Source organism: Nocardia sp. NBC_00565, assembly GCF_036345915.1.
In the GTDB taxonomy this organism is placed as follows: Bacteria; Actinomycetota; Actinomycetes; order Mycobacteriales; family Mycobacteriaceae; genus Nocardia.
On the sequence record NZ_CP107785.1, the window covers coordinates 5392088 to 5507430 of the forward strand.

The following is a 115343-nucleotide window of genomic DNA, read 5'->3' on the forward strand; positions in this document are numbered from 1 at the left end:
CAGCACGACCACCACCAGCGCAGCTGCCGCACAGACCACCACCTCGCAGACCGGCAGTGTCACCGCGGCACCGCAGGAGACCGCGGGCCCCTACCCGGGCGACGGCTCCAACGGCCCGAATGTGCTGATCGAATCCGGGGTGGTCCGCTCCGATATCACGACCAGCTTCGGTTCGTATTCCGGTGTCGCACAGGGTGTTCCGATGACACTGCGACTCACGCTGCGCGATCTGGCGAAGAACGGCGCGGCGGCCGAGGGTATGGCCGTCTACGTATGGCACTGCGACCGCTCGGGCGAATACTCGCTCTACGGCAATGGCATCACCGACCAGAACTATTTGCGCGGCGTCCAGGTCGCCAACGCCAATGGCGAGGTCACCTTCACCTCGATCTTCCCGGCCTGTTACTCCGGCCGCTGGCCGCATATCCACTTCGAGGTCTACGACTCGCTGAGCACCGCGGTCGCCGGGCAGAACGCGCGACTCACCTCACAGATCGCGCTGCCGCAAGACGTCTGCGACACCGTCTACGCCGCCGACTCCGGATACGCGCAGAGCATCACCAACCTGTCCCAGATTTCGCTGTCCTCCGACAATGTCTTCGGCGACGGGTGGGACGCCGAAATGGCCGCCGTCGCAGGCACTCCGACCTCGGGCATGGTCGTATCTATCCCCATCGGCGTCGCCGAGAAGTCACAGAACACCCAGTCCGGCAACGGCTCCGGGACGCCGCCGGGCCAGGGTGGCCCCGGCGGCCAGGGCGGTCAGGGCGGCCCGCCGCCGCGCACCAGGTAAGCCGACGACTCGGCCCCCGACCCATACTGGACGGATCGGGGGCCGACACGAAATCACTTGCACTACTTACCTATTCGGAACCGATCTGCCGCGCCAGCGCCCAGATGATCAGCACATCGAGGGCGATCATCACCAGCGACCAGAACGGATAGATCGGCGCGAACAGGAAGTTGTCCACGAGGCTGATCGAGGCCATCATGATGCCGGCCAGAAATCCCCAGGTCTGCCCGGTCACGATACCGATGCCCGCGATGATGATCAGCACCGCGATCACCAGATGGACCCATCCCCACGTCGAGACGTTCACCTGGAAGACCTGGTCTTCGGTCAACACGAAGAAGTCTCGCTTCGCGATCGCAGCGATGGCCGCCAACAGATGTAGCACACCGGTGATCAGGATCAGAACGCCCGCGAAGATCGTCATGTCATTGAGCACGGGTCCGGTCTTGGTCGTGCCGGGACTGGTCATAACACACACTCCTTCCGAAACGCGCGGTAATCAACGGCCACAAACTAACCCGCGACACGCCCGAAACGAGGGATCACCTCGGCGGGTCACTTGCTGAGACTGATCTCCGGTTCGGGAGTCGCGGCAATACGCGGCCGGGCCAACGCGCTCGGCCACCAGATCCGATCACCGACATCCAACGTCAGCGCGGTGACCAGGATCGAACGCACGATCACGGTATCGAGCAGCACGCCGACGGCGATGACGATGCCCATTTCGGCGAAGGTCACCACCGGCATGGTCGCGAACACCGCGAAGGTGCCTGCCAGCACCAGTCCGGCCGAGGTGATCACCCCGCCGGTGGCGGCCAGGCCGATGAGCGCGCCGGCCTTGGTGCGATGTTTCTCGGCCTCCTCGTGCACCCGCGACATCAGGAAGATGTTGTAGTCGATGCCGAGCGCCACCAGGAAGACGAACGTCAGCAGCGGAAGTCCCGCGTCGGCGCCCTTGAATCCGGCCAGATCGAAAATCCAATGGCTCAGCCCGAGCGCCGCGAAATAGGACAGCACCACGGTCGCGGTGAGCAGAATCGGTGCGAGCACCGCGCGCAGCAGCACCATCAGGATCACCATCACGATGCCGAGCACCACCGGCACGATCACCCGATTGTCATGTGCCACAGCACGTTTGATATCGAGTATGACGGCGGTCTCGCCGCCGACCTTGGACTCGGGATCGGCCGCGTGCACGGCGGCGCGCACCCGGTCGATGGTGGCGTCGGCGGCGCGGCTGTCCGGCGGATCCGAGAGGGTGCCCTCCAGATAGACCAGATCGTCGGTGATGATCGGTCGCGACGGCGCGGTAATGCCGGGTGTCGATCCCAACGCCGTGGCGACGGCGTCGGCGCGCGCGGCGGAGGCGACGACCATTACCGGGTTACCGGTGCCCGCCTCGAAATGTCGTTGCAGCACTTCGGTTCCGGTGACCGCAGCCGAGGAGCCGACGAACGCGTCCTTGTTCGCGATCCCGTTCGCCTCCAGCCCGGTGACGCCGAGTGCCAGCGCACCGAGTGCCAGCGTGGTACCGATCCAGACCGTGCGCGGCCGCCGGGCGATCGCGGATCCGATGCGCGCCCAGATACCGGACTCGGTCTCGTTGACGGTGCCGGAGTTCGGATGGCGCGGCCAGAAGATCCACCGGCCGACGATCACCAGCAGCGCGGGCAGCAGCGTCAACATCGCCAGCAGTGCCACCGCGATGCCGATTGCGCACACCGGGCCGATGCCCTTGGTCGAATTCATCTCCGCCACCAGCAGAGCCAGCATCGAGACCATCACGGTGCAACCACTGGCCAGCACGGCGGGCCCGGCCCGGTGCAGTGCGACCGCCATCGCCTCGTGTTTATCGGGATGGCGGCGCAGTTCCTCGCGATAGCGGGCCACCAGCAGCAGCGCATAGTCGGTGCCCGCGCCGAAGACCAGCACCGTCAGGACGGCCTGACTCTGCGCGTTGACCGTCAATCCCAACTTGGTCGCGCCGAATACCGCGGCCTGCGAAATCGTCAGCGCGAAGCCGACGGTGATCAGCGGCAGCGCCCACAGCATCGGACCGTAGGTGGCCAGCAGGATGACGATGACGACCGCGGCGGCCGAGTACAGCAGCAAACCGTCGATGCCCTCGAACACCTCACCGAATTCGGCCGCGTACCCGGCCGGTCCGGTGGCGTAATAGGACAACCCGTCGGGTCGCTCGCCCGCCGCGTCGTTGATGGCGCCAACCACCGCGGTCAGGCGGCTCCAGCCTTCGGATCCCATCGAGATCGGCACCAGAATTTCCAGTGCCTGACCATCCTGCGACGACATCGGGCCGAGCAACTTGTCCGCCACCACATGTTCGATCTGCCGGAACCGCTTGGCTGCCGCGCCCACTGCGAGCCGGTCGGCCTCGGTGATCCCGCTGCTGCGCTCGTAGACCAGCACCACCGGAACCTGGTCACTGTTGCCGAATTTCTCGGCCAGCTTGAATGCCTGGGTGGATTCGGCGCTGTCGGGCAGCCAGGTGACATTGTCGTTCTTCTGTGCGCCGGTGAGCTTTCCAGCGAAGGCGCCCAGTGCCAGCAGGGCGATGATCCAGACGCCGAGCACCACCCATTTGCTCCGGCGACCACTCGGTACACGCGAGAGTCGGCCGAGCAGATCGGTCATATCCGGATCGGTGGGTGCAGACATCGAGCCCCCTCACAGTGGCACTGATGCTACTGCCGGGTTCTGGTATCCGCGAGCAAATCTGTGACGCTGCGCCCACTCCCCGGGCGGCCGACCAGGTCCATCAGTCGCCGGGTCCGACAACAGAGTTCATCCGGCGGCGACAGCAATCCTGGTTGCGGCGCGCAGACCACGGCGTCCGCACCGCACCGGACCCGCGACCCGTTGACCGGCAAACTGTCGGCGACCACGATGACCACGCCGGTATCGATGCGCGGATTTCACACTCCGTGCCGCACAATGGGTGCCGCACGCGGTGGTCACCGGCCTTTCTGCGCCATCGTGACAGACGCCGCTGCGACACAAGGTGTTGTGCTGCACGGACTTGTCACCCCCAAGGAGTAGTGTTGAAGGGGTAGCAATTCCGTGACGGCAGCGTGCTCGGGAAGGGTGTGGAGGCAGGATGAAACTGATCGATCGGGTGTCGGCCATCAACTGGAATCGGGTGCCCGACGAGAAGGATGCCGAGGTCTGGGACCGCCTGACCGGCAACTTCTGGCTGCCCGAGAAGGTGCCGGTGTCCAACGATATTCCATCGTGGAACACCCTCACCGCCGACGAGAAGCAATTGACCATGCGGGTATTCACCGGCCTGACGCTGCTGGACACCATCCAGGGCACCGTCGGCGCGGTGAGCCTGATCCCGGATGCCCTGACGCCGCACGAGGAGGCGGTGCTCACCAATATCGCGTTCATGGAATCGGTGCACGCCAAGAGCTACAGCTCGATCTTCTCCACGCTGTGCTCCACCCGCGAGATCGATGACGCGTTCCGCTGGTCGGAGGAGAACCGCAATCTGCAGCGCAAGGCCGAGATCGTGCTGGAGTACTACCACGGCGACGATCCGCTCAAGCGCAAGGTGGCCTCCACACTGCTGGAGAGCTTCCTGTTCTACTCCGGGTTCTACCTGCCGATGTACTGGTCCTCGCGGGCCAAGCTCACCAACACCGCCGACCTGATCCGCCTGATCATCCGCGACGAGGCGGTGCACGGCTACTACATCGGCTACAAGTACCAGAAGGGTCTGGAGCTGCTCGGCCAGGCCGAACGCGAGGACCTCAAGAACTACACCTTCGAGCTGCTCTTCGAGCTCTACGACAACGAGGTCGAATACACCCAGGACCTCTACGACGAGGTCGGCCTCACCGAGGACGTCAAGAAGTTCCTGCGCTACAACGCCAACAAGGCCCTGATGAACCTCGGCTACGAGGGGCTGTTCCCCAAGGACGAAACCGACGTCAACCCGGCCATCCTGTCCGCCCTCTCCCCCAACGCCGACGAAAACCACGACTTCTTCTCGGGTTCGGGCTCCAGCTACGTCATCGGCAAGGCCGTCAACACCGAAGACGAAGACTGGGAATTCTGACGCAAGCTTCTACTACGAAGTCCGGCTCGACCTGCTGGCCGAGCCGGACTTTTCATGTCTCGATTTACCTGTTCCCGTTGGGATTCCGCAAAATCTGCAGAATTTGAGCGACGTCCGACTTCAGAGTGCCGACATCGGACTCCAACGACCCCAGGCGGCCACCCATCGAATCCAGGCGACCATCCATCGAATCCAGGCGGCCACCCATCGAATCCAGGCGACCATCCATGACGTCTTGACGAGACGCCATGTTGTTGATGTCGACACTCATCGAGATCAGCCGCGACGCAACCGATCGACCATCCAAATCGCCGATGCTGACACGGACGTCGTCCACGCTGGTATGCAGCGCGGCCAGTTGCTCGTGGATTTGCGTCACCGTCACAGTATCGCGGGTGATCTGGTGATCGCGCCAGAGTTCCAGCTCGTGGACACGCTGCTCGAGTGACTTACCACTGCTGCTCATGAATCGAACCCACCCCTTCGTTAGCTACAACATCGAAAGCATGTTCGACCATAGCGGTTAGCTCTGGCGAAGTCTGCACCTTTGTATTCGCAATGGCGGACACGCCGGAAGGCGCGCGGAAGAGGGTCTGCGTCAGATACCGAGAACCAGCTTCGCGGTGGTGAAGTAGATGATGAGGCCGGTGGCGTCCACCAGAGTGGTCACCATGGGTGCCGAGACGACCGCGGGGTCGATGCGGAAACGCTTGGCCAACAACGGCATCATGCCGCCGATGGTCGCCGCCCAACCGCAGATCAGCACCAGGGTGATACCGACAACCAGGGCGGTGCCGGGATCGACGAACAACGCGCCGATGATGACACCCGCGGTGGCGAGCATGGTGCCGAGCACCAGCCCGACGCGGCATTCGCGCCAGATCACCTTGAACAGGTCGGAGCCGCGAACCTCGCCGACGGCCAGCGCGCGCACACAAGCCGTGGCCGCTTGGGCGCCCGCATTGCCGCCCGCGCCGATGAGCAGCGGGATGAACAGCGCCAGATGTGCCGCCTGCTGCAGGGTGCCCTCGAAGAAATCGGTCACGCTCACGGTCAGGGTCGCCGCGAAGAGCAACAGCAGCAACCACAGTGCGCGATAGCGGGCCAGCTGCAACACCTTTGCGGCCATGTAGTGGCCCTCCCACGGCGCGGAGCCCGCCTGCTTGGCGACATCCTCGCTGTCGGCGGCCTCGATGACCTCGACGGCGTCATCGATGGTGAGCAGCCCGACCAGCCGGTCCTCGCTGTCGACGACCGGCAGGTTGATGTCGTTGGTCTCGCGCATCAGCCGGGCGGCCTTCTCGGCCGAGTCGGTGGCGCGCGCGAACGTCGGTTCGGTGACGACGAGTTCGGAGACCATGGTGTCCGGGCTGCTCAGCACCAGTTCGCGCAGTTCGACGATGCCGGTGAGGCGGCGACCGGCATCGACCACCGGCAGCGTGTACACGGTTTCGGCGTTGGTGCCCTTGGCCCGCACCGTCTGCAGGGCATCGGCGACGGTCAGATTCCGTGGCAGCGCAACGACTTCCGGGGTCATGTACAGCCCGACCGAGCCCTCCGGGTAGCCGAGCAGCGCTGCGGTCATCCGCCGTTCGCGTGGGCTCAGTCCGGCCAGCACCTTCTTGGCGACCTTGGCGGGCGCCTCACGCAGCATCCTGGCCCGGTCGTCGGGCGCCATGCCTTCGACCAGGTCACGGAAGCTCTGGTCGCGCAGACCCTGCAGGATCTGCTGCTGATCCACCGGTTCGAGCTCTTCGAAGACGGCCAGCGCCAGGTCCTTGTCGAGCAACCGGAAGGCCAGACCGGCCTGCACGGCGTCCATCCGGCCGAGTTCGTCGGCGATGACGTGCGGCGGGTGATTGTCGAGCCAGTCCAGCGCGGCATCGACACGATGGGTTTCCGCGATGTCCTGCAGGGATGCGGACAGCGTCGGGCGTACTTCGATGAGATCGGTCTGCGACATGGGAGGTCCTCAGCACATAACGGCGAGTAAGCGAGTGAATCGAAGGACACGAAGTCACACCGCGGGCACCGACCCCCATGACCGAACTACTGCCGGAAGCTACTGTTCCGCGTCGGTATTACGAAGGGCGGCGCCGCGCGGCCTTCGACTGGGAGGTTCGCTGCGCATGGCAACCCCACCTCCTCATCGCCGCTGCCTGGCTGTCGCCATCGCAGATGTCCCAGATGCGCCACCAGACGCAAAGCTTCCGGTTGAAGGATACATGTGCCCGGGTGAACGTTCACCGTCGAATCGCGTAAATCCCGGGACCAACCCGCCGAACCTGAGCAGGGCCACACTGGCGCAGGTCAGGAAGCGAATGTCGCCGCGACGGCGCGTTCCACCTCGGGCCAGTTCGGCGTCCGAAATCCACCCCGAGCCGAGGCTGTCCATAACTATTCATCACTATCGGCTCCAGCTTGACCCGAATCGTCCTCCGACGCCACCGAATAAACGCCGACTGGCGGACATACGGCAGCTCGAGCACACTGGATGACGCGCTGGCTTCGATAGTTGTGCGCACGCGGCGCGGAACTGTTGCCCGCGTGGTGTGCGGCCGGAACAGTGGAGCAGTTGCCGCTAGGTTCGAGGAAACACACGAAGGAGATATCTGTGCGGTTCGGCATCTTCATTCCGCAAGGTTGGCGGCTAGATCTGGTCGGTATCGAACCGGCGGCGCAGTGGGGGGTCATGCGCGATCTCGCCCAGCGGATCGACAGTGGCGATCTCTGGGAGTCGATCTGGGTCTACGACCACTTCCACACGGTGCCGGTGCCGACCGAGGAGGCGACGCACGAGGCGTGGACATTGATGGCGGCGTTCGCGGCCAGCACCTCGCGGGTGCGGTTGGGGCAGATGTGTACCGCGATGAGCTACCGCAATCCGGCCTACCTGGCAAAGGTCGCGGCGACCACGGATCTGATCTCCGGCGGCCGGGTCGAGATGGGCATCGGCGGCGGCTGGTACGAACACGAGTGGCGCGCTTACGGCTACGGCTTCCCATCGGCCGGTGAGCGACTGGGCCGCCTGGACGAGGGCGTGCAGATCTTCAAGCAGGCCTGGACCGACGGCAAGGCCACCCTGGACGGCAAGTACTACCAGGTCGACGGCGCCATCGTGCGCCCGCTTCCGTTGCAGGACGGCGGAATTCCGCTGTGGATCGCGGGCGGCGGCGAGAAGAAGACGCTGCGGATCGCGGCGAAGTACGCGAATTACACCAACTTCAGCGGTGATCCGGAGGAGTTCACGCGCAAGTCCGAGATCCTGCGCGCGCACTGCGCCGATCTCGGTACCGATTTCGACGCCATCGTGCGCTCCTCGAACTTCAACGTGGTCATCGCGGCCACGGAAGCCGAAGTGCAAGAACGCCTTTCGGCATTGCAGGCGCAGCTGGCGGCCGTCATCGGCGAGGACAAGGCCAAGTCCTTCGTCGACGGCATGTTGCGCACCTCCGCCGCGGTCGGCACCCCCGAGCAGGTCATCGAAAACCTCACCAAGGTCCGCGATCTCGGCCTCGGCTACGCCATCTTCAACTTCCCCGAGGCCGCCTACGACACCTCCGGCATCGAACTCTTCGAGCGCGAAGTGGCACCTGCTCTGCGCTGATCTTCACCCGCGGCGAATGGGACGCCTTGCTCGCCGGGGCGATCGACGGCGAGTTCGACCGTTGCCGATCGCGATCACACCGAGAGCGACCAGCGCCACCGGAATCCCCAGGCGGGGCCGGTGGCGTTGTCCCCCGGGCGGACTGCCCCCGATCCTGCAATACGGATCCGCCCGCCCGCCCGGCGAGTACTCGCCCCAGTCGACCGCGAGCACTGTCCGCGGACTGTCGGTGCCGATCATCGTCTACTCCAGTTCCCGCGGTACCGCGGGCAGCACGCGCGACCGAGCGTTGCTGGCCGGCGCGACGTTGGTCACGGGATCCACCACCGATCTCACCGCGGAACTGGCCATCCTCGGCCTGCTCCCCCAGTGACAGCCGAAAACACACGGCGACATACGAAAAGGGTGACCTTCCGATCAACGGAGGCCACCCCTTTTCGCGTAAACGTCTACAGCATGCAGGACACGCAACCCTCGACTTCGGTGCCCTCGAGCGCCATCTGGCGCAACCGGATGTAGTAGAGCGTCTTGATGCCCTTGCGCCACGCGTAGATCTGCGCGCGGTTCAGGTCGCGGGTGGTGGCCGTGTCCTTGAAGAACAGCGTCAGCGACAGGCCCTGGTCCACGTGCTGGGTGGCCGCGGCGTAGGTGTCGATGATCTTCTCGTAGCCGATTTCGTAGGCGTCGTCGTAGTACTCGAGGTTGTCGTTGTCGAGGTAGGGCGCCGGGTAGTAGACGCGGCCGATCTTGCCTTCCTTGCGGATCTCGATCTTCGAGGCCACCGGGTGGATGGAGCTGGTGGAGTGGTTGATGTAGGAGATCGAACCGGTCGGCGGCACGGCCTGCAGATTCTGGTTGTAGATGCCGTGCTCCATGACCGAGGCCTTCAGCTCGAGCCAATCGGCCTGGGTCGGAATGTGCACGCCCGCATCGGCGAACAGCTGCGCGGCCCGCTCGGTCTTGGGCTCCCACACCTGCTCGGTGTACTTGTCGAAGTACTCACCGGAGGCGTACTTGGATTCGGGGAAACCGCCGAAGTAGCTGCCGCGCTCCTTCGCGATCAGGTTCGAGGCCCGAATCGCGTGGTACACCACGGTATAGAAGTAGATATTGGTGAAATCGATGCCCTCATCGGACCCGTAGTGCACCCGCTCGCGCGCCAGATACCCGTGCAGGTTCATCTGGCCGAGCCCGATCGCGTGGGATTCGTTGTTGCCCTGCTCGATCGAGGGCACCGAGTAGATGTGCGTCTGATCCGAGACCGCGGTCAGCGCGCGGATCGCCACCTCGATGGTGCGCGCGAAGTCGGGTGAATCCATCGTCTTGGCGATGTTCAGCGAGCCGAGGTTGCACGAAATGTCCTTGCCCACCTTGCTGTAGGACAGATCGTCGTTGAACAGCGACGGCGTCGAGACCTGCAGGATCTCCGAGCACAGATTCGAGTGGGTGATCTTGCCCGCGATCGGGTTGGCCCGGTTCACCGTGTCCTCGAACATGATGTAGGGGTAGCCGGATTCGAACTGCAGCTCGGCGATGGTCTGGAAGAACTCGCGCGCCTTGATCTTCGACTTGCGGATCCGCTTGTCGTCGACCATCTCGTAGTACTTCTCGGTCACATCGATATCGGCGAAGGGCTTGCCGTAGATGCGCTCCACGTCGTACGGCGAGAAGAGGTACATGTCCTCGTTCTTCTTCGCCAGCTCGAAGGTGATATCCGGGATCACCACACCCAGCGAGAGCGTTTTGATGCGGATCTTCTCGTCCGCGTTCTCCCGCTTGGTATCCAGGAACCGGTAGATATCCGGGTGGTGCGCGTGCAGGTATACCGCACCCGCACCTTGACGGGCACCGAGCTGGTTAGCGTAGGAGAACGAATCCTCGAGCAGCTTCATGATCGGAATGACGCCCGAGCTCTGGTTCTCGATCTTCTTGATCGGCGCGCCGTGCTCGCGAATGTTGCTGAGCAGCAACGCGACACCGCCGCCGCGCTTGGACAGCTGCAGCGCGGAGTTGATGGAGCGCCCGATGGACTCCATATTATCCTCGATGCGCAAAAGGAAGCAGTTGTGCACCACCGTGCCGCGAATCGTATAGGTGTGCGTTCCCTCGACGTGCAGGTTGTAGACCTGCTCGGGAGTCTCCTCGGTCCGCGTGATCTCCCGGACTCCGTACACATGGCGGCCATGCACCACTTGATAGGTGGTGCGTGTGGTGCCCTTACGACCCACGTAGTTGTGGAGGTTCTTGCCGACGTCGAAGATGAACTCTTCGTTCGTACCCGGGAGCCCCGGAACAAAGAGTTGACCGGTGATGTTGCCCGCCTGGTTGACATACCGGCGAACCGTGGCAATGACCCCGAGCCGCCGAAGAATCAACTGCACCTGATCGACCAGGTCAGGATTGACCAGGTCGAGGACGAGACCGCCGGTGGTGCAGCAGCCATCCCCACGGAACAACCCGGCCAGCAAGCCACGCTGGAATCCCTCGTTGGCGGTGAGAACATCATGGGACAACCACTTAGTGCTGTATCCGGTTCCGGCCATCGCGAGCATCAGCGAGGCCACGAGCTTGCTATTGCACACCATACGGACAGAGTTGTCCGAGTTGTTCGTGTGGACAGCTAGATCCGCTGCGAACACCTGTTTGAAGGCAGCCGTCAGTTCTTCCTGGTGGGCAGTTTCATGCGCGCCCAGCGTGAAGTGGATGCCATTCGGCTGCACTCCCCCGGTGCTGGAACGCTTGGAAACATGTCCCTCCGCGAGGTACCACCCGAGGATGAGGCCAAGATCATAGGACTCCGCCGCGTACCGATTCACCGAAACGAAGCGCTGGTGATGCCGCTGCTTGTTCCGATGCTTCGCGTCCGTGTTCACCTTGCGGATCAGACCGTCGACTTCTTCGTAGGTCCCGTCACCGGCGTGTTTCATCAGGTCGTACACGCGGCGGTCGCGACCAACTACTGGAGCTGCGGTCACGATGAAGTCCGACGGGTGCACATCCTGGGCCGCCAGCCACACGAAACCGTTGAACGGGTCAGCGCCATCACCCTCGATCAATGTGTCGACATCACGCGTGGTCCACACGAGAATTGGGTGTTCCGGCGTGCACCGGATCGGCTCCTTGTGCCCGAAGTGCGAAATCGACACCAGAGCTTGGTCGTTCGGGTTCTCCACCACCGCCTCCACAGCGCGGTAGGAGCCGTCGTGGGAGAGCACCCGGTCACCGGACTGCAACGTCTCGATTGCCCGCGGGCCGTCGATCGTGTCGACCGGTGTCCCCGCCGGAAAGCACGACACCGGCTCGCCGCGCTGCTTCTTGCCCGAGTTGAGGAAGGTCGGGGTGGCGGGCTGGAAACGGCCGTCGATGATCTCGTCGACCAGTTTGCCCGCGAGCACCTCGTCACCGGCGGCCAGCGTCAGCGCGACCATCACCACGCGGTCCTCGAACCGCTCCAGATAGCGCTTACCGTCAAAGGTCTTCAGGGTGTACGAGGTGTAGTACTTGAACGCGCCGAGGAAGGTCGGGAACCGGAACTTCTTGGCGTAGGCCTGCTGGAACAGCGACTTGATGAACGCGCGGCTGTACTGCTCGAGAACCTCTGCCTCGTAATAGTTCTCGTCGACCAGGTAGTCCAGCTTCTCGTCCAGATTGTGGAAGAAGACGGTGTTCTGGTTGACGTGCTGCAGGAAGTACTGGTGCGCGGCTTCGCGGTCCTTGTCGAACTGGATCTTGCCGTCGGCGCCGTACAGGTTCAGCATCGCGTTGAGGGCGTGGTAGTCCATCACCTCGCCCGCCTCGGCGTTCCGGACCGGGGGCTGCTCTAAGCGAGCCGTCTTGCCGGTCGGTGCTGTCGTTGCTGTTGCCAAAACAATCCCAATCCCTCTCGGACGCGCTCGACGTCCTCAGCGGTTCCCATGAGTTCGAAGCGATACAGGTAAGGCACCCCGCATTTGCGCGAGATCACCTCGCCCGCATAGCAGTAGGTATCGCCGAAGTTCGTATTTCCCGCCGCGACGACCCCGCGCAGCAGGGCGCGGTTGTGCGGATCGTTGAGGAACTTGGCGACCTGCCGCGGCACGAAATCCTTATCGGATCTGTTTCCCCCCAGTACGTGCCGACCGCCCCCGTAGGTGGGGACGATCAGCACGTAGGGTTCGTCTACGCGCAGCGAATCAGCGGTGTGCAGTGGTATACGAGTCGCCGGGAGTCCCAGCTTCTCGACGAAGCGATGCGTGTTCTCCGAGGCGCTGGAGAAGTAGACCAGCCCAGGAGCGGTGTCTGCGGGGTGACCCGCGGACGCTTTCCCTGTGGACATGGCTCTCTCCTGTTTTCATCGGATGAACCGGAAGCGAGAAAGGCGGTCAGGCCGCCACGGTCGCGAGCGACCTGATGCGATCGGGCCGGAAGCCGGACCAGTGATCCTCACCGGCGATGATGACCGGCGCCTGCAGGTAACCGAGCGCCATGACGTAGTCACGCGCCTCGTCGTTCTCGGAGATGTCGATGACTTCGTAGTCCACCCCGGCCTTGTCGAGCGCCTTGTAGGTGGCATTGCACTGGACGCAAGCGGGCTTGGTGTACACGGTGATGGTCATTGATGTCCCTCTCTCCTATGCCTGATCCACAGCCTGTGATCCGTATGCCGATCGTTTCCAGCGACCTGCAAGAGTCGCTACGGTGTGCTGATCCGACGTACCTGCGCAAACTCCTGGGCCGGTACCTGAAATCCCTGCTCAGCCGCTCGCGGCAGGAGCTGATCTCATCCCGTCTTCCAGTACGGAAGACACTACACCTAGTGGCCGACAGATTCATACAACACGACATGTTGCGAGTCACAAAGATGTGATTCCCGATCGGTAAGTACCTGGACGCTCGATTCGCAACCCGACACAACAGTGGCGCAGATCACAATTTCATACCGCAGCGGACTTCCAGCAAACCTCTTCGGCAGACAAAAAGGGCCGCCCCGCTCCGCGAACGGAGTGGGGCGGCCCTGCATCCAGGAACGCGGCGCTAGGCGGACACCAGTTCGCCGCTGGTCGCCCGAACGAGTTCGTGCACGGTCGCGCCGAGCTGGGTCAGCGCCTCGGCATCATCACGGGGATGCGCCTCGGTGAACCGCGCGCCGAATCCACCGAAGTGCAGGTGCGCGTCCTCCACGACGTTCGCGCCGGCCACACCGAGCGCCTTGACCACATCGCCGTGCGCCCACTTGGCCGCGTTCTGGCTGATCGAACCGCTCACCACCGCGACCGGACGATCCTTGAGCGCACCGGCGCCGTAGGGGCGCGAGGCCCAGTCGATGGCGTTCTTCAGTACGGCCGGAATGGTGCCGTTGTACTCGGGGGTGACCAGCAGCAGCCCATTGGATTCGGCGACCGCGGCGCGCAGCGCCTGCGCGGCGGCGGGCACGGAGCCGGGCACGTCGAGGTCTTCGTTGTAGAACGGGATATCGGCGAGGCCCTCGTAGATGGTGATCTCGACGCCCTCCGGCGCGGTCTGCACCGCGGCCTCGGCGAGCCGACGGTTGATCGATGCGGCACGGAGGCTGCCGATAAGAGCGAGGATGCGGGTCTGGGGCATGACGACTCCTGGTGTACTGAATGTGGTGTCCGAACTTCTGCCTACACTAACCGGACCATGGTCCGATTCCATTCCCGGGAGAACCGCGAGAGGCCTGTGAGCTACAGCACATCCACGCCGGACGGAATGATGCCGGAGCGCCCTTTACTCGGCGTCGGTGCACCCCTGCCCGGAAACCACGAACGCGCGGACGCCGCGCGCAACCGCCAGTTACTTCTGGACGCAGCGCAACAGCTGGTACGCGAGCAAGGCGTAGACAGCCTAACGATGGATGCGCTCGCCAAACGGGCCGGCGTCGGCAAGGGCACCGTCTTCCGCCGCTTCGGCAGCAGGTCAGGGCTGCTGCGGGCACTTTTGGATCATGCCGAGCGGAAATATCAGGAAGCGTTCATGTTCGGGCCGCCGCCGCTGGGGCCGGGGGCGGCACCGGTGGATCGGCTCATCGCCTTCGGGCGGGCCCGGCTGCTCGATATCGAGGTCGAAGGCGAACTGCACCGTGCCGCGGAGATCGGCGAGGCGAGCGACCGCTATACCGGCGCGCCGTACGAACTGCTCCGGTCGCATGTGTCGATGCTGTTGCGCCAGGCGAATATCGACGGCGATGCCACGCTGATCGCCGACGGGCTACTCGGCCTGCTCACGGCCGCGTTGGTGATGCATCAAATGCATGTCCTCGGCTACAGCCGGTGCCAGATCGGGGATAACTGGGAAGCCTTCGTTCGGCGCGTCGTCACCACGTTGCGCCCAGTAGAGTGACACGTCATGGGGAACCTGCGTGCACAGATCATCGCCGAGTTGGGCGTCCAGTCGAGTATCGAACCGAAGGTCGAAGTACGGCGCCGGATCGATTTCCTCAAGGACTATCTGAGCGCAAGTCCCGCACGGGGTTTCGTCCTCGGCATCAGCGGCGGCCAGGACAGCGCGCTGACCGGGCGACTGTGCCAGCTCGCCGCCGAGGAGCTGCGCGCCGACGGCGTCGATGCCGCATTCCTCGCGGTGCGGCTGCCCTATGGTGTGCAGGCCGATGAGGCCGATGCCCGGATCGCACTGCGGTTCATCCAGCCCGACCGCTCGGTGGTGGTCAATATCCGCCCCGGCGCCAATGCCGTTGCCGCCGAGGTCGCCTCGTCACTGAGTTCACCCACCCCGTCGGCTCCGCCGACTGCCAACCCCCGGCACGTGGACAAACTGCGTGATTTCGTGCGCGGCAATGTCAAGGCCCGCGAACGCATGGTGATCCAGTACGCCATCGCCGGACAGGAGAACATGCTCGTCGTCGGCACCGATCACGCCGCCGAGGCGGTCACCGGCTTCTTCACCAAATTCGGCGACGGCGGCGTGGACATCACCCCGCTCACCGGACTCACCAAGCGTCAGGGCGCGGCCCTGCTGCAGGAACTCGGCGCACCGTCGAGCATCTGGTCCAAGGTCCCCACCGCCGACCTCGAGGACGACCGCCCCGCGCTGCCCGACGAGGAGGCATTGGGTCTGCGCTACAGCGAGATCGATGACTATCTGGAGGGCAAGGACGTCACCCCCGAGGTCGCCGAGAAGCTGGAGACGATGTTCCGGAACACCCGCCACAAGCGCACCGTGCCGGTCACACCGCTCGACACTTGGTGGCGCTGAGTACTTCCGGTCGGGCTACTTCCGGTCCGCTTCCTCGATCAGCCTGCGGTGCAGTTCCGTGGTCATCGCATGAATGGACTTCGTCAGCTCGAGATCGGACTTGAGCTGTAACTCCTGCTCGGTGAAGTCGTGGTCGGCCTTCAACTGCTGGAACTGCGCCTGCCGGTTCTGGCCGATCATCACGAAAGTCGACAGGAAGATCGCCTCCAGCGAGACGACCAGTGTCAGGGTCGGCCACGGACTCTTCTCGAACCACAGCATCCAGACCGCGAACAACACCGCGTGGATATAGACGAACTGCATCGACCCGGCGAACTTGGTGATCTGGTCGGCGAGCCGGAGCTGGAGGCTGGCCGCCCGCATCTCCTGCTGCTTCAGGACGGTGGGATGCAGCGGCGACTTCGGCGGCTTCAGCATGGGACGGTCGGCCTCCTCGAAGTGGAGCAACGAAATGCGTTGGCGCCGATGCTAACGCGGTCCCTTCCCCCGCACAGGGTCGCGGACACTCCCAGCGCGAGTTCCACCGGCGCCATCGCACTGTTCGCCGCTGCGCCGACACGATCAGCAGCGGCCATGGCGTGTCCCGACCAACCACCTGACAGTCGGCGGGCGGACGAGACAGGAGGGTCAGCCGCCTGCGAAGGGAGGGAGGACGTCGACCCGGGGGGTGAGGAGGGCGGAGGGGTCGCGGGTTAGTTCGTCGCCGACGAGGTAGGCGCAGACGGCGAGCATTTTGTCGAGGTCGGGGCCGTAGGAGTCGGCGAGGATGGTGCGCAGATCGGCGACCGTGGCGTCGGCCGGGAAATCCAGGGTTTCCCGATCCTTGCCGACGGCGTCGGCGATCGCGGCGAAGTAGCGGATCTCAACCACCGATGGCTCCCATCGTGCGTTCCGGGGGGATGAAGTCCTCGGCATCGATACCGTGGCCGGCCCACTTGTTCCACATGGCGCCGCGCCAGATGGTGGCGATCTCATCGTCGTCGGCGCCCATGCGCAGCGCATTGCGGACATCGAATTCCTGATCGCTGAACAGGCACGACCGCAGCATGCCGTCGGCGGTGAGCCGGGTCCGGTCGCAGGTGTCGCAGAACTTGCGGGTCACCGTCGCGATGATGCCGACGGTGGCCGGGCCGCCGTCGACGAGCCACTGCTCCGCGGGGGCCGACGGATCCGAACGGCCCGCCTCGGTGAGGGTGAACCGAGTGCCGAGCACATCGAGCAATTCGGCCGCGGTCACCATATTGGCGCGGGCCCATTCGTGATCGGCGTCCAGCGGCATCTCCTCGATGAACCGCAGTTGGCAGCACTCGTCCAGACACCACCGCAGCAGATCCGGCGCACCGGCGAGAGTGTCGCGCATCAGCACGGCGTTGATCTTCATCGGCGCGAGACCGACGTCCCTGGCGGCGCGGATGCCCGCGAAGACCGACTCGAGTCGGTCGCGTCGGGTCAGCCGGGCGAAGCCGAGCCGATCCACCGTATCCAGCGAGACATTCACCCGGCTCAGCCCGGCGGCCGCGAGTCCGCGGGCCCGATGGGCCAGACCGACACCATTGGTCGTCATGGAAAGCGGGGTCCCGGGCACCAGCGCGTGGCAGCCCGCGATGATCCGCTCGAGATCGCGGCGCAGCAGCGGCTCGCCGCCGGTGAACCTGACCTCGCGCACCCCCAACTCCCGCACCGCGAGCGCGACCAGGCGCCCGATCTCCTCGACGGTCAGTAGTTCGTCCTGCGGAATCGCGGGCAGGCCCTCCTCGGGCATGCAATAGGTGCAGCGCAGCGAGCACTTCTCGGTGATCGATACGCGCAGATCGCGTGCCGTCCGCCCGAATCGATCCACCAGGTACGGCGTGTCCGGGCGTCCGTCGAGGGAGGGCAGCCTGGACCGCACGGCGGGAATCCCCATCTCGACCAGCGTCACAAGTCCATTATGACCGGTCCGCGTGCTGTGCTCACGGGCAGACCGCACCATTCTGGCCTCACAAAGACCGAGATCAGCAGGTGAGTGTTCGTGCGAAACGACAAGAGAACCCGCTACCGATCGGCGATTAGGCTGGCCGCATGACCTCGCGCTCCGCCACCTCCGGTGGCCACCGGCAACCCCGCCCCGCCGCGGCCCGGTCCGTCGACGCGTACCGCGACACCATCGAGCAGTTGTTGCGCCCGCTGGCCGCGCGGGCGGTCGAATCCGTCGCCGTGCCCGCGGCGCTGGGCCGACAGCTGGCCGAGGATCTGCACGCTCCGGTGGACCTGCCGGTATTCCGCAATTCCGCGATGGACGGTTACGCGGTGCGCGCCGAATCGGTGGTGGTCACGCCGGTGACGCTGCCGCTGGCCGGTGTGGTCGCCGCGGGCGCCGCCGGACAGACGCCGTTACCGCCCGGCGCGGCCATGAAGGTGATGACGGGTGCGCCGATTCCGCCGGGCGCCGATTGTGTGGTGCCAGTGGAGGACGTGCGCAGCGACGGCGCGATGGTGACCGTCGAACGGGGCCGCACCGCGGGCGAGTTCGTGCGCGAACCGGGTACCGACGTGCGCACCGGCGACCTGCTGGCGCGAGCGGGAACCATCTTGGCGCCCCGCCACATTGCCGCGCTGGCGGCGGTCGGGCTACCGACGGTGCCGGTCTTCCAGCCGATTCGCGCGGCGGTCATCACCACCGGCGACGAACTCGTCTGTGCCGGAACACCATTGCGCCCCGGCCAGATCTACAACTCCAACGGCATCGCCCTCGCCGCCGCGCTCACCGCCAACAGTGTCGAGGTCGTTTCGGTCGAGCACAGCACCGACGATCCGGCGAAATTCCGCGCATTGCTCACCGCCGCAACGGCATCCGCCGATGTCGTGTTCACCTCCGGTGGGGTCTCCAAGGGTGATTTCGAGGTGGTCAAGGATGTCCTGCGGCCGCTGGGCGGCGAATTCGGCTCGGTCGCGGTGCAACCCGGTGGGCCACAGGGTCTCACCGTCGTCGACGGCGTGCCGGTACTGAGCTTTCCCGGAAATCCGGTGAGCACCATGGTGTCCTTCGAGGTATTCGCCCGGCCCATGCTGCGCCGGCTCGCGGGCCTGCCCGAGGTGCAGATCTATCAGGTCCCGCTGCGCAATCCGGTGCGCTCGCCCGAGGGGCGTCGCCAATTCCTGCGCGGACAACTCGTGCGCGAGGACGGCGCGGCACCCGGCTTGTATCGCGGACCCGCGGCCGTCGAAGTCGTGTCCGGGCCCGGTTCCCATCTCATCGCGGGCATGGCCTGGGCGGATGTGCTGATCGATGTGCCGGCGGAGGTCACCTCGCTGGCCGTCGGCGCGACTGTGCGAGTGTGGTTGCTATGAGTGAGTTGTCCCATGTCGACCGGGAAGGGCGCGCCCGCATGGTCGATGTGAGCGCGAAATCCGACAGCACCCGGATCGCGGTCGCGGCCGGTGAGTTGCGGACCACCGCCGAGGTGATCGCACTGGTGCGGGCCGACGACATGCCGAAGGCCGATGTGCTGTCCACCGCGCGGATCGCCGGAATCGCGGGTGCGAAGAAGACCTCGGAACTCATTCCGCTGTGCCATCAGCTGGCACTGTCCTCGGTCAAGGTCGAGTTCGGCTTCACCGACACCACCATCACGATCGAGGCGAGCGCGAAGACCAAGGGCCCCACCGGTGTCGAGATGGAGGCACTCACCGCGGTCGCGGTGGCTGGTTTGACGCTGCACGACATGGTGAAGGCGGTCGATCCGGCGGCGACACTGAACGGCGTGCGGCTGCTCACCAAAGAGGGTGGCAAACACGGACATTGGGAGCGACCCGAGGAGCAGGCGCCGGACACCACGATCCGGTTGCTGGAGAACGAGGCACCCGCAACCGAATCCGCCATCGAAACCGCGGATGACGAACAGCCGGAAGACTTCTCCGATACCGAATCGCGAACGGCGGTGGTGCTGGTCGCCTCGACCGGCGCCGCGATCGGCACTCGCGTGGACACCACCGGCCCGGTGCTCGCGGAATGGCTTGGCGAACTCGGCTTTTCGGTGCGCGGCCCGCTGATATACGCGGACGCCGAGATCGAGATCGGCCTCGTCGACGCGCTGCGCTTCGCGCCGTCGCTGGTGGTCAGCACCGGCGGCACCGGCGCCTCCCCCACCGATGCGACACCCGAGGCGACGCTGGCCGTGCTCGATCGCGAATTGCCGGGTGTCGCCGAGGCGATTCGCCAGCGCGGCACCGCGAAGTTCCCGCTGGCCGCGCTCAGCCGCGGGGTGGCCGGACTGGCGGGCCGATCGGTCATCGTGAATCTGCCCGGCTCCCCCGGTGGGGTCAAAGACGGTATGGCGGTGCTCGAACCGCTGCTGGATCATCTGCTAGCGCAAGTAGCCGGAGGCGGCAACCATGACAACAAGTGAATTCGCGGCCGTGCGCCTGGCCGGCATCAGCGATCAGCCGTTGGATCCGGCCGCGGTCGAGGCCGCGGTCACCGGACCGGAGCACGGCGCGGTGGTGGTCTTCACCGGCAAGGTGCGCGATCACGATGGCGGACAGGCGGTTTCCGCGCTGGAGTACTCCGCGCATCCGGAAGCCGAACGGTTTCTGCGCAATTGCTGTGCCGAACTCGCCGCACGCTCCGGGCTACCGGTCGCGGCCGTCCACCGGATCGGGCCGCTGACCGTCGGCGATCTCGCGATCGTTGTCGCGGCCGCCGCCCCGCACCGCGCCGAGGCCTTTGCCACCTGTGCGGAATTGGTGGATCGGATCAAGCACGAGGTGCCGATCTGGAAGCGCCAGTTGTTCGCCGACGGACTCTCGGAATGGGTAAACGCCTGCGGGTAAAGGGCCATTGCCGATGATTAACCGCACGGTCAGCGACCGTCGAGTTGGCCGAAACAACACTGTGACGCGATTCCAATGACGATTCAATACCCCGGAGTTAGGTTCTCCCCCAGAAGATTCGTCGATCCGCGTCAGAAGGGGACGTAGTGGGAACCGATCAGGTATTGCTGCACAGATTCGTCATCGCGCAGCTCACCGCGGCGGGCCTGGACCGAGATCGATTGATCCGCGAGACCGGACTACCCGAATGGACCATGGCGGGCGAGGACGTGCACCTACCGAGCCACACCTTCTCCCGACTCTGGGAACTCGGCGAACACGGGCTCGGCGATCCGAATGTCGCACTGAATGTGGCCAGTCGCTACCAGCTCAACAGCCTCGGCCTCTACGACTATCTGTTCTCCACCGCGCCGACGCTCGGTGCGGGCTTGGCGACCTGCGGCCCCTACGTCGCCGCGGTGACCACCAATCACCGCTTCAACCTGGTCACCGAGAACGAGCACGAGGTCACCCTCTACCTCGACATGATCGACGGCGAGGGCCGCGGCCGCGACCTCACCCAACTGTGGGGGTTGGCGGCGGTCCTCAGCCGGGCGCGGCGGGTGGTCCGCGAACCGATCGTTGCGCTGCGAGTGGCACTGCGGCAGCGCGCACCGGCCAAATCCGATACTTTCATCGAGGTATTCGGCACCGCCGCGATCGAATTCGACGCGCCGGTCGATGCGATGACCTTCCGCGCCGCCGATATGGAACTGCCGCTGACCACCAGCGATCCGGTGCTGGCCACCGTACTGCAGCCGCTCGCCGACGCACTCCCGCCACCGCCGCCGTTGGCGACCGCGTGGTCGGATCGGGTCGCGGCCGCAGTGGCCGACGCGCTGGAGCAGGGTGAGGTCTCGCTGGAGCAGGTGGCCCGCCGACTCGCTACCAGCCCGCGCACACTGCAGCGCAGATTGATGGAGTCGGGCACCACGTGGCGACTGGAACTGGACCGAGCGCGCAATGCGCGCCTCGCACAGGCGTCCGCGGGTGGGCTGCCATTGAGCAGAACACGCCAAGCCGAACTACTCGGATACTCCGATGTCGGCTCGATGCGGCGGGCGGCCCGGCGTCGATCCATGACCCAGCTCATGTACCGATCGGACCTACCCGCCTGATCCGCCCCATCACACCTTCAGGAAGGTGGCGGCGATCCGCCAGAACGTGGAGTCCTCGATGGCGCGGAAATCCCAGCTGTCGGCGATATCTCGGGTCGCGGCGACAATGGCGGCCACATCGAAATCATCGCGAGTAGCGGTGCCCTTGGCCTCCAGTGCGGCGACCACATACGCGGTGGCGCTCTCCCAGGTCTCTGACACGGAACTCTCCAATCGGTCGTAGAGACAAATACGGTCGATCGCGGTTCGGCGACGAGCCAGCACCGCGCACGGCAAGTTCGCTCCGTTGCGCACGTGCCGCGCGCGGCGGGGCACATGTGTCAGTTTCGTGTCCGCGCGGTGGCGCGCCAAGTACCGAACGCGCCAGCTTCGAGCAGAACCCGCCAACTTGCGGTGTCAGTGCGGGGTGTAGCGCCAGATGCCGAGCATCGCTTGGGGATCCAGCGGTTCGGCGGCGGTGTGCACCGTGTCGTGTAAACGTGCGAGCGCCGCGTCGGCGGGCAGGCCCGCGCCGATCAAGACCAACTGAGTGGTGCGCGATTCGCCGCGTGACCAGGAGTCCGGCTCGAAAACGATATGGCGACCGACCATGTGCAGCACGAACTTCCGGCGTTCGGCCGCGACACCGAAGGCGGCGAAACCCTTGGCGCGGAACAGGCCGGGCGGCGGGTCCTCGAGGAATTCGATCAGGCGGCGCGGATCCAATTCCCGTTCGCTGGTGAAGGACACGCTGGTGTAGTCGTCGTGCAGATGCCGGTGCGCGGCGTGGTCATGGTCGTGGTGGTGCTCGTGGTCGTGCTCGGCGAGCAGTTCGTCGAAGCTCAATTGTTCGGCGACCCGCGGTATTTCACGCAGCGGCTCGTCGAACAGCAGACCCGGGTCGATGCGCCCGTGTGTGGTCGCGTAGACCGGCACCTGCCCGATCAACTCGATGATCTCCTGCCGCAACCGATCCAGCCGATCGCGCGGCACCCGATCGGCCTTGTTCAGCACCACCAGATCCGCGAGTCGCAGATGGGTGGCGAGTTCGGGATGACGCTCGCGACTGTCCGGGAACTGTTCGGCGTCGACCACTTCGACCAGACCGCCGTAGCGGATGCGCGGGTTCTCGGTGCCCACCACCATCCGAATCAGATTGCGCGGTTCGGCCAGGCCGCTGGCCTCCACCACGATCACATCGATCTTGGCGCGCGGTTGCGCCAGCCTGGTGAACAGCTCATCCAGTTCACCGACGTCCACCGCACAGCAGACGCAGCCGTTGCCGAGCGACACCATCGCATCGACCTGTCCGGCCACCAGCATCGAATCGATATTGATGGCCCCGAAATCGTTGACCACCACCCCGATCCGCGTGCCCCGGTTGTTGCGCAGCAGATGGTTGAGCAGCGTTGTCTTCCCGGATCCGAGAAACCCGGCGACGATCAGAACAGGTATCCGCTCGGCCACCCGGCAGAGTCTATTGGCAGCACCTGCGGCGCTGTACGTTCGCGGGCCCCGATATCACGCTGACCCTTTCGAGCGACCTGCAAGCAGTCGCTAGCGTCCGAGCCGTCGAGACATACGACTTCGTCGCATGCGCTTCGACGGCTCGGCTGTGTTCGATAGCCACGAACGGTCGCTCGTAAAGACTCGCTCGGTCGTGGCCGCGATATGCGGTTGTCGCGCTTACTTCACCGGGCCCAGCAGGGTGCTGGCCAGGGTGTATGCCAGGTTGATCAGCTCCGAGGTGAGCACGGTGTTGTCCATGCCGAGCGACTGCGCCAGCGGCATCAACATCTGCATGATGGTGCCGACGAGGACGGGCAGGGAACTGGTCGTGCTCGGTGTGCTCTGGCCGGGCGACAGCTGAGAACCGGGCGTTTGTGCGGTGCCAGGTGACTGCGGGGTGTTCGGTGACAGTGCGTAACCCGGTGACTGCTGCCAATCCGCTTGCGGCGCGGTCGGCGACTGCTGCGACCCGGGTGCCGTGTTCGGCGACTGCGAACCCGGCAGCTGCGCGTAGCCCGGGGCCTGCGCATAACCCGGCGGCGGATCCAGTGCGGCGGGCGAGTGCGGCACGGTCCCGGCTGGTGCCGTGGACTGTGGCACCGTCGCGGGCTCGGAGACAGCCGCTTGCTGCGGTGCGGCCGCGGGTAGGGCCGGGACATGCGGTGCGGCCGGAGCTCCAGGCGCGGCTTGCGCCTGCGGAACGGCTTGTGCCTGCGGTGCACTCGAGGCCGGAGCCGAGGCGGGCTGATCCGCCGCCGAACCCGCCTGCGCCGAACCTGCCGACGCCGGAGCAGTGCCCGCCGCTTCGGGCGTCGTGGCCTGCTGCGGGTTGCCGAGCAGGAAGCCGATCAGGCCGGTCGCGATGGCCAGCGCGTGTTTGACCTGTCCCTCTTGACTTTCCAGCAGCGCGGCGTCCTCGTTGTTCGCGCCATTGCCCATCTCGACGAACACATCGGGCACGGTGGTCAGCGCCGGACCCGCCACATCCGAGCGAGTCTGCAGACCGTCCTGCGCGCCCGCATAGTTGGCGGCCGGGAATCCGGCCTGCAGATAGGCGTCGCGCACTGCCTTCGTCGCCGCGAGGCCGGACCCGGACTGGACCTGATCGGCCTTCGTATCCAGAATCGGCAGCTGCGGCACGATCAGATGGAACCCGCGGTACTGCGCGGGCGCGCTGTCGGCGTGGATGCTCACCGCGACGTCGGCGCCGGAATTGTTGGCGGCCTGCGCCCGTTCATCGACGCAGCCGCCCCAGCCGGAGTCGTCCGGACGGCTGAGCACCACCTTCGCGCCGAGATCCTCCACGGTGGCCCGGACCAGCTCGGCCACCTTCCAGTTGATGGTGTGTTCCTGCACGCCGTTCACCGTGATCATGCCGGTGGTCTGGCAGTCCTTGGTGCCGCCGCGACCGTCGCTCACCTGCTTCGCCAGGTTCTCGGCGTGTTCGGGCCCCTGATGACCGGGGTCGAGAAATATCGTCTTGCCTGCGAGTTTCGTGGACATATCCGGCGATGCCGGATCAGCGATCGCGGCCGGGGCCAGCCCGGACAGCGTCACCACTACGGCGGCCGTGACGGCGCCGCAGAGACCGGTCCTGATGATGCTTGGCTTCACGCAAAATGCCTGGTAGATAGACAAAGCAGCTCCCTAGTCCCGTGATGGTCCCGTGAGCGGTTCCAGCCAATCGACCTAGGCGGCAGCGCTCCCGGTGTTACTGCTGGTGCTGTTGTTACGGGAGAGCATAGCGTCTACCGCCCCGCGCGTTCTAGATCGGCCCTCGAAGAGATGCACGTACACCTCCCACGTGATAGAGGCGGTGGCGTGGCGTTTCTGCGCAGCCGAGTCTCGTTCGCCAAGGCTTTGCACTCGTCGAGCGCTGATCCCGGCCATGGCCGTGCCACCAGGGAAAACCGTGTTCACCAGCACACGGGCATGACAGACTCACTGGCAGCTGCCTGCCGGGATTTGATCGGAGCGGAATTGGAACCGACGATGAACGAGTCGGACGCTGTGCACCGGACTCGCTTGATGCTGGCATCGATCGTCACGGACTTCGCCGACACCTGGGACAAGACCGGTGAACCCCCGAATCTCGCGGAGTATCTTCCGGGCACGCCGGGTTTGCGTCGGATGTGTCTGATCGAGCTGATCAAGGTCGATCTGGAGTACCGGTGGCTGCGCTACAACCATCCGAAACGGCTCACTCAGTACCGCGCCGAATACGCCGAGTTGCGTACCGGCCCGACGCCGCCGGATCTGGCCTACGAAGAGTTCCATGTGCGGCGCCGGTCCGGGCGAGACCAGGATCAAGACGACCAGCCGACCGAGATGGACGCGACCGCCACCGTATGGTCGGAGATCGACTACCGCAGCACACTGATCGCACCGCCACGGGCCCAGCAGGCGCTCGACGGGGTCCGCGTCGGTACGAGTGTCGACGATTTCGATCTGCTCGTCGGATTGGGCAGCGGCGCCTTCGCACGGGTATTCCTGGCGCGGCAAAGGTCGATGCAGCGGCTGGTCGCGGTGAAGATCTCATACAACCGTGGCGCCGAGCCGGAGACACTTGCGCAGCTGGATCACGAGTACATCGTGCGGGTCTTCGATCATCGGCTGATCCGCGACGGCGAACTCAAATTGATGTACATGCAGTACCTGCCGGGCGGCACGCTGCTCGGGGTGCTGAATCTGGTGCGCTCCCGATCATCGGACAGCCGCACCGGCGCCCTACTGATCGACGCGGTCGATCAGGCGATCGAAGACACCGGCGGAATCATCCCGAACGAGTCCGATACCCGCAGCGACATCATCGGCTACAGCTGGCCGGAAACGGTCGCATGGCTCGGCAGCCGGCTCGCCGAAGCACTCGACTACGCCGCACGCACCGGAGTGCTGCACCGCGATATCAAACCGGCCAATGTGCTGCTCACCGCGGAGGGCGTCCCGAAACTCGCCGACTTCAATGTCAGCTTCAGCCACCACGTCGCCGGGACGAATCCGATGGCCTACTTCGGCGGGTCGCTGGCATACATGTCCCCCGAACAACTCGCGGCCTGTCACCCGGAGTTGCCGACCACCGCCGGAGATCTGGATGTTCGCAGCGATATCTACGCGCTCGGTGTCATGCTGTGGGAGCTGCTGACCGGACGCAGACCCTTCGACGACGAACCACAGGCAGGGGAATCGGAAACCTCGCTGGGGCGGATGCTCGAATTGCGCAAGAACGATATCGAACCGCGTTATCTGTCCGAGCTCCCCCCGGACTGCCCGCCGACCCTGCGCCGCGTGCTGTTGAAATGTCTTGCGCCACAGCGGGACAACCGTTGGTCGACCGGTACCGAATTGGCCCAGCAATTCGAGCTGTGCTTGGACCGGCGGGCCCGCGATCTCGTCGACCCGCAGCGCGGCAGTTTGCGTTCGAAGGTCGGGCCATGGTCGCTGGCGGCCATCGTCACCTTGGCGAGCGCGACCGGCGGCATGCTCGGCGTGCTCTACGGCAATGTGCACAACAGAGCGCTGATCGACGCATGGATACCGGACGACCAGCGGGAGTCGTTGCAAGGTATCAACCCGGTGCTGGAACTGATCATCCCCCTACTGGTTCTCGTCGTGACGAACTACCTGTGCCGCCGCGTCTTTCTGGTGGTGTGGCGCGGACTGCGAAAGGGCCGGACGTTCACCCCGGAAATGCTGGCACTGGCCCGCAGAGACAGCCTGACGGTGGGTGACCGGGTCGCCTGGGTCGCCTTCGCCGGATGGGCCACCGGTGCGATGGTGACCGCCTTCGCGCTACGTAACGGCACCGATCTCTCACCTGCGCGGGTGGTGCACCTGTCCACCTCGCTGCTCGTCTGTGGCGCGATCGCGGTCGCGTACCCGTTTTTCCTCGTCACACTGTTCGTTGTCCGCACCATCTACCCGCGCCTGCTCCTGCACGGGACCACCGCCGCCGACTACGACAACCTCCGCGCCCTGAGCCGCCGCAGCACCCGTTACCTCGCGGTGGCCGCCTCGATTCCGCTCATCGGCGTCGTGCACGGCCTCATGTTCCTGGAACCGGAGGAAGTCACCCTGGTCACCGAATCGATCCGCTGGCTGGCCATCGCGGGCGTCTTCGGATTCATCGGCAATTACTGGTTGCACCGGAAACTGGAGGACGATCTGCGGGCATTCCAACGCACCGTCTCCGGTCGGTCGCGGGGGCAAACGAAACGAGCCCGAAATAACTGATCAACCGTGCCTGCCGGGAACGTCCACTCACCGGCGCCGGAGATCCGGGCGATATTGCTGAGCGTCTACACCGATGACGACGGTCCCACACAGGTGGCCGAACGGCTTGGCAGTGCATTGCTCCCGGTTCAGCGTCGACCAAAGGATGCTGCGCGATCAAAACGGCACCGGAGTTCATCCCTGGCGGCGTGGGCGGCTGTTACTCGGGTCATCAATCAGCCACTGCCGCGGCCGCATGCCCGTAGTGCGAGCCTCCTGATGTCGAAACGGCGAGCCACCCAAGGACTTTAGGCGCAGTATCTGCCCACTGCGCGGAGTCTTGCGGAGTCTAGTAACCGCCCCTGCCCAGGCTCAGGCCCCGAGCGGCAATCGGCGCAACGAGCGCAGCGCGTAGTGCACTCGCGTCTTCACGGTGCCGACCGGAACGCCGAAGTCATCGGCCACCTCTTGATAGGCCCGATCCCGCAGGATCACCTCCACTACCGCGGCACGCTGGGACTCGGGCAGCCGGGCGAGCAAGTCTGCCACGAGCAGACCATCGACGAGCCGGTCGGCGAAGTCCGGATTCGCGTACCGCGCGTCGCTGAGTTCCTCGACCTCGTCCCAGCCGGTATCGGCGGGCCGGGCGGCGCGGGCACGGGCGATATCGATCATGACGTTGCGTTGGATAGCCAACAGCCAGGTGCGAACCGTGCCCTTGCGCTCGTCGAACATCGCGCACGCGCGCCAGGCCCGTAGCAGCGTCTCCTGGACCGCGTGTTCGGCCAGTCCCGAATCACCGAGCCCGCGCATCGCGCGCCAGTGCAGCAGCGCACGGTCGGCGGCCAGCACCTTCGCGAGCCCATCGTCGTTACACAGCCCCGCACATGCCGTCGCACAGGTCGACCGCTTGCCCGCGACATCGACCACCGAACAAATACCGCTCATACAACAGATATCGCGAGAACCGTCGCGAGTGGAATCACGGCCGCCACCGTGAATCCGGACAGATGTGCTGCCCATACCGCTGTCCGGGCGACCGAAATCTCGGAATCGGCCGAAATCGGCCGCCGAGTCTGGTAGACCTTGGCCCCGGAGACGTGGGGGTCTCCGCAGGTCAGCCGCCACTGGCGGCCAGAGCACGATTCGAGGAGAAATCGCTATGCGTGCAAGCACGCTCGTGATCGCGGGGGCAATGGCGTCCACCGTGACGCTGCTGGGCACCGGAACCGCGGCCGCCCAGCCCGCGAACACCATCACCGAGGACGGCGTCTACCTGGTGGGCGTCGACATCTTCCCCGGCGTCTGGGTGGCCCCCGGGACCCCCGATCCGGCCGTCGGCTGCGACTGGCGGCGGCTGCGCAAGGTCGAGGGCGACAACACCGACCAGCACTACATCATCAATAACGACTTCACCAGGAACAGCCCGGTCCGCGCCGAGATCGCGCCGACCGATGTCGCGTTCAAGACCACGAACTGCGGCGCCTGGCGCATGCTGCCACCGAGCACCGGTTCGTTCGGCGGCTGAGCCACGTCCGAATCGGGCGCGCGGCGGATATCGACTGGTGTCGGTAACCGCTATGTTCGCAACCATGACGCGGAGCAAGATCCTGATCACCGGCGCGAGCGCCGGACTGGGTGCGGCGATGGCGCGGGATTTCGCCGAGAAGGGCCGCGACCTTGCACTGTGCGCCCGCCGCTTGGACGCGCTCGAATCCCTGCGCGACGAACTGCACGCCGCGCATCCGAACATCAAGGTCGCGGTCCACGCGCTCGACGTCGACGACCACGCCGCCATCCCGTCGGTATTCGCGCAATTGCGCGAGGAACTGGACGGGTTGGATCGCGTGATCGTCAATGCCGGTATCGGCAAGGGCGCGCGGATCGGCACCGGGCGCGCGGACGCCAATATCGCCACGGCCACCACCAATTTCGTCAGCGCCCTGGCCCAGACCGAGGCGGCACTGGAGATCTTCCGCGCCAAGGGGGCGGGCCATCTGGTACTGGTGTCCTCGATGAGCGCGGTGCGCGGACTGCCCGGCACGAAGGCCGCCTACTCCGCGAGCAAGGCCGGATTGGCCGCGCTCGGCGAGGCGCTCACGGTCGAATTCGCGCAGTCGCCGATCGCCGTCACCACGTTGCTTCCCGGTTTCATCGCCACGGATATGGCGGCGAAAGCCGGTGACGCGCGCATGGTCGCACCGCTGGACAAGGGGGTGGCGGCGATGGTGCGAGCGATCGAACGGGAACGGATTCGCGCCTGCGTGCCCGGGTGGCCGTGGCGACTCATCGATCTGGTGCTGCCACATCTGCCCCGCGCGGTCGTGGCCCGGATGAGCTGAGCCGGTCGCACTCGACAATGCGCGGGTGATGCGCGCCCGGCCTGCTCGTGCTGTTCATTACCTCGGGAGTAATCGACGCGCGCCGGGTCCATCGGGCAGGCTGATTTCATGATCGATGACGTGGGCACCAAACTCTTTCACCAGTCCATGCCGTTCACCGAGCGCCTCGGGGTCGAGGTACTCGAGCACGGGTCCGCACTGGTGCGCAGCCGGATCGCCTGGGACGAGTCGCTGTGTACGTTGGGCGGCGTGCTGCACGGCGGTGTGCTGATGTCACTCGCGGACGCGACCGCCGCGGTGTGCGCATTCCTGAATCTGCCCGAGGGCAAGCAGGGCACGACGACGGTCGAATCCAAGACGAATTTCCTGCGGGCGGTGCGGTCCGGTCATGCCATCGCCTCGGCACGGCCATTGCACGCGGGGCGGTCGTTCATTGTGGTGGAGACCGAAATCCGGGATGACGCGGACAAACTCGTCGCCAAGGTGACCCAGACCCAAGCCGTCCTGTGACCCGTCGCCCGGTACGGTGCGCCGGGCACTTCACTTCACCAGGGTGAACTGCATGACATCGAGGTGCCCGCTGCGGAAGTGATCGGCACATCCGTTGAGGTACTTCAGGTACCTGGCGTAGACCTCCTCCGATGCGATTCGCACGGCCTCGTCGTGCTGGTCCACCAACGCCTCGGCCCAGTGATCCAGCGTGCGCGCGTAGTGCAGGCGCAGCGGCTGGATCCGCTCGGTGCCGAATCCGGCCTGCCCGGCGAGCCGGGTCACCTCGGCGGGCTGCGGCAGCTGGCCGCCCGGGAAGATATGCCGCTTCATGAAAATATGGAACAGCGCGTTCGCCCGGGTCACCGGAATATTCATGCGCCGCAGGTCGTTGAGCGTATGGCCGATGATCGTATGCAGCAGCATCCGCCCGTCGGGCGGCAGCATCCGATGGCAGCGGTCGAAGAACGCCCGGTAGCGCTCGCGGCGGAAATGCTCGAATGCGCCGATGCTGACGATGCGGTCCGCGCCGCCGCCGAATTCCTCCCAGCCCTGCAGCCGGATCTCGGCACCGGAGACGTGGCGTCGGTCGATCTCCGAGCGGACACGCTCGTACTGGTTGCGGCTCAGCGTGAGGCCGACGACCTTCACGCCGTAGCGCTCGACCGCGCGGAACATGGTTGCGCCCCAACCACATCCGATATCGAGCAGGGTCATGCCCGGCTGTAGATCCAGTTTGCCGAGCGCCAGGTCGATCTTGGCGAGCTGGGCCTGCTCCAGGGTCATATCATCGCGTTCGAAATAGGCGCAGCTGTAGGTCATCGAGGGATCGAGGAACAGCCGGTAGAAGTCGTCGGACACGTCGTAGTGCGACTGGACTTGCTGGTAGAACGGTGCGAGGTCGGCCATCGCGTATCTCCTGCCGTCGCCGGTCTTGGCCGGATATGAACTGATACGTGACACGCCGACGAGTCGTTTACCCCGATCGACGACCGATATGAAAACGTGACCGACGCCGGCCGCTGTGGCCGAGCTGTGACTGGAACCATTGCACACAACAGTTCGAAGCTGTACTCTCGGCTTTGTCCTAGTGGATGTAGGCCCAGCCGATCGGATCAGCCGATCAGCGCGGGAGTTCCCACAGGATCTCTGAGATCCCCTTTCGCACAGCGGTTCTCGCCCTTCGTGAATCCGCACAGGGACATTCACCGCAGCGCGCGTATCGCCGCTGCCGCTCACGGCCGTTCGCCGTACCCCACCACACTTCAAAGGAAACACCATGAAAGACAATACTTTTCCCACACCAACACCCGACGGGGTCGCGGCGGCCGACACCGTTCGCTCCGTCAGCGGCATCCTCGATATCGTGGACAGCCGCGCCGCCGCCGTCCGTGTCGACGGCTACCTTCCCGGTCCGCATGACGTGCACGTGGCGCCCCGGCTGATTCGCGAATACGGTTTGCGCCGTGGCGATTTCATCACCGGCACGGCCGAACCCGCACGCGGCGACAAGCTCGACCCACTGGTCCGCATCGAATCGGTCAACGGCCAGGCTCCCGAAAAGGCCAGGGCCCGACCGAATTTCGCCGACCTCGTCCCCATCTATCCCAACCAGCGGTTGCGACTGGAGACCGAACCGCATGCGATGACCACCCGGATCACCGACCTGGTGATGCCGATCGGCAAGGGGCAGCGCGCCCTCGTCGTCGCACCGCCCAAGGCGGGCAAAACCTCTGTGCTGCAAGCGATCGCGCACGGCATCGCGAAGAACCACCCGGAGTGCGAACTGATGCTGGTACTGGTCGGCGAACGACCCGAGGAGGTCACCGATCTGGCCAGATCGGTCCCCGCCGATGTCGCGGCCGCCACCTTCGACCGCCCGCCCCGCGACCACATCGCCCTGGCCGAACTGGCCATCGAAAGGGCCAAGCGCCTGGTCGAGATGGGCCGCGATGTGGTGGTGCTGCTCGACTCGCTGACCCGCCTCGCCCGCGCCTACAACAATGCCGCACCGTCCTCCGGGCGGGTGCTCTCCGGCGGTGTCGACGCCGCCGCACTTGCGCCGCCGAAGAGGTTCCTCGGCGCGGCACGCAATATGGAACACGGCGGCTCGCTCACCATCATCGCCACCGCCCTGGTCGAGACCGGATCGCTGGCCGACACCGTGATCTTCGAGGAATACAAGGGCACCGGCAACGCCGAACTCAAACTGGATCGCGCGACCGCGAACCGCCGCGTCTTCCCGGCCATCGACATTGCCCAGTCGAGCACCCGCAAGGACGAATTGCTGCTCGCCCCGGACGAATTGGCGGCCAACCACCTATTGCGCCGCACCCTCGCCGCGGTGGATGGTCAGCAGGCGATCGACCTGCTGCTGGAGGGACTGCGCAAGTCGCCGACCAACGCCGAATTCCTGGCCCAGCTGGGCGCCAAACGGGCCTGATCTTGTTGACACCTCTCCATTAAGGAGCCTTTAAGCCCCTGTGAAGCCCCCCGAGGCATTATTTTCTCAGCGCCCGATCGGGCCTGTTCTCGGAGGGGGGAACAGGGCCGATCGGGCCTTATTCGACTCAACCCAGTTCGGCGGCGAACAGCGCGCTCACCCGCTGCCACGAATCCTGCGCCGCGGCTTCGTCATACGGCTCGCGGCCCGGGAAGAAGAACGCATGCTTCGCACCCGGATAGACCACCAACTCGTGCCGCACCCCGGCCGCGGTGAGCCCCGCGCCGATCTGCGCGCGCTGTTCGGCGTCGATGACATGGTCGAGCTCCGCGAAGAACATCAGCAGCCGGACGTCGCCCTTGGCAATGCCGTCGGTCCCGGCCAGCAGCGGTTCCAGCCTACTGAGCGCGGTCCCCGGGGTCGTCAACCAGCCCGGATAGAAGATGGCCGCCGCCGCGAGATCGAGTCGGGTGGCCGCGAAATAGGCCAGGTGCCCGCCGAGACTGAAACCCAGCACACCGGTCTGCTCGGCGGCTCCGCCCTGCTCGCGCGCATAGTCGATCGCGGCCCGGCAGTCGGCCTCGACACCGTCGCGGGTCAACTCCCCCAGTAGCTCGAAGGCGTGCTCGCGATTCTCCGCACTCTCGGCAAGTCCCTCGGCGGTCTCCGGGCCGGACCGGTGGTAGACATCCACCACGACGGCCACATACCCGAGCGCCGCGACCCGGTCGACGATCCGACGAACATCCTCGGTCAAACCCCACAGCTCAGCTCCGACGAGCACCGCCGGCAACGGCTCCGTTCCCTCCGGCCGGGCCAGATAGCCGGTCATCGGCGAGCCGTCTACCTGGAGGTCGAACTGTCGGGAAATGATCTGGTACGTCATGGAATACACCCTATTGTCACGGGCGATCCGTGGCGCGCGGTGCGCGATCGACTGCGGCTTTGGCCAGCGGCCAGACATTCGCCAGGTCGACCAAGTGCGCGAGCTCGGCGTCGAAATCGTGCGCGGTCACCGGCAGCGACGGTGCGGACCCGGTGACGGCGGGCAGCAGGCCCGCCTGTCTGGCCTGCGCCGCCCGCACCAGGCGATGAGCGTAACCGGTGGTCTCCCAGTTGGTTTCGGCCTCGGTAGGTCCAACGGCGTCGGCCGGGAGGTAGGAGCCCAGATGCAGCATCGCGTCGCGGATCTCCACGGTCATGCGAAACAGTCGGGCGGCCGGATCGGCGCGAGAGTCGGTGGGCAGCACGATCTCCGGTACCGCCGCGGTGAGATCGCGCCACAACGGCCGTAATCGGCGACAGGTTCGGCCGTCTCGGTCTAGTCCGGCCACGGTGATCAGCGCCGAGACCAGTGGGATGGCCAGCAATGTCGCGTTGACAGTCAGGCAGACGACGAAGTCGAACTCCGCATGCGGCAATTGTGGACCCCAAGCGGGCCATCCGGTGATCAACTGTGCGGCGGAGAGTGTCTGATTGACGAGGACGAAGACAGTGCTGGTAATCAAGAGATAACCGACGACCTGCGCGTCGAAGCGCAGGTCGTCGGATCGGATCTCGCGGATGCCCAACAGGACGAACAGGACGATATTGACTGCCACCGGCACGGCGAAGGCCAACAGCACGACCAGCCCGGCACCGTGCAGACTCAGGTCGACCGAAGGTGCCAGGTCCCTGGCCGACATCCCCGCGATGACGATGACGGCGGTGACGGCCGCGGTCACCAGAGCGCATCTGCGTTCGCGGCGCCAGTCGATGACCGAGTCGTCCATGAATCGAGCGATGCAGTAGAGGTTCATCGTCACCATGACGACGCACCCCAGCGCGAGCTGATTCGGCAGGCTGGTGATGCTCATCACCGGCGTGCACCGAAACAACAGCAGAGCGGCGATGCTCCACAGCAGCCCCCGATTGAGACTCCGATCGATGAACGTGTCCCGGACCAGGATCAGCCGGCCCGCCACGATGACGCCGAGGTAGCCGATCAACGACCAGCCGAGGACTGCGGGAATCAGCGACGACACCCCGCATATTCTTACCGACGAGCGGCCACTTCCAGAACTCCACGGAGCCAAGGGGTATAGGAGTCGGGCTCCGCCGAGAGGCGATCGAGCAGTTCGGCGGTGTCGATCCAGGCGTACTCGGAGACCTCGGCTGGATCTGGCCGCGGCGCGCTATCGGGCATGGCCCCGACCAGCACGTGGTCCCATTCGTGCTCCACCTGGTTGCCGCGCGGGTCGGCGGCCCGATACCGGTAGATGCCCGCCTCGGTCAGCTGGGTGACGGCCAGGCCGAGTTCCTCCTTCAGCCGGATCGTCGCCGCGTCGGCCGGGTCCTGTCCGGGCGCGGGATGACCACAGCAGGTATTCGACCATCGTTGCGGGAAGCGGGTTTTGACGGCGGCTCGCCGCTGCAGCAGGACACGTCCGGATGGGTCGTACAGCAGCACCGAGAAGGCGCGGTGCAGCTGCCCCGGCTGCCGATGTGCCTGCGCCACGGAACATGCTCCGATCGCGAGGCCCTGCTCGTCCACTAGTTCGACGAGCAGGGCCTCGCGATCGGAGCGAATCTCGGTGGTCATGATCGGGGCTCCCTGGTCTCGGATTTCACTCACTGTAGGCAGAACACGGCGGCGGCGGGCACGACAGCTGCCCAGGCGACGAGCGCGACCATGAATACGAACAGTTTCGCCTGCGACCGGACCAGCGGCATGGCTTCGTCCAGGGGTTTGCCCCAGGTGCCGACCAGGCTGCGGCCCAGATAGCCGAGGACGATCAGGACACCGACCGCGTACACGATCAGCGTCGGCGTGCACCCCACCATCGCGACGACGGAACCGGCCACGAGTGCGGCGCCGACGCTCACCCGCGTCATCGACTCGAGAAATGAGACGCGCAGGCCCAGCGCCCGGACCGATGTCATTATTCCGTGCTCGGCGTCTTCGGGAAGGTCCTCGGCGGTGTTCGCGCTGAAAACCCCGGTGGTCGTGAGCCCGAGGCCGAGAATGGCGATGAGCGCGGGTATTTCGATCGGCCGGTCGTAGAGTCGGAGCACGACTACACCGGGAAAGACCATCGTCATGAGGTAGGTCCAGGGGATCTGCCAGAATCCCGCGGCCTTGAAATGCCATGGCGGCAGCGAATATTCGAGTAGCAGCAGAGTTCCGATGGGGATGATCAGCAGCAGGTCGAAATGCCCGGTCGCCACCGCGAGATAGATCGTCGCGACGCCGATTCCGCCGGTGGTCAGATAGATCTGCCAGGCCACGAACCGCACGCCGAGATCGCGGACCATCCGGGAGAACTTGGATTTGTATTCGGCGTCCACCCACCGATCGGCCAGGCAGTTGGCAACGTGCAGCAGTTGAATGGCGGCGGCCAGCATCACCGCGGCCACGATCATCGGCGCCGACCAGATCTCGGCTCCGGAATGCGCGCTGAACAGGACATCGGCCACCATGACCGCGGCGGACATCGGTGCGATCTCCGGCCGGGTCAGCCACAGGGCGTAGTTGATTTTGGTGCGTAGCCGCAGCGGAACGCCCTGTTCGCCGGGGCCCGCGGTGAAGATCCGGTGTAATCGTGCACCGAGTGCGGCGTCCTCGCCGCCGAGTGTGGTGGACATGTCAGGTCTGCTCCTGGTGCGCGCGCTGACGTGCCCGGGAAATACTGCGGCGGAAGAACGGCCGCGACAGATCCTCCGGGAGATTCGCCCACCGCAGGAAGAATGTGGTGAGCGGATCCATCGTGATGTGATGGCGGCCGCGTTCCAGACCACGTACCGCGGCTTCGCCGACCTTGGCGGCGGGCAGCGGTTTGATCGACCCCGTGATGGCCTTGGTCTCAACGGGTTTGCGCAGGTTCTCCCTGGCGAGTCCGGGCGTATCCGTATCGGCCGGATACAGCACCGAGACGGTCACCCCGGCGGGCTCGACCTCGTACCGCAGGCACAGACCCAGCTGACGCACGCCGGCCTTGGTGGGGCCGTAGCTCGAGTATCCGGGGATGCCGAGGAAGGCCGATGTCGAACTGAGCAGCAGCACATGTCCGCTGCCACGTTCGACCATGCCGGGCAGCACACACCGAATGGCATGCACCGAACCGAGGTAGTTCGCATCGCTCTGGATGCCGAACTCGTCGCTGTCGATATCGAGGAACAGACCCGGCAGTGTGAGGCCCGCACAGCAGGCGATCACCGCGCAGGCCCCGTTGCGTTCTTCCAATTCCTTGATGGCGGTTGCCAATCCCTGCCGGTCGGTGACATCGGCGACGCACCGATCGGCCCCGATCCGCTCGGCGGTCGCGCGCAGCGGCTCCTCCCGGCGGGCGATGATCGACACTCGCGCGCCACGCAGGGCGAAGGCGGTGGCGACCGCTGCCCCGATGCCCTCCGAGCCGCCGGTGACGATCACGTGCTTATCCGTCCAGTTCACAATTCAGCTCCCGCCGACGGCGGCGAGTTCACCGAGGCGGTCCCGCCAGGCGTGGTAGCCGGCGGCCGTGCCGTCCTCCGGTATTCCGACGAACGCCTTGTCGATCAGGGCGGCGGCCTCGTCGATCGAGCGGCCGGTATAGGTCCGCACGGCGACTTCGGTGTGCGCGGTGGCACTGTCGGCCTGCTGCCGGATCTTCGCGACCATGGTCGATCCCGCCGCCAACTGCTGGCGGAACTGCGGCACCAGGGCCAGGATCGCTTCCAGGTCACTGACTTCCACGCCGCCGGCGAAGGTGGTCGCGATGCCGATACCGTTCCACAGATCGGCATGCCTGCTCGGGTCGAATTCGGCGATCCGGGTGGCGACACCATCGACCGAGCCGCCGCTGATGAACCAGAGTGCGCGCCCGATCCCCTGATCCGACGCGCGCCGCAGCGGTGCGGTATCCCCCATCCAGGACGGGTACCGCGTGTCGACGTGCTTGCGGGCGATGTATTTCTCGGTACGGAAGAAGGCGTTGTAGAAGCCGTATCCGTCGATCGCGAGCCAGCGGTAGACCGGGTGCTTCGGAAAGACCTTCCGCCAAATCGGTTTCGGGATCTTGCCCATCGCAAGGCCGACCCCGACATACATGGTCAGGTCGTGTTTGGCCGCTGGGCCGGTGAACAGATCCGCGGCACGGTGGCTGAACGGGGTGATCGAGTCGACGGCGGCCAGCCCCGTCGCGGCGCCTTCGAACGCGAAGCCCTGGTACTGCTCGGGCAGCTGCTGGATGTGCTCGATCAACTCGTCGTTGTTCTTGGTGCACACGGCGAAGTGAATGCTGCTGGACAGGTGGGTGGCGACCCGCTGGAGTTCGGCGGCGGTCGCGGGGCTCGGCGCCGCGAAGCCGGGGCGGTCCAGCGGGTTCTCCTCGATGCGGGTACCGAGCAGAGTGGAGCGTAAGGGTCCGATCAATGACGGCATATTTCCTCGATTCTGTTGCGGTGCTCCAGATTCCGGTGATCAGGACCGCGCGACTTCCTTCTCCGGCTCGGGCACGGCCGGTTCCTCCGCCACGGGCGGCGGCACCTCGTCATCCCGCGCCGTGGTGGCCGCGCGATTGTCCAGCCATTCGCGAATGTTGCGGTACCACCAGAACATTCCGCGACTCGCGCACACGAGCACCAAGGCGAAGAACAAGCCGAACGACACGTGCAGGGCCATCAGCACGCCGTACAGCACACCCACCGAGGCGCCGAAGACGATCTGATCCCGCTTCTTGAACGGAGTCGTCGCCGGGTCGGTGATCATGTAGTTGGTGTAGAGCACGAACGCGATGCCGGTCGCGGGCAGCAGCGCCGCGATGATCGAGATGTTGTCGTCCAGCAGCCCGCGCACCACCGCCTGCAGCACGTACGCACCCAACCAGGCGAGGATGAGCGGTGTCTTCTTGGTCAGCTTGGCGTTCAACATGGTTCCCGCGGACAGCAGGCCCAGCACGATCAGCGCATCGGCCGCGCCCGAGATGTTCTCCACGAAGTGATACGGACCGACGATGGCGATCGCCGGGAAGACCAGCAGCGCGACCACGATGCCGAAGTTCGACGGGTTCATGAAGTGCTTCACTTTCCCGTTGATCTTGGCGCGCAGCACCCATTTGGTGCCGACCGCGACCGTGATGCCGAACATGATCGGCATGAACTGATCCGCCGCGTACAAGAGGAAGTTGAAGGCCAGACCGGTAATGTGCGCGGGCAGCAGGAACACCATCAGGCCGCGAAGTCCGTTACCGCGGTATGCGGCCGGGCGGCGATAGGCCCACGCCGCCAGCGTTTCCAGAACGAGCTCCACCGTGTACGCGGTGGCCGCGCTCAGGAACGGCCACAGCCATGGCTGTTCGAATCCGAGCCACAGAAATCCCAGAATGTTGAACAACGTCAGCGAGGCCGCGAAGTTGCGCAGGGCGAGATACCTCGGATCGCGTCCTTCTTTGTTGACGCCCAGCCACTTTCGCCGAAAGGCCTGCGCCGGTGTCGGCGGTGCGGCCTGCTGCTCGGCGGGCGCGGATCCGTTGCCGTTCGTGCTCGTGCTGACATCGGCTGTTCCGTTGGCGCTGTGGCCGTTTCCTTGAACACTCACTGGTGCACCTCCCGGGCATCGGAGTCGAGAACGAACGTGTGCTGCCCGGCTTGCAGCTGTACCTGCTGGGTGTGCACGGCGCCGTGGTTGTCACGCCACGCGATCTGTACCGCGAGCGGGATCGTGGGATCGATATCGCCGAGCCCGATATGGATGTCGGTGGACCGCTTTCCCGCGTGCCCGCTGCCGCCGTCGACCTGCGCGATATGCGGTTTGCCGTCCGGCGTCGGCACCGTGACTTCAGCGCCGAGCGCAGGGGAACCGAGTACCGGCCGGCCCGCCACCGTGGTGTCGCCGGGACCCGCGGTGGTCGGCGCAGTGAACAGCCGCAGGCCGAGATACTGCCCGCGATGCGGTGCGTCGTTGCGGTAGTAGACCGGCGCTTCCCACTGCCGGGCCACCGCGAAGCTCAGCGCGCCGGTACCGGTCGGGTCGCCGACCGCGATGCCACGGGTGGGTGTCGGCGCGAAGATGTCGAGGGCCGGGGAGATATTGGTGAACTTGCCGCTGTCGTCCTGGGCCAGGAAACCGATGCGGTTGTTACCCGCCAGGTCGGATTCCTCGGTGAACTTCGGCCAGGCCCACGGGTATTTGGTGAAGTCGTCGTTCATCGTGGCCAATTCCTGCACCTGCGGCCAGCGGGTGTTCTTGCCCTTGAACATGCCGTTGGTCTGCACGATCTGCGGCCGGCCGCTGTTGTCGAAGTCGGCGATCTTCGTATCCCAGCCCCAGCCGTCCCAGGCGACGCCCTGCGCCACCGCCCGGTTCTTGAAGGGTGCGACACCCGAATTGAGCTCGTCCGCCGCTTGTTTCGGATCGGCGGCGGTGTTGTAGAACGCGAGGTTGGATTCGAGGATGCCCCAGCGCTGCGCGATATTGCTGACAAAGAGGTCGGGCATGCCGTCGCCGTCGAGGTCGCCGAAATCGGCGCCCATACCCTTGAACGAATCATGGCCGAGCACAGACGATTTCGGATCGGTCGGGCCGCGTTCGCCTTCGGCGAGGTCGAACTTGATATGCCCCGCTGTCGACTTGTTGACGAACAGGCGGTCCTTGCCCATATCGTTGGCGACGTACAACTCGGGCAGCTGATCGCCGGTGAGGTCCTGGGTGGCCGTCGCCAGCGTCCAGCCGTTGTATTTCCCTTCCGGGAGCGCGTCGACGACCTCGCGGTACACGGCATTCGGTTCGGCGCCGCCCGAGCTCTGCTGGAAGGTGAGCAGACGACTGGTTCCGGCATTGGTCGCGGTGGAGAACGATTCGTTCAGCGTCAGGCTGTGCGCACCGTCGGGACCGATGAAATCGCTGTCGGGGAAGTAGTTTCCGAGGTAGACATCCGGGTTGCCGTCACCGTCGAAATCGGCGACGGAGGCGGCCAGGGTGAACCACCGCGCGCCCTGGTAGCTGCCGTCCTTGGTCGCCGGCGGTTCGACCATTTCGACCGGCTTGAACGCCTTGTTGTCCAGATGTCTGGCGCCGGCGCGGGGCAGGAACAGCACCGGGGTGCGGCCGCCGTAGTAGACCATCAGGCCGATGCGCCCGGAATGGTCGAAATCACCGGGGACGCAGCCGGTCGGCGCCATCCGGTCGTCGGTCGGCAGGGGTGCCGGGTCGAGGACGAACGGCGCGTAGCGGCTGGTGTCGCTGTCCGGGGTCGGGGTCACGATCACCGTATCGGATCGGGAATCGACCAGGCACAGATCATCGGCGCGGCCGTTGCCGTCGATGTCGTTGATGGCCGTCGCGGCGTTGACCGAGGACAGCCAGGCGACGATGTGCTCGTATCGCGGCTCGATATGGCGAATCTTGTGCTCCGGCAATCCGGGTGGCAGTGCGATCGGCATCTCGGTGAAATGGAACCGACTCGCCAGCGAGCTGTTGGCGTCGGTCTCCACGGGAGCGATCATGGCCGAATGCGCCGGGACGAACAGGACCGCCATGAGGGTTAGTGATGCCAAGGGCACCAACGCTTTTCGCAACAGCGAAGAACTGACCGGCAACTTCACGAGTGATGACCTTCTTCCGTGGTGAGACCGTCGAACACCTGACGCAGGGTGTCCAACGCATGATCGAGCTGTGCTTCGGTATGACGGCAATTGATGAAGAAGCGCAGTCGCGCCTGGTCTGCGGGAACCACGGGATGGCCGATGGCATTGGCCATGACATTGCGCTGCAACAGTTCCATCGATGCCCGCACGGCGGGTTCGTTCGCGCCGGTGATGATCGGGGTGATCGGTGTGCCCTGTCCGTTCCCGGTGTCGAAACCGAGTTCGCCCGCCCGCCGATAGAAGTACTGCGCGTTGTGCCGCAGTGCCGCAACACGTTCCGGTTCGTCGTGCAGAACGGCCAGCCCCTCGAGCGCGGCCGCGGCCGCCGACGGCGCTGGTGATGCGGTGTACATGCTCAGGCCCGACGCCGAGTACTTGAACCCTTCGACGAGCTCCCGGTTGGCCGCCAGGTAGCCACCGACGCTGCCGAGCGCCTTGGACAGCGTGCCCATCCACACATCGACCGCATCGCCCGGCAGATCGAACAGCTCACGCACGCCGAGCCCGCGTTCGCCGAGCACACCGAACGAGTGCGCTTCGTCGATCATGATCGAACAGTTGTATTTCCTTGCCACCTCGATGATTTCGGGCAGCCGGACCACATCGCCGTCCATGCTGTACACGCCTTCGATCAGCACGAGGGCCCGGTCGAAGCTGCGCCGCGACATCGACAACATCGCTTCCAGCGACTCGGGATCGTTGTGCCGGAAGGTGACTCGCTTGCAGCCCGCCCATTCGGTGCCGGAGACGATGCTGTTGTGGATCAGCGAATCGCAGATCGCGATATCGCGCTTGCCGAGCAAGAAGGCGACCGCCGCCGCGTTGGTGAGGAAGCCGCTGGCCGTCACGATGGCGGCCTCGGTGTCATAGATCCGGGCGATCTCCCTTTCCAGCTCGCCGTAGAGCGGCAGTTCCCCGGCGACCATGCGGACCGCGGCCGCCGAGGTCCCGTAGCGGCCGATCGCGGCGATCGCGGCGGCATGCACACGCGGTTCGGCGGCGAGGTCGAGGTAGCCGAAACTGCTGAAGTTCAACATATCTCGGTCCGAGAACCGGGTCACCGGTCCACTGATGCCCTCGTGCGGCAGGTAGTACGGGTTGAGCACACCGGCCTCGCGGGTCCAGGTGTCGAAGGCGGCGAACTTCTCGTTGGCGTCGAGCACACCGGGGTGGTCCCGGAAGGTCGTCTGCAGCGTCGGACTGTCGGTGCCCCGCCCGTTCGACGCACCGCGGTCGGGTGTGGTCGGCGCGGTCGCGGTGCCGGTGGCCGCACTCGCACCGTTGCCTTGACCGTGCTTGGCCATCAGGGCGCGGGCCAGTGCACGGGGATCGATGCTCTCAGTGGTCATCCAAGATTCCTCACACTGCTGTCTGTTCGGTAGTTGCTTCTTCGTACGCGATCTGGGCGGCGATTTTGGCGCCGAGGCCGGCCAGCGAGAGTCCGGCCCCGATCGAGAGGACCGACATCTTGACGCCGAGGCTTTTCACCACGCGCGCGCCGAATTCCATGGCCATCAGCGAATCCAGCCCCAACTCCATGGTCGGAGTCGCCAGATCCACGGTGTCCGGGTCGACCGCGAGCACGACCGCGAGCTGTTCGGCGAGCAGGCAGGCGACCACCTCGCCGCGGTATTCGGGATCCAGCGCCAGGATCTCGGCGCGCAAGGCGCTGGTACCCGATCCCCCGCCGCCCGCGGCGGCCACCAACTCGACGAACCTCGGCGCCCGCGCCGAGGAGCGGTGCGCGAGCGCCCATTGCGCCCAGTCGATATCGAGCAACGCGACCTGCGGCACGTCGATGCGCAGACATTCGCGTAGCAGCAGAGTCGCGAAATCCATATCCAGCGAGCCGTATCCGGTCATCTCGGCATACCGCGACACCGCGCGGGAGTCGGCCATGCCGCCGTCGCCGCGCATGAATCCCCAGTCCACCGACAGTCCCGGCCTGCCCTGCGCCCGGCGCGCCCAGGCGAGTGCGTCGAGCGCGGAATTGGCTGCCGCATAACCCAATTGGGGCGCGAGCCCGGCGATGCCGCTGGCGGAGGAGTACAGCACGAACATATCGAGCTCGACACCGGCGGCGGTGGTGGCCCGATCGAGGTTGATCGCGCCGATCACCTTCGGCTCGAAGATCTCGCGCAACGATTCGGCGGTGATCTCGGGTATCTCGGTGTTGTTCACCACCCCGGCGGCGTGAATGACACCGCGCAGCGGCGCCGGTCCGGCCTGGATGCGCGCGATGAGGTCCGCGACCGCGTCCTGATCGGCCACATCGAGGCGTTCCTCGCGTACCTCGACGCCCTCGCCGGCGAACTGCGCCAGCTGTTGCCTGGCCGCATCACTGGCGGCGCCACTGCGCCCGACGAGCACCAGGTGCCGGACCCCGGCACGCACCAGCTGGCGCGCGGTGGCCAGGCCGAACGCGCCGAATCCGCCGGTCACCAGATAGCTTGCGTGCGGATCGAATTCGACTTCCCGCGGTATGTGGCGCACGGCAGGGTGCTTTTCACGCAGATCGAGCACCACCCGGCCGATCTGCGCGGACCGCGCGACCGTTTCGAATGCCTCGGTCAGCTTGTCCAGGGGGAATACCGTATTCGGCAGTGCCGAGTACTCACCGCGGAACATCGCGTCCACCACCCGGCGGGCGGCCCGGCGCACCTGCTCCGGACGCCGTGCCAGGATGCGGTCGATATCGACAGCGAAGAACGCGAGGTTCCGGTCGAAGGGCCGCAGATCGATGGTGCCCGAACCGTAGATTTCTGCCTTGCCGATGTCCACGATTCGACCGAATTCGCCTGCGACACGGAAGTTCTGCTGCAGGATCTCCCCCGGCGCCGAACTGTAGACGACATCTACGCCCGCCCCGCCGGTCAGGCGCATCACCTCGTCGACGAAGCCGATCGAGCGCGAAGGCAGTACCTCGTGTGCGCCGAGCGCCCGCACCTGGGCGCGGCGTTCCTCGGTGCCCGCGGTGGCGATCACGCGCGCCCCCGCGCGCAGTGCGACCTGGACGGCGGCCATCCCCATACCGCCCGCCGCACCGTGGATCAGCACCGTTTCGCCCGGCTGGAGCCTGGCCAGCTCGACCAACCCGATTTCGGCGGTGAACAGCGGCATTACCGAGGTGCAGTGCAGCGGATCGAAGGTGCCGGGCGGGAAGATATCCATCGGGGTGGTCGCGCCGGTATCCGGCCGGAGCGTCACATACCGCCGCACGATTCCCGGCGCGACGACCGAAATCTCGTCGCCGGGTGCGATATCGGCGATGTTGCTGCCGACCCGGGCCACCACGCCGTAGCCGTCCATGCCGATCTCGGTGCCGTAGAACGTGCCGTCGAGCTCCTTTTCGGTGAGCACACCGAGAACCTTCAGGGTGTCCTTGTAGTTCAGGCCGACCGCCTGCATCCGGATCTCGACCTCATCGGGGCCGGGTGCGATCCGATCGGTGGTGCGCAGCGCGAGTTCCGGCAGCAGCCGGGAGCGTGGAATGTCGAGCCGGAACGACTGTTCGGCATCGGTCAGCGGTCGCGCGACATCCCAGCGAGCAAGATGGGCGGGGAGGGTATGCCGCCAGCGGATCGTCCAGCACGCGCCCGCCCGCAATGCCACTTCGTCGATGGTGGTGTCGGTGTAGACCTGTTCGAGGATGTCGGCCGCGGCGGTATCGGGCTCGGTATCCACCAACCGCCACTGACCGGTGGGCAGTTCGTTGAGCAGTTCGCGGCGCGCGCCGGTCAGCACCGAATGCTCGAACCAGGCGAATCGGTCGATCGGCAGGCACAGCGCATGCTCGGTAACCACGACAGCGTGGATCACTAGCGGCGGATCGGTGGCCGCGGGCGCGTCGGGCGCCTCCCGCGCCACGGCCTCGTCGGACAGCAGTCCCTTGATCGCCTGGGCGACCTGGGCCAGGCCGTACACATTTCGCACACCATCGTGCTCGGTACCGGCGACGACCACGATCCGCAGCCGCTCGACCTCGGGCCGGTCGTGTGCGCCGCGGAGTAGTTCGAGCAGTTGCGCACTGTCGAGCGCCGAGGCGTGCTCGCCCACCGTCACCAATTCGGCGTGGATGCGGGCGTTGGTGATCTCCTTGGCCCGCTGCGAGATCTCCGCACCGAGATTGATGACGAGCAGGAATTCCTCGACGCCGGGCAGGTCGGGCGGTGCCGATTCGCCGTTGGCCACGATCTCCCACACCGGTTCGTAGAACAGCCCGTCGAGCTGGTCGGATAGGGCAGGCCGTGGCGTGAGCGCGCGGAACCGCACGCCCGACATCGTCAGTGCGACAGCGCCGTTCGCCGCCGCGATCCGGATATCGGCGCGCAGCGGATCGTCCGGATCGCGGGTGACGACCACGACCGGGTCGGCCGGCATCGGTCCGTTCCAGCGGATCCCGGCGATCGATGCAGGCACCACCACCTCGGCGTCTTGGCCGGAGTCCGGCTGTGTCGCAGCAGATCTCGCATAGAGAGCGGCGAAGCACTGCAGTGCCGAATCCACGACTGCCGGGTGCGCGAGATGCCGCCGGGTCAGCTGCTGCGATGAATCCAACTGCGCGACTACACTGTCCGAGCCGACCCGGACCTCGCGCAGCAATCGGAACTGGGGGCCGTAGTCGAGTCCATGCCCGGCCATACTGCGGTACAGCTCGTCAACCGCCACCTGGACCGAATCCGCCTGCGGCGCAACGTCGACAGTGATGGCGTCGGTCTCCGCCTCGATGAGTCGTCCGTGCGCGTTGACGGTCCACGGCCCGCCGGTCGCGGGCCGGGAGCGGATGGTGAACCGGTGTGTGTTCTCCTCGACGCTGATCCGGACGACCGGGACGTCGTGCTCGTCGATGACGAGCGGGGCGACGAATTCGACCGATTCGAGCCCGAAGGTGTCCCGGCCCGTGCGCAGTGCGGCGGCACTGAGGGCGGCGTCGAGGTAGGCCGCCCCTGGCAGCACCACCGCACCGGCTACGACATGATCGCGCAACCACGGCAGATTCGACACCGACAGTTGGACTTCCCATTCCGGGGATACCGACGCGGTGCGATCGCCCAGCATCGCGAATCCGCCGGGGGTGCCGATCCGATCCAGCTCGGTTTCGGGTTCCTGGGTCCAAGCGAACCGGCGCTGCCACGGATACCGGGGCAACTCGATGTGCTCGATACCCGGATCGATCGCACGGGGCAGGCGGTCGCCGTCCAGTGCGCCGGCGCGATACAGCTCGCCGACCGCGGTCAGGATGTTCTCGCGATCGTCGCCACCACGCACCAGCGTGCTGATCGCGGCACCGGAAATGCCCTGCTGCACCAGGATTTCCCGAATGCTGCCGCCCACGACGGGATGCGGGCCCAGTTCGAGGAAGACTCGGTGGCCGGCGTCGAGCAGAGCGCCGATCGAATCCGCGAACCGGACACGCTCCCGGACATTGCGGCACCAGTACTCCGCGCCCCAATCCTGTGGTGCGGCTTGAATGCCGGTCACCGTCGAGTACGCGGGAACGGTGGCAGCACCCGGTGCGAGCGGCGCCAGTGCGGTACGGAGATCGTCGAGGACCGGGTCCATCAGATGACTGTGGTAAGGCACTTCGACCCGCAGCGCTCTGGCGAAAACGCCGTCGGCGGTGAGGCGCTCGGTGATCGCCGCGAGCACGGGCGCGTCGCCTGCCAGGGTCACCGCGGTGGGGCTGTTGACCGCGGCGATGCAGACGCCGTCGAGGTCGGCGATCAGTTCGCTCGCCTCGGCCTCGGCCAGACCCACCGCGAGCATGCCGCCGGTCCCGGCCGTGGTGGCCTGCAGGCGGGACCGATGGTAGCTGACCGACACCGCTTCCGACAGCGTCAACGATCCGGACACGTAGGCCGCGGTCACCTCACCGACACTGTGCCCCACGACGACCGCGGGCCGGATGCCGAGGTCGGCGAATTCCGCGGTGAGCGCGGCTTGGAGCAGGAAATTCGCGGGTTGCGCGATTTCGGTACGGGAGATGCGGGAGTCCGACTCATCGCGGGCCATCTCGTCCAGGATCGACCAGCCCGCGAGTTTCGTGAATTCCCGATCGATTTCGCGTGCCAGCTCAGCCGCCGGGCCGTCCTCGGCCAGCAGGTCGCGGCCCATCGCCCACCACTGCGGCCCCATACCGCTGTAGACGAACACCGGATCGGTGTGCCCTTCCGCGATGGCACGGGCCGGGGCCGGGCCACCACCCGCCGCAAATTCCGCTAGCTGCGAACGTAATTCGGCAGGGTCGTGCGTGCGGAAGACGGTCCGCAATGGATGGTGCGCGCGCCGAACCCAGGCTGCGTCGATCAGCTTGTCGATCGGTTCGGTGTCGGTCGCCGCTATCAGCTGCGCGGCCATGGTGCGCAGCGCCTGATCGTTGCGCGCCGACAGCGGCAGCAGCGGTACGCGATTTGCCGCTGTGCTGGAACGGGTTTCGGACGGGGCGGGCGCCGGGCCGATGAGCACGTGCGCGTTGGTGCCGCCGTAGCCGAAGCTGTTGACCGCGACCACCGGCCGCACCAGCGGTTCGACCGCCATCGGCACGCGCAACCGCAGCTCGTCGAACGGGATCTCCGGATTCAGCCGGTCCAGCCAGGCCTGCGGTGCGATCGTCCGGTGGTGCACGGTCAGTGCGGCCTTGATGACGCCGGCCACGCCGGCCGCCGCCTCGGTGTGACCGATGTTGTTCTTGACCGACCCGACCGGCAGTGGTTCGGTGCGGCCCTCGACCGCGCCGTATACCGTGCCGAGGGCCGTCATTTCGGCGGGATCGCCGACCGGTGTTCCGGTGCCGTGCGCCTCGACGTAGCCGATCTCCTGCGGTGCGATGCCCGACATGGTGTGTACGCGCCGGGCAAGTTCCTCCTGCGCAACGGGGTTGGGGACGGGCACGGCCAAGGTGCGGCCGTCCTGGTTCACGCCGCTGCCGCGGACCACGGCATAGATGCGGTCACCGTCGCGTACGGCGGCGTCGAGTGGCTTGAGTATCACCACGCCGGCGCCCTCGCCACGACCGTAGCCGTCGGCGGAGGCGTCGAACGACTTGCAGCGCCCGTCGACGGAGAGGAAGCGGCCCTTGCACATGGAGATGAAGGTTTCCGGCTGGAGCATGGCATTGGCGCCGCCGACGATGGCGGAGCTGCATTCACCCAGCGCCAGGGATTGGACGGCCTGATGCAGTGCCACCAGCGAGGATGAGCAGGCGGTGTCGATGGTCATGGTCGGACCGTGCAGGTCGAGCAGGAACGCGATGCGCGCCGAGAGCAGCGTATGTGACGAGCTGGTCGGCGTATGACTGTTGATCGCGGACCGAATCACGTTGCGGCCCACCGCGTTATCGTTCATGAAGCCGCCGACGAAGACGCCGATGTCGCGGCCCGCGATCCGCCCGGCCATCCCGCTGTCGTCGAGCGCCTCCCACGCGACCTCCAGCAGCAGTCGTTGCTGCGGGTCCATGATCGACGCCTCCCGCTGGGAGATGCCGAAGAAGTCGGCGTCGAACTCCCACAGCGACTGGGTCAGAAACCCGCCGCGGCGGGTGTACATCCGACCGGGCGCATCCGGATCCGGATCGTAGAACTTCTCCAGGCTCCAGCGATCCGACGGCACTTCCACGATGCCGTCGCCCTTGTGGACCAGGAAATCCCAAAAGGTACCGGGGCCATCGATTCCACCCGGAAATCGGCACCCGATACCGACGATTGCCGCATCGGCCATTGCTCGGTCCTCTGATTTCTACACTGAACGATGTAGATGTCTGCGCTGAACGATAGGCAGCATACTTTTAATACTCAACCCGACAGTTCGGATAAACGAAAGTTGTTGCGGTGCACCATGATCGAGCTGTGCACAGCGCAATTACAGTGTTATAGAACCGGCTCTGACAGTGTTATTTCGGCGGTAACACCGTTATACGTCCAATGCCCGGATCGCCTCGTCCGCAGTCAGCTCGTCAATAACAATGTCATCGGTTCTCATGACATTGTTATTCGAACAGGTGACATTGTTATCCGGGTACGGTGACGCCATGAACTCTGGTGAATTCGCCCTCGATCCGGCCGCGGAGCCGATCGCGGACGGCGACTGGCTGCGCGACTTCGTGGACCGCTACATCGCCGGCTGGAACACCGCGGACGCCGCCGCGGTGGCGGCGTGCGTCACTGAGGACACCCGCTGGCTCGACCCGTCCGAGGCCGAGCTGATCACCGGCCGTGCCGGAGTGGCGAAGTTCGTCGAGGACACCACGCGAGCATTCCCAGATGTCCACTACACCACTGTCTTCGAGCCCGTGATCACGCCCGACGCGCTGGCCGCGATCGTGCCGTGGCGGATGACCGGCACGCATCTCGGCTTGATCGACCCGCCCGGATTCGCGGGCACCAACAAGAAGTTCGACCTGTTCGTGGTCGACATCTGGCAGTTCCGCTCCGGCCTGATCTGGCGCAGCAAGGCCACCTGGGATCTCAACGAGCTGCTGCTGCAACTCGAATTGCTGCCCAAGCGCAACGGTTTCGCCGAACGCGCGATGGCCCGCGCGCAGCGCCTCGCGGTCAAGCTTCGCCGGTGATCACGCGCAGACGCTGGTCGGCGCGATCACCTCTTCGAGGGCGCGTGCCACCGAGCGCTCGACGGTCGCGCGTTCGGCGCCCATACCGATCAGGATGTTGACGATCGAGGGCAACAGCACCTCGGCCATGCCTTGGTCGCCGTAGAGGCCGGCCATATCCAGTTGGATGAACCCGTACAGTCCGGTCCAGAACTGCGCGGCGGCCGCGCGGGCATTCGTGCCGCGCACCAGATCCGCGTCCATTGCGCGCTGGGTCGCGTGCACCAGGTAGTCGAAGCTTTCCGCGAAGTACTCGAAATCGGAATCGCTCCCGCCGGACAGCACATTGCCCCGGCGCACCTTCACCTCCGCCTTCGGCGATTCGGTGGCGAACATCAGCCGGAACAGCTCGGGTTTTCGCACCGCCTCGTCCCGAAAGACGAAGCCGAGCACCAAGATTTCGGCGATCGGGTCGTCGGCGACCTTGCATTCGGCCAGCCGCGCGACCAGCTGGGCGAAACCTTCCGAGCCGACGGCCTGGATCAGGCCGGGCATACCACTGAAATTGGAATAGATCGCCATGGTGGAAACCCCGCAGATCCGTGCGACGCGGCGCACCGTCAGCGAGGCCAGTCCTTCCGTCGAAATGAGTTGTACTGTCGCCTCTATCAGTCGATCACGCATCGAACCCGACAGTGCGGGACCGGCCGCTGCCGCACTGTTCGTCATGACTTCACCTCGCCGCGCGCACTCATGCGACCTGCATCCGCAACTCATCGGCGGTGATCTGCTCCAGCGGCTTGCGCCGGGTCTCCATGATGAATCCGACAGCCACCACCGCCGCGATCGCGATCGGCACCGCGCTGATCAATGCGGTCATGCTGATCGACGGTGTGGTCACGGCCAGCACGACCAGCGCGATGACCAGGACGCCGCCCGCCTTGGTCATGGCCGCGGCAACACCACTGCCGCGGGACCGGATCCGAGTCGGATAGACCTCCGAACCATAGGCGACGATGACCGCGACGACCGAGCTGGAACCCCAGATCGGCACCACGAGCAGGGCATAGAGCAGTGTGGTGTTGTCGGCGACGTGATCGCCGAGGATGACGAACCCACCGAGCGCGATGGCGAGCAGCGCACTCAGCGTGATCAACGTCCACTTGGTGGAACGGTGATAGCAGTAGGCGACCAGGAAGTTCAGCGGGAAGCCGATCAGCGCCGAGTCGCGCAGGATCTTATCCGCGGTGACGCCGGTGAAGCCGAGGCTGCGCAGGTTCGTCGGCAACCAGAGCTGAAAACCGTAGGTGACAAGTCCGACCCCGAGGCCCAATAGGGCGAGCACGATGGTCATTCCGACGAACGGGCGGCGCAGCAGTTGAGCGAACCCGCCGTCCAGGCGGTCCTCGGCGGTGGGTTCGGGTTCCTCGACCGTGGTGATCTCGGCGTGGTAGACGCGCAGCACCTCTTCGGCTTCACGCTGGCGGCCGATCGCCATCAGGAATCGCGGCGACTCCGGGATCCACCGGACCATCAGCACCACCAGCAGACCGGTGGGCAAGCCGATCAGCCACATGCTGCGCCAGCCGTAGCTCTCGCCGATCGTCGAGGACAGCCAGCTGGTGACGACATAGGCCCCCGCGATATCACCGCCGATCAGCACCAACAGCCAGCCGCGGTGCCGGGCCGGGATCGTCTCCGACAGCAGGGTGAAGGCGATCGGCAGCATGCCGCCCGCGCTCAGGCCCATGATGAAGCACATCGCGACGTTCAGTTCGAAACTCGGCATCGCGCCACAGATCGCGGTGCCCACGAAGAAGATTCCGGCCAGCAGGATCGCCGCCTTGCGACCGATGCGGTCGCCGAGCCAGCCCCACAGGAACGACCCGAGCACCGTGCCCGTGATACCGGACAGCGGTAGCAGCGCCACCGGAAGTGCGTCCAGATGCGGGCTCGCGGGCGTGCGCAGATGGTATTCGGCGCCGACACCCGGAACAACGAAGGCCAGCGTCGTCGGTTTCATGACGTCGATGGTGATCGCGGCAGCCATGATGAGCAGTAGCACCACATGCACCCGGCTGATCGGCGCGTCGTCGAGTGCCCGCACCCGCAGCCCGGACACCGCCTCGTGCACCGAGCGCTGCGGAAACAGTCCATAGGTGGTGACGGCCAGACCGATCACGATCAGGATCATTCCGGTGATCATGTAGCCGTCCATCGGCATGCCCGCCATCCGATAGTCCATATCGCGGGCCATGAGATACATCGGAAGGTGCAGGACGGTGCCGAGTACCGTCGATCCGAGGCCGAACCAGAAGGCTCCGGTGCGCCGACGGTTGACCGGCCCTTCCGATCGCTGGGCAATATCGACGGCGCTCAAATGCATCACCAGACCCTCATCCGCCCGCAAACTGCAACGCGTTACCGGTCGGTATTACACACGAGTTCGGTTCCGGTGTCGACGTTCTCGCCAGTGGGAATCAGCGAATTCGGCGCAGACGCCAATTCGCCGATTGCGACGATTACGTTCCCAGCCATTTGGGTATTCCCGTGCCCCGACATCGCCGCAAAGGCCCGCCCGCGCACCGAATCCGAGTGCGCGGGCGGGCCCGCTTCGAGTGATCAGCCGAGCAGGACGAGCCCTGCCGCACCGATGAAAATAACCTGCACGACGGTGCGCAGCGGCAGCGGCATGGTCTTGATGCCGAGATCGGCGCGCGCCGCACGGATATTCGCGGGGAACATCACGATCAGCAGCAGGATCAGGCCCACCGCGGCCAATTTGGCTACGGGCGGGATCAACAGGCCGATCGCACCGCCGATCTCGAGCAGGCCGGTGAAGCTGACCCAGCCGGCCGGGTTGGGCAGCCGCGGCGGCACCATCGCGACCAGTGCGCCGCGCTTCGGCTCGACGAAATGCGCGCTCGCGGTGAGCGCGAACATCGCGGCCAGTCCGAGTGCGGCGGCATGCGGCCAGGAGTCGAGCCAGCCGAGGTCGGCGAGCCAGCCGATGAACCGGGCGAGTCCGGCGATGACGATCAGTACAACCAGCGGTGCCATCAGAGTCTCCTGGGGTCGAGCACCAATTCTTGACAGCGACTAGATTAAATCCGCGACACGAAACTTGTCAATGACTAGATTATGGGCGACCATCGATACATGGCGAAGAGCGGCTACCACCACGGCGATCTGCGGGCCACCATCCTGGCCGCGGCCGCCGAACAGATCGCGACCGACGGCGTCGACGCGGTATCCCTGCGCGGTCTGGCCCGCCGGGCCGATGTCTCGCACGCGGCCCCCGCCCATCACTTCGGTGACCGCGCGGGCTTGCTCACCGAATTGGCCATCGAGGGCTTCGGCATACTCGCCGATCAGCTGGCCGCGGCCGGTTCGGACTTCCGCGAGGTCGCCGTCGCCTATACCCGCTTCGCCCGCGAGCACCCCGGCCACTTCGACGTCATGTTCCGACGCGAACTCCTGCATGCCGACGACGCGCGCCTGGGCGCGGCCCGCACCGCGGCGGGCACGGCACTGCGCTCGGGAGTCGCGGTCCTGCAACCCGACAACACCGTCGAGCAGCAACAAGCCACCCGCCTCGCGGCCTGGTCGCTCGCGCACGGCTTCGCCGCGCTCTGGCGCGAAGGGGCACTACAGGATTCGGCGCTCGGCGACAGTGCGGATCCGGAAACCCTGGCCCGTCGCATGGTCGCCACTGTCCACTTCGAATGAGTACGGCCCACTGGCCTTTGGCCGTAAGTTCTTAGGCATGGACATCCATGCCTACCCCACCGAGGCCACCATCCCGGTGAATCTCACCGAGGCACAACGCATCGCCGACCACTATCTGTCCACCGATGGTGACACCATCATCAACCTGCTCACCGAGTTCGACGCGGGCTTCACCGTCGTCGCCATCTTCCCCCCACCCCCCGGCGTCGACCCGCACGTACGCCCGCTCCCGCCCCCCATCGGCGGCTCGGTCTGCGTCATCGACAAACCCACCGGCGCCATCTCCTACTGGCCCACCTACCCCACCGACATGGTCGCCGCCCAATACACCCAAATCCTGCAATCCGGCCGCCTGATCATCGAGGACAGCTGGCCGGAAGACGAGGACTCCACCGAAGGCGAGTGAGGTGTAGGACTACTCGAGGTGGGACGTGATGTTGTCGCGATCGAGTTCGGTGGACGGAAGTTGTAGTACCAGAAGAAGATCCGGGTTCTCGACCAGGCGTAGTTGGAAGAGTTCGAGGTTCAGGGCGCCCGCTTCGGGGTGATCGATGCCGATGGTGGCGGCGCGGAAGTCTTGGACCGGGTATTCGGACCACCAGATGCGGAATTCAGGGCTGGCCTCGGAGAGGTCGGCGACGAGGGTGGTCAGGCGCGGGTCGTCGGGGCGGCGGCCGACGAGGGCGCGGAACTGGCTGAGCACGGCTCGGGCGGCCGGTTCCCAGTTGCGCATGGCAGCGCGATTCTCCTTGTGCGTGAACATCATCCACAGCATGTTGCGGTGGTCCGGATCGAGTTCGTTGGGGTCGAGGCGGATACGCGTGTAGGCCTCGTTCCAAACCACGAAATCGAAATGCCCGTCATGGATTACGGCGGGACTCGGCATCATCGAATCGACCAAACGCTGCAGTCGTGACATGGCCGCACCGGGCTGAGCGGCGGCGACCGGATCGGCGAGACCGGCAAGTCGGCGCAGGTGGCGGTGTTGTCCGTCGTCGAGCCGCAACGCGCGGGCCAGCGCATCGACCACCTGCGGGCTGGCCGCGATCTTGCGCCCCTGCTCGAGCCAGGTGTACCAGGTGAGGCTGACCCCGGTGAGTTCGGCGACCTCCTCGCGACGCAGGCCGGGTGTCCGTCGGCGGCCCGGTTCCAAATCCGGTAGCAGCCCGACATCGGTCGGGCGCAACTTGGAGCGTTGCGCGCGCAGGAATGCCGCCAGTTCGGCGCGGTGGTTATCGCTCATTACCTGCCCTCTGTGGGTAGCAGTATCGGTAACAGGACCGCGCCGCCGGCCGTCTCTAGCGTCGAGTGCAACAGGAGATCGAGAAACCCCCGGCACCGACCGAATCTACAACCTGGGCAACGGCATCGGCTCCTGCAACCGTCCAAGTCCTCGACGCTGTCAGCTTCGTCACCGGCCACCCCGTCCCCGTCGAAGTAGCCCCACCGCCCGGCGACCCGGCCTCCCTCTACGCCGCCTCGCCCCTCGCCAAAGCCGAACTCGGCTGGGAGCCCCGACATCCGCGACATCGTCGCCGACGCCTGGACCTTCCACCAGTCCACGTCATCCTGAACGAAGCACAGGACGGCGCGGTTGCTGGCGAGGCATCCCGCTACGCTTCATTGGTGACTTTCACGACGAATGAGCAGCAGTTCCTGGCCGAGGCCGGGATCGGTCGGCTGGCGACGGTATCGCCCGACGGCGTTGTGCAGAACAACCCGACCAGCTATCGGGTCAATGCCGACGGCACCATCGACATCGGCGGAATGCGCATGCACACCAGCCGCAAGTACCGCAACGTCGAGGCCGGCAGCCGAGTGTCGTTCGTCGTCGACCAGCAGGTCTCGCTGGACCCGTACGTTATTCGCGGCATCGAGGTACGCGGCACAGCCGAAGCGCTCGACGACCAGGAACCGCCGTTCCCTCCCCAGGAACGCTCGATCATCCGGATCCATCCCGAACGAATCATCTCCTGGGGCATCGACAGCGGCTCCTTCGACTTCACCAGTCGCACACCCCACAGCTAAGTAGTCGCCGCCCGTAAGTCCAAGGGCGCGACCACTTAGCACCCCAGCCCGAAACGGCATCCACATCTCTCCGCTGTCGGCAGCGCTTATCGATCCGCGCGGCCCCCTCGGCACTTCACCACGCCAAGACTGGGGACCCAGCCTCGTTGGACATGCAAAAAGCGGCCCCCCAACATCGAGGTTGGGAGCCGCTTCGGCTTCGGGGCGATGGCCGCCTCAGAAGTAATCTTTCAGCATCTCGGTCGACCACGGAGCCTGGTGGATCTCACCACGCGGCCCGAACTCCGCAAACCACGGCTTGATGTCCAGCACAGGAGTGCCGTCCACCGCGTCCAGCTCGGCTACGTGCAGGTCTAAGCCGTCTACGCGAAGCAGTCGAGCACGGGAAACCCCAAGCCAGTTGACGCGCCGCATATTCCGATGTCCAAAGATGCCGACCTTTGGCCATGCGGGGTTGTCGCGGGCACTGCGCGCACCGAGGTGCAGGTCCGTTGGATCGGTCAAGTGAAACCGGAAGATGATTTCGAGGTGGCTGAACGCGTCCAAGCCCTGCACGGACTCTTCGGTGAACCGAGCATTATCTACGCGGATGATTGTCTCGGTACCTCCCCAGTGATCGTCTGTCGGTTCGCTTCGACCACCGATCACATGCGCGACCGGGACAACTTCGAACACTTCGTCTGTCATATGACCCCTGTCCTACGTTCCACTGGTGGCTAGATATTCCTTTGCCCGCTCATCGATCTCGCTCACACCCGCAATATGCCGGCACGGTGCCACGGTTGTGCGTATATCGCGGGCGACATTCCTGGTGCGCCCCGACCGCACACCGTCCATTGCGTCGAGCGCGGATGTCCATGTGGCGCATGCCTGTTCGAGTTCGCCGCTGCGGGCCTCCACGGTACCGAGGTAGCCGAGGGTTACCGCATGGGTCCGGGTAAACGTCGTGGCTTTGCGTTTGCGGACGCTGAGCTGGAATTGTTCGGCGGCACCGGCCATGTCACCCGAATCGCGTAGCGCGCACGCGGTTTCGTGGGCGAGGCTCGCTTCGGAGAAGAAGAACACCCGAGCGGGCTCATGATCGGAGTCGGAAACGGCGGCAAGATCACGTTCGGCCTCGAGCAGGGCTTTCGCCGACTCGGCTTTCTGACCCGCTGCGCTCAACGCCTTGGCGTGCACAACCTTTAAGAGCGCACGTTCACGCGGGCAGGCGGCTTGATATCGTGTGCCGCTTACTGATGCTTCGGCCAGCTGTAGTCCTTGTTGAGGTTGACCCAGGTCGATTGCTTGATGTGCCATGGCGCGCAGTACGTGACCGGTAAGCGGGGCGTCATTCGCTTCAGCGGACAGCTTGGTCGATGCAGCGAAGTAGCGCTGCGCGGCTGCATGCTCGTCGTTGTCGAACGCCATCCACCCCGCCAAGTATGCCAATTCGCCTGCCGCTGCGAACATTTCATGACGCACCGCCTCGCTGGCAAAGGACCCTTTCAGGTAGCTGGTCACCTCATTGGTCAAGTACTGGACAACAGCTGTCCGTCCATGCCCGCCGCCAAGTCGCTGGTCGATCTGGGAGAACAGGACCATCACGTCTCGCACCGCGGCTACATCAGCTTGGCCAACGTGCCGAATACCGGTCTCCTTGTCCGGCGCGACGGATGCCGCCCGGTCGAGCCACCCAGGGAGCAATACGGATGCGCTGATGGCTGTGGAGTATCCGACACGTAGGAAAGAGCGCCGTTCCACATCAGCCCTTCCGAGGTTGAGCAAGGTTGCTACAGGGTCTTGGATGCCACCAAAACGCCTTTCGTACCACGCTATGACATCGGGTGTCTGCGTGCGCTGGCCGGTCTCGTAGTAGAAGAGCGCGGACTTGCTGTACGGGATCTGAGCAGCCAGCGCGGCCAGGGAAACCCCAGCCGCTTCGCGGACCGCTCGGAGCTGTGCGCCGACGATAGCGGCGGGACCGTCCATGCCATCGAATCTAGCCGTTTCGTGAACGCGTCCAGCCGTTTTGTGAACGCGCTGTGGACGTCAACTCGTACTTTTCCGAACACCTCCCATGGTCAGCTGGATATGCGCCCGGAGAGACGACCCTCTCCCACTCATTGAGAGTTCGTTTCAGGGGCCGGGCGCACCTAAGCCGCAGTCGACGCACCGGAGGTCGGCAGATGCCGAACAACGAGCTTCAAGATCGCGACCCGTTCGTAGGCCACCCCGCAAGTACGCAGGAGCACCGGCCGAAAAGGTCGAGCTCTTCGCGGAAGCGGTCCGGCAGTGGGGAACGAAGCCTGCGTCGACCCAATCGTTCCGGTGCCGGGGTGTGGAGTCCCCCGGCACCGGTGACATCAACGAGGGAGCGCGATGAGCCGAGATCGTTTGCGTACCACCGAATCACCGGACGGCCGGACAGTCGCGACCTGGCGGCTGGTACGCCGCGACTGCCAAGTACTCAACATCCAGAACCGGGAGGATTCCTCACCGGCCTACCGGTGGCCCAGTGGAGCAGCACTGCCCTCCGCGAAGCCGGGCCTGGTGATACTCGACGGACCGCCGAATCTGTGGGAAGCGCGCGACGCATTCCCCAGAAATGCCGATCTCTGGGACGCGGTGCGCTCGGACCACTGGGATGTCTTGCTGTCCCGGGCCGAGCTTCCGGTACCGATCACGAGGGCGTAGCCGAGTGTCCGAGATCCAGCGCCAGCGGCGCGAAATCGCCGTGTCTGTACGGAAGTTGCTCGCGCAGTTCCACGAAGAGACCCAAGCAAAACTGGCAATCGCCCCGGTCGACAGCGTCACACTCCATCACTCCGCCAGCGGGATAACGGAAGTGGATGAAGACGGTTGGTGCGCCGACTACGACGACATGACCAAAGAGGACACGATCACAGTCCAGCCGGTCAGCGTCGTCGACACCGTTCGGACAACCCACCGCTACGTCGAGCACACGAATCAAAGGAAGGACACAACTGATGGGCCTCAGTGATGAGGAAGGCTGGGACGACGAGGTGACCTCTCAGCAGATCTACTACGGCCAAGTCGCATTCGCCCGCAAGTACGACAACACGGTAATGCTGGACAAACTTCTCGCGGGTGGTCCACCGCCACCAAATGCCGCTGACGGGGTGATGAGAAAGATCCTGTGGCATGAGCATCACGCTGCGACCGTGGAGGAGCTGACCGTGATCCTCGAGCAGATGCGTCAGCGAGGCTTGGTCACCGACACCGGGCCACGCGCCTACACCGGCCCCATATCGCCCGCCAATATCCCAGACCTCAAAGCCCATATGGTCGACTACTCGCGCCGTGCTATGGACGCCGAGCAGCCCGCCGAAAACCGCGATTCGAACCGGTGAATAGTCATGTACGGCAAGGCAATCGGGGTTCTCTCGCTCGACGTGAGCGGTCCGCATGTATTACGGGATGAGCGAGTCATTACCGAGTTGGCGCAGCGACGCGGTTACACCCTGACTGGGTTGGTCACCATCGGTGACGACACGTTCATGCCGACAGCACTCATCGTCGGGACGGCACGCGGCAAGGGAGCGGCGGCGGTGATCGCGCCGAGCATGGCCCACTTCAGCAGCCGCGTACGGGCTATCGCTCTGGCGTGTGACCTGATCACGCCGACCAAGTTCGTGGCCTGCACCAGCACCGACCGATTACGGAGCCCAAGTCATGAGTAAACGGGCTTCCCCGCTACCGGACGATCCAGATGTCCACTTGAGCGTGTTCCTCCATGGTGCACGGTTCGACTTCGCCGCGTGCCTAACTGCGGCGCTGGTCTTTACGCAGGAGCACCAACGCGAGCACTACCACGATGCTGTGTCGATCGATCTCGGAGATGCATCGGGGTGGCCCCGCTTGCCGTGTGAACGGCTGTACCTAGAACCCTGACATGAGAGACTGGCCCGTTGATTGCGAAACGCAAGAGCGAACGAGAGGCATCGGCGTGGGGAATGACGAACAACTGGGTCTCGATTTCGAAATCGAACAGACCGAATGGGGTAAATGGGTCGACTCGCAACGCAGGGCGACCCAGGTTAGGAAACTCCTCAATCGTGCCGAATTGCCTGCATTGCCGTCGGAACCATGGGATTTCGAATCAGACGAGGCAGTTCAGATCAGCGACGTGATCGCGGAGCTGTTTCCGGATATCAAAGATGCGGCCCTGTCAGAAAGTGCCGATCTCTTAGATCAACTCGTGTGCTTCACCGGGGAATGGTTCGTCCGGTATCTAGATGCACAGTGGTGCAACCTTACCGACATGCCTTCCGGATACAACGACTGCAAAGACATGTCCATTTACGACGGCATTAAACCAGGCATAGCCTTCAAATTCGAGAATTGGACGACTTGTACAGCCGAACTTCTTGCAAAATATGTTATCGAGCATGAATTCCTCGACATAGTCGAACTGGTGTCCGTGGCGTTCTGGAGGTTGCGCAAGGACGGCAGTCCATTGTTTTCTGAATTGAGCACGAATTTTCCTGATCACCCTCCTTTTCGCATGAATATGTAATGATGTTCGGTTCGTAAGTTTGGGGGCGAGATATCGCCATGCCTGGTGACGGCTATGACAATGATCGAAAACCGTTCGACAACAATGAGCGTGGAAGAATCTTCGAAAACGGTTCCGATCGATTCTTCCGCGATCGCGAAAACGGATACGTCCACCACTCTCGAATATACGAACACGGAAAAGATAGGATCCAATTTGACAAGGTCAAAGAGGATCGAGGTCAGACCTACAGCATTGAAGACAAATCGGGCAGAATTGGCGGAGAGAAGGACGTAAAGCAACTAGAGGTAGTGCGGGCTCTCATCGAAAAAGGTGAGGTTCATCATCATTTGTTACGATCCGTCGACGGCGAAACGATATCGAAACCAGCCAAGGAACTTATCGATGGTCTGGTCCGGGACTACCCGGACAATTTCACGCACCAGATCATCTCGCGAGAGGATGCACGCGAGATTTGGTCGCGGGGTCTGGAAAGGGAACCGGCTCCGCAACTCGAATTGCCCGGCGTTGGCGAGCAAGCACGACAACAGAAGGAACGACAGCGCGAGGCCCGACAACTCGAGAAAGAGCGACAAGAGCGGACAAGAGTCCCGGAGAAAGAACAGCGGGCACGCGACAAGGAATTAGCGCGTAGTGTCGACTCACGAGAATTGAACGCGAAACGCGAACAGCTCCGCGTAGATGTGGCCGAGCAGGCGCGAAAGATGGCCGAAGCTCGCCAAAAGGGTCAAGCGGTGGAGCTTGAGAAGATACGGGAATCCCACACCCGACTAACCAAAGACCTAGCCGATATACGCGAAATAGAACGCGCGAAGGCTCGGGAGATGATTCGGGGCGCCGGACTCGGCCGCGAGCCAGCCCAAGAGATGGAAAGGCATCTCGAGCAGAACCGCGAAGAGCAACGCAAAGACGTAACACGCGAGCTGGGGGAGATTGGCTCTACCATCGCGCGGGAAGACGATCGGCGACACGAGCGCGAAACGGTCGAGAAGCAACGCGAGCAGGTGCGCGAAGTCCGTGAGCGTGCCGTACGGGAAGGTGTTCCGCGGGAAGTCATGCAAGTGCTGGAAGTCGGCCGACTACAGCCCGGAGAACAACCCCGAGTGCGTGAAGAACACCGCGAACACGATGACCACCGAGCGCGAGAAGCTGCCAGGGAGCGCGAGCGAGTGGCCGAGCGCGAACGGGAGCGCGCCCGGGGCCGCGAACAGTACTAGATGCGGTGTCTACGTCGCTGTGGCAAGAAAGGCCCCAGATCGCTGGGGGTGTTTCTTTATCCGCAGAACCAGAGGGACGGTCTTCGCCTCTGGTCTCTGAGCGGGTCCCGTCGTGCCGGATTCGGTAGGCCCCCACTCCTGGAGCCTTGCGCCCCAGATGCCTGCCGGGTCGCGTCGCGTGATGTGCGGGGAATCCGAACAATCCCGCAAAATCTGTTGTGCCGCAAGCTCGATGGATTCATGTAGAAGTGTGAGAAGAATTGGGAGCCCCCGGAAGAGAAAGAAAAGGAAAAAAGAAGCCGGAAACCCAAGTAAGAGAACTTGCCGAAATTCCCTCTAAGAAGAATCAAGAGCGCCGCGCATGCGCGCGCCGCCCATGGTGCCCGCCCTCCGCTCCGCTTCGGGCGGGCACCATGGCACGGAACCACAGGGGGCAGGGACTCCGAACCACCCACACCACCACCACCCACAGGACAGCATCACACCGCTACTTCCCCCAGCCCCACCATTGACATACGAGCTGCCGCACCCCTCCGGGGCTTGCCACCATCAACAATGGTCGCGGGTGCGGCTTGTTCCGAGCTGGCCATTAACTTGAGGATCGTGGACTCGCGCCAATTAGCGATGTCACGCCGGTAAGCAACTACTTATCGTCACTCAGACCGGGCATCATATCTTTGATTTCGGGCAGGATAGAACTCAATTTTGTGCGATCGTACAATTTTAAGAACTGGCCGTCTGGATGCTTGTGGCGAAATCTTATGATGGCCTGAAGTTGTTCGATAAACTTTTCGCTCAGTTCAACGTCTTCGACCAAAGGGCAGCCTGTGCTTGCTGTTAGATTCAATCCTACGGCGCAAGGCTCGGAGTGGCTTTGTATAATCAGAACTGGTTCATCCGAGGATTTACCCACGCCAAATCGACGCCAATAACGTTCTCCCGTCAGTGGCGGCGGAAAGGCGTACGGATCAACCGACACGCGCACGCAATCGGAAAGCGCATACACTCGCTAGTTCGTCTTTTATGCGTTCAAGCATCGGGAGTATAACGATATCTCTCCATCCTGCCGCACGCTCATCGTCAAGATCCGCCAATGGATGCGGCCTCTTGAGATACTGTCCGGGGTTTGTAAGTATCTTGTACGCTAGCTCCGCCGGAATGTGGATGATTACTTGTAAAATCATATAGGCGGCTATTTCGACGACTCTGCTATTGATCAATGGGCGTGGCTTCTCCCGAAAGATCAACCTGGGAAGTTCGGCTAGAACTAAAATCAGGGTAGTCCTAGCCGAGTCCATGCCGTTTGGGATTAATGACCCCCAAGGTCTTTCCGTGAGTCCGTGATCAGTTTCTGAATAAGCAATCATAGCAATAGCGTAAAAGTGAGTTTCCGCGTTTACCACAACGGACTGGTGTTCCCAAAAATACTCAAGATCAAGCTCATTCGGAGTCTCACCGAGTTCAGTGAAACGATCGACCAGGAGTTGGAGTCGCTGGGAATCCTCAAGTGCTTCCGGAAGAACTCGTGCTGTTACGATCGGATGCTCTCGGACTAGGCGTATAAGGCGGTCGCGATCCCATAAGCGGATCTTTGGTCGGGGATGATTTTTCTGCCATTCGGAGACCCAATCGCGAGTCGGGTTGGAAAATCTGCTGTTCGTGCAAAATACAAGGACATCCAAGTCGGGTGTGCCAGCCGCGTTCATAACGGACGCGACAACATCCGCTTTCGCTACGGTTGAATCTCGGCCTTTGGATTCGATCCACCATCGTGACCGCTCTAGCTCGCCATCAGGAGTGGGATGAACGAAGGTCGCTTCCAGGTCGCGACCTCCATCAGGAGCAGAAACCCCATTGGTTGTGCCAGCTCTCCAAACCAGCTCAGTAGCGCCCATGGCCTCTAAAAGGCCGAATAAAAGCTCTTCTAGCTGCGAGCCGACTACTGAGTCCCAAAGCACAGTCGTTGTCACGGGAGCAGGAGAACTGGGTTTGTTCACTGCCCAAGTGTGCCATTGAGGTTGCTTGCTCGATGCGGGTTCAGTTGATGACATATGTCGATGGCCAGGCTGCAACGCGAGATGGGTTGGCTACAGCGTCGTGGTGACGTCTTAAGCAACCCATGCGGTAGAGGTGCAGGTGAGCCCTCTACCGCAGGCTAGACGGCTACGTCGGAGCCGTATCCCCGTTACACAGATTTGACCCCGTGGTCAAGTGTCCTGCCAGGTGTTGCGTTGGCAGGTGGGCAGACGCTCGCCCGCTAGGGATGTTTAACCGAGATGTGACCCCGACGAATGGCACCACCTCGGCACTCCGTACGCCCGGAGCAGCCCGCACGATCAGCCGCAGTAGCGGATGTTGCTTCCGGCTCAATCCGCGTCGAGGTCATTGCCGATGGGTGCGCCCCTGCTAATGCCGCCATCATGCGTCAGCTGGCAGCCGTGGTCCGGTCGCAACATCGTAACGTCAACGCGGGCGAGCGACGTCAGGAAGTCCAATCCTGTTCACTCGGAAGGCCTATGAGCAGACGCACATCTCTGGGCTCGTACGGGGCGCCGTCCGGCATCACTCCAATGATGTTCTCGTACAGGACATCTTCCCTGTCGACAATTGATTCTCGAGCAACGATCATACACACCCGATCAATGAACTCTAAGGTTGTTCGCACCGCAGCGTCCATCAGTGTGCCGAGGTCTGCGAGCACAACCGACCCGAACTGTCGTGCTCCCCAGTGCTCCAATCCGCCGCCCTCTGTCGTCTCAAGGGCGTCCACTGCGTCCTGCGGCACAACAATGTCCAGTCTGCCGACGTTGATGCGGACGAATGTTCGCGGATCGGCGGTGACCGAACCGATAGCTTGGAGCGCCACACTGTGGATCGTATTGCGCAGTCGGAACATTCCAGCCAGGTAGCCTTGCACGCGGTCAAGGTCTTCGATGCCCTCGACGCCCGCGTAGGCGACCCGGAACTTGTTTCGATACCAGTCCTCGGCGTGAAATTTCGCGTTGCGCTCTGTCCCTGGCAATCGAAGCGCCTTGTGGAAAGACCGCGCGATGACGTCCACTGCACCGCAGAGTGATATGAGCACGCGATCAAGCGCGTCGGCTCCGTCATCTGCGACATCGGCGGTTTGAATGGCGCCGATCGAAGCGATCAGATCGTCGCGGGCCTTCAACGCACGCAGGAGGCGGCCGCTAAGCGCCTCGGCCTCATCCAGGTATACAGCAGAGACATGTGGGTCCCGCAGAGCGGCGCGCTGCACCTTGCCCAGCCAGTGCCGAACACCGGGCGCCACGACATTCACTGCTTCCTGATAGAAGTCCTTACGACTCATCACCACTCGCCCCTGCGGGTTAATGATGTATTGGTGCTGACGTCTCAGGTAGTGCGCAATGATAGGGATTGCCGTCAGCCGGCTGACGACGTTGGCGCGATCGTTCGGCGGCAGATCAACACGACCTGTGGTGATCGTTTCCGAGATCACCAGATCGAATTCGATCGAGCGGGCGATCTCCGACAGCATCACCGCCCGCTCCACATCCTCCTTAGTCATACCTGCTTTCGCCTTGTCGCCCAAGCCGGCAAACGCCTCGAGGGCGTCGGCCATCGCCCGGTCGGGACGGACTGAGCCGTGAAACCCCATCGTGGAGCTGCCATCGAAATGTCGCCGGTCACCCTCGATCGTCACAGAAAATTCGCGGCCGGGGTATGCGGCCCAGCCCTTCTGGCTGGTCGTTTCCCACACCTCTACGAAGCCTTCCCGCGCCGGGCGGCGACGTCCGCCCGATTCAGGCTTGCACGCCTCGCTCATCTCGACCCTGAGCACGTCGAGGTTGTCGTACTTCAACAGCCCCGTCAGCAGCACATCTATGTCCCCGTCAGCTTCCGTGCCGATCGTTTCGACGTCAACGAGCACACGCAGCTTCCGCGGACTCGGTCGCAACCCGAACAGATCTCCCGCGTCCTTGGCGGCAGATGCGTTGTCCCGCTGAGATCGACGAAACGGTTCGTCGTGGGTCAGCTCACGAAACAGTTCCACTACACTTCTCCTTCAGCTGAGCAACAGGAGAGAATACGACTGTTCGCCGACAAATCCCGAAATGCGTCGCGTCGCGTCGCAACCACCGATCTCGAACTAGAGGCATCGACATTCGTACGGTCGCGGCGAAGTCGAGCAGTTCTGCGACCAGCTCGCGCACATCGTCGCCGCACCGCACACGTCGACGGTCTCGGAGCGGTTCAGCCGATGGGTCGTCGAACAATCCCTTGCCCTGCCTACTGTGCAGCGGCATCGAACCGACTCCTCGATAACAGCATCAAGGAGTGTGTAACCTACATCTCACTCCCGCGCGTTCGGCGACTTCTTCACGACGCAGACCGGGCGTGCGCCGTCGGCCCGGTTCCAGATCCGGCAGCAACCCGACATCGGTCGGCCGCAGCCGGGAACGTTGTGCACGCAGGAAAGTGGCAAGTTCGGCGCGGTGGCTATCTGTCATCACATGCCCTCTGTGGGTAGCAGTATCGGTAACAGGAAAGAAGATCGTCTGAACCCAGAACGATTCAGGCGGTGCGCTGGCCGCGAGCCCCGCTCCTGAAGCCTTGCGCCGCAAATGCCTGCCGAGCCGCCTCGCTGGATATGTGGGGAATCCGATTCAGCACCGCGAAATCTGTTGTGCCGCAAGCCTGATAGGTCAACGTAGAAGAGTGAGAAAAGCTGGGAGCCCCGCCGAGGCTTTGCCACCCAATGCGGCGAGCCGCGACCGAGTGTTTGCTACCCGGTCGCGGCTCACCTCTGCGCCCTAGCTCATCGTCAACCGGCGTAGACCGTGGACAGCGATCGCGACATCACGCAAGCCCGCAGCACTTCCAGTGCGGAGCACCACAACTCCGCAAAGCATCAGATAGCAGATAAAACAAAGCGATCCGAGCAAAACGATTTCAAACACACCGACTCCTTCGATGGCGCAAAACAAATCATCTAGTGCGCCCAAAGCGGCATCTGCCTGCACTTAGGCGACCTTCGATCCAGATGCAGCCCCATCCAGAGCTGTCGGCCCATCAGAGGCCCACAACCCAGAGTGCGCTGCACTCAAAGCGGCGCACTCTGCACGTCATACCGACGGCGCTGTGCCATGCGATAACCCCCCGTAGCGGGCTGTACAACATAGGAAGCAGCGAACGTCGTTAACCTGTCAGATTAGGTACCCTCCAACGGCTTTCGATGGAACCCCTTGCCGATCATCATTCCGAAGGGCACAGCAGTGCGCAAGCAGCCCTGATGTTTCGGGGCGACCGGCATCTCCCTTCCTGTAGCGGAGACTGCCGCACCGCATCGGCCGGAGCCGACATCGGCGCGCAGGGAGTGCATAACCGAGATGTGACCCCAGCGAGTTCGGCGACCTTCTCACGGCGCAGTCCCGGCGTCCGCCGCCGGCCCGGCTCCATATCCGGCACCAAACCGACATCGGTCGGTCGCAGGCGGGAACGTTGCGCGCGTAGGAATGCGGCCAGTTCGGCGCGGTGGTTATCGGTCATCACATGCCCTCTGTCGGTAGCAGTATCGGTAACAGGACCGCGCCACCGCCCGTCTCTAGCGTCGAGTGCAACAGGAGATCGAGAAACGATCACCCAGCACAAGGAGTTTGGCATGACAGGCAGCAAAGGACGGGTCCTCGTGATCGGCGCGACCGGACAGCAGGGCCGAGCAACCACAGCACAACTGCTCGAACACGGTTGGGAAGTCCACGCATTCGTGCGTGCACGAACCAAAGGATGGCGTGAGCGCTGCCGAGGCATCCCGCTACGCTTCATTGGTGACTTTCACGACGAGCGCTGTCGGCATGAACGTGTCATCACCGATGGCGACCAGCCCGGCCAGGATGTAACCACGTCGCTGCGCCAACTCGGTGATGACTCGTTCATCCCGCAGCAGGTGCGGACCGCTCACGTCGCGTGAGAGAACACCAATTGCATTGTTGGACATAATAATTCACCCGTCCGAGTCATGGTCGTCGGCGGGCTGCTCGGTGTCCGCGTGGCCGCCAGGTCTCGATCCGGGCGATGACATCGGGTGGGTGATGTTCGGTTGGCGTCTCGGCGTCGATGAACGGTCATAGAGGCCGATCTCGCCGTATCTGCGGTAGCGGTTCACCCACTTCGATGCGCAGGCCCGCGACATACCCATCTCGGCCGCGACATGCGCGATCGGCCTGGTTCGGCAGCGTTCTACGAGCCGTAGGCGTCCCTCGAAGCTCAACGGCGCGTTGCGATGTGACACAGGTTGTTCCTGGAGTAGGCGGGGTCTAATGGGCATCAGTGTCTCGGATGGCGTGTCGTAGGACGCCACAACGAGACCCGATGGGAGTCGGGGGTGTGCCTGCGTTGGGGAGCCGGGTTGGGCTCTTCCCGGGGGCGATCGCCTCATGCGCCAAGGAACGGCAGCGCCACTGCTAGGAAACCGTCCGGGTCGGAGGAGAACACCACATGCCCAGTGTCGAACTCGGCGACCGAACCCAGCGTTGCGGGCAGGAGTCTTCGGCGAACGATCGGGTCCCGTCGACCCCACACCACCAGCGTGGGAGTGGCGATCTCGCTGCGACTGAGGTCGTAATCAGCCGCACCGAAGCTCCGCCAGAGACTTGCGGCGACCCGGGCACCGTCAGATGTCTTGGCGCGAGCCGCAGCGCGCGCGGTGATCTCTCTGTCGGAGTCGGTGCGTGAACGCATGTAGGCCGGCACCATCCGTGGCATCATCAGCCGGGCGACAGCTGGATTCCCCATACCGCGCAAGAAGGCCCGCGCGAACATCGGTACCGGGACGAATCCGCCGGGATTCACCAGGATCAGATGGGTCACGGCGGTGGGTCGTCTCACCGCCAGACGTCCGGCGGCGAACGCGCCGACGGAGTTGCCGATGTAGGCGGCAGTTGGCAGCCCCAACGCGTCCACCACATCCTCGAGCACGTCCGCAAGCAGTGTCGCCGACGGGTGCGCATGATCGGACATGCCGTGGCCCGGCCAGTCGATTGCGATGACGCGGAAGCACGCGGCCAGCTTGTTCACGATCGGATCGAAGTCGTGGTGGTCGTGCAGGGTGGCGTGCAGCAGCACGACCGGGGGGCCTTCACCGCGTTCGGCGATGTGGATCCGGCCGGCGCGGGTTGGGATCGTGGCTGGTTCGCTCATTTTCATCCTCCAGTCGTTGACCGTCCGGTCGGTCACTGATGGTAGGTTCATGTCACACTGCACCGCAAGAACGGATTCCGAGGAGGAGTTGGAGTGTCGATCCGAGTCGAGGCGGCCGCACGTACGCGGGCTGCTCTGGTCGATGCAGGGCTGAGGCTGGCAGGTCAGTTCAGCCTCGCCGAGCTCAGTGTCAACCGGATCGTGGCCGAGGCCGGGGTATCCAAAGGGACGTTCTTCCACCACTTCCCGAACAGAGTCCAGTACCTCGTGGCCCTGCACAAAGGCTTCCACGACCGCCTGGATACGGAGATGGCCGCTGCGGTCGGAGATCTGCCTCCAGGGCGGGAACGGCTGCGCGCAGCCCAGCGGGCCTACCTGGACGGTTGCCTGCACAACCGAGGCGTGCGCGCGCTACTCCTCGAGGCGCGCGCCGAGCGGGCGATCACCGATCAGATCGGCGCCCGCAACAAGACACTCGCGCATGTTGCGGCGGAGGACTTTCGCGCCATGGGCTGGTCGCACCCGATCGAATCGGCGCGCTTGTGGATCGGCCTGGTCGTCGAGGCCGCCCTACTCGAACTCGACGAGGCTGCCGCAAGTCCCGCCATCCGCGCAGCGCTGGAGCAGTACCTGACCGCAACGTGACAATCCGTACCTGTGAAACCGGCGGTGACGGATATCAAACATCAACACCCCCTTGGCGACTGAGCGAGACAGGTCCGAGCCCCACATCCAGGGTGGCTGCTCAGTCGTGTCACCAACGTCCTGACCCGCAACACCTAACCCACACATTCCTGCAAACAACGAAGGCCCGGGTGCCGGGCAAGCTGTACCGCCCAACATCCGAGGCCCTGTTGTGGTCAGGATCGCACAGCTACAAAAATCCTGGTCAGGCCCTAAGCTCCTGCATTTACACAGGTCAGATCATTTACCCTGGAATGGCGTTCCGTATCGAAGATCCACGTGCTGTCCGACCGCGCGGGGACTGCCGCTGGCCGTGGGTATCTCGGCAGCTACCAACGACGCCGAAGCGCTACGCCCGCTCGGGCGGGCGATTCCGGCGGTGCGGTCGCGGCGCGGGCCACGGCGACGCCGACCGACAAAGCTGCACGCCGACAAGGCATACGACCACACCGAGCTGCGCCGATGGGTCCGCGATCGGAGGATCGACGTCCGGATCGCCCGCAAGGGCGTCGAATCCAGCGACCGCCTCGGCCTTCACCGCTGGGTCATCGAACGAACAATTTCCAGGCTGACCGGCTACCACCGGCTCAACATCCGCTACGACCGCAAGGCTACGCACTTCCTGGGCTACCTCACCCTCGCCGCTCACCGGCTACAAGAAACTCGCGAAGGTGAAATCAGCGACATGAGACACGGTCTAAGGCACATTCAATGGCGGAGATTTGGGGAAGACCACTGGCAACGCCGCCAGCGCCCGGTGGAACGGACCCGGCCGCCAAGTCATTTTCTCGGCCCGGACAGCCAGGCGCATCTCCGGTAGTGCATCGAGCAGCTGGTCGATAGCCTCCTGCGCAATCAGGGACGCCAACGGCGTGGCGGGGCACGCGTGCGGCCCGAGACTCCACGCCAAATGCGAACGATTACCCCGAAGCTCTCCGTCGGAGAGCACGGGGTCGTCATTACAAGCAGCCAAGCTGATGACCACAGGCTGGTGCGCAGGCAGCCAGGTGTCGCCGATCAGGATCGGCTGCCGCGGATAGCTAGTGGCGTAGTTGGATACCGGCGGGTCAGTGAACAAGACCTCATCGATCGCGTCGCGCGTCGACAGACTGCCACCCAGCACGTCACCGCCGAACCGGTCATCGGTGAGAATCAGCAGCAGCGTATTGGCGATCAGGTTCTGCTGCGGCTCCAGCGCGGCACCGTACATGCTGATGACGTTCACCAATATCTCCTCCTCACTGAGATCGGCTGGGTGCTGCACAAATCGGGTGACCATGTCGTCGCCGGGTTCAGCGCGTTTCAGCGCGACCACCTCTAACAGCGCTTCACTGAGCATCTTCATACCCAAATCTGCGTTGTCGTCGATGGCGTTGAAGAGGTGGGCCATGCCGGTCGCGACCCGCTCGCCCAACGCCGGTGGACAGCCCAACATCTCGTTCAGGCCCGCGAAAACGAGAGGGAACGCGTATTGACTGAGCAAATCGGCTTCGCCGACCTCGCAGAAGGTATTGATCAGCCGGGTGGCCGTCTTCTCCACTGCGGCCTGCCGGCCATACAGGTCGACGCCGTCGATCGCCGCGACGTTGGCTTGCCGGTATCGAGCATGCAGCGCGCCCGCATTGCGCGCCACGCCCGGATACCACCTCATCATAGGCTTGACCGGGCAGCTGTCGGGAATTGACCGTTCCCACACCCGCGGATCGGCCGGGAAATGTTCGGGATCGTGGAGGATCCGCACGGCCTCGCGGTACCCGATCACCAAGGTGGCGGGCACCCCCGGAGCCAGCTCCACCGGCGCGAAAGAGCCATAGCGGCTGCGCATCTCGCGATAGACGCGGTGTGGGTCCGCAGCGTATTCCGGGGTGTATATCGCAATGCGTGGGACGTCGGCGCCGACCGACGATCCGATGGGGGTGGTCAAAGCGTTACTCCTGATGCGAATGAAACAGGACTCGACGAGGTCGATCGGGCATCGCACGCACGTGCGCCGATCACGTGCGTCCAGAGCGGCCAAAGGGGTACGCAGCGCGAGGTCGAGAGCGCCTCGCGGACTTCGTGGAACACATAACGTTCCGCGCAATCAAACTCGTTGACGGCCAACAAATACCGCACTCCGTGCTCCTCGACAAGGTCGAGTACCTCTTCGGCTTGCTCGCTCCTCCGAGCGTCGACCACCGTCAGCACGCCGAGCGCGACTGCTCTGCAACATCGTGGCCATAGTGGAATTCATCCAATTACCCTGTCGCACAACGACTGTCCCTTCGATCGCAGCCAACCCGGCCTCGCTCGGCGACCGCCTCCCCGCTGTGAACACCCCGGCCGCCGAGGCCTCGGTCAGCCAGCGGGCCCGAGCGAAGACAGATCATGCAGCACAACCGATTACAACACACCGAAAACGACAAAAGTCGACCCGAGGCATCTCGAGCCACCGGTCCCGACACTCCTCTAACCGGGGGCATTCGCAGCGAACACATTGCTCTCTCTGCCTGCCACCGTGGCAGGAATTCAGTCCGGGATCGGGTTGTCAGTCACAGACCCACCGATTACATCCCGAATCGTCAGAAGCCGAGTAAAGTTACGCTTAAGCGTTTCTTGTTGTAATAGATATAATTACACTGCGAGACAAGTAACGGGTGTGCGTAGCAACCCCTTCCTATTCACGGCGCCCGGGCTGTTCCGGGTTGCGAATTGAGAAGAGGCGATTTCATGCAATCTATGCAGGTGCTTGTTGCCCATGCTGTTGGCGAACCATCCGAAGTACTTCGCCTGGAGATGCGGCAAGTTCCGGAGCCCGGGCCGGGGCAGGTCCGTATTCGGGTGCAGGCTGTACCGGTTCATGCGAGTGACCTCCATATCCTGCGCGGCCGCTACGGCTTCGCTCCGACGTTTCCGACCGTGCTCGGTCTGGAATCCGTCGGAACGGTCGATGCATTAGGCGAAGGTGTCGAGAATCTGTCCATCGGTCAGCGGGTGATCACGCTGGGTGTGACGGGGACGTGGCAGGAATACATCGTCGCCGATGTGGCACGCGCCCTTCCTGTTCCCGATGCGATGAGCCTGTCCACGGCGGCCCAGCTGGTCGCCAATCCGCTGACCGCGCTGGTGCTGGTCACGAACGAACTCAATGTCCAGCCGGCCGAGTGGCTGTTGCAGACGGCGGCCGGGTCGACGGTCGGCCAGCTTGCCATCCAGCTCGGGACGCATTTCGGGTTCAAGACGCTGAATGTGGTGCGTCGTCGCGCCGCGGTCGACGAAATCCTGGCGCTGGGCGGGACGGCAGTGATCTGTACCGAGGATGAGGATATTCGCGAACGCGTGTCGCGCATCGTGGGCGAGGAGGGGGTGACCAAGGCGATCGATTGCGTCAGCGGCCAGGTCGGCGCGGACGTGTCCCGCTCGCTGGCACCGGGTGGCGAACTGCTGGTCTATGGCGCGCTGGCCACACATCGTCAGACCGATGCGGACAAATTGACCATCCCGTTGTTCGCCCGCTCGATGATCTACGAGACCAAGACCGTGCGGGGCTTCTGGCTCTATCGCTGGTTCACGGCGACGCCGCAGGAAACGATCAGTGCGTCGTTGAAGCGGACCGTCGAGCTTGTTGCCGATGGCACGATGGATGTGCCCGAGGGGCAGCCATTCGAGGTGGCGGAATTCGCGGACGCAGTACGGCTCGCTGAGGCGCCGGTGCATGGCGGCAAGCCGCTATTGGTGTTCTAAATGCACGCCGGCTCGAGGCAAGCACTTAAGAAGTGCTCAACTAACATGTGACCCCGGCGAGTTCGGCGACCTCCGCACAGCGCAGTCCCGGCGTCCGCCGCCGGCCCGGCTCCATATCCGGCAGCAGACCGACATCGGTCGGCCGCAGGCGGGAGCGTTGCGCGCGCAGGAATGCGGCCAGTTCGGCGCGGTGGTTATCGCTCATGACCAATTCCTCGCATTACAGCGCTTTTGGGTAGCAGTATCGGTAACAGGACCGCCCCGCCGCCCGTCTCTAACGTCGAGTGCAACAGGAGATCGAGAAACGATCACCCAGCACAAGGAGTTTGACATGACAGGCGACAAAGGGCCGGTTCTGGTAATCGGCGCAACCGGACAGCAGGGCCGGGCAACCACCGCACGACTGCTCGAAAGCGGTTGGGAGGTACACGCATTCGTCCGCGATCTGGCAGCGCCCGCGGCCCGCGCATTGCGTGAGAGCGGCGCCAACCTGATCGAAGGCGATCTGGACGACATCGCGTCGGTGCGGGCAGCGATGGACGGCGCCTATGGCGTCTTCATGATGCTGACCATGATGACCGGCATGCACATCACCGCCGAAGGCGGCGCGGCCGAACAGCGGCGGGGCACGGCGGTGGCCGATATCGCCAAGGAATCCGGCATCGAACATTTCGTGTACAGCTCGCTCAAGGGTGCGGGCGAGAATTCGGGCGTCGAATACTATGCGGCCAAGGAAGCGATCGCGGCGCATATCAACTTGCTCGGCCTGCCGGCCACGGTACTGCGCCCGGTGTTCTTCATGGACAATTTCAACGCGTTCAATCGGCCGGTGCTCGACGAGCAGGAACTCGTGCTGAATCTCGCGGTGCGCGCGGATATTCCGATTTCGCTGATCTCGGTGCACGATATCGGCGCATTCGCCGCCATCGCTTTCGACCGGCCCGAGCAATTCCTCGGTCGCACCGTCCCCATCGCGGGCGATCGGCTGACCCCGCCCGAGATCGCCGAAACCTTCGGCACGGTAGCGGGATTGCCCGCCCGCAGCGTCCAGGTGCCGATCGAACAGGTCCGCGCCTTCGATGAGCAGGTGGGCAAGATGTTCAACTACTTCAACGAGCGGCCCGACGAGCCGCTGGACATCGCCGCACTGCGCAAGGACCATCCGAAGCTGATGGATCTGGGGACCTGGGTGCGCGAGACCAACTGGAAGCCGTGAAATTCGGCGCAGCAGACCGACTGGGGCGGCACGACCCCGGTCGATCTGCTATTCGGCGCACAGGTGCCGGATGGATTCGCCGCCCTTGGTGTGGTGCAGGCGGCCGAAGCGGCTGTCGAGCGGACTCCCAGGTTCCGTACCGCTCAGGTCGCGGCCGCCGCGCCGACCGGTACGGTCGGATGACCCGTATCGGGAACCGCGGTGCCGCGCAACGATGTTCCCGCCGTCTCGCGTAGGAACGACCATGCGACGAGTCCGATCAGGCTGGCGCCCACCATGTATGCCGCGGGAAACAGCGACCATCCGGTGGACTCGATCGCGGCCTCGTTGACCAACGGTGCGGTGTCGCCGAACGCCGCGGTGGAAACGTTGTAGCCCAGGGCGAATCCCGCATAGCGCACGTGGGTGGGAAAGATCGCCGGAAAGGTCGAGCTGATGGTCGCGAGCTGCGGCACGTACAGCAGGCCAAGCACGATGAAACCCGTGATGGCCCAAGCGGACGGCCACAGGCTGAAGTCAGGCCGCGAGCGCCGCACTGTCGAGCCGATGAATGCCCCGGCGGACAGCACTACCGACAGCCGGCCGAAGCGGACCGAGCTAGGTGCTCACAGTGATCGCGCGTCGATCATCCAGATCTGGATCGCCGATGGCCCGGCGTTCTCGCCGATCCGCTCGACCAACCGGACCAGATCGGCGACATCATCGTTCTTGGCCAGCAGTTCGATGCGCAGACCCGCCTCGACATCGCTCACGAACTGCTGGCCCCGATAGCGCTCGACCCGGCTGCCCCGGTCGTCGACCCGGTAGACCTGGCAGACCACCATCCGCCGCACCCCGAACATGGCCAGCGCCTGCTTGATCTGATCGAAGAGGGCGGCGGGAAGCACCAACGTGATGAGCTTCGCGTCGACGCCGTCACCTGGGCTCATCGGGTCATCGATGCCGTACCCGACACTGCCCTGAAGGTGGATGGTGGCATTCACGTGGTCGCCTGATTCCCGGGCGCCTCACCCGATGGTTTGTCGGGCGCCTGCTTGGGCAGGGCGGGCGCGGTGGGGAACATCCCCAGGTGGGCGGAGACCAGGGTCTCGTCCGGATAGGCCTCTTCTTCATGGGCCGCGACGTCACCGGTCTCCAATACATCGTCGGGCATGCGCAGACTCATGAACAACCCCAAGATCTTCAGAATCACGAAAGTGACGAAGGCGTCCCAGACGATCACCGTCGCGGCCGCACCCGCCTGCCAGAGCAGCTGTTTCGGGTGATGGCCGTACAGCCAACCCGAAAACGCCACGTCCGCAATATCATTGCCGTTGCCCAGATACACGATGATGTGCGGATCGGCGAGCACACCGACCAGCAGACCACCGACCAAACCGGCGACACCGTGGGTGTGGAACACCCCGAGCGTGTCATCGACCTTGCGGAACAATCTGGTGCGCCCCAACTTGTTCCAGGACAGCCACACCACGGTCGAGGCGATCACGCCGATGATCATCGCGCCGAAACTGTTGACGTAACCGGCCGCCGGGGTGATGGCCACGAGTCCGGCGATCATGCCGTTGATCGCGCCGAGGAAGTTGGGCTTGCGCTGCGGACCGGCGACCATATCCCAGAACACCCACACCAGGACCGCCACCGCGGTACACAGGTTGGTGTTGAGTACGGCGAGCGAGGCGTTCGCACCGCCGAAATACATATCACCGCCGTTGAATCCGTTCCAGCCCAGCCACAGGATGCCCGCACCCGCCGCAGCCATCGGCAGGTTGTTCGGGACGGCTCGTTCGCGGTCACGCGCCAGGCGCGGGCCGATGACCGCGGCTGCGACGAAACCTGTTGTGCCCGCAGCCAAATGGATGACGTAACCACCGCTGTAGTCCAATGCGCCCATCGAGGCCCACCAGCCGCCGCCCCACAGCAGGAAGGCGTTCACGGTATAGGCGAAGGTCGTCCACAGCGGCACGAACAGCAGCCACACCTTGAAGTTGATCCGGCCGACAACGCTGCCGAGGAACAGCAGCGGGGTGATCGCGGCGAAGGCGAAATGGAAGTAGGCCAGCGTGGTTTCGGAGAATCGGAGCTTCGGCATCAGGCCGTCGAGCAGCGGTATGACCGCCTGGTTCTGATTATCGCTGCCGAGAATGGTGTGCGGCACGCCGACCGCAGCACGCAGAATGCCGGGCCCGAGCTTCATCGGTTCGCCGAAACCCATCTCGAAGCCCCACAGCACCCAGACCACTAGGACCGCGGAAAAGGCGGTGAAGGCCATCAGGATGGTGTTGACGGCCCACTTCCGTTGCACGATACCGCCGTAAAGGATGGCGATACCCGGGATGCTCATCAGCGCGACGAGCGTTGCGGCGACCAACTGCCAGGTGTTGTCTCCAGAATTGAGCCAATCGGGATACGGTGACATGCTGCGCTACCTCATCTGCACGGGCAGGCGCGCACCAGTCCCGCCCTAGCGCTAAGTGTCTGTGGCGTAAGGTGTCTCGCGTCACACTGCTGCATCAAGTGTCAGCACACGAGGTTTCGCTCCGATTACGCTCCGTTAAATCTTGGTCTCGTGTCTCGGCGTGTTCGGGGCGAGCATGGCGGCGATGCCGGTGGTGACATCCTTCGCGAGCGCGGCATTCACCGGTGCGTGATGCCCGAGCAGGCGGTACCACATCGCGCCGAACGCGAAATCGACGACGAGTTCCAGCGGGACCGCCGCGGTGAGTTCGCCACTGTCGACGCCGCGCTGCAGCAATGCGCGCAGCGCCGCTCGTCGCGGGCCGATCACGGCCTCCTGCAGTCGATTCGACAGCGACCGGTCGCGTTGCGCGTCCGCCATCAGCCCGACCAGCGCCTGGCCCGTCACCTTCCGCGCAAGTTCATAGGTGATCGTCAGCAGCCGTTCGACCGTATCGAGTACATCCACGTCCTCGTCCGGAGCCCGCAGCGCCGGATGCTCATCGGCCAACCCGATCAGTGCCTCGATCAGAATCGACGCCTTATCCGGCCACCACCGGTAGACCGTCTGCCGCCCGACCCCGGCCCCGTCCGCGATGGCCTTGATGGTCAGGTCCTGGTAACCGTCGCGCTCACAGAGTTCCAGCGCCGTCTGCAAGATCGCGCGCCTGGCGTCCTCGCTGCGCGGGCGCCCCCGGGTTCCTGTCATGCGGGTCACTTTACAAGACACCGTGCCTCGAATATATTAACGAGGCACGGTGGTTCGAAAATCATCGTGGTCCGAACTTCAGGAGGATGTTGTGAAAGTCGTCATCGTTGGCGGGACCTCTGGGATCGGCCTGGCGACCGCTCGTCGACTCGCCGAGAACGGGGCGAACGTCGTTATTGCCGGACGCGACAAGGACCGGCTCGCCGCCGCGCTGGCGGAGTTGGGTCCGGAGGTCACCGGTCAGACTGTGGACGCGCGTGACGAAAAGGATTTGGCCCGACTGTTTTCCGAGGTCGGTCCCGTCGACCATGTCGTGGTGACCGTGACCGGGCCGTCCGGCACCACCCCGTTCCGGGAACTCGGCCTCGATCACTTGCAGGCCCACGTCTCGGGCAAGCTGCTGCCGCACATCGCGACAATTCAGTCGGCACTGCCGCATCTCGCGCAGGGCGGTTCGATCACACTGGTCTCCGCCGCATCCGCGGGCGGCGCGATGCCGACAACCGCCGCCCTCGCGGCCGTCAACGCCGGTGTCGAAGCAGTCGTTCCCGTACTCGCGGTCGAACTGGCCCCCGTCCGCGTGAATGCCGTCTCCCCCGGCGTCATCGACACCGACTGGTGGAGCTTCCTCCCCGACGCCGCCCGCGCCGAGGCCTTCGCGGGCATCGCGGCAAGCACCCCCGTCGGCCGCGTCGGCACCGCCGACGATATCGCCAAGGCCATCGAATTCCTCATCGACAACACCTTCACCACCGGCATCGTGGTGCGAGTCGACGGCGGCGCCCGCCTTGGCTCACCGCAGTAAACCTGCCTCATCGGAAAAGCGCTGAGTCGCCATGCGGCCCAGCGCTTTCCAGCACAAGCATTCAGTAAGCGATGAACAGAATCTCGTCCCGCGAGTACTCGTGCCCCGGATGATTCTCCGCGAGGTGCTTCTTCGTCTTCTCCACCAGGTCGTCCTCATCCGTCCCGACGATGGCTTCCCCACAGGGACAGTTCAGATTTCGCTTCATCAGCGATCCTTCCTTCTCGCCCGACAGTCTAGGCCCGCAATCCCTTTGCGCCACCGCAGGTCTAACCCGGCCACGATGAGCAGCGCCAGAACCTGCCGTCCCATTCCACGAGAAATGGCTCGGCATGCGGCAGCGGCATCCCCCACACCCGGGCCCCGAGACCGCAAAGCCGCGCCAACGCAACGGTCAGGCTGGCCACATGGCCGACGACAGCAACGGTGTGCTCCGCCCCCGGCACAACCCCGGCAACGCCCCCGGTGACATTCTCCGATTCACCATGCCGCAGACACCACATCCGCACCCCGGCAACCTCAGATCGCAATCCCGACACGTATCGGTCAGTTCGGGACGTTGACGACGTCGGCCAGCTCCCGGATTGCGGGGGTCAACGTTCGACGCTTCTCGATCATGCTTGCGAGGATGCCACGCGCTTCACCATTCCAGTCACCCGATGCCACCGAACTCGGTGCATTCACGAGGCTAGGGCACGGCGGACGTGCCACCGGCGGTCACCGGTAGCCCGGCCGCCTTCCACGCGCGAAAACCGCCGATGAGGTCGGTGACATTGCGCAGCCCAAGGTCACATAGGTCGCTGGCTGCCAGACTGGAGGCGTAGCCCTCGTTGCACACGATCACCACCGGGGTGTCCGCGGTGAGCCCCGGCAGGCGGTATTCGCTGGTCGGATCGAGCCGCCACTCCAACACGATCCGCTCCACCACCACCGAGCCCGGAATCTCGGCCTCGGCGAGCCGGTTCGCGTACGGCCTGATGTCGACCAGCAGAGCCCCGTCGGTCCGCAGCGCATCGGCTTGCTCGGGACTGACCCGCACCAGCCGCTCCCGCGCTCGGGCAACCATCTCCTCGGCGGTCATGCGCCGGCAAAATCGGTCAGGACGCGGTACTCCCGCACCGGCCGCAGCGGTGGCGAATACGCGTGGACCGACGCGGCCGGCTGGTCGCTGCGGTTGCGCAACTGGTGCGCCCGGTCGGGTCCGAACGCCACGGTGGAGCCGACTCCGCGCACCGCAGAGGTAACCGGGCCGCGTGGGAACAGATACTGCTCGTCGAGTTCACCGAGCAACACACTGAACGAACCGGCCGCTCCACCATGGTCATGCGGTTCGGTCCCCTGCGCAGGAGTCCACGACAGCAACCACAGCTCCATACCCATTGTCAGCGCAAGCCGTGCCCACCAGCGCTGATCGGGGTCGAATCGCACGATCTCGAGCAACCGCGCGGTCAGCTCGCTCGTCACGGCATCGGTCAGATCGCGAAGTTCGGCCGGTGTCCACATCGGGCGCTCCGGACGAACGAGGTCGTTGAGCAGCGGTAGATCGATATCGGGATGAATCTCCTTGATGTGCTTGAGGTTCACGGGATAAGACGTCGTCATGCAGCGCTCCCTCACATCGGTGTGTCGTGAAAACACGTGAGGTTAACCGTGGACTACAACGGCAACATCGGTTGCGCGCACACAGATCACAAACCTTGCCCCGCAACATCGCATGCCACAGCAACCCCGCCGCGCGCGTCGGTGGCTGCGCGACAATGGGCCGAGCGGATACGGATCGACGGCGGTGCCGCATGCGTTTGCGTCGCCTCCCGGAAGGCGGCAGCAGCCGCCTCCCTATCGGCCCTGGATTGCGTCCGGTCGAATCGGGCCACGGAGCCTGGAATTCTGGACTGCTTGTCCTATCGTTGCGCTCGTATCGGAGCGATACCCTTGAGCATGGGGGTGTGGCGGAAGGGAGATACTGTGGGGCGACTCCGAGACAAGGCTGTATCACGTGTCGCTGCCGTGATCGCCTGGGGCTGATCTCGAGCTACCGATGTACGAGCCGGTCGATCTGGTCGATTCAGCTGAACGAACCCGCACAGCGCTCGCCACTGTCGTGGCACTGTTTTCAGAGGCTTGGGCGTCCGGGTTCCCACCAGACCTGTCGGCGTACCTACCTGGTGAACCGGCTGAGCGGCGCACGATTCTGATCGAACTGATCAAGATCGACCTCGAATACCGCTGGGTTCGTCATAACTTTCCCAAACGACTGATCGAATACCGTGCGGAATTTGCCGAGCTGCGAGATGGTCCGCTTCCAGCCGAGCTGGTCTACGAGGAATTCCACGCCCTGCGCCGCAGTTCGCACGCAGCCGATGCGGCTGCCACGGTCGCTGAGGCCACCGCCACGGCGGCCGGCCCTGAGCTCGCACAGCTCACGAGCGATTACCGCAGCACGATGATTACTCGTCTAAGTGCCCAAGTTGCGCTCGACGCCATCGACGTCGGCGACCATGTCGACGATTTCGACCTCCTGATGAGGATCGGGGCCGGCGCCTTCGCCCAGGTGTATCTCGCTCGGCAACAATCAATGCAGCGACTGGTCGCGGTCAAGATTTCCCATAACCACGGCAATGAGCCGCAGACCCTCGCCCAATTGGACCACGACTACATCGTGCGCATCTACGACCAGCGACTTGTCGCCGATGGCGAGCTGAAGCTGCTCTACATGCAGTACCTGCCGGGGGGAACGCTGCTCGACGTGCTGCGCTCGATGCGCTCGAGGCCTTCGTCGGAACACCGCAGTGGGCAACTGCTGCTCGATGCCATCGACCAGGTGCTTGCCGATAAGGGCGAGGTTCGGCCGACAGAATCTGCGATTCGGACCCGGACCGCCGCACTGACGTGGCCGGAGACCGTCGCCTGGCTGGGCCGCCGACTCGCGGATGCGCTTCAGCATGCATCCGAACGAGGGGTGTTGCATCGAGACATCAAACCCGCGAACGTGCTGCTGAGCGCCGAGGGAATTCCGAAGCTGGCCGACTTCAATGTGAGCTTCAGCAACCGCGTCAATGGCACAAACCCCCTGGCGTACTTCGGCGGATCACTGGCGTATATGTCGCCCGAACAGCTCGAAGCCTGCCATCCGGACTTGCCTGCGACCGCCGCCGACCTCGACACTCGAAGCGATATCTTCGCGCTGGCTGTCATGCTGTGGGAGTTGCTCGCGGGACGGCGCCCATTCGCGGACGGAACCTGCGCCGGTGAGTCGGAGACGTCGCTGGCCCGCATGCTCGAACTGCGGCGCAGACCCATTGAGCCGGAGTTCCTGTCGGAGCTTCCGCCGGATTGCCCCATGGCGTTGCGTCGAGTGCTGCTGAAGTGTCTGTCGCCTGACCGCGAAGACCGCTACGCGTGCGGTTCGGAATTGGCCCAGCAGTTCGACTTGTGCCTCGAGGAAAGGGCCCGCGACCTTGTCTATCCGCTGCCGAACAGTTGGCGGGCACGACTTTCACGGTGGCCCACCCCCGTCCTGTGGGTATCTTCGCTGGTCGGCGTCGGCCTGGCTACGGTCTACATGGCTGTGCACGTCCAGCGACTGATCAGAGAGCGCCTGTCCGATGCCACCAACTCACAGCTCGACAAGGGCGTCATCCTGTTCCTCCTCTGTGCCTTTCCGCTGGCCGTCCTCATCTACGCATACATGTCGCGTCATTTGCTCGCGGTTCCTCGCGGCTTGCGCGAAGGTAGACGCTACGACGAGGCAATGCTCGCGCGGGTGCGGTCGCGAACACTATTTTGGGGCGACCTGTGTGCGATGAACACCCTGCTGGCCGCGGTTCTCGCAACCGCGACGGGGGTGATGCTGATTCGCTGGTTCACCGACCTGCCGGCGCGGCTGCTTGTCCATGCGACGCTGACCGTGCTGGTGGCGGGCACCATCTCCGTTGCCTACACATTCTTCCTTTCCACGTTCTACGTCGTCCACTGTGTCTATCCCATCTATTTGCGCCACGGCCGCACGACGGCGCGCGATTCCGCCGATCTTCGTGCGCTGCGTCGAAGAACCACGGTCTATCTTGCGGTAACGGCGTCGGTGCCGCTGGTCGCGGTACTGGCCGGATTCAGCTTCCTCGAACCTGTGGAGCTTCCGCTCGTGCGCGATTCGGTGCTGGGGTTGTGCGCGGCCTCCGGGCTCGCATTCGTCGCCGTTTATTGGTTGTTCAGGAAGCTGGACGCAGACCTGCGCGCGCTCGAGCGGGTGGTCTAGACAGTCCCTGCCGCAGACACAACACACGGACGTGTTCTCGCTCTCGAGAGGTAGCCGCGGCACGAACTACTATGGGCTTTTCGATCCCGGGTGTGGTGGGGTCGCGAGCGCGTAGGAAGTGGCTTGGTCCGAGCGGCACGTGAATTCGGGGCTGTTCGATTACTGCCCCGGGAAAGTAGGGCTGGGTGGGTGCGGCAGTGCGATCTGGTGAGCGGCGGGGAATTCGTGGTTTTCTGAGGACGGTCGGCGCTGTCGTAACGGCAGGTGTGCTGGTGTCGGGGATCGGGGCGGCGGCGGCAGGTGCCGCACCCGTATTGCCGACACCGGTAGGTGGTTTCCAAGAACTCTCCGTGCCGTCCAGTATGGGGCCGATCGAAGTTCAGGTGCAGTGGGCCGCTCGGGGTGGGAGCGCGGCGCTCTACCTGCTCGACGGTCTCCGTGCGCCGGCCGATCACAGTCAGTGGACCACCGATACGGATGCGCTGCGTCAGTTCGCAAACGACGACATCACTCTGGTGTTCCCGGTCGGTGGTCGGTCGAGCTTCTACACCGACTGGTATCGGCCGAGTAGTACCAACCGTCAGACGACGACGTACAAATGGGAGACCTTCCTCACCCGGGAGCTGCCCGCCTACCTGGCACAGTACGGCGTATCGCGAACCAACGACGCCATCGTCGGAGCCTCCATGGGCGGCAACGCCGCGCTGGTGCTGGCGGGCCACCATCGCGACCAGTTCAAGTTCGCCGGATCCTTTTCCGGATTCCTGCACCCGACGTTTCCGCTCTGGAGCGAAGCGATGCGTGCCGCCATGTTGGATGAGGGCAACTTCAATGTGGACGATATGTGGGGACCGGCCGGTGACCCCGCGTGGAGCCGCAACGATGCCACGGTGCAGGCAGAGTTGCTGCGCGGACTGCCCATATACGTCTCGACCGGCGATGGCCAGCCCGGTCCGCTCGACCTGCCATACGGCATCGGCAATACGGTGAACGCGATGGCCCTCGAGGCGATGACGCTGACCGCCACCCAGATGTTCCGTGATCAGATCATCGCGTCCGGAATCCCCGCTCGCATCGACATCGTCAACGGAACGCACACCTGGCCCTATTGGCAGCAAGCGCTCGCGACAGCGCGGCCGATGATCCTCGACGCACTCGCCACGCACTGACGCGGCTGTTCTGGCGGCGACCCGAGCGCGCCACCGGTGGTCTCGGTGTGGTCGCTGATTCCTGGTGGGTCACGCCGTGTGATCAGCGGGGAGGGAGGATGACGGCTGCTGCTATCGCGACGGATGTTCCCGTCGGGACAGCAGCGACTGACGCGCTCTGCTCGCCGTGCGATGCCCCGACAGACCGTCAAGGGGTTTGAGCTCGAGGCGTGAAGCGGATCTCGCTGTGTCGCGGCGGGGCCGTGGTCGCGTAGCGAACCTGCTGGTCGCCCGGCCGGATGCGCTGCCACCGGCCGAACCGCTGTAGCAACACCGCGATGGACAGTGCGCCGGTCAGCAGCGCCAGCGGTTCGCCGATGCATTTTCGTCTGCCGATGCCGAACGGCAGGCCGGCGGGCCCGGGCGCGATGAACAGCTGGTCCCCCGGACGCAGCGCGCGACCGGCCAGTTCGGTATCGGCCGCGACATTGCGGAAGATGAGCGGGAACGACGGCCGCTGCGCCACAACGTCGCCGAAAAACGTGGTGAGCAGCGGCATTCGGGTGAGGTCGGCCGCGGTCGGTGCGCAACCACCCAGCGCTTCGACTTCGGTCCGCAATTCGGCCAGCTCGGCGGGATGGTCGGCCAGCCGCACGCATGCCCACGCCTGAGCACAGGCCGTGCTGTCGAAACCCGCCATCAAGTGGCTGACCACCTGATCGCGTATCCGCTGAACCGGAATGTCCGGACGCGCCTGCAGCAGGTGTCCGAGCAGGTCACCGTGGCAGTCGTCCAAGGAACGCCGCCGGTCGATGATGGCGTGGACCTCGGTGTCCATGGCCGCGATGGCGCGCTGGTATCTGCCGCCGCCGATCCGGAACCACTGCTTGCGCTGGCTGTCGAAGATCGGCTGAGCCAGTCGCACCAGTGTCGCGCAGTCGACGGCCTGCCCGAAGAGATGCTGTGCCAGCAGCTCCACGTTGAGCAGTTTGAATTCGGTGAATACGTCGACGCCTCGATCGGGGCTCCAGCTGTCGATCCGATCGATCAATCGACGGACACTCTCGTGCGCGAGCGCCGTCAGATTGCCCGCCGCGAACGCGGGATTCGTATGTTCACGCAATATCCGCCACGTTTGCGGATCGTTGACCGCGAACAGACCCTCGTCACCGGTCGCATTGCGGATGATCCGGTAGATCGGGCCACCCTTATCGAATTCGCCGGCACCGGTACGCAGCACACGGTCGATCAGGTCGGGATCGGTGATCAGCCAGAACCGGCCGGGCAACGGCACCCTGACCCGCATGATGCCGCCGTTGCGCCGCGCCCGCGCGATGAGGGCGGACGGAACGTCGCGGTCGACGATCGCCCGTTTCCAACCGATTTCGGCTCCAACCTCGCCGGGCACAGCCATGCCGCTCCTAGACCGGATGAATCGGATCTCAGGCAATGGTAGGCCGTCATGCCCGGATATCGATCGATCAGTTTTGAAGAAGCAGCCGACCGTGTCAGCTCCCTAGCATGAGATTCGTCCCCATCGACACCGACACGGAGGAACCGGCAATGACCGACACGCAGAAGTCCGCCAGCGGCACCACCACCAAGAACAAGGCCTCCGTGGGATTCACCGACGATGAACGAGCCGCGATGAAAGAGCACGCCAAGGAACTGAAGACGGCCGCACGCCGCGGTTCCCGCGCGTCGAAGGCGGACGGGGAAAGCGATGTGCTCGCCAAGATCGCCGAGATGCCGGAAGCCGATCGCACCATGGCCGAACGGCTCCACGCCATCATCAAGGCCAGCGCACCGTCCCTCGCACCGAAACTCTGGTACGGGATGCCCGCGTATGCCAAGGACGGCAAGGTCCTGTGCTTCTTCCAAAGCTCGGAGAAGTTCAAATCGAGGTACGCGACGCTGGGCTTCAACGACATCGCGAACCTCGATGACGGCACCGTGTGGCCGACCGCCTTCGCCCTGACCAAGTTGACCGCCGCCGACGAGGCGATGATCAGCGAGCTCGTGCGGAAAGCAGCGAGCTCAGACTGATGCTATTGCGTTGCGGCGCGGATGATTTCGGCGACGGTCCCCGGACGGGACACATAGACGGCGTGACTGCCCGGCGTTTCGTGGACCGTCGCCCCGATGCGTTCGGCCATCGACCCTTGGGCCGCGGGAGGAATCATCCGATCATCGGTGGCACGCAGATACCAGCTCGGCTTGATCCGCCAAGCTGCCTCGCTGATGGTTCCGCCGAGGGCGTCGAGCCCCCAGGGAACTTGGGCATCGGCGAGAAAAGCGGCGTCGGCGGCCGACAGGTCCCCGGCGAAGGAGTCGTGGAACTTCGCCCGGTCGAGGAACAGGTAGCCCTCCCGCGGCGGCAGGATCGGGGGCTGGGGGCCGTCCTGCGGGAAACCCGCGATCAGCGAGTTCACCGACTCACCCTTGTCCGGAGCGAAGGCGGCGATGTACACGAGCGCGGATACCGCGTCGTGCAGACCGGATTCGGTGATGACGGCCCCGCCGTAGGAATGCCCCACCAGCACTGCCGGTCCGTCGAGATCATCGAGCACCGACCGGGTGGTGGCCACGTCGTCGGCCAGTGACTTGGTGGGGTTCTGCACGATACGGACCTGGTAGCCGTCACGGGTCAGCTCGTCGTATACGGCTCGCCAGCCGGAGCCGTCCACGAACCCGCCGTGGACGAGTACTACGGTTTTGTCGGTCGAAGGCATATCGGTTTCCTCGGTTCGAAGGATTGTCGGACACCAACGAAACTAGAGCGGTCCGCGCCGTCCGGAATCCGTCGAATGACGTAGGTAGCCGAGACCGCGCGATCACTGGCCGGATTCGGCCCGGCGCTCTATCGCATCACGCAATGCGCCACGGCGAGTGACCCCGAGTTTGTGGAAGACACGATGTAAATGCGTCGAGACCGTGCGCGCCGACAAGAACAGCTGTTCACCGATCTGCTTGTTGGTCAAACCCTTGGCGGCGAGTTCGGCGACCGCCTGCTCGCGTGGCGTCAACGCGGTGGATCCTTGCGCCGGTGCGGTCTCACCGGCAGCGCGCAGTTCGGCTTGCGCTCGGCGCACCCACGGCTCGGCCCCGAGCTGGGTGAAAACCGTTGCGGCCGTGCCGAGATGGGTTCTGGCCGCCGCGGTCGCGCGTTCCCTGCGCAGGTGTTCACCGTAGAGGAGTTCGATGCGCGCTCGATCGAACACCCAGCGCTCGATACCCGGTACGGCCAGGGCTGCCTCGAACAGCGACCTCGCCTCGTCCGGGTGACCGACCGCAAGCGCCGCATTGGTGATCATTTCCAGTCGCGGTGAAAGCTCCGCCAGCCCAGCCGAATTCGCGGCACGCGCGTGCGCCCGCGCCTCCTCGATTCGTCCGCTGCGGGCCGCCGCTTCGGTGAGGTCGAGTACCAGCCACAGCGCGTGGGGTGTATGCGGCAGAAAGGTCCCGGGCGGGTTGATCGCGACCGCGTGCCGGTACGCGTCGCTGAATGCCGAGGTACCGAGGGCGTACAGGCACCGCAGGTGGGAGGAATAGGCGGCGAAGGTCGCGAGTTTGCGCGGGGCGGCCCAGAGCAGCAGTTGCTCGCCGAGCTGGTCGACCATTTCGGCGTCCCCGCGCGCCGCGGCGACCAGTCCGCGCAGGAACTGCCCCGGTCCCGCGGTCAGCAGGTAACCGAGATCGGCGCACAGGCGCAGGCCCTCGGTGGTGGCGTCGATCAGCTGATCCCATGCGCCGCAGGCGAAGTCGTCGATGCCGAGCAGGAACAGCGCCTCGATCGCCTTCGCCACCGCACCGCCGTCGCGGCCGTCCTCGATCACGCGCTGCAGCGGTTCTCGAACTCGTCCGACCCGATCCAGGTAGGAGCCCGCCGTCGCGACGCGCACGATGCGCACCGGGTCCGAGGAGTACCGCAGCTCGTCCAGCGCCGTATCGAGATCGGCCAAGGCTTTCGCCCCGGTGTGCACCGGATCGACGAACGGACCGCTGAGCAGTGACAGTGTGTCGGCCGGGCGCGGCAGTACGCGATCGAGGGCATCGCGGATATCGGGCCACAACTCCTGCCTGCCGCTGTAGAACCCGATGTACAGCAGCGTGTGCAGCGCCTCGACGACTGTTTCCTCGTCCGGTTCCAGGTCGGCGGTGTTCCGCAGCGCGGCCAGTAGCAGTCGGCTCGCGGTCGCGGCATCACCTTCGTTGTTGAGCAGTTGGAAGGACGCGGCCAGGGCCACCGCCAAGGACTGGCCGCTCGTCCCGGAATCAGGGGTGTCGCGGAGCAATCGACCGGTATCGGAGAGTTCGCCGGTGATCAACGATCCCAAATAGGCGGCCCGTGCGGTGCGGCGCGCACGGTCACTGTCGGCTGGACTGAGTTCGGCGGCCCGCAGCATCGTCGCGGTCGCCCGCCCGCTGTCACCATCGTGGACCATCTGCTGCGATACCGCTTCGAGCAGTCCCGCCACGTCCTCGTCGGGGCCGGTGGCGGCTTGGCCGAGATGCCAAGCCCGCCGCTGGGGCGATCGCGCGAAAGCGTCGGCGAGAATGCGGTGCGCGGCTCTGCGCTCCGCACTGGTCGACTGCTCCACGACGGCCGAGCGAATCAAGGGATGGCGGAACTCGAGCCGGCCGGTGCGCGGATTCGCTCGCACGACTCCGGCCCGCTCGGCGGGCGGCAGATCGTCTCGGCCCTCCGGGGTGGGGACACAATCCCCGAGGGTCGTGCTGTTCTCGGTACCGGCGAGGACGACGAACAACAGCATCCGCCGGGTATCTTCCGGCAGGCTTTCGAGCCGCTCGGCGAACAGCGTCTGCAACCGCCGCGTCAGCGGCAGCACCTCCGGCAGACGTGCTGTGGCGTCCTGTATTTCGAAGGTCGTTGGCAGCTCCAGCAGCGCCAGCGGATTCCCGCGGGCGTCCGCGCGCAGCCGCCGTCGCACCACCGCCGACAACGCGGGATATGCCGTCGTCAGCAATTCCTCGGCGCTGAGGTCGTCCAGTGGCGCGACATCGTGCACGCGAAACCCGCTGCGCATGAACGCGTCATCGGCATCGACCCGGGTCGCCGCCAGCAACCGGACCTCAGCGCCGGCCAGCCTCCGCAGCGCGTAGATCAGTGCCATGCTGCTGGACAGATCCAGCCATTGCACATCGTCGACGACCAACAGCACCGGCGACCCCTCGGCCTCGGCCCAGGCACGCAGGAGCGCCAAGGTCGCGGCACCGACGATCAGCTGGGAGGGGAGAGCGCCGGCCGCCAGACCCAGCACCGTGCGTATCGCCCCGCGGTGCGGCGCGTCGAGACCGTCGATGCCGCCGATCATCGGCTGCAGGAGTTGATTCAAGGCACCGAACTGCAACTCGGCTTCGAACTCCAGCGCAGCCGCCCGGAGCACTCGAGAACCGTGCCGGGTCGCGATCTCGGCGGCCGTATCCAGGAGAGCGGTTTTGCCGACACCGGCTTCGCCGGTCAGCACAAGCACCGCGGCACCGCCGGGCCCGCCGGTGACGAACGACATGATCAGCTCGGTTTCGACCGCGCGACCGAACAACATTGCAACCACACTCCGATCTACCACATCATTCTCGTGACGAGTCGATGCCGTCGTGCGGCGTATGGCGAAGGTGGCCGCGGTCTGCGCACTCGACGCGCGGTCCACGCAGCGGCCCGTGCAGCTGCTGGTGCTGGCTGCGGCGCTGGTGAGCCAGGTGGAATTCCCGTTCGTCTACGACCGGGTGGCCACCGGCAGCTGGCCGGGAGTGCTGGTTCTGACACTGCGCAACGGGCTGCTGCTGTGCGCGACCGTGTGGTCGGTTGCGCGGCTGTACCGCAGCGTGGGCGAAAACCCGATGAGCGTGCGACACCGACCCGTCGTCCACCTGGCGAAACAGGTGAGCGGACGGGTCCGGAATCGAGCAGCGTCGGTCAGCGACCCGCGGCCGGCGTTGAAGCCAGAGAAACCGTCAGGAGCTGCGGATTCCCCGCTGTCGCGGAGGTGTCACGAGATGGTTGTGGACTGAGTGCGGGGTAACGCCGGGGCGTTACCCGTACCTCGACTATCACTGTGCGCGTAGCGCCGCGGTTGGGCGGGCGCTACGCGTCCTCAGTTCCCCTGCTCCGGCTGCGGATACGAGCCGGGCGCGCTGCCGTCGGAGCGGCTGAACACCGGACGGAAGTCCGCGCCGCCACCACTTGACGCAGCGGTTTCCACCGACGGTTCCAACGGCAGGGCGTCGTGACTGAACAGCCCGGGCGATCGCCCATCTTCCGTACTCATCTCACGAGCCTCCTCTGATCGGCGACGAATGGCGAATCCTGGTCTGTACGCAGGAGCCCGCCCACTCCAACCGTACCTTCACAACGGCGTGACGTATGCGCCGGAGATACCACCGTCCACCAGGAACTGCGACGCGGTGATGAACGAGGAGTCGTCGCTGGCCAGAAATGCGACGGCGGCGGCGATCTCCTCCGGCTCGGCGAAGCGGCCGACGGGGATGTGCACCAGCCGACGCGCGGCCCGTTCGGGATCCTTGGCGAACAACTCCTGCAGCAAGGGGGTGTTCACCGGTCCGGGGCACAACGCGTTGACGCGAATTCCGTTGCGGGCGAACTGCACACCGAGTTCGCGGCTCATCGCGAGCACACCGCCCTTGGATGCGGTGTAGGAGATCTGCGAGGTCGCGGCACCCATGACGGCGACGAAGGACGCGGTGTTGATCACCGAGCCCTTACCCCGCTCGAGCATGTGGTTGATGGCGTACTTGCTGCACAGATACACCGAGGTCAGGTTGACCTCCTGTACCCGGCGCCAGGCGTCGATACCGGTGGTGAGGATCGAATCGTCTTCAGGCGGTGAGATGCCCGCATTGTTGAAGGCGATATCGAGTCCGCCGTAGGTGTCGACGGCGGTCTGGAACAGGGCCTCGACCTGAGCCTCGTCGGTGACGTCGACCTTGACGAACAGTCCGCCGACCTCCTCGGCCGCGGCCTCCCCCGCGACTACGTCGATATCGGCGACGACGACCTTGGCGCCCTCCGCGGCGAACCGGCGGACCGTGGCCAGGCCGATACCGCTGCCGCCACCGGTGACGACGGCGACTCGATCCTGTAAGCGCTGCAACGCATCTCCTACTCGATTGGTTGGTGGCGATCAGTTGGTGGCGATGAAAACGTTCTTGGTCTCGGTAAAGGCCAGTGCCGCATCGGGTCCGAGTTCGCGCCCGAGCCCGGACTGTTTGAATCCGCCGAACGGCGTCCAATACCGCACCGAGGAATGCGAATTCACCGACAGGTTGCCGGCCTCGACACCGCGCGACACCCGCAGCGCCCGGCCGACGTCATTGGTCCAGATGGAGCCGGACAGACCGTATTCGGTGTCATTGGCGATACGCAGAGCGTCGGCCTCGTCCTCGAACGGGACCACCGCGACCACGGGGCCGAACACTTCCTCGGTCAGCACTCGATCAGCGGGCGCGTCGGGCAGCACAACCGTTGGCGGATACCAGAATCCGGGTCCGTCGATCTGGGTACCGGTGAACGCGACCTTGGTCGACGGCTCGATGAACGAGGCGACGCGAGCCCGGTGCGCGGCCGAGATCAGCGGACCCATCTCGGTGGACTCCGCACCCGGGTCACCGACCTGCACGCCGCGCACGGCAGGTTCCAGCAGCTCGAGGAATCGGTCGAATACACTGCGCTGCACCAGAATCCGGGAACGCGCACAGCAGTCCTGCCCGGCATTGTCGAAGACGCCATACGGTGCGGTCGCGGCCGCACGCTCCAGATCGGCATCGGCGAATACGATATTGGCGCTCTTACCGCCCAATTCGAGGGTCACGCGCTTCACCTGCTGCGCGCACCCGGCCATGATCTGCTTACCCACCTCGGTAGAGCCGGTGAATACCACCTTCCGCACGGCGGGATGGGTCACGAACCGTTGCCCGACCACCGAACCCTTACCGGGCAGAACCTGGAAGACATCCGCTGGCAACCCCGCTTCGAGCGCGAGTTCGCCGAGCCGGATCGCGGTCAGCGGGGTCAGTTCGGCGGGTTTGAGCACGACGGTGTTCCCGGCGGCCAGCGCGGGCCCGAAACCCCATGCCGCGATCGGCATCGGGAAGTTCCACGGCACGATCACGCCGACCACGCCGAGCGGTTCGTGGAAGGTGATGTCCACTCCGCCCGCGACCGGAATCTGGTTGCCCAGTAGCCGTTCCGGGATGCCGGCGGCGAAATGCAGCACATCGCGGACATTGCCCGCCTCCCAGCGCGCATTGCCGATGGTGTGCCCGGCGTTGGCGACCTCCAACTGCGCCAACTGCTCGAGATTCGCGTCGACGGCCTCGGCGAACCGGCGCAGCAGCCGGGCCCGGTCGCCGGGTGCGACCTCGCGCCAACTCACGGCCGCGCGCTGCGCCCGTTCGATGGCCGCGTCGGTCTCGGCCGCGCCCACCAGTTCGAGCGTCGCGACGACCTGCTCGGTCGCCGGGTTGACCACCTGCGTTGTCGTCACGGATTCCGTTCCCTTCGATATGTCGCCGCCGCCTCGACCAGTGCCCGCATCAGCCGGATATCGGCCGCGTCCGCCTCCGGATGCCATTGCACACCGACCAGGAACGAGCCGTCCGTCATCTCCGCCGCCTCGATCGTGCCGTCCGGTGTGCGCGCGGTCGCGACCAGGCCTTCGGCCAGGATGGCGATGGCCTGATGATGGTGGCAGTTCGCCTTCACCTCGGGTCCGGTAATGGCGGCGACGCGGCTGCCCGGCACCGTCGACACCCGGGTCGGATAGAAGCCGCCCGGCGTTCCGGAATGGTCGTCATTGCCGAGAAGATCGGGCAGATGCTGGATCAGTGTGCCGCCGAACGCGACATTGACCACCTGCAGGCCACGGCAGATCGCGAGGATCGGCAGACCGGCGGCGCGCGCCAAGGCGAGCAGGGCGAATTCGGACTCGTCGCGATCGGCTTTGAGCGGGCCGAGCGCCGGATCCGGTGGCGCGTCGTAGCGCGCCGGGTCGACATCGGCGCCGCCGGTCAGCACCAGCCCGTCGAGCCGATCGATCAGCTCCGCGCGCGCCACCCCGTTAGGCGGAAGAAGCACCGGGATGCCACCCGCGCGCTCCACCATCCGCACGTAGTTGTGCTGCAGCACCGCGCTCTCCACATCCCAGGTGCCGAACCGGGTCTGCTCCACATACGTCGGCAGGCCGATGATCGGACGGGGTTCGGGTGAAACCTCAGAGCCGCTCGAAACCACGGATTCGCTCCCAATCGGTGACCGCGGCGTCGAAGGCGTCCAGCTCGACCTGTGCCGCATTCCGATAATGGTCCACCACGTCGTCGCCGAACGCTGTCCGTGCCACCTTGCTCTCGCCAAACAATTGCGCCGCTTCCCGCAGCGTACGCGGCACCCGCGGACGCTGAGAGCGGTAGGCGTTCCCGTGGAACTCCGGCTCGAGCGGCAGCCGGTGCTCGATGCCGTGCAGCCCGGCCGCGATGGTCGCGGCCACGGCCAGGTACGGATTCACATCGCCGCCCGGAATCCGGTTCTCGAACCGCAACGACGGGCCCTCCCCCACCACGCGCAGCGCACAGGTCCGGTTGTCGCGTCCCCACGCCAGCGCGGTCGGCGCGAAACTGCCGGACACGAATCGCTTGTAGGAGTTGATATTCGGTGCGAGCAGATAGGTGAACTCGCGCAGGCAATCCAGTTGTCCCGCAAGGAAATGCCGCATCAGCGAGGAGGTGCCGTGCGGACCGTCGCCCGCGAATACCGCCTCCCCCGATTCACCGCGCATGCTCAAGTGAATGTGGCACGAATTGCCTTCGCGCTCATTGTATTTCGCCATGAAACTGAGACTGCGCCCCTCCTGGGCGGCGATCTCCTTGGCGCCGTTCTTGTAGATGCTGTGGTTGTCGCAGGTGATGAGCGCTTCGTCATAGCGGAACGCGATCTCGTGCTGGCCCGGATTACATTCGCCCTTGGCCGACTCGACATACAGGCCGGCACCGGCCATTTCGTTGCGGATGCGCCGCAGCAGCGGCTCGATGCGCGCGGTGCCCAGCATCGAGTAGTCGACGTTGTACTGGTTCGCGGGCCGCAGATCGCGATATCCGGAATTCCACGCGGCCTCGTAACTGTCGTCGAAGACCAGGAATTCCAGTTCGGTCCCGACGAACGCCCGCAACCCGCGCTCGGCCAACCGATCCAGCTGCGCCCGCAAGACCTGCCGCGGCGACACCGTGACCGGCTTGTTCGCCGGATCCACCTGCTCGACATCGCACAGCACCAGCGCGGTGCCCGGCTGCCACGGCACCAGCCGCAAGGTGCTCAGATCCGGCCGCAGCACGAAGTCGCCGTAGCCGGTGTCCCACGAGGACATCGCGTATCCGTCGACCGTCGTCATCTCGACATCGACGGCGAGCAGATAGTTACACGCCTCGGTCGCGTGCGACACTATCTCGTCCAGGAAAAACCTTGCGGCACAACGCTTCCCCTGCAACCGCCCCTGCATATCGGTCATGGCGACCAGCACGGTGTCGATCTCCCCCGCCTCGACCAGCGCCCGCAACCGCACCAATTCCAGCATCCCCGTACGCATCCACGACCCCTCTCGGCATCAACCGTGCCCACGCTAGAGGAAAAGGTCCGCGCATGTGACCCGACACACAAAACCCGATGGTCGGTTGTCCACCTCATATTCGGTGGCCTGCGAACCCAGTGCGTATTCGGCGTCGGTGTTGAATGGCCTGGTGGAGGACGTACCGTTCGACCGATCGCACCACCCGGTGCCGACGCCACCGCGGCGGCGGGCACTGCTGTTCGGCTCGGCGCATCCGGGTTGGCGGTGGGCGGTGGCGGCGCGGTCGGCGATCGCATTCGGGCTGCCCGCGCTGATCGTGCTGGCGGTGGGTCATCAGCAGCAGGCGATGATCGTCGCGCTCGGGGCGTTCGCGGTGCTCTACGGTGAGGGACGCGCATATCGGATGCGTTGGCGGGTAGTGCTGCTCGCGGGTGCGGGGTTCCTGACGGCCGCGGCTATCGGGGCCGTAGTCGGCAGCCACGATCTGGGGCAAGGAATCATCATCGTTGCGGCGCTTTCCGTGGTCGCCCTGGTCGCGAGCTACGTCATGGTCGCAGGCCGAGCCGGGCCGCCCGGCATGTTCTTCTTCGTCCTGGCCTGCGCGGTCGCGATGCGGATGGCATCCGCTGGAGTTTCGGTGCCGGTGATCGTGGGATACACCGCGCTCGGGGTGCTGAGTTCGGTGCTGGTCTCGATGAGTCCGCTGCTGCGCGATGCGCACGCGCCGGAAAAGACCGCGGCGGCAGCGGGTCTGCGAGCCGTCGATGCCTACCTCGAATGCCTGGAACGCGCGCAGCCGTCCGCCGCCGAGCGGCATGTGGCGGGCGCGGCCATGCATACCGCCTGGGCAACCGTCCACGACGCGGGTCTGCCGGCTCGCGCACCGGATTCGGGGATCGTCCAGACGATGCTGACCGCACACCGTCGATTCATCGGAGCGGCCGACGACGAATCCGCACTCGACATACCGGTGCCGATGACGCGGCCGACGATCGCCGAGCGGCTGCGGCGCTCGCTCACGATTCGATCGCATGCGGCGACAACCGCGCTGCGCACGCTGGCCGCCGCCGGGATCGCGGGCGGTCTCAGCGTGCTACTCGACCTGGGCCGACCGGACTGGGCAGTGATCACCGCGGTGCTGGTACTCAATCTGGGGCCGGATCGAATCGTCGGCACCGTGCGCGCGCTGCATCGCGTCGGCGGCACGGTCATCGGGTTGGCGGTGTTCGCGGTCATGCACGCGTTGTCGCCGTCGGGCGTGGTTCTGGTGCTGGTCCTCATGGCGCTGATGTTCCTGACGGATCTGTTCGTGGCCCGCAATTACGGCATCGCCGTCATCTTCATCACGCCGCTGGCATTGCTCATCAGCGGCTCACTGGGCGGGCCGATAGTGGTGCCGATCCGCGATCGGTTGATCGAAACGCTGGTCGGCGCACTGGTCGCGGTGATGGCGATGTGGACGATCGTGCCCCGCGCCCATCGCCACGACCTGCGCTGGAACGAATCGCGAGTGCTGCGGGTGGCGTCGAACCTGCTCGAGACACTGCGCACAAAACCACCCACCGATTCAACCCCCCTGCGCCTGCGCCGAGATCTCCAATTCGAACTCGTCGGCAACCACCTCAGCGGTGTCGCCGCATTCCGCGATGAACCGGCATGGACACAGGAGCGGTGGCCCCGACACGCCGAGATCGGCCGGATCGGTTACGACCTGCTCGCCGAGTGCTGGATGACGCCCGCGAACCAACTGCTCGCCGACCCCGACAGCTGGACCCGACAAATCCAGCGTCTGACCGGCTCCGCGACATCTCGACAGTCGTGAACGCTGACTATTCGATGTCCGTGTCACCGTCGACAACGGTGTCCAAGTGCGCCGCGAGATCCTCGACGAGGCGACCGAGTAGTCGGACGAGTTCGCGCTGGTCGGATTCGGGCCACGCGGACAGTGCTTGACCGAACCAGCCGTTGACGACCTGCAGGTAGCGGCCGACGAGTTTCTCCCCGGACGGGGTGAGTGTGATCAGGCGGACTCGTTGGTCGTCGGGATCCGGAACGCGTTGGACCAGTCGGCGCTGCTCGAGCCCGTTCAACTGCCGGGTGACGTGCGGGCCTGCGACCTGCATGCGGGTCGCGATCTCGCCGACCCGCAGCGGCTGACCGGCCGCCTCGAGGATCACCAGGATCGTCATCGCGGGTCGCTCCACTGTGATTCCGGCCGAGGTGGTCGCCCGCTCGAACAACTGACCGCGACCGAGTGTGGCACTGAGCCGGGTCATGCGCGGCAATAGTCCGAGCAGAGCGTCGTTCTCGCTGGTCATCAGCCCTCCGTTGATAGATACCTAAGTTAGGTATATTATAGCTCCATCCGAATCGACTCGCCGGATTCGGGCGTCGACATAAATAATACCTAAGGTAGGTAAATAGCATGGTGGATCGCTCCAGTTTCACGGAGGTGCTGATCGTCGGTGCCGGTCCGACCGGACTCACGCTGGCCTGCGACCTCTCCCGGCGCGGTATCGACGTCCGCGTGCTCGACCGCCTCGATGGGCCGAGCACGGCCTCGCGGGCCAAGACGATTCAGCCGCGAGCTCTCGAGGTGCTCGATGATCTCGGTGTTATCGACCGAGTCCTGCGGCTGGGTGCGATCCATGTGCCGACCCGGCACTACGACCGTGACCGAGTGTTATCCGAAGCGGTGGAGGCGGCGGTCGGCATGACGGCGCCGGGTGTGCCCTACCCGCCGGTGTGGCTGTCACAACCGTTGCTGGAGGCGATCTTGCGTGATCGGCTGACCGAACTGGGCGGCCGAGTCGAATGGCGGTCAGCCGTAACCGGGTTGGTGCAGAACAGCGACAGCGTCGAGGTGACCGTGCGCGTGACAGACGGCGACGAGCGGGTTCGCGCGCGGTATGTCGTCGGCTGTGACGGTGGCCGCAGTGTCGTCCGGCAACAGATCGGCAGCAGGCTCGAGGGTGACTCCTATGGCGCCCACCGCTGGTGGCTCGGCGATGTGCGCGTCGAGGGTCTCGACCGGCGCTGCCAGCACGTGTGGATGAGCCCGCAGCACGGGATCCTGTCGCTGTTTCCGCTACCGAGCACCGACATCTGGCAGTTCCAGGCCTCCGTCCCCGCCGATGATCCCGAACCCGACCGACCCGCACTCGGACTGTTCCGTCGCATCTTCGCCGAACGCGCCGGTGTGCCGGGAGTGACCCTCGAAGACGCGGGCTGGCTGTCGCTCTACCAGGTCAACGTATGCCTGGCCGACCGGTATCGCGTCGGCAGTGTCTTCCTGGCCGGAGATGCCGCCCACGTGCATTCACCCGCCGGCGGTCAAGGCATGAACACCGGGATCCAGGACGCCTACAACCTGGGGTGGAAACTCGCCGCTGTCCTGGGCGGCGCGGATCCGGACCTGCTGGATACCTACGAACTCGAACGACGACCCGTCGCCCGAGCCGTCCTCGACGACAGCACGACTCGTCTGCATCAGTTCATGCGCGACGCCGCGAACGGTGACGGATCGTCCGCCCAGCGCGGACTCACCGACGACTTCACCACCGGACTCACCATCGGCTACCCCGACAGCCCCCTCACCCGCTCGACACCGGAGCCCGAGCACGCTGGCGTCCGTCCTGGCGATCGCGCTCCTGACGTGGTTTGTCGCGACCCTGTCGGCCACGACATTCGCCTGTTCGACGTGCTGCGGGGTCCGCACTGGACACTGCTGACCTTCGACCGCGGCCAGTCCGCGGCGTTGGATCCGATCGACGACCCACTCGCCGTTCCGCTGCGAACGGTCCGGATCACCACCGACACCGCGGCCAGCGGCGCTGGAGTGCTCATCGATCCCAACGGTCAGGCCCACCAGGTCTATGACATAGACGAGGACACGGCCGTGCTGATTCGCCCGGATGGCTATGTCGCCGCGCGCATCCGTTCTCGACGCGCCGATCCTGTTCTGCGGCTGAATTTCTCGTCTTGACGCGCGGCCGGATACGTCCAGTTCGTCGGAACTGGACCACGACAGCGGCTGGGCCGTGTATCTAGGGTCGGTGGATGGATCCGAAACTCGCTGATGATCTCGCGGACCTACCCGCGCTGCTGGACGAGACCCGGCACGTGGCGCAGCAGGTGCTGGCCGGGCTCGATGCCAGGCCCGTGGCTCGACCATCCGGAGTGACCGACGCCGCCGCGCTCCCGGAGGTCGGTGTCGGACTGCGGGCGGCGCTGCGGGAATTCCAGCAGCGGTGGGAGCCGCGATTCTCGGGTAGCGCGGGCCCGCGTTACCTCGGATTCGTCACCGGCGGAACAACTCCCGCCGCACTGGCGGGCGACTGGCTGACCGGCGTTTTCGACCAGAACACCATCACCACCGGTGATTCGGCGGCCTCGGCGCTCGAGCGAGAGACCGTCGGCTGGCTCGGGCAGTTGTTCGGGCTGACCGAACACACCGGCGCCTTCGTCTCCGGCGCGACCATGTCGAATTTCGTCGGATTGGCAACGGCCCGTGAGTGGTTGGGCGAACATCTGGGGATTTCGGTCGCGGACGCCGGAGTCGGCGCGCTCGGGCCCGTGCACGTGTTATCCGGAGCGCCGCACGCGAGCATCTACAAGGGACTCGCCATGCTCGGCATCGGCCGCAACCAATTACGGCTGGTACCAACGCAATCGGGACGCGAGGCAGTCGACATCCGGCGGCTCACCGACGCCTTGGACGCGCTCGACGGCCATCCGTCGATCGTCGTCGCCAATGCGGGCACCGTGAACACGGTGGACTTCGACGATCTGCGCGCCATCGCGGAACTGAAGCAGCGGTACCCGTTCTGGCTGCACGTCGACGGAGCATTCGGCGCATTCGCCGCACTCGCACCGGAGCACGCCCATCTCGTCGACGGGCTGGCCGCGGCCGATTCGGTCTGCGTCGACCTGCACAAGTGGCTGAATGTGCCCTACGACGCGGCAGTGCAATTCACGCGCCGCCGCGACCTTCAGGTCCAGGTTTTCCAGAACACCGCCGCATACCTCGGCACACCCACTGGCACACCGGATTTCGTCCACCTGGTGCCGGACAGCTCGCGCCGCCTGCGCGCGCTGGCCGCCTGGTTCACCCTGACCGCCTACGGCAAGGCAGGTCATCGGGAGATCGTGGAGCGCAACGTCGCCTCGGCGCGACGACTCGGCGACCGGCTCAGCCTGAGCGGTTCGGTGCAACTACTGGCACCTGTCCGACTCAACGTCGTGTGCTTCACCCTGACCGACCGGCCGACCCCCGAACGGGTCCAGGCACTCACCCGAGCAATCACCGAAAGCGGCGAAACCTTCCTCACACCAACCATTTACAACGGAACGCCAGCCCTACGCGCCGCCTTCAGCAACTGGCGAACCACCGACGCCGACCTGGACCGCATCTACGACGCGATCATCGCGGCCTGCACCGGCCTCGACAGTTAGGCCCTGTTTAAGAAGTGGTTTGAGGTGACTGCGCTGCTGTGCAGTGCAGTCAGCGTGGGGCGGAAAATGTTGTCGTGATGTCTGGGCACCCTTGGATAATCCCGCCTGCCTCATCGATGTGTGGCGATGTGGTCGGCGATCCGGAATTGAAGTCGGTGATTGCAGAAGGGAACGGGGATCACAGCAGTCGAACGTTGACGAGAGGACTGGTGGCGGCGAGGATGGCCACGAGCTGACCAGATTCCGCACGCCCCAGCCACACCGAGTTTTCTCTGCCGCCCGCGGCGGGGAAGGCGATCATGTCCCCGCCGCTAGCCTTGTCGTGGACGCAGGTGAAGCCGTCGGCGAGACGCTCGATTCCGGAGTCGTCGCCATCGTCGAACCAGCAGGCATATTGGTCCGCGAGCGCCTCCCAGGCGGAAGCGTCGGCGAAGCATCCGTCGTCACCATTGTCGATCAGGTAGCCGACGACATCTCCGGACTGCAGCAGCCGCAGATCGTCATTCTCGCAGAGTGCGAGTTCCCAGGTGACCGCAGGTTCGGGGGCGAGCACCAGCCGGACCGCTCTCGAATGAACGTTGGAGCCGCTGCGACCCTGGTACTCCCAGTCCTCGCGGACCATCGCGGCCTGGACCCGGTAGGTCCCCGCAGGGATCCGCTCAGACAGTTCGCGAACCCGACGGTCGGTGTCGGGGTAGTCCCTATCTACATAGGCCATATCGACGATGAGCCTTCCACTGGGAATGCTCACCTCCCCGACGTCGACCGGATCCACGACGGTGACGATCTCCTCATGGCTGGCCACGTCGCCGATGTATGCGATCCGAGCGCCCGGCTGAAAGAGAGCACCGAGCTGACCTGGCAACGCGGGATGAGGAGGCTCCCAGGGGCACGAGGCACCAGCGAGCAACGATGACGATCCCTGCCATTGTGCAGGCATGGGCGCTTCCCGGAAGGTCAAAGGGCCGCTGATCTGGCGGGTGGTGCCGCGAAGCAGCAAGGCGGGCTTACCGAATCGCGGTTTGGAGTACCAGATCTGATCGTCTTTCGACCATCCCTGACCGATGGAGGGGCCCGCGTTCCCTTGCGGTGCGAGCCGGTGCTGACCCGGCCCCTGGGGGTTAGGGTGGTCTATAGAGTCCTGGCCTGCGTCCCAGGCGAATTCGGGCATGTCCGAGGTGGTGTAGTGCCAGTTCTCCATCCGGCGCATGAACAGCCGGTCCGGCTCGACCAATCGCAGGTCGGCGCCGGCTACCCGACGACCCTGCTCGTCGTAGGCCCAGATACCGAAGTAATGATCGTTCCAAGAGACCAGGTGCACCTCGAGGGGATAACGCCGTTGCAGCGTGCCGTACACCACCACATAAGGCCGACCTTTCCGGTCCCGCTCGCTGGCTGAGGTCTCATTCAGCGGGTAGAGCACTGACCTTGTGGCGAAGTCCCAGCCCATTGCATACGACACTTCGACGATTGCCGTTGCCGGATCCGTCAACGTCTGCTCCCTACCTCTGCACGATCACTCCCGAGGACGATCACTCCCGAGGACGCGATCGTAGTGCTCCTCGATCGGGTGGCTTCTCGGCCATGGCGAACCTCGTCGGTGCGCTGGGAAGTGGACTTCGTGCCAGCTGTTCTGACACGAAAGTGCTTGTCGGGCAGGGTGTGTCGTTGGCCGGGAATGAGTGAGGTCTCCGGTAGATGGTTTGTATACAAAGACGAACCTGAGTACCGGAGACCTCGTGATCAGCGTACCGGCAACGAGGCGGGCGGACTTGACCGACGAGCAGTGGGCCGTGATTGCGCCGTTGCTGCCTGTCGGGACGAAGTCCGGTCGCCCGCCGAAGTGGACGAAACGGCAGCTCATCGACGGGATCCGGTGGCAGATTCGGGCCGGGTCGCCGTGGCGTGACGTCCCGGACTGCTACGGGCCGTGGGAGTCGGTGTACGGGCTGTTCCGTCGCTGGCAGCGCGGCGGGGTGTGGGCGGCGATTCTGTCGGCGTTGCAAACCCTGGCCGACGCGCAGGGGCGGATCACCTGGGATGTCAGCGTTGACTCGTCGGTGTCGCGGGCGCATCAGCATGCTGCCGGTGCCCGGAAAAGGGGGATCTGCAGACCGAACCGCCCAGCACCGAGGATGATCCCGAACCCGAGGATCACGCGTTGGGTCGGTCGCGTGGCGGATGGACCACCAAGACGCATCTGGCGTGCGAGCAGGGCCGCAAGCCCCTGTCGGTGGCGATCACCGCCGGTCAGCGGGGCGACAGCCCACAGTTCGAGGTAGTGCTCGCGGAGATCCGGGTGCCGCGTCTCGGCGGCGGTCGGCCGCGGACCCGCCCGAACCGGGTGCTGGCGGACAAGGCGTACAGCTCGCGTGGCAACCGGGCCTACCTGCGGCGGCACGGTATCAAGGCGACCATCCCGATCAAGGCCGACCAAGTGGCCAACCGCCACAAGAAGGGCTCGACCGGTGGACGGCCTCCGACCTTCGACAAACAGGTCTACAAGCAGCGCCATGCCGTGGAATGCGGCATCAACCTACTCAAACAAAACCGCGCCGTGGCAACCAGGTTCGACAAACTCGCCGTCCGATTCAAGGCGACCGTGCAGATCGCCACGATCAACATCTGGCTGCGAGCTTCTTAAACAGGTCCTAGTACTGCGACGACACTCAGGTGAGCGGGTGGCCACGGCGCTGGTAGTGGGACAGGCGGGCTTGGTGTTGCCGGCCCGACCGGCCCGGATCGAAGGGCCACCATATGGTGAGTGACCGAGTACACCAGCCTCCCACTGCTTTCCTCGATATCGACGGGCCGCTGCTACCGATCGGCGAGGAGCCGCGGCCGCGGCCTTCGGCCCCGGATCCCGAGTGGCACTTCGCGCGGCTGAAACGCACGGCCGGACTTCGCCTTTCGGCGCTCCCGTGCGTGCTCGTCTGGGCCACCGGCTGAGGTCTGCGATCTGGTTGATACGCAACACATCCCGCAGTTTCGACAGACTCCACATCGAAAGCGGCCGGCCCAGATCTTGGGGGCAGCACCGAACGATATGACAGATCCGCTCACGTGTGCTCGGATCGGTCTTGCTCGGCCTGCCCTCTTTCCATTTTGGGTCCAAAGCACCGAACCCATGAGCGTTGAAGTCGTGAATCACTTGCCGCACATACGATTCCGACACTGCAACTTCGCGATCAACCCGACCGGCCGCCGCTGCGCCGAGGCCATCATCACCACCACTGCGCGCGCCTCATCCGTACCGGCTGCTTCTTGCGCCGCGCGATCTGGACCAGCTTGCGGCCCTCCTCCGGGGGCACCGCTCTGACGAACGCATCCGGCTTGCGAGCCACCGGCACCACCTCCACCGGCAGCATCACCGGTCACCGGCGCGGGTTCAACCCCGCCACCCGACGATTACCTCATCAACCATCTTGGACGAGGCACTAGTGTGTCGCGTCTGAAATTCGTTGAAGATATTTAGCGAGTGATTCGAGGATCTCCTCCGCGGTTTTGCGCCAGACGAATGGTTTCGGGTCGGCGTTCCATTGCTCGATCCAGGCTGTGATGTCTTTGTCCAGTGCCGCAACGCTTTTGTGGACGCCGCGGCGCAGGAGTTGGTCGGTGAGGAATCCGAACCAGCGTTCGACCTGGTTGAGCCAGGACGAGCCGGTCGGGGTGAAATGCATATGGAAGCGTGGATGTTTGGCCAGCCAGGCGTTGATCGTCGGTGTCTTGTGGGTGGACAAGTTGTCGCAGACCAGGTGCACGTCGAGTTCCTCGGGCACGGCCTTGTTGATCGCGATGAGGAATTTCTTGAACTCGGCCGCGCGGCGGCGGGAGTACAGCTTGGAGATCACGGCTCCGTCGGCGATGTCGAACGCCGCGAACAGGCTGGTCACGCCGTGTCGGACGTAGTCGTGGGAGTATCGCTCGGGCATACCGGGCATCATCGGCAGCACCGGTTGCGAGCGGTCCAGTGCCTGGATCCCCGACTTCTCGTCCACACACAGCACGACCGCCTTTTCCGGCGGATTGTGATACAGCCCGACCACATCGACGACCTTGTCCACGAACAACGGATCGGTCGAGAGTTCGAACCCGTCGGCCACATGCGGTTTCAGCTCGAACTTGCTCCAGATTCGTCCAATCGTCGACGGCGACAAGCCACTTCGTTTGGCCATCGAGGTCCGCGACCAATGCGTCGCGCCTGTCGGCTTCTGTTCCAGGGTCATCGTGACCACTTCTTCGACCTTGTCCAGCAGGATCGACGGGGGCCGTCCAGGACGCGGCTCGTCGGACAGCCCCTCGAGACGTTTCTGCGCGAAACGCCTCCGCCACTTACCCACAGTCTGGGTTGTGATACCCAACTCAGCTGCCACATCCTGATTGGAATTTCCTGCCGCACAACCTAATACGATCCGGCAGCGTTGCGCGAGCGCCTGCGACGACTTCGCTCGACGCGCCCACCGCTGCAACGTCTCACGCTCATCGCCGGTCAACACGATCTCGGCCACCGGCCGCCCACCGCGATCACGATCGCCCAGTCCTTCCAGACCCTCGGCAGCGAACTGCCCGCGCCACCTCGCCGCCGACCCCACCGAGACACCGACAAGCCGCGCGGCACCCGCATTCGACATACCCTCAGCACAGGCCAGCACGATCCGAGCTCGTTGCGCCTCACGCCGATCCGGCGATTGCGCCATGCGCGCCAGCTCCACACGCTCAGCGTCGGACACAACGATCTCAACAGCAGAAGGCCCACGATGCGACACAGAAACAGGCTAACAACTTAGGGAATGCATTTCAGACGCGACACACTAGCTCACACCTGACAGGGATGCTTCGATGGCCGAGAAGATGCCGGAATCGACTTTTTTCTGCCAGTCCGGGAGCTGTTCCCAGTCGGCCACATAGGACGGCTTGGGGTCGGGGATGTGCTTGTGGATCTGTCCGATCCAGCACAGGGCTACCCATCGCCCCTTCTGCTCGGGGCTTAGTTTGCTGGCGTTTCCGTTGGTGATCGAGATGAACTGTGCCACTTGGTCATACACCGCGATCGCGGCGCCTTGCTCCCACGCTGGCATGTCCTCCCACTCGGCGACATAGCCGGGTTTCGGCTCTTCGGGGTAGTACTTGCGGACACCGTCGATCCAGGCGCGGCGAAAGATCCGGCCGCGGTCAGCGTCGTCGGGCACTGGTTCTCCTCATGGTAGTGGTCGGTGACGGTAGAGCTGAGATTTGATTGTCGAGGTGGCGAACATGCTTCAGCAACTAGCGAACCACCGACGCCGACCTGGACCGCATCTACGACGCGATCATCGCGGCCTGCACTAGCCTCGACAATTAGCCGATGTGCCAGGCCCACGGTGGACTGTCGCTAATGTAAGTCATTCGTTGAGCCATTGCTCAATCTTTTCAAGTTCCACGGCCGAATAGCTTGGCGCGCAGTCTTCACCATCGAGCAGCGTCCAGTCATACGGTGATGTGGAGCTACGCACCAGCCGGTATCCCGCCCGCCTGGCCCGCACGGTGAGTGCCTGAATTCGCGCCGACATCGGGTCGATCGGCACCGGCCGTAGCCGTCTGTCGTTCACTGAACGAATCCGCCCTCGTGAAGGTCTCGGGGGCGGAAAAACCTCCGCCCAATACTCATGTCGAATCGCATCCCATAGCCCCGAAAGGTTGGGGAACAGCTCGCGCATCTGCGCCAGGTCCGGAGCAGAAGCGGGAGTGAAAGAAGCCAAAGGCTTCGAGTCAGACCCGTTGCATACCAGCATTATTCGAATACGGTGGTGGTCAATCCGCCACTCGGCCAGCCAGCCATCCACCTCGGTGCGATACTCATCCATCCCCGCCGCCCCGAATCTCTAGCTTCTCAGCGCGTCATCTGAGCCGTGCACCGATGACGCCAACTCCGCGAGCTTGTCCAGCACTTCACGTAACGTCCCGAGCGTCGGTCCGCCGGACGGTGGTGCGCCGATCTGTGATGGCGCAGGGTAATCGATACCTCTCGCCGCAGCGCGTTCGCGAGGGCTGGAAGTTTGCGGCGCGAGTCGGCCAGCATCTACCAACGTGTGATATGCCGCCGATTTCCACACACAGCGATTCACCCGGCAGTCACGGTGCCTGCGCATCTGCTCGTGCGCCAATTCGACATCGGCGCACCCGCACACCTCCGGCGGTGTCACGATCATGTTCTCGCGCATCACGCCGCCCCCGGTTCGGCGGGGGTCAGCTTCGTGGCACGCGTCCACGTGGTTGCGGGGCATACAGTTTCGAGGTCGAAGTCCTCACATATCCGTGCCGGTTGGTTGTCGACATGGGCCAGGTCGTAGACGACGATTGCCACCACATCGAGCCCGGCCGCTATACCGAGGGCATACCCGATGGGGTCGGGAAGGTCATGCGGGGGCCGCACTGTGTACACGTGCTGGTACCCCAGCGCGCGGGCATGCCGGACGACCGCGACCGCATGGCGCGGCGCGTGCGGCCCCGACACATCACCACGTACGAAACCGACAGATTTCGGCAGACCGTCGCTGCCACCGGTAGACAATGCCGTATCCGGTTCTGCTACTTGCACATTCGTCATCACTGCGAACCTTCGGTCGATGTAGTGGCTGGTTCGAAGCGTTGACGTCCGGTCCGATCGCTGGTCGTCAACGCCTGATCGGACGTTGCGTCGCCTAGTTTTTCGGTGACGAAGTCGAGGGCCAGCGCAAGTGCCGTGTCATGCCCGTCGGCAGCCAGTGGTAGCCACGGCAGCGCCAGTTCACGCAAGACCGCCTCGACGTGATGGTCTGCGAGAGTTCGGAACTGGTGGTTGCCGTCTCTGACCTTGTTGGTTCCCAGTGGGATGTGCGGGTCGAGTTGAGTCCGGAAGATCAGGTTGTAGCAGTCACTGTGGGAACGGGCCAGCGTCTCCAGATACGCCGATCCATCGGGGTCGGCCGTCTCGCCCCGATACTCCACGGCCGCGCGGTAGTAGCCGAGAGCATCGGGTACGGCGCGGTCTACCAAGACGACATCGGCGTGCAGCCATGCTTCGAGTTCGTTGCTGATTCCGCGCGTGATGATCCACAGCGTGGATACCCATGTGTGGTTCCACAGGATAGGCAGACCCATCCGTTGTGCCTGTTCGCCGAGGTCGGCCACCGTGGCGACTTCGAGGCCGGACCTGCGCAGTTCGTGGGCCAGCCGCGCGAGGAACGTACTCTTGCCGGTGGAATGGGTGCCGACTACCGCGATGGTGACCGGCCGCTCGATAATGCTCACCACAACCCACCTCCCGGTTCCGGGCTCGGACGGAACTCGGACAGGGCCGCCGCCGCAACCACGCCTGACCAGTCCAAACCACCGTCCTCGATCAGCGCGCACAACAATTGCCAAGCGGCCCATGTGTCGTACCTGGCGCGGTGGTAACACTGTCCGGCCGCGGCGATATCCAACTGTCCCCGCTCGATGAGCTTGTCCAGCGAATACGACTCCAAGCCCTGCCATACCGACTTCGCGAGCCGCAATGTGTCCAAGATGAGCGGCGGATTCCAGTCGGGAAGGTGGACCGCGAGAACCCGTCGTTCGACGACGGCGTTGTGGGCAATCAGCACGCGCCCGAACAACACCGAATCGATTTCTTCAGCGACTTCGTGCCACTGCGGGCAGTCCGCAAGATCGACATTGGTGATGCCGTGCACCTTGCGCGTCACGATCGGCGTTACCGGCTGATGCGGCTTGATCAGCCACGACCGCAATGCCTCGGCAGAAATCGGCCCATCGACCGGCAGCGCCGCAATCTCGATGATTTCCGGAGGATTTTGTCCGTTGCCCTCCACATCGACGACGACCAACTGTTGGTCGCGCAGGGCATTCGGGAAAGGCGGCGGCGTCATCGTGTCTCCCTGGTAGTGGGCCAGCCGAGATCGGCACGGCCGTGGCGCTGGGGTTGGTGCGGTTTGTCGATGTCATGGACCTGGTAACCGTGGCCATGCTGCATGTAGTAGCGGCGTTGCTCGTCCAGACCGGCCACGATGACAGCACGGTCGTTGACCTCAATCAGCCTGCCGCCCAGCTCGTCGGTGAGATCGGCGACATGCCGTTCGTCGGGCCGCCGCCACGCCTGCTCGCACCGCCCGAGCTGAGCCGATGGACAGATATCGCATAGTTCGCGGATGCCGTAGTGGCCGTTGTAGTCCGCGACTGTGTGGGCGTAGGCAACAGCACAGCTGGTCTTACGAAACAATGGCGAACCCGACCGATTCATCTTGGCAGCGTCGAGGATTCGCCGCTCCAGCGCTTCGGGGAATACTTTGCGCCTAACGCCCTGCGCGTATGGTTCCGGCAAGCCGTTAGCGCGGTAGTAGTCGCGGATCTGATCCTTGAAGAACAGACCGGTGAACACCGTCGCATGGGAATGTTGGCTCAGCTCGAGCCCCCGCCGCAAGTGGGTCATCGAGTCGTTGAGGCCCGGCACTATTGGCCGCCAATACAGCACCACGCGATACCGGCCCGCGTGCTCGAACGCGGTCTCGAGCGAGCGGGCCGCGATGGTGGAGTCGACCGGTTCGATGCGCGGGTCGTCAATCCCTGAATGCGTCACCAGTAGAGTGACTTTCAGATTTGTGATCGAGTTCAGTACCGCGCAGTCGTCAGGCTCGACCCGCCACCGAGTGATCACCAGGACATGGTTGGTCAGGCCACGCTCATCGAGCAGCTTCAGCATCTGGAAGGTGTGCGGCTTGACCTTCGGCAACATCGGGTCGGTAGCTCGGTTGAGGAGCTGAATCGGTGTGACATGCGGGCGGAAGTAACGATGCCCGGTCAGCAACTCAGCTGCTTCCACATCGCTCATCAGCGCCCGCGGCACCTTCATCTCGAAGTTGTCGAACAAGTGCCGCACGCAGTACCCGCAATCCAGCGGGCACCCGACGATCCAGTTCAAGCTCAGCCCGGACTTTCGGTACTCGATCACATCCAGCAGTTCCGGCCGCAACTTCCCACGTTGCGCCGCATCCAACAGTTGAACACCTTGTAGGCCAGTCGTTGACATTGCCTCGGTCTCCCCTCGGTTCGGGGGCAGGTCTCGCGTTTTGCCCACTTCGAGGTAACCGCCGCAGCCCGCGGACCCGGAAGGTGGCAAGTCGCGGGAAAGACCGCTTGCCACACCTGTGCGATAGGTAAGAATGAGCACATGTGCAGGGGGTTTCGCCGATGAACGGCCCAGTCATCGAACCTGAACGGCAACCAGCGACTGTCGCCGATCGGTTGGCGCGGGAAATCAAACGGCTCAGGCTCGAATCCGGGCTGAGCCAGCGCATACTGGCCACCAAGATCGGCTACTCACGACAGTACGTCTCGATGGCCGAGTGGGAAGACGCCAACCTCCCCTCGCAGGAGCTTGTATCCGCCATCGACGCCGCACTCGGAGCAAACGGCGCACTGACCGCTCTTCGTGCCCGTGCAAAGACAGATCAGCAGAGCACACGCACTGTGGTGAATCCGGATCACCCGCTGCGCGGAACGATCACAGCCACTACCAAAGACACCGCACCGAAAGAGGATTGCTCACCGACGCATCACAGCCAGGGGACAACTGACGAACTGATCAATGTATTGGGCCGTATCCATAAATTGAATAGGTCGATCGATCCCGATATTATCGAGCATCTGGCAGACAGTACGCGCCTCACCATAGAGCAATACGAGACAATCGACAGTTCCAGCCTCGTTGGCGGACTCGTAAAGCAGCGCGCATGGATAGACGAACTTCTAGACGAGTGCAGTCGTCCGCAACAACGTCAGCAGTTGTTCGAAATAGCAGGACAAACTTCGGGTTTGCTCGGATTCATTACAGCTAGTCTCGGAAATTTCCCATTGTCCCGCGCCTACTGTCTCGAGGCATTTCAGCTCGGAGATTTCGTGGATGACATGAATCTCCAGGCGTGGGCGCGTGGTCTACAAAGCTTTTGCGAGTACTATGCCGGACGATATGATGAAGCCCTCCGCTACGCACAAGATGGACTCAACTACGCGAAATCCGGACCACAAAGCGTACGCCTCACAATAAATGGCGCAGCAAGAGCACTCGGAAAGCTCGGGGATACCAATGGAGTCCGGCGCGCCGTGGACGAATCCTATGCACTCATGGAGCAAAATAACGCACCGAACGGAGCTCCCTCCAGCATTTCGCTTGGATGTTACAGTGCAGCACAGGTGGCAGGAAACGCGGCGACTGCATATTTGTCGCTTGCAATGCCGGACAGAGTCGAGGAATACGTAAATCGCGCGCTTCCCGAGATGAGTGCATCTGATTCTCCATGGGGGCGGTCCCTCGTGATAATCGATATGGCGCGCTCGCAGATTCTCTCAGAACAAGCCGATCTGGAGCACGCCACAGCACTCATGGTCGATGCACTCGACATCTCGAGCGGCAATCCGATGATCCCGGTTCGACGTCGAGCCGCGGAGTTCGCCCAGGATCTTGCTGCCCGATGGGGAAGTTCACCACAACTAGGCGTCGTTCGCGACGCGCTTGCGAGTCTGAGGGGTACTGATGGGCAGTCTTGACAGGTCGACATCGTACGGGTGCCTCCCGGACGCACAAATATTTCTACGGAATCACTGGACACGTCCGCTCGGCCCACGAGGGTACTACTGGTTCCTAACATTCGAAGACTCACCGCAGTTGCACTCGCTCGTGGAGAAATGTCAGACTTCAATCGACTTTCCATACTACGACCTGACACCGCTGGAAAGTTTACATCTCACACTCGATCGAATTGCTTACAACGAGAAAATTACTCAGGACCGACTCGACTCCATCGAAGCGGCCGCAAGACATGCCTGCCGAAACATAGCGCGATTCGATATTACCGTTGACCACCTGAGTTGCTTTCGGAGCGCCATCGCATTGAATATTTCGTCAGACCAGCTGGTGCGCGATCTGCGTGGCGCACTTCGCTCGGCGACATTATCTGTGGAACCTGATGCTCAAATACAAACGTCCGAATCAAATCCGCATATCACCATCTCCTACTCCAACTCCGATGGAATCGCCGTGACCGAGGCGGATGCGGCGGTTGCCGAGTTGAACGCAACTATCCGCGCGGTAAACGTGAGGGTTACAGAAGCGGTGATAGTCTTGCTCGAACGGCGGCAGAACTCGTATTCGTGGAAGGTTATTTCGCGGATTCCGCTCGTCGGAATAGCTCGTACATCCGCCGATGCGTCCGACGAAGAGGGCAGTAACGACATTGGTCCAGAATCCAGCTGATCGATTTGCAACTCCGCGTCTCGCTGCCGGTGCGCTCTTCGTCCAGGACGAGAGCGTGTTGTTGGTGCGAAAGACCTACGGTAACCGATGGGATATTCCTGGCGGCTATGTGGATCGGGGCGAATCTCCGGCCTCCGCGTGCGAACGTGAAGTACAAGAGGAACTGGGATTGAACAGGGAAACCCGGCGTCTCCTGGTTCACGATTGGGCACCGAATAACGGGGAAGGGGACAAGATACTCTACGTGTTCGACTGTGGTGAACTCGCTGAGGACGAGCACAGGATTCGACTCGATGGGGTCGAAATAGACGGAACCGAATGGGTCGCGGTCGGCGACTTGGGAGAATTCGTGATTCCCCGGCTCGAATATCGCCTCACCCAGGCATACCACGCTTACATATCCGGCGTGACCTTATATCTCGAACATGGCCGGTTGCGGTTCTGACGCCGTGCACGAAGCCCAGCCCAGCCGAGCCCACGGCGATTCGAATCGGCTTCTGTAGCTCGATCACGGTCAGACCTCGACACGAGCACGGTTCAGGTTGGCGTGCCCGTCCGAACCGGGGCAATGGAGGTGGCGGTAGCAGGAGTCGTTGAGGGGGAAATGTTTGTTGCCCACCACTTTTCGAGGTGAGCGCTCGGGCGGGTGGCTACTGCTTCGCTGTGATAGTTGACGTAGTAGGTGTTGGAGTTCTCGCACTCCTTGCTCAGGAATAGTGTTCGGCTCGAATGGAAAGACCACCCCCTATCGCCCCCTATCGGCGGTCATGCACGACGGCTACAACTCCCCCGCAGCATCGTGTGCCCGAATTCGGTACGCACGTGCTGATCTGCACAATCGATCGGCCACCTCCGGCTGCACCACCTGAAGCACACATCGAGCAAACCGTTAACAGCCGCTCCACACCGGAATTCGGCCGCGAAACCGGTGGCAGGGTGGTCGGGCATGAAGACGATCCTGATTACGGGGGCCACCTCGGGCATCGGTCTCGCCGCTGCCCAGCAGCTCGCCGCGGGGGGTGATCGGCTGGTGCTGGTCGGCCGGAATCCGCACAAGCTCGCCGATAGCGCGGAATTGGTGCGCGCTGCGGGCGCTGGGGCCGTCGACACGCTGGAGTGCGATTTCGCGTCGCAATCATCGGTGCGTCAGCTCGCCAAGGCTGTGCAGGCCGATTACGACCGGATCGATGTGCTGGCCAATAACGCGGGCGGCTATCAGCCGACGCGCAACGAGACCGAAGACGGCATCGAGACGACCTTCGCGGTCAACCATCTCGGCGGCTATCTGCTGACCGAACTGCTCACCGATCTGCTGATCCAGAGCGCACCCGCGCGCATCCTGTTCACCTCCTCGGTGATGCACTACGGCGCGACGCTCGATCTCGCCGATCTCGGCTTCCACCAAGGCTATTCGGGAGAGAAGGCCTACAGCCGGTCCAAACTGGCCAATGTCCTCTACGCACGTGCGCTCGCGGACCGACTGGCGGGCACCGGGGTGACGGTCAACGCGTTCCATCCCGGCGCGGTCTCGACCGGCGTCTGGGATTCGCTGCCGTGGTTTGCGCAACCGCTGGTCGGCCTGTCCAAGCGCCTGTTCTTCATCTCCGCGGCCGAGGGCGCCGCCGCGCTCACCTTCCTCGCGACGGACCCGAGCGTCGCCGAGGTGACCGGAACCTACTTCCGCAAGACCCGTGCGCGAACACCGTCCCGACTGGCCCGCGACGACGCACTCGGACAACACCTGTGCGCGGTGAGCGCGGCACTGGTCGGGCTGCTCGAGTAGCGACCACGCAATTCACGACAGCGCCGTCGACACTCCTGGCAACACAGGGTATTCATGCGACACAGAAAGCAGGGGTAATGCTGCGCACCCGATTCGAGTCCATCGGCTCCTACACACCATCCACCGTCCGTTCCACCGAGGAGATCATCGCCGGTCTTGCGGTACCTAGATCCCTTGACCTGGAACGGATTACCGGCATCAAGAATCGGCGGGTCTACGACTCCAGCGACGAGGGCTACGAATCGTCCTTCGATCTGGCCCTGCGCGCCATCGAAGACTGCCTGGCGCATTCCGATTACGCCGCCGACGAACTCGACATCGTCATCTCCGCCTCCATCACCCGTACCCGCGGCAAGGAAATCTTCTGCTACGCACCATCATTCGCGATAATGCTGGGTAAGGAGATCGGCACCGCGAACGCTCGCCATTTCGATGTCTCGAATGCCTGCGCGGGCATGATGACCGGCGTGCTGGTGCTCGATCGCATGATCAAGGCCGGTGTGGTGCGCAACGGTCTGGTGGTCAGCGGCGAACAGATCACCCCGATCGCCGAGACCGCGGCCCGCGAGATCAGCAAGCCCTACGATCCGCAGTTCGCGGCGCTGACGGTCGGCGACGCGGCGGTCGCGGTGGTGCTCGACGATCGCGGCGACGATGACGACGAGATCCACTATGTCGAGCTCATGACCTCCGCCGGCGGCGCGGAACACTGCATCGGCATGCCCAGCGACCAATCCTCCGGGATCGCGCTCTACACCGATAACCGCGCGATGCAGAACGAGGATCGCTACCTGCAGGCCATCAATCGCATGGCCACCTTCCTCGAGGAAACCGGGCGCAACTGGGAGGGCGAGAAGTTCGACTACTGGATCCACCACCAATTCAGCGCACCCGCCATCGAATACATCTCCCACCTCACTGAACAGCATTTCGGCACCCCGATGCCGCAGGCCCTCAATGTCCTGCACGACTTCGGAAATACCGCGTCTACCTCGCATTTCGTGGTCCTGCACGAGCATCTGGCACAGCAGAAGATCCCCAAGGGGTCCAAGGTGCTGATGATTCCGGAGGCCTCCGGAATCGTCTCCGGACATCTCGCCGCGACCATCTCCCGTCTGGAGGCCTGAACCATGCCGACCACCATCCTCGCGGCCGCGGCCAACGCCGATCTCGATACCGGTAGCTATTTCGAACTCGCCACGCGCGCGGTGACCACCTGTCTGGAGCAGGCCGGCGTCACTGCCGACCAGGTCGGCATGCTGATCAACGCCGGGGTGTTCCGGGATCAGAACATCGCCGAACCCGCGGTATCGGCGCTCATCCAGAAGCGCGTCGGCATCGGCCTCGAGTACCGTCCCGGCCGGGTGCCCGCCTTCTCCTTCGATCTGATGAACGGCGCGACCGGACTGCTGCACGCCATCACGGCCGCCGAATGCTTCCTGGCCAGCGGCGAAGTGTCGTACGCGCTGCTCGTGGCCGGAGACACCCACCCGTCGACCGAGCGCCACGTCGACGGATTCCCCTACAGCACGAGCGCGGCCGCGATCCTGCTCGGAACCGCGGGCACCACGGGCGGATTCGGCAGTCTGCACACCGCCGACACCGCCGAGTCCGCCGACCCGACCGCCTGGGTCGCGATGGGTGAGGCGGGTGCGAACGGCCGAACGGCCATGAGCACCAGCGTCGGTGGCGGCGACCCGGTCGAACTGGCCGCGGCGGCCGTGCGCGACTGCCTCACCGCCGAGGGGCTCGATGGCGCCGATTTCACCGAGGGACGCGCCATCCTGCTCGCTCCCACCTGGATCCTCGCCTTCCGTGCCCGCCTGTCCGAGGCGCTCGGCGTCACCCCGGAGTCGATCGTCGGCGTCGATCCCTCGGTGGACAATCCGTACTCCGCGGCTCCCGTGCACGCATATCTGAACGCGCGTGACAGCGGTGTGCTGGCACTCGCCCGCACGGTGCTGTTCCTGGCCGCCGACGAGACCTCGGCCGCCTGTCTGGCCTACCACCCGCACGCGCTCGCCCTCGTCAGCGGTGAATGACACGAAAGGCATTGAAACGACTCATATTACGAAGTAATCAACGGTTGTCGTGACAGGATCGTGCAGGCGAATTAACCTGTCATCACCGGCTGGATCATCGGGCGCGTCGCCGCGTCCATCCCGCTGCGACGATGCCGCATATTCAGTGCACCCGAGCTGCTCGTTTTCGATGGCGCTCTCCCTCAGTCGGGCACACCACCTCGACGAAGGGCTCCGAGAATGTGTCAGCCTGTCCCAACGCACCGCGAGCCCGTCCTGCCGACCCAAGAGCCCGTCTTGTCGACCCAAGAGCCCGTCTTGTCGACCCAAGAGCACTGGGCCGACTTCGCGAAATCCCGGGTCGGTCAGGCCATAGCCGTGCTCGGTACCGCCAGCACACTGAGCCTGGTCGCCGAACTGCTCGAGGCCGACGAGCCCGCGGTGCGGGCCGTCATCCGACAGCTCCCCGAAACCACGGGCGCTCGCTTCGAGCATCCGGAGGTAGGTGAGCGGATCCTGCGCACCACCCCCGAGGAGATCCGGCAGAAGCTGCACGGCCGGGCCGCGGAACTGCTGTACCACCGGGGTTTTCCGGCGTGCACCGTCGCCGACCACCTGGTCGACGCCGGTGCCGCCGGCTATCCGTGGGCCGTCGAGGTGCTGCTCGGCGCGGCCGAGGACGCGACGATCAACGATCAGATCAATCTGGCGGTCGATCGGCTGGAGCTGGCCTATCGCGCCACCCGGGACGCGGGCGAACGGGCCGCCATCGCGAT

106 protein-coding genes and 8 pseudogenes (2 of these 114 running past the window's edge) are annotated in these 115343 nt (G+C 64.6%); 46 read left to right on the top strand and 68 right to left on the bottom strand.

The window, feature by feature from the left end:
- On the top strand, positions 1-793 hold the 3' portion of the coding sequence (locus OG874_RS25205; RefSeq protein WP_330257404.1) for a dioxygenase. 83 nt of this gene lie to the left of the window's left edge; the window shows 793 of its 876 coding nt (coding positions 84-876); its start codon lies off the left edge, out of view; the stop codon is at positions 791-793.
- Between the two features lie 70 nt (positions 794-863).
- On the opposite strand, the gene OG874_RS25210 is transcribed toward OG874_RS25205, so the two are convergent.
- Together OG874_RS25210 and OG874_RS25215 are read right to left on the bottom strand one after the other, a co-directional pair.
- A complete protein-coding gene (locus OG874_RS25210; RefSeq protein ID WP_330249613.1) occupies positions 864-1262 on the bottom strand; it encodes a DUF7144 family membrane protein in 399 nt (132 codons plus the stop codon).
- A gap of 86 nt (positions 1263-1348) precedes the next feature.
- The gene (locus OG874_RS25215; RefSeq protein WP_330249614.1) at positions 1349-3469 is read right to left on the bottom strand and encodes an MMPL family transporter; all 2121 of its coding nucleotides are present in this window, start codon (positions 3467-3469) and stop codon (positions 1349-1351) included.
- Between the two features lie 439 nt (positions 3470-3908).
- Between OG874_RS25215 and nrdF the strand changes: the two genes are divergently transcribed.
- Positions 3909-4871 carry a class 1b ribonucleoside-diphosphate reductase subunit beta gene (nrdF, locus tag OG874_RS25220; protein WP_330249615.1) on the top strand — a complete coding sequence of 321 codons (963 nt, stop codon included), beginning with the start codon at positions 3909-3911 and terminating at the stop codon, positions 4869-4871.
- 64 nt (positions 4872-4935) lie between these two features.
- On the opposite strand, the gene OG874_RS25225 is transcribed toward nrdF, so the two are convergent.
- The gene (locus OG874_RS25225; RefSeq protein WP_330249616.1) at positions 4936-5337 is read right to left on the bottom strand and encodes a hypothetical protein; all 402 of its coding nucleotides are present in this window, start codon (positions 5335-5337) and stop codon (positions 4936-4938) included.
- 132 nt (positions 5338-5469) lie between these two features.
- Entirely contained in the window at positions 5470-6834 is a 1365-nt protein-coding gene (mgtE, locus tag OG874_RS25230; RefSeq protein WP_330249617.1) for a magnesium transporter, read from the bottom strand.
- A 651-nt stretch (positions 6835-7485) separates the two neighbouring features.
- Between mgtE and OG874_RS25235 the strand changes: the two genes are divergently transcribed.
- Both OG874_RS25235 and OG874_RS25240 read left to right on the top strand, forming a co-directional pair.
- Positions 7486-8478 carry an LLM class F420-dependent oxidoreductase gene (locus OG874_RS25235; RefSeq protein ID WP_330249618.1) on the top strand — a complete coding sequence of 331 codons (993 nt, stop codon included), beginning with the start codon at positions 7486-7488 and terminating at the stop codon, positions 8476-8478.
- A 61-nt stretch (positions 8479-8539) separates the two neighbouring features.
- Positions 8540-8851, top strand: a complete 312-nt coding sequence (locus OG874_RS25240; protein WP_330249619.1) for a hypothetical protein — start codon at positions 8540-8542, stop codon at positions 8849-8851.
- A 76-nt stretch (positions 8852-8927) separates the two neighbouring features.
- Here OG874_RS25240 and nrdE read toward each other — a convergent pair.
- The 6 genes and pseudogenes from nrdE to OG874_RS25270 all read right to left on the bottom strand — a co-directional run.
- A pseudogene (gene nrdE / locus OG874_RS25245) lies at positions 8928-10544 on the bottom strand (class 1b ribonucleoside-diphosphate reductase subunit alpha); the annotation flags it as partial.
- A 24-nt stretch (positions 10545-10568) separates the two neighbouring features.
- Positions 10569-11774, bottom strand: a pseudogene (locus OG874_RS25250) (LAGLIDADG family homing endonuclease); the annotation flags it as partial.
- A pseudogene (locus OG874_RS25255) lies at positions 11763-12260 on the bottom strand (ribonucleotide reductase N-terminal alpha domain-containing protein); the annotation flags it as partial. The pseudogenes OG874_RS25250 and OG874_RS25255, both read right to left, overlap by 12 nt.
- Before the next feature lie 38 nt (positions 12261-12298).
- A complete protein-coding gene (nrdI, locus tag OG874_RS25260; protein WP_330249620.1) occupies positions 12299-12793 on the bottom strand; it encodes a class Ib ribonucleoside-diphosphate reductase assembly flavoprotein NrdI in 495 nt (164 codons plus the stop codon).
- Positions 12794-12839: 46 nt separating this feature from the next.
- Complete coding sequence (nrdH, locus tag OG874_RS25265; protein WP_330249621.1) at positions 12840-13073, bottom strand: glutaredoxin-like protein NrdH; 234 nt, start codon at positions 13071-13073, stop codon at positions 12840-12842.
- Between the two features lie 418 nt (positions 13074-13491).
- Complete coding sequence (locus tag OG874_RS25270) at positions 13492-14061, bottom strand: NAD(P)H-dependent oxidoreductase (RefSeq protein ID WP_330249622.1); 570 nt, start codon at positions 14059-14061, stop codon at positions 13492-13494.
- Positions 14062-14190: 129 nt separating this feature from the next.
- Here OG874_RS25270 and OG874_RS25275 point away from each other — a divergent pair, with 129 nt between their 5' ends.
- Positions 14191-14817 carry a TetR/AcrR family transcriptional regulator gene (locus tag OG874_RS25275; RefSeq protein ID WP_330257405.1) on the top strand — a complete coding sequence of 209 codons (627 nt, stop codon included), beginning with the start codon at positions 14191-14193 and terminating at the stop codon, positions 14815-14817.
- A 6-nt stretch (positions 14818-14823) separates the two neighbouring features.
- Positions 14824-15690 (top strand): ammonia-dependent NAD(+) synthetase, encoded by an 867-nt coding sequence (gene nadE, locus OG874_RS25280; RefSeq protein ID WP_330249623.1) that lies wholly within the window; start codon positions 14824-14826, stop codon positions 15688-15690.
- Positions 15691-15705: 15 nt separating this feature from the next.
- Here nadE and OG874_RS25285 read toward each other — a convergent pair whose 3' ends face one another.
- The 3 genes from OG874_RS25285 to moaA form a co-directional block, all read right to left on the bottom strand.
- Positions 15706-16107, bottom strand: a complete 402-nt coding sequence (locus OG874_RS25285; protein WP_330249624.1) for a DUF1003 domain-containing protein — start codon at positions 16105-16107, stop codon at positions 15706-15708.
- A gap of 210 nt (positions 16108-16317) precedes the next feature.
- Positions 16318-16560: a MoaD/ThiS family protein gene (locus OG874_RS25290; RefSeq protein ID WP_330249625.1), complete on the bottom strand. Its 243-nt coding sequence runs from the start codon at positions 16558-16560 to the stop codon at positions 16318-16320.
- A complete protein-coding gene (gene moaA / locus OG874_RS25295) occupies positions 16553-17611 on the bottom strand; it encodes a GTP 3',8-cyclase MoaA (protein ID WP_330249626.1) in 1059 nt (352 codons plus the stop codon). Before moaA ends, OG874_RS25290 begins: the two co-directional genes overlap by 8 nt.
- A gap of 140 nt (positions 17612-17751) precedes the next feature.
- Between moaA and OG874_RS25300 the strand changes: the two genes are divergently transcribed.
- The 4 genes from OG874_RS25300 to OG874_RS25315 all read left to right on the top strand — a co-directional run bounded on the left by OG874_RS25300 (position 17752) and on the right by OG874_RS25315 (position 21659).
- Positions 17752-19020 (top strand): molybdopterin molybdotransferase MoeA, encoded by a 1269-nt coding sequence (locus OG874_RS25300; protein ID WP_330249627.1) that lies wholly within the window; start codon positions 17752-17754, stop codon positions 19018-19020.
- Positions 19017-20078, top strand: a complete 1062-nt coding sequence (moaCB, locus tag OG874_RS25305; RefSeq protein WP_330249628.1) for a bifunctional molybdenum cofactor biosynthesis protein MoaC/MoaB — start codon at positions 19017-19019, stop codon at positions 20076-20078. Before OG874_RS25300 ends, moaCB begins: the two co-directional genes overlap by 4 nt.
- Complete coding sequence (locus OG874_RS25310) at positions 20065-20502, top strand: molybdenum cofactor biosynthesis protein MoaE (RefSeq protein ID WP_330249629.1); 438 nt, start codon at positions 20065-20067, stop codon at positions 20500-20502. Before moaCB ends, OG874_RS25310 begins: the two co-directional genes overlap by 14 nt.
- Before the next feature lie 146 nt (positions 20503-20648).
- Positions 20649-21659 carry an AraC family transcriptional regulator gene (locus OG874_RS25315; RefSeq protein ID WP_330249630.1) on the top strand — a complete coding sequence of 337 codons (1011 nt, stop codon included), beginning with the start codon at positions 20649-20651 and terminating at the stop codon, positions 21657-21659.
- Between the two features lie 9 nt (positions 21660-21668).
- On the opposite strand, the gene OG874_RS25320 is transcribed toward OG874_RS25315, so the two are convergent.
- From OG874_RS25320 to OG874_RS25330, 3 genes are all read right to left on the bottom strand, one after another.
- Positions 21669-21860, bottom strand: a complete 192-nt coding sequence (locus OG874_RS25320) for a hypothetical protein (RefSeq protein WP_330249631.1) — start codon at positions 21858-21860, stop codon at positions 21669-21671.
- Positions 21861-22055: 195 nt separating this feature from the next.
- Positions 22056-23105 (bottom strand): CobW family GTP-binding protein, encoded by a 1050-nt coding sequence (locus OG874_RS25325; protein ID WP_330249632.1) that lies wholly within the window; start codon positions 23103-23105, stop codon positions 22056-22058.
- Positions 23106-23324: 219 nt separating this feature from the next.
- Positions 23325-24761 carry an N-acetylmuramoyl-L-alanine amidase gene (locus OG874_RS25330; protein WP_330249633.1) on the bottom strand — a complete coding sequence of 479 codons (1437 nt, stop codon included), beginning with the start codon at positions 24759-24761 and terminating at the stop codon, positions 23325-23327.
- 378 nt (positions 24762-25139) lie between these two features.
- Between OG874_RS25330 and OG874_RS25335 the strand changes: the two genes are divergently transcribed.
- Positions 25140-27377, top strand: coding sequence for a serine/threonine-protein kinase (locus OG874_RS25335; RefSeq protein ID WP_330249634.1), 2238 nt, complete (start codon positions 25140-25142; stop codon positions 27375-27377).
- 351 nt (positions 27378-27728) lie between these two features.
- On the opposite strand, the gene OG874_RS25340 is transcribed toward OG874_RS25335, so the two are convergent.
- A complete protein-coding gene (locus OG874_RS25340) occupies positions 27729-28304 on the bottom strand; it encodes a sigma-70 family RNA polymerase sigma factor (protein ID WP_330249635.1) in 576 nt (191 codons plus the stop codon).
- Between the two features lie 214 nt (positions 28305-28518).
- Here OG874_RS25340 and OG874_RS25345 point away from each other — a divergent pair, with 214 nt between their 5' ends.
- The 3 genes from OG874_RS25345 to OG874_RS25355 all read left to right on the top strand — a co-directional run bounded on the left by OG874_RS25345 (position 28519) and on the right by OG874_RS25355 (position 30208).
- Positions 28519-28884 carry a hypothetical protein gene (locus OG874_RS25345; protein ID WP_330249636.1) on the top strand — a complete coding sequence of 122 codons (366 nt, stop codon included), beginning with the start codon at positions 28519-28521 and terminating at the stop codon, positions 28882-28884.
- A 64-nt stretch (positions 28885-28948) separates the two neighbouring features.
- Positions 28949-29698: an SDR family oxidoreductase gene (locus OG874_RS25350; protein ID WP_330249637.1), complete on the top strand. Its 750-nt coding sequence runs from the start codon at positions 28949-28951 to the stop codon at positions 29696-29698.
- A gap of 108 nt (positions 29699-29806) precedes the next feature.
- Entirely contained in the window at positions 29807-30208 is a 402-nt protein-coding gene (locus OG874_RS25355; RefSeq protein ID WP_330249638.1) for a PaaI family thioesterase, read from the top strand.
- Positions 30209-30238: 30 nt separating this feature from the next.
- Here the strand turns inward: OG874_RS25355 and OG874_RS25360 are convergent, their stop codons facing one another.
- Complete coding sequence (locus tag OG874_RS25360; protein WP_330249639.1) at positions 30239-31096, bottom strand: cyclopropane mycolic acid synthase family methyltransferase; 858 nt, start codon at positions 31094-31096, stop codon at positions 30239-30241.
- A 421-nt stretch (positions 31097-31517) separates the two neighbouring features.
- On the opposite strand from OG874_RS25360, the pseudogene OG874_RS25365 reads away from it, so the two are divergent.
- Positions 31518-32630, top strand: a pseudogene (locus OG874_RS25365) (transcription termination factor Rho, short form); the annotation flags it as partial.
- 127 nt (positions 32631-32757) lie between these two features.
- On the opposite strand, the gene OG874_RS25370 reads toward OG874_RS25365, so the two are convergent.
- From OG874_RS25370 to OG874_RS25415, 10 genes are read right to left on the bottom strand one after another with little or no spacing between them, the layout of a single operon-like run.
- The gene (locus OG874_RS25370; RefSeq protein ID WP_330249640.1) at positions 32758-33516 is read right to left on the bottom strand and encodes a dienelactone hydrolase family protein; all 759 of its coding nucleotides are present in this window, start codon (positions 33514-33516) and stop codon (positions 32758-32760) included.
- A gap of 16 nt (positions 33517-33532) precedes the next feature.
- Complete coding sequence (locus OG874_RS25375; RefSeq protein WP_330249641.1) at positions 33533-34654, bottom strand: MAB_1171c family putative transporter; 1122 nt, start codon at positions 34652-34654, stop codon at positions 33533-33535.
- Positions 34655-34665: 11 nt separating this feature from the next.
- Positions 34666-35211 (bottom strand): isopentenyl-diphosphate Delta-isomerase, encoded by a 546-nt coding sequence (idi, locus tag OG874_RS25380; protein WP_330249642.1) that lies wholly within the window; start codon positions 35209-35211, stop codon positions 34666-34668.
- 29 nt (positions 35212-35240) lie between these two features.
- Positions 35241-36254: a UbiA family prenyltransferase gene (locus tag OG874_RS25385; protein ID WP_330249643.1), complete on the bottom strand. Its 1014-nt coding sequence runs from the start codon at positions 36252-36254 to the stop codon at positions 35241-35243.
- A gap of 1 nt (position 36255) precedes the next feature.
- A complete protein-coding gene (locus OG874_RS25390; RefSeq protein ID WP_330249644.1) occupies positions 36256-37062 on the bottom strand; it encodes an SDR family oxidoreductase in 807 nt (268 codons plus the stop codon).
- A 3-nt stretch (positions 37063-37065) separates the two neighbouring features.
- The gene (locus OG874_RS25395; RefSeq protein WP_330249645.1) at positions 37066-38031 is read right to left on the bottom strand and encodes a DUF1702 family protein; all 966 of its coding nucleotides are present in this window, start codon (positions 38029-38031) and stop codon (positions 37066-37068) included.
- A 39-nt stretch (positions 38032-38070) separates the two neighbouring features.
- On the bottom strand, positions 38071-39186 hold the full coding sequence (locus tag OG874_RS25400; protein ID WP_330249646.1) for an enediyne biosynthesis protein: 1116 nt from the start codon (positions 39184-39186) through the stop codon (positions 38071-38073).
- On the bottom strand, positions 39183-41144 hold the full coding sequence (locus tag OG874_RS25405) for a CRTAC1 family protein (protein WP_330249647.1): 1962 nt from the start codon (positions 41142-41144) through the stop codon (positions 39183-39185). The genes OG874_RS25400 and OG874_RS25405 overlap by 4 nt, the downstream gene beginning before the upstream one ends.
- A 44-nt stretch (positions 41145-41188) precedes the next feature.
- Entirely contained in the window at positions 41189-42583 is a 1395-nt protein-coding gene (locus OG874_RS25410; RefSeq protein WP_330249648.1) for an aminotransferase class I/II-fold pyridoxal phosphate-dependent enzyme, read from the bottom strand.
- 10 nt (positions 42584-42593) lie between these two features.
- Positions 42594-48950 carry a type I polyketide synthase gene (locus OG874_RS25415; protein WP_330249649.1) on the bottom strand — a complete coding sequence of 2119 codons (6357 nt, stop codon included), beginning with the start codon at positions 48948-48950 and terminating at the stop codon, positions 42594-42596.
- A 310-nt stretch (positions 48951-49260) separates the two neighbouring features.
- On the opposite strand from OG874_RS25415, the gene OG874_RS25420 reads away from it, so the two are divergent.
- Complete coding sequence (locus OG874_RS25420) at positions 49261-49800, top strand: nuclear transport factor 2 family protein (protein WP_330249650.1); 540 nt, start codon at positions 49261-49263, stop codon at positions 49798-49800.
- Here the strand turns inward: OG874_RS25420 and OG874_RS25425 are convergent, their stop codons facing one another.
- The 3 genes from OG874_RS25425 to OG874_RS25435 form a co-directional block, all read right to left on the bottom strand.
- Positions 49801-50508: a TetR/AcrR family transcriptional regulator gene (locus OG874_RS25425; RefSeq protein WP_330249651.1), complete on the bottom strand. Its 708-nt coding sequence runs from the start codon at positions 50506-50508 to the stop codon at positions 49801-49803. It abuts the gene before it with no gap.
- A gap of 22 nt (positions 50509-50530) precedes the next feature.
- Positions 50531-52165: an MFS transporter gene (locus OG874_RS25430; protein ID WP_330257406.1), complete on the bottom strand. Its 1635-nt coding sequence runs from the start codon at positions 52163-52165 to the stop codon at positions 50531-50533.
- Between the two features lie 236 nt (positions 52166-52401).
- Complete coding sequence (locus OG874_RS25435) at positions 52402-52839, bottom strand: DoxX family protein (protein WP_330249652.1); 438 nt, start codon at positions 52837-52839, stop codon at positions 52402-52404.
- A 99-nt stretch (positions 52840-52938) separates the two neighbouring features.
- Here OG874_RS25435 and OG874_RS25440 point away from each other — a divergent pair, with 99 nt between their 5' ends.
- Positions 52939-53508, top strand: a complete 570-nt coding sequence (locus OG874_RS25440) for a TetR/AcrR family transcriptional regulator (protein WP_330249653.1) — start codon at positions 52939-52941, stop codon at positions 53506-53508.
- Positions 53509-53545: 37 nt separating this feature from the next.
- Positions 53546-53914 (top strand): hypothetical protein, encoded by a 369-nt coding sequence (locus tag OG874_RS25445; protein WP_330249654.1) that lies wholly within the window; start codon positions 53546-53548, stop codon positions 53912-53914.
- A gap of 9 nt (positions 53915-53923) precedes the next feature.
- On the opposite strand, the gene OG874_RS25450 is transcribed toward OG874_RS25445, so the two are convergent.
- Positions 53924-54751, bottom strand: a complete 828-nt coding sequence (locus OG874_RS25450) for a helix-turn-helix transcriptional regulator (protein WP_330249655.1) — start codon at positions 54749-54751, stop codon at positions 53924-53926.
- 383 nt (positions 54752-55134) lie between these two features.
- Here OG874_RS25450 and OG874_RS25455 point away from each other — a divergent pair, with 383 nt between their 5' ends.
- Entirely contained in the window at positions 55135-55536 is a 402-nt protein-coding gene (locus OG874_RS25455) for a PPOX class F420-dependent oxidoreductase (RefSeq protein WP_330249656.1), read from the top strand.
- Between the two features lie 216 nt (positions 55537-55752).
- Here the strand turns inward: OG874_RS25455 and OG874_RS25460 are convergent, their stop codons facing one another.
- Positions 55753-56223, bottom strand: coding sequence for an SAM-dependent methyltransferase (locus tag OG874_RS25460; protein ID WP_330249657.1), 471 nt, complete (start codon positions 56221-56223; stop codon positions 55753-55755).
- A gap of 12 nt (positions 56224-56235) precedes the next feature.
- Positions 56236-57507, bottom strand: coding sequence for a helix-turn-helix domain-containing protein (locus tag OG874_RS25465; protein ID WP_330249658.1), 1272 nt, complete (start codon positions 57505-57507; stop codon positions 56236-56238).
- A gap of 390 nt (positions 57508-57897) precedes the next feature.
- Here OG874_RS25465 and OG874_RS25470 point away from each other — a divergent pair, with 390 nt between their 5' ends.
- From OG874_RS25470 to OG874_RS25495, 6 genes are all read left to right on the top strand, one after another.
- Positions 57898-58212 (top strand): hypothetical protein, encoded by a 315-nt coding sequence (locus OG874_RS25470; protein ID WP_330249659.1) that lies wholly within the window; start codon positions 57898-57900, stop codon positions 58210-58212.
- A 4-nt stretch (positions 58213-58216) separates the two neighbouring features.
- Complete coding sequence (locus OG874_RS25475) at positions 58217-58519, top strand: hypothetical protein (protein ID WP_330249660.1); 303 nt, start codon at positions 58217-58219, stop codon at positions 58517-58519.
- The gene (locus OG874_RS25480; RefSeq protein ID WP_330249661.1) at positions 58506-58889 is read left to right on the top strand and encodes a hypothetical protein; all 384 of its coding nucleotides are present in this window, start codon (positions 58506-58508) and stop codon (positions 58887-58889) included. Before OG874_RS25475 ends, OG874_RS25480 begins: the two co-directional genes overlap by 14 nt.
- Before the next feature lie 6 nt (positions 58890-58895).
- On the top strand, positions 58896-59219 hold the full coding sequence (locus OG874_RS25485; protein ID WP_330249662.1) for a hypothetical protein: 324 nt from the start codon (positions 58896-58898) through the stop codon (positions 59217-59219).
- 266 nt (positions 59220-59485) lie between these two features.
- A complete protein-coding gene (locus OG874_RS25490; RefSeq protein WP_330249663.1) occupies positions 59486-60055 on the top strand; it encodes a hypothetical protein in 570 nt (189 codons plus the stop codon).
- A 38-nt stretch (positions 60056-60093) separates the two neighbouring features.
- Positions 60094-61272, top strand: coding sequence for a hypothetical protein (locus OG874_RS25495; protein ID WP_330249664.1), 1179 nt, complete (start codon positions 60094-60096; stop codon positions 61270-61272).
- A gap of 643 nt (positions 61273-61915) precedes the next feature.
- Here OG874_RS25495 and OG874_RS25500 read toward each other — a convergent pair.
- From OG874_RS25500 to OG874_RS25520, 4 genes are all read right to left on the bottom strand, one after another.
- On the bottom strand, positions 61916-62251 hold the full coding sequence (locus OG874_RS25500; RefSeq protein WP_330249665.1) for a hypothetical protein: 336 nt from the start codon (positions 62249-62251) through the stop codon (positions 61916-61918).
- Complete coding sequence (locus tag OG874_RS25505; protein WP_330249666.1) at positions 62241-63242, bottom strand: restriction endonuclease; 1002 nt, start codon at positions 63240-63242, stop codon at positions 62241-62243. The genes OG874_RS25500 and OG874_RS25505 overlap by 11 nt, the downstream gene beginning before the upstream one ends.
- A 512-nt stretch (positions 63243-63754) precedes the next feature.
- A complete protein-coding gene (locus tag OG874_RS25510) occupies positions 63755-65308 on the bottom strand; it encodes a hypothetical protein (protein ID WP_330249667.1) in 1554 nt (517 codons plus the stop codon).
- Positions 65309-66068: 760 nt separating this feature from the next.
- Positions 66069-66278: a hypothetical protein gene (locus OG874_RS25520; RefSeq protein WP_330249668.1), complete on the bottom strand. Its 210-nt coding sequence runs from the start codon at positions 66276-66278 to the stop codon at positions 66069-66071.
- A gap of 638 nt (positions 66279-66916) precedes the next feature.
- On the opposite strand from OG874_RS25520, the gene OG874_RS25530 reads away from it, so the two are divergent.
- The gene (locus tag OG874_RS25530) at positions 66917-67225 is read left to right on the top strand and encodes an NmrA family NAD(P)-binding protein (protein ID WP_330249669.1); all 309 of its coding nucleotides are present in this window, start codon (positions 66917-66919) and stop codon (positions 67223-67225) included.
- A gap of 55 nt (positions 67226-67280) precedes the next feature.
- On the opposite strand, the pseudogene OG874_RS25535 reads toward OG874_RS25530, so the two are convergent.
- Positions 67281-67546: pseudogene (locus OG874_RS25535) on the bottom strand (helix-turn-helix domain-containing protein); the annotation flags it as partial.
- Positions 67547-67689: 143 nt separating this feature from the next.
- Positions 67690-68454, bottom strand: a complete 765-nt coding sequence (locus OG874_RS25540) for an alpha/beta fold hydrolase (protein ID WP_330249670.1) — start codon at positions 68452-68454, stop codon at positions 67690-67692.
- A 93-nt stretch (positions 68455-68547) separates the two neighbouring features.
- Between OG874_RS25540 and OG874_RS25545 the strand changes: the two genes are divergently transcribed.
- Together OG874_RS25545 and OG874_RS25550 are read left to right on the top strand one after the other, a co-directional pair.
- A complete protein-coding gene (locus OG874_RS25545; protein ID WP_330249671.1) occupies positions 68548-69099 on the top strand; it encodes a TetR/AcrR family transcriptional regulator in 552 nt (183 codons plus the stop codon).
- Between the two features lie 306 nt (positions 69100-69405).
- A pseudogene (locus tag OG874_RS25550) lies at positions 69406-69784 on the top strand (transposase); the annotation flags it as partial.
- A 51-nt stretch (positions 69785-69835) separates the two neighbouring features.
- Here the strand turns inward: OG874_RS25550 and OG874_RS25555 are convergent.
- Positions 69836-71062 carry a cytochrome P450 gene (locus OG874_RS25555; protein WP_330249672.1) on the bottom strand — a complete coding sequence of 409 codons (1227 nt, stop codon included), beginning with the start codon at positions 71060-71062 and terminating at the stop codon, positions 69836-69838.
- A 794-nt stretch (positions 71063-71856) separates the two neighbouring features.
- Here OG874_RS25555 and OG874_RS25560 point away from each other — a divergent pair.
- Positions 71857-72861 (top strand): zinc-dependent alcohol dehydrogenase family protein, encoded by a 1005-nt coding sequence (locus OG874_RS25560; RefSeq protein ID WP_330249673.1) that lies wholly within the window; start codon positions 71857-71859, stop codon positions 72859-72861.
- A gap of 40 nt (positions 72862-72901) precedes the next feature.
- Here the strand turns inward: OG874_RS25560 and OG874_RS25565 are convergent, their stop codons facing one another.
- On the bottom strand, positions 72902-73066 hold the full coding sequence (locus OG874_RS25565) for a hypothetical protein (RefSeq protein ID WP_442943100.1): 165 nt from the start codon (positions 73064-73066) through the stop codon (positions 72902-72904).
- A 126-nt stretch (positions 73067-73192) separates the two neighbouring features.
- On the opposite strand from OG874_RS25565, the gene OG874_RS25570 reads away from it, so the two are divergent.
- Entirely contained in the window at positions 73193-74077 is an 885-nt protein-coding gene (locus tag OG874_RS25570) for an NmrA/HSCARG family protein (protein ID WP_330249674.1), read from the top strand.
- A gap of 143 nt (positions 74078-74220) precedes the next feature.
- Here the strand turns inward: OG874_RS25570 and OG874_RS25575 are convergent.
- From OG874_RS25575 to OG874_RS25590, 4 genes and pseudogenes are all read right to left on the bottom strand, one after another.
- A pseudogene (locus tag OG874_RS25575) lies at positions 74221-74574 on the bottom strand (MFS transporter); the annotation flags it as partial.
- 108 nt (positions 74575-74682) lie between these two features.
- Complete coding sequence (locus OG874_RS25580) at positions 74683-75060, bottom strand: P-II family nitrogen regulator (protein WP_330249675.1); 378 nt, start codon at positions 75058-75060, stop codon at positions 74683-74685.
- Complete coding sequence (locus OG874_RS25585) at positions 75057-76493, bottom strand: ammonium transporter (protein ID WP_330249676.1); 1437 nt, start codon at positions 76491-76493, stop codon at positions 75057-75059. The genes OG874_RS25580 and OG874_RS25585 overlap by 4 nt, the downstream gene beginning before the upstream one ends.
- A 135-nt stretch (positions 76494-76628) precedes the next feature.
- Entirely contained in the window at positions 76629-77240 is a 612-nt protein-coding gene (locus OG874_RS25590; protein ID WP_330249677.1) for a TetR/AcrR family transcriptional regulator, read from the bottom strand.
- 91 nt (positions 77241-77331) lie between these two features.
- Between OG874_RS25590 and OG874_RS25595 the strand changes: the two genes are divergently transcribed.
- Positions 77332-78045 (top strand): SDR family oxidoreductase, encoded by a 714-nt coding sequence (locus OG874_RS25595; RefSeq protein WP_330249678.1) that lies wholly within the window; start codon positions 77332-77334, stop codon positions 78043-78045.
- A 61-nt stretch (positions 78046-78106) separates the two neighbouring features.
- Here the strand turns inward: OG874_RS25595 and OG874_RS25600 are convergent, their stop codons facing one another.
- From OG874_RS25600 to OG874_RS25610, 3 genes are all read right to left on the bottom strand, one after another.
- Positions 78107-78253 carry a DUF1059 domain-containing protein gene (locus tag OG874_RS25600; RefSeq protein WP_330249679.1) on the bottom strand — a complete coding sequence of 49 codons (147 nt, stop codon included), beginning with the start codon at positions 78251-78253 and terminating at the stop codon, positions 78107-78109.
- Positions 78254-78733: 480 nt separating this feature from the next.
- A complete protein-coding gene (locus OG874_RS25605) occupies positions 78734-79126 on the bottom strand; it encodes a rhodanese-like domain-containing protein (protein WP_330249680.1) in 393 nt (130 codons plus the stop codon).
- Entirely contained in the window at positions 79123-79647 is a 525-nt protein-coding gene (locus OG874_RS25610) for a cysteine dioxygenase (RefSeq protein ID WP_330249681.1), read from the bottom strand. The genes OG874_RS25605 and OG874_RS25610 overlap by 4 nt, the downstream gene beginning before the upstream one ends.
- Positions 79648-80083: 436 nt before the next feature.
- Between OG874_RS25610 and OG874_RS25615 the strand changes: the two genes are divergently transcribed.
- Positions 80084-82300: a serine/threonine-protein kinase gene (locus OG874_RS25615; protein WP_330249682.1), complete on the top strand. Its 2217-nt coding sequence runs from the start codon at positions 80084-80086 to the stop codon at positions 82298-82300.
- Positions 82301-82572: 272 nt separating this feature from the next.
- On the top strand, positions 82573-83469 hold the full coding sequence (locus OG874_RS25620; RefSeq protein ID WP_442943101.1) for an alpha/beta hydrolase: 897 nt from the start codon (positions 82573-82575) through the stop codon (positions 83467-83469).
- Positions 83470-83656: 187 nt separating this feature from the next.
- On the opposite strand, the gene OG874_RS25625 is transcribed toward OG874_RS25620, so the two are convergent.
- Positions 83657-84862: a cytochrome P450 gene (locus OG874_RS25625; protein ID WP_330249683.1), complete on the bottom strand. Its 1206-nt coding sequence runs from the start codon at positions 84860-84862 to the stop codon at positions 83657-83659.
- Positions 84863-85011: 149 nt separating this feature from the next.
- Between OG874_RS25625 and OG874_RS25630 the strand changes: the two genes are divergently transcribed.
- A complete protein-coding gene (locus OG874_RS25630) occupies positions 85012-85494 on the top strand; it encodes an iron chaperone (protein WP_330249684.1) in 483 nt (160 codons plus the stop codon).
- Between the two features lie 2 nt (positions 85495-85496).
- Here OG874_RS25630 and OG874_RS25635 read toward each other — a convergent pair whose 3' ends face one another.
- Both OG874_RS25635 and OG874_RS25640 read right to left on the bottom strand, forming a co-directional pair.
- Positions 85497-86180, bottom strand: a complete 684-nt coding sequence (locus tag OG874_RS25635; RefSeq protein WP_330249685.1) for an alpha/beta fold hydrolase — start codon at positions 86178-86180, stop codon at positions 85497-85499.
- A gap of 102 nt (positions 86181-86282) precedes the next feature.
- Entirely contained in the window at positions 86283-89015 is a 2733-nt protein-coding gene (locus OG874_RS25640; RefSeq protein ID WP_330249686.1) for a LuxR family transcriptional regulator, read from the bottom strand.
- A 115-nt stretch (positions 89016-89130) separates the two neighbouring features.
- Here OG874_RS25640 and OG874_RS25645 point away from each other — a divergent pair, with 115 nt between their 5' ends.
- Positions 89131-89481 (top strand): hypothetical protein, encoded by a 351-nt coding sequence (locus OG874_RS25645; RefSeq protein WP_330249687.1) that lies wholly within the window; start codon positions 89131-89133, stop codon positions 89479-89481.
- A gap of 83 nt (positions 89482-89564) precedes the next feature.
- On the opposite strand, the gene OG874_RS25650 is transcribed toward OG874_RS25645, so the two are convergent.
- The 5 genes from OG874_RS25650 to OG874_RS25670 form a co-directional block, all read right to left on the bottom strand.
- Positions 89565-89738 carry a hypothetical protein gene (locus OG874_RS25650; protein WP_330249688.1) on the bottom strand — a complete coding sequence of 58 codons (174 nt, stop codon included), beginning with the start codon at positions 89736-89738 and terminating at the stop codon, positions 89565-89567.
- A 78-nt stretch (positions 89739-89816) separates the two neighbouring features.
- Entirely contained in the window at positions 89817-90581 is a 765-nt protein-coding gene (locus OG874_RS25655; protein WP_330249689.1) for a 3-oxoacyl-ACP reductase, read from the bottom strand.
- 30 nt (positions 90582-90611) lie between these two features.
- Entirely contained in the window at positions 90612-91973 is a 1362-nt protein-coding gene (locus OG874_RS25660; protein WP_330249690.1) for an aldehyde dehydrogenase family protein, read from the bottom strand.
- The gene (locus OG874_RS25665) at positions 91970-92719 is read right to left on the bottom strand and encodes a gamma-glutamyl-gamma-aminobutyrate hydrolase family protein (RefSeq protein WP_330249691.1); all 750 of its coding nucleotides are present in this window, start codon (positions 92717-92719) and stop codon (positions 91970-91972) included. Before OG874_RS25665 ends, OG874_RS25660 begins: the two co-directional genes overlap by 4 nt.
- On the bottom strand, positions 92700-94064 hold the full coding sequence (locus tag OG874_RS25670) for a glutamine synthetase family protein (protein WP_330249692.1): 1365 nt from the start codon (positions 94062-94064) through the stop codon (positions 92700-92702). The genes OG874_RS25665 and OG874_RS25670 overlap by 20 nt, the downstream gene beginning before the upstream one ends.
- A 55-nt stretch (positions 94065-94119) precedes the next feature.
- Between OG874_RS25670 and OG874_RS25675 the strand changes: the two genes are divergently transcribed.
- Complete coding sequence (locus tag OG874_RS25675) at positions 94120-95868, top strand: FUSC family protein (protein WP_330249693.1); 1749 nt, start codon at positions 94120-94122, stop codon at positions 95866-95868.
- A 7-nt stretch (positions 95869-95875) separates the two neighbouring features.
- Here the strand turns inward: OG874_RS25675 and OG874_RS25680 are convergent, their stop codons facing one another.
- Complete coding sequence (locus OG874_RS25680; protein WP_330249694.1) at positions 95876-96364, bottom strand: MarR family winged helix-turn-helix transcriptional regulator; 489 nt, start codon at positions 96362-96364, stop codon at positions 95876-95878.
- A 107-nt stretch (positions 96365-96471) separates the two neighbouring features.
- On the opposite strand from OG874_RS25680, the gene OG874_RS25685 reads away from it, so the two are divergent.
- Both OG874_RS25685 and OG874_RS25690 read left to right on the top strand, forming a co-directional pair.
- Positions 96472-98031 carry an FAD-dependent oxidoreductase gene (locus OG874_RS25685; protein WP_330249695.1) on the top strand — a complete coding sequence of 520 codons (1560 nt, stop codon included), beginning with the start codon at positions 96472-96474 and terminating at the stop codon, positions 98029-98031.
- A 74-nt stretch (positions 98032-98105) separates the two neighbouring features.
- Positions 98106-99500: a pyridoxal phosphate-dependent decarboxylase family protein gene (locus OG874_RS25690; protein WP_330249696.1), complete on the top strand. Its 1395-nt coding sequence runs from the start codon at positions 98106-98108 to the stop codon at positions 99498-99500.
- A gap of 178 nt (positions 99501-99678) precedes the next feature.
- On the opposite strand, the gene OG874_RS25695 is transcribed toward OG874_RS25690, so the two are convergent.
- Complete coding sequence (locus tag OG874_RS25695) at positions 99679-100992, bottom strand: DUF4241 domain-containing protein (protein ID WP_330249697.1); 1314 nt, start codon at positions 100990-100992, stop codon at positions 99679-99681.
- Positions 100993-101242: 250 nt separating this feature from the next.
- On the opposite strand from OG874_RS25695, the pseudogene OG874_RS25700 reads away from it, so the two are divergent.
- A pseudogene (locus OG874_RS25700) lies at positions 101243-102144 on the top strand (IS5 family transposase).
- On the opposite strand, the gene OG874_RS44850 reads toward OG874_RS25700, so the two are convergent.
- The 9 genes from OG874_RS44850 to OG874_RS25740 form a co-directional block, all read right to left on the bottom strand.
- Positions 102037-102675, bottom strand: coding sequence for a helix-turn-helix domain-containing protein (locus OG874_RS44850; RefSeq protein WP_442943102.1), 639 nt, complete (start codon positions 102673-102675; stop codon positions 102037-102039). The pseudogene OG874_RS25700 and the gene OG874_RS44850 sit on opposite strands and share 108 nt — an antisense overlap.
- 49 nt (positions 102676-102724) lie before the next feature.
- On the bottom strand, positions 102725-102868 hold the full coding sequence (locus OG874_RS25705) for a hypothetical protein (RefSeq protein WP_330249698.1): 144 nt from the start codon (positions 102866-102868) through the stop codon (positions 102725-102727).
- 69 nt (positions 102869-102937) lie between these two features.
- Positions 102938-104230: an IS630 family transposase gene (locus OG874_RS25710; protein WP_330249699.1), complete on the bottom strand. Its 1293-nt coding sequence runs from the start codon at positions 104228-104230 to the stop codon at positions 102938-102940.
- An 81-nt stretch (positions 104231-104311) separates the two neighbouring features.
- Complete coding sequence (locus OG874_RS25715; RefSeq protein WP_330249700.1) at positions 104312-104689, bottom strand: hypothetical protein; 378 nt, start codon at positions 104687-104689, stop codon at positions 104312-104314.
- A gap of 192 nt (positions 104690-104881) precedes the next feature.
- Complete coding sequence (locus OG874_RS25720; RefSeq protein ID WP_330249701.1) at positions 104882-105343, bottom strand: hypothetical protein; 462 nt, start codon at positions 105341-105343, stop codon at positions 104882-104884.
- Positions 105344-105699: 356 nt separating this feature from the next.
- Entirely contained in the window at positions 105700-106086 is a 387-nt protein-coding gene (locus OG874_RS25725; protein ID WP_330249702.1) for a hypothetical protein, read from the bottom strand.
- The gene (locus OG874_RS25730; protein ID WP_330249703.1) at positions 106086-106769 is read right to left on the bottom strand and encodes an AAA family ATPase; all 684 of its coding nucleotides are present in this window, start codon (positions 106767-106769) and stop codon (positions 106086-106088) included. Before OG874_RS25730 ends, OG874_RS25725 begins: the two co-directional genes overlap by 1 nt.
- The gene (locus OG874_RS25735; RefSeq protein WP_330249704.1) at positions 106766-107383 is read right to left on the bottom strand and encodes a 3'-5' exonuclease; all 618 of its coding nucleotides are present in this window, start codon (positions 107381-107383) and stop codon (positions 106766-106768) included. Before OG874_RS25735 ends, OG874_RS25730 begins: the two co-directional genes overlap by 4 nt.
- A complete protein-coding gene (locus OG874_RS25740) occupies positions 107380-108540 on the bottom strand; it encodes a radical SAM protein (RefSeq protein WP_330249705.1) in 1161 nt (386 codons plus the stop codon). Before OG874_RS25740 ends, OG874_RS25735 begins: the two co-directional genes overlap by 4 nt.
- Positions 108541-108701: 161 nt before the next feature.
- On the opposite strand from OG874_RS25740, the gene OG874_RS25745 reads away from it, so the two are divergent.
- The 7 genes from OG874_RS25745 to OG874_RS25775 form a co-directional block, all read left to right on the top strand.
- The gene (locus tag OG874_RS25745; RefSeq protein WP_330249706.1) at positions 108702-110057 is read left to right on the top strand and encodes a helix-turn-helix transcriptional regulator; all 1356 of its coding nucleotides are present in this window, start codon (positions 108702-108704) and stop codon (positions 110055-110057) included.
- Positions 110058-110175: 118 nt separating this feature from the next.
- Positions 110176-110763, top strand: coding sequence for a 2'-5' RNA ligase family protein (locus tag OG874_RS25750; RefSeq protein ID WP_330249707.1), 588 nt, complete (start codon positions 110176-110178; stop codon positions 110761-110763).
- On the top strand, positions 110714-111208 hold the full coding sequence (locus OG874_RS25755) for an NUDIX hydrolase (protein WP_330249708.1): 495 nt from the start codon (positions 110714-110716) through the stop codon (positions 111206-111208). The genes OG874_RS25750 and OG874_RS25755 overlap by 50 nt, the downstream gene beginning before the upstream one ends.
- A gap of 501 nt (positions 111209-111709) precedes the next feature.
- Positions 111710-112546 carry an SDR family NAD(P)-dependent oxidoreductase gene (locus tag OG874_RS25760; protein WP_330249709.1) on the top strand — a complete coding sequence of 279 codons (837 nt, stop codon included), beginning with the start codon at positions 111710-111712 and terminating at the stop codon, positions 112544-112546.
- A gap of 77 nt (positions 112547-112623) precedes the next feature.
- Positions 112624-113673, top strand: a complete 1050-nt coding sequence (locus tag OG874_RS25765) for a 3-oxoacyl-ACP synthase III family protein (RefSeq protein WP_330249710.1) — start codon at positions 112624-112626, stop codon at positions 113671-113673.
- A 3-nt stretch (positions 113674-113676) separates the two neighbouring features.
- Positions 113677-114588, top strand: coding sequence for a hypothetical protein (locus tag OG874_RS25770; protein WP_330249711.1), 912 nt, complete (start codon positions 113677-113679; stop codon positions 114586-114588).
- 297 nt (positions 114589-114885) lie between these two features.
- Positions 114886-115343, top strand: the 5' portion of a protein-coding gene (locus OG874_RS25775; RefSeq protein WP_330249712.1) for a LuxR C-terminal-related transcriptional regulator. Its footprint extends 1564 nt past the window's final position; only the first 458 of its 2022 coding nucleotides appear in the window; it begins with the start codon at positions 114886-114888; its stop codon lies beyond the right edge, outside the window.

Excerpts from the sequence above, each read along its gene's own strand:
- OG874_RS25210 (WP_330249613.1), bottom strand. The coding sequence starts at position 1,262 with ATGACCAGTCCCGGCACGACCAAGACCGGACCCGTGCTCAATGACATG.
- OG874_RS25215 (WP_330249614.1), bottom strand. The coding sequence starts at position 3,469 with ATGTCTGCACCCACCGATCCGGATATGACCGATCTGCTCGGCCGACTC.
- nrdF (WP_330249615.1), top strand. The coding sequence starts at position 3,909 with ATGAAACTGATCGATCGGGTGTCGGCCATCAACTGGAATCGGGTGCCC.
- OG874_RS25225 (WP_330249616.1), bottom strand. The coding sequence starts at position 5,337 with ATGAGCAGCAGTGGTAAGTCACTCGAGCAGCGTGTCCACGAGCTGGAA.
- mgtE (WP_330249617.1), bottom strand. The coding sequence starts at position 6,834 with ATGTCGCAGACCGATCTCATCGAAGTACGCCCGACGCTGTCCGCATCC.
- nrdI (WP_330249620.1), bottom strand. The coding sequence starts at position 12,793 with ATGTCCACAGGGAAAGCGTCCGCGGGTCACCCCGCAGACACCGCTCCT.
- nrdH (WP_330249621.1), bottom strand. The coding sequence starts at position 13,073 with ATGACCATCACCGTGTACACCAAGCCCGCTTGCGTCCAGTGCAATGCC.
- OG874_RS25270 (WP_330249622.1), bottom strand. The coding sequence starts at position 14,061 with ATGCCCCAGACCCGCATCCTCGCTCTTATCGGCAGCCTCCGTGCCGCA.
- OG874_RS25275 (WP_330257405.1), top strand. The coding sequence starts at position 14,191 with ATGCCGGAGCGCCCTTTACTCGGCGTCGGTGCACCCCTGCCCGGAAAC.
- nadE (WP_330249623.1), top strand. The coding sequence starts at position 14,824 with ATGGGGAACCTGCGTGCACAGATCATCGCCGAGTTGGGCGTCCAGTCG.
- OG874_RS25285 (WP_330249624.1), bottom strand. The coding sequence starts at position 16,107 with ATGCTGAAGCCGCCGAAGTCGCCGCTGCATCCCACCGTCCTGAAGCAG.
- OG874_RS25300 (WP_330249627.1), top strand. The coding sequence starts at position 17,752 with ATGACCTCGCGCTCCGCCACCTCCGGTGGCCACCGGCAACCCCGCCCC.
- moaCB (WP_330249628.1), top strand. The coding sequence starts at position 19,017 with ATGAGTGAGTTGTCCCATGTCGACCGGGAAGGGCGCGCCCGCATGGTC.
- OG874_RS25310 (WP_330249629.1), top strand. The coding sequence starts at position 20,065 with ATGACAACAAGTGAATTCGCGGCCGTGCGCCTGGCCGGCATCAGCGAT.
- OG874_RS25335 (WP_330249634.1), top strand. The coding sequence starts at position 25,140 with ATGAACGAGTCGGACGCTGTGCACCGGACTCGCTTGATGCTGGCATCG.
- OG874_RS25340 (WP_330249635.1), bottom strand. The coding sequence starts at position 28,304 with ATGAGCGGTATTTGTTCGGTGGTCGATGTCGCGGGCAAGCGGTCGACC.
- OG874_RS25345 (WP_330249636.1), top strand. The coding sequence starts at position 28,519 with ATGCGTGCAAGCACGCTCGTGATCGCGGGGGCAATGGCGTCCACCGTG.
- OG874_RS25350 (WP_330249637.1), top strand. The coding sequence starts at position 28,949 with ATGACGCGGAGCAAGATCCTGATCACCGGCGCGAGCGCCGGACTGGGT.
- OG874_RS25355 (WP_330249638.1), top strand. The coding sequence starts at position 29,807 with ATGATCGATGACGTGGGCACCAAACTCTTTCACCAGTCCATGCCGTTC.
- OG874_RS25360 (WP_330249639.1), bottom strand. The coding sequence starts at position 31,096 with ATGGCCGACCTCGCACCGTTCTACCAGCAAGTCCAGTCGCACTACGAC.
- OG874_RS25370 (WP_330249640.1), bottom strand. The coding sequence starts at position 33,516 with ATGACGTACCAGATCATTTCCCGACAGTTCGACCTCCAGGTAGACGGC.
- idi (WP_330249642.1), bottom strand. The coding sequence starts at position 35,211 with ATGACCACCGAGATTCGCTCCGATCGCGAGGCCCTGCTCGTCGAACTA.
- OG874_RS25385 (WP_330249643.1), bottom strand. The coding sequence starts at position 36,254 with ATGTCCACCACACTCGGCGGCGAGGACGCCGCACTCGGTGCACGATTA.
- OG874_RS25395 (WP_330249645.1), bottom strand. The coding sequence starts at position 38,031 with ATGCCGTCATTGATCGGACCCTTACGCTCCACTCTGCTCGGTACCCGC.
- OG874_RS25410 (WP_330249648.1), bottom strand. The coding sequence starts at position 42,583 with ATGACCACTGAGAGCATCGATCCCCGTGCACTGGCCCGCGCCCTGATG.
- OG874_RS25415 (WP_330249649.1), bottom strand. The coding sequence starts at position 48,950 with ATGGCCGATGCGGCAATCGTCGGTATCGGGTGCCGATTTCCGGGTGGA.
- OG874_RS25420 (WP_330249650.1), top strand. The coding sequence starts at position 49,261 with ATGAACTCTGGTGAATTCGCCCTCGATCCGGCCGCGGAGCCGATCGCG.
- OG874_RS25425 (WP_330249651.1), bottom strand. The coding sequence starts at position 50,508 with ATGACGAACAGTGCGGCAGCGGCCGGTCCCGCACTGTCGGGTTCGATG.
- OG874_RS25430 (WP_330257406.1), bottom strand. The coding sequence starts at position 52,165 with ATGCATTTGAGCGCCGTCGATATTGCCCAGCGATCGGAAGGGCCGGTC.
- OG874_RS25435 (WP_330249652.1), bottom strand. The coding sequence starts at position 52,839 with ATGGCACCGCTGGTTGTACTGATCGTCATCGCCGGACTCGCCCGGTTC.
- OG874_RS25440 (WP_330249653.1), top strand. The coding sequence starts at position 52,939 with ATGGCGAAGAGCGGCTACCACCACGGCGATCTGCGGGCCACCATCCTG.
- OG874_RS25445 (WP_330249654.1), top strand. The coding sequence starts at position 53,546 with ATGGACATCCATGCCTACCCCACCGAGGCCACCATCCCGGTGAATCTC.
- OG874_RS25450 (WP_330249655.1), bottom strand. The coding sequence starts at position 54,751 with ATGAGCGATAACCACCGCGCCGAACTGGCGGCATTCCTGCGCGCGCAA.
- OG874_RS25460 (WP_330249657.1), bottom strand. The coding sequence starts at position 56,223 with ATGACAGACGAAGTGTTCGAAGTTGTCCCGGTCGCGCATGTGATCGGT.
- OG874_RS25465 (WP_330249658.1), bottom strand. The coding sequence starts at position 57,507 with ATGGACGGTCCCGCCGCTATCGTCGGCGCACAGCTCCGAGCGGTCCGC.
- OG874_RS25470 (WP_330249659.1), top strand. The coding sequence starts at position 57,898 with ATGAGCCGAGATCGTTTGCGTACCACCGAATCACCGGACGGCCGGACA.
- OG874_RS25480 (WP_330249661.1), top strand. The coding sequence starts at position 58,506 with ATGGGCCTCAGTGATGAGGAAGGCTGGGACGACGAGGTGACCTCTCAG.
- OG874_RS25485 (WP_330249662.1), top strand. The coding sequence starts at position 58,896 with ATGTACGGCAAGGCAATCGGGGTTCTCTCGCTCGACGTGAGCGGTCCG.
- OG874_RS25495 (WP_330249664.1), top strand. The coding sequence starts at position 60,094 with ATGCCTGGTGACGGCTATGACAATGATCGAAAACCGTTCGACAACAAT.
- OG874_RS25530 (WP_330249669.1), top strand. The coding sequence starts at position 66,917 with ATGACAGGCAGCAAAGGACGGGTCCTCGTGATCGGCGCGACCGGACAG.
- OG874_RS25540 (WP_330249670.1), bottom strand. The coding sequence starts at position 68,454 with ATGAGCGAACCAGCCACGATCCCAACCCGCGCCGGCCGGATCCACATC.
- OG874_RS25560 (WP_330249673.1), top strand. The coding sequence starts at position 71,857 with ATGCAGGTGCTTGTTGCCCATGCTGTTGGCGAACCATCCGAAGTACTT.
- OG874_RS25565 (WP_442943100.1), bottom strand. The coding sequence starts at position 73,066 with ATGAGCGATAACCACCGCGCCGAACTGGCCGCATTCCTGCGCGCGCAA.
- OG874_RS25570 (WP_330249674.1), top strand. The coding sequence starts at position 73,193 with ATGACAGGCGACAAAGGGCCGGTTCTGGTAATCGGCGCAACCGGACAG.
- OG874_RS25585 (WP_330249676.1), bottom strand. The coding sequence starts at position 76,493 with ATGTCACCGTATCCCGATTGGCTCAATTCTGGAGACAACACCTGGCAG.
- OG874_RS25590 (WP_330249677.1), bottom strand. The coding sequence starts at position 77,240 with ATGACAGGAACCCGGGGGCGCCCGCGCAGCGAGGACGCCAGGCGCGCG.
- OG874_RS25600 (WP_330249679.1), bottom strand. The coding sequence starts at position 78,253 with ATGAAGCGAAATCTGAACTGTCCCTGTGGGGAAGCCATCGTCGGGACG.
- OG874_RS25605 (WP_330249680.1), bottom strand. The coding sequence starts at position 79,126 with ATGACCGCCGAGGAGATGGTTGCCCGAGCGCGGGAGCGGCTGGTGCGG.
- OG874_RS25610 (WP_330249681.1), bottom strand. The coding sequence starts at position 79,647 with ATGACGACGTCTTATCCCGTGAACCTCAAGCACATCAAGGAGATTCAT.
- OG874_RS25615 (WP_330249682.1), top strand. The coding sequence starts at position 80,084 with ATGTACGAGCCGGTCGATCTGGTCGATTCAGCTGAACGAACCCGCACA.
- OG874_RS25625 (WP_330249683.1), bottom strand. The coding sequence starts at position 84,862 with ATGGCTGTGCCCGGCGAGGTTGGAGCCGAAATCGGTTGGAAACGGGCG.
- OG874_RS25630 (WP_330249684.1), top strand. The coding sequence starts at position 85,012 with ATGACCGACACGCAGAAGTCCGCCAGCGGCACCACCACCAAGAACAAG.
- OG874_RS25635 (WP_330249685.1), bottom strand. The coding sequence starts at position 86,180 with ATGCCTTCGACCGACAAAACCGTAGTACTCGTCCACGGCGGGTTCGTG.
- OG874_RS25640 (WP_330249686.1), bottom strand. The coding sequence starts at position 89,015 with ATGTTGTTCGGTCGCGCGGTCGAAACCGAGCTGATCATGTCGTTCGTC.
- OG874_RS25650 (WP_330249688.1), bottom strand. The coding sequence starts at position 89,738 with ATGAGTACGGAAGATGGGCGATCGCCCGGGCTGTTCAGTCACGACGCC.
- OG874_RS25670 (WP_330249692.1), bottom strand. The coding sequence starts at position 94,064 with ATGCGTACGGGGATGCTGGAATTGGTGCGGTTGCGGGCGCTGGTCGAG.
- OG874_RS25680 (WP_330249694.1), bottom strand. The coding sequence starts at position 96,364 with ATGACCAGCGAGAACGACGCTCTGCTCGGACTATTGCCGCGCATGACC.
- OG874_RS25685 (WP_330249695.1), top strand. The coding sequence starts at position 96,472 with ATGGTGGATCGCTCCAGTTTCACGGAGGTGCTGATCGTCGGTGCCGGT.
- OG874_RS25690 (WP_330249696.1), top strand. The coding sequence starts at position 98,106 with ATGGATCCGAAACTCGCTGATGATCTCGCGGACCTACCCGCGCTGCTG.
- OG874_RS25705 (WP_330249698.1), bottom strand. The coding sequence starts at position 102,868 with ATGCTGCCGGTGGAGGTGGTGCCGGTGGCTCGCAAGCCGGATGCGTTC.
- OG874_RS25720 (WP_330249701.1), bottom strand. The coding sequence starts at position 105,343 with ATGGATGAGTATCGCACCGAGGTGGATGGCTGGCTGGCCGAGTGGCGG.
- OG874_RS25725 (WP_330249702.1), bottom strand. The coding sequence starts at position 106,086 with ATGACGAATGTGCAAGTAGCAGAACCGGATACGGCATTGTCTACCGGT.
- OG874_RS25735 (WP_330249704.1), bottom strand. The coding sequence starts at position 107,383 with ATGACGCCGCCGCCTTTCCCGAATGCCCTGCGCGACCAACAGTTGGTC.
- OG874_RS25740 (WP_330249705.1), bottom strand. The coding sequence starts at position 108,540 with ATGTCAACGACTGGCCTACAAGGTGTTCAACTGTTGGATGCGGCGCAA.
- OG874_RS25745 (WP_330249706.1), top strand. The coding sequence starts at position 108,702 with ATGAACGGCCCAGTCATCGAACCTGAACGGCAACCAGCGACTGTCGCC.
- OG874_RS25755 (WP_330249708.1), top strand. The coding sequence starts at position 110,714 with ATGCGTCCGACGAAGAGGGCAGTAACGACATTGGTCCAGAATCCAGCT.
- OG874_RS25760 (WP_330249709.1), top strand. The coding sequence starts at position 111,710 with ATGAAGACGATCCTGATTACGGGGGCCACCTCGGGCATCGGTCTCGCC.
- OG874_RS25765 (WP_330249710.1), top strand. The coding sequence starts at position 112,624 with ATGCTGCGCACCCGATTCGAGTCCATCGGCTCCTACACACCATCCACC.
- OG874_RS25770 (WP_330249711.1), top strand. The coding sequence starts at position 113,677 with ATGCCGACCACCATCCTCGCGGCCGCGGCCAACGCCGATCTCGATACC.